Source organism: Rothia kristinae, from assembly GCF_016028855.1.
Lineage (GTDB): Bacteria > Actinomycetota > Actinomycetes > Actinomycetales > Micrococcaceae > Rothia > Rothia kristinae.
In genome coordinates, this window is sequence record NZ_CP065738.1 from 1,547,152 (window position 1) to 1,660,715 (window position 113,564).

101 protein-coding genes, 2 tRNA genes, 1 pseudogene and 1 riboswitch (2 of these 105 only partly in view) are annotated in these 113,564 nt (G+C 72.3%); of the genes and pseudogenes, 62 read left to right on the plus strand and 42 right to left on the minus strand.

Features of this window, described 5'->3' with window-relative positions; translation table 11 throughout:
* The 4 genes from I6G21_RS06805 to I6G21_RS06820 form a co-directional block, all read left to right on the plus strand.
* Positions 1 to 196: the 3' portion of a hypothetical protein gene (locus tag I6G21_RS06805; protein WP_129357855.1), read on the plus strand. It extends 59 nt beyond the left edge of the window; only the last 196 of its 255 coding nucleotides appear in the window; the start codon falls outside the window, past its left edge; the stop codon is at positions 194 to 196.
* A 477-nt stretch (positions 197 to 673) separates the two neighbouring features.
* The gene (locus tag I6G21_RS06810) at positions 674 to 1,300 is read left to right on the plus strand and encodes a 50S ribosomal protein L25/general stress protein Ctc (protein WP_055684353.1); all 627 of its coding nucleotides are present in this window, start codon (positions 674 to 676) and stop codon (positions 1,298 to 1,300) included.
* Positions 1,301 to 1,476: 176 nt separating this feature from the next.
* Positions 1,477 to 2,058: an aminoacyl-tRNA hydrolase gene (pth, locus tag I6G21_RS06815; protein WP_055684354.1), complete on the plus strand. Its 582-nt coding sequence runs from the start codon at positions 1,477 to 1,479 to the stop codon at positions 2,056 to 2,058.
* Positions 2,059 to 2,149: 91 nt separating this feature from the next.
* Complete coding sequence (locus I6G21_RS06820) at positions 2,150 to 3,028, plus strand: glycoside hydrolase family 16 protein (protein WP_081046148.1); 879 nt, start codon at positions 2,150 to 2,152, stop codon at positions 3,026 to 3,028.
* A gap of 112 nt (positions 3,029 to 3,140) precedes the next feature.
* Here the strand turns inward: I6G21_RS06820 and I6G21_RS06825 are convergent, their stop codons facing one another.
* The 16 genes from I6G21_RS06825 to I6G21_RS06900 all read right to left on the minus strand — a co-directional run bounded on the left by I6G21_RS06825 (position 3,141) and on the right by I6G21_RS06900 (position 20,060).
* A complete protein-coding gene (locus tag I6G21_RS06825; protein WP_165590093.1) occupies positions 3,141 to 3,314 on the minus strand; it encodes a hypothetical protein in 174 nt (57 codons plus the stop codon).
* A gap of 73 nt (positions 3,315 to 3,387) precedes the next feature.
* Positions 3,388 to 3,957 (minus strand): hypothetical protein, encoded by a 570-nt coding sequence (locus tag I6G21_RS06830; RefSeq protein WP_058730627.1) that lies wholly within the window; start codon positions 3,955 to 3,957, stop codon positions 3,388 to 3,390.
* A 149-nt stretch (positions 3,958 to 4,106) separates the two neighbouring features.
* Positions 4,107 to 5,465, minus strand: a complete 1,359-nt coding sequence (gene nhaA, locus I6G21_RS06835; protein ID WP_081046147.1) for a Na+/H+ antiporter NhaA — start codon at positions 5,463 to 5,465, stop codon at positions 4,107 to 4,109.
* A 117-nt stretch (positions 5,466 to 5,582) separates the two neighbouring features.
* Complete coding sequence (locus I6G21_RS06840) at positions 5,583 to 6,077, minus strand: DUF2505 domain-containing protein (protein WP_058730626.1); 495 nt, start codon at positions 6,075 to 6,077, stop codon at positions 5,583 to 5,585.
* Positions 6,078 to 6,099: 22 nt separating this feature from the next.
* Complete coding sequence (locus tag I6G21_RS06845) at positions 6,100 to 7,608, minus strand: sugar transferase (RefSeq protein WP_081046146.1); 1,509 nt, start codon at positions 7,606 to 7,608, stop codon at positions 6,100 to 6,102.
* Positions 7,601 to 8,038 carry an adenylyltransferase/cytidyltransferase family protein gene (locus tag I6G21_RS06850; protein WP_055684358.1) on the minus strand — a complete coding sequence of 146 codons (438 nt, stop codon included), beginning with the start codon at positions 8,036 to 8,038 and terminating at the stop codon, positions 7,601 to 7,603. Before I6G21_RS06850 ends, I6G21_RS06845 begins: the two co-directional genes overlap by 8 nt.
* 10 nt (positions 8,039 to 8,048) lie before the next feature.
* Entirely contained in the window at positions 8,049 to 8,669 is a 621-nt protein-coding gene (locus I6G21_RS06855; protein WP_058743462.1) for a hypothetical protein, read from the minus strand.
* A gap of 23 nt (positions 8,670 to 8,692) precedes the next feature.
* Positions 8,693 to 9,142 carry a glycosyltransferase gene (locus I6G21_RS06860; RefSeq protein WP_055684360.1) on the minus strand — a complete coding sequence of 150 codons (450 nt, stop codon included), beginning with the start codon at positions 9,140 to 9,142 and terminating at the stop codon, positions 8,693 to 8,695.
* Between the two features lie 42 nt (positions 9,143 to 9,184).
* Positions 9,185 to 10,300 (minus strand): YveK family protein, encoded by a 1,116-nt coding sequence (locus I6G21_RS06865; protein WP_058731477.1) that lies wholly within the window; start codon positions 10,298 to 10,300, stop codon positions 9,185 to 9,187.
* 62 nt (positions 10,301 to 10,362) lie between these two features.
* A complete protein-coding gene (locus tag I6G21_RS06870; RefSeq protein ID WP_055684362.1) occupies positions 10,363 to 11,856 on the minus strand; it encodes a lipopolysaccharide biosynthesis protein in 1,494 nt (497 codons plus the stop codon).
* Positions 11,853 to 13,145 carry an O-antigen ligase family protein gene (locus I6G21_RS06875; RefSeq protein WP_165590092.1) on the minus strand — a complete coding sequence of 431 codons (1,293 nt, stop codon included), beginning with the start codon at positions 13,143 to 13,145 and terminating at the stop codon, positions 11,853 to 11,855. Before I6G21_RS06875 ends, I6G21_RS06870 begins: the two co-directional genes overlap by 4 nt.
* Positions 13,146 to 13,149: 4 nt before the next feature.
* Positions 13,150 to 14,073 (minus strand): glycosyltransferase family 2 protein, encoded by a 924-nt coding sequence (locus I6G21_RS06880; RefSeq protein ID WP_055684363.1) that lies wholly within the window; start codon positions 14,071 to 14,073, stop codon positions 13,150 to 13,152.
* Entirely contained in the window at positions 14,070 to 14,816 is a 747-nt protein-coding gene (locus I6G21_RS06885; RefSeq protein ID WP_055684364.1) for a CDP-alcohol phosphatidyltransferase family protein, read from the minus strand. Before I6G21_RS06885 ends, I6G21_RS06880 begins: the two co-directional genes overlap by 4 nt.
* On the minus strand, positions 14,813 to 18,022 hold the full coding sequence (locus I6G21_RS06890) for a fibrinogen-like YCDxxxxGGGW domain-containing protein (protein ID WP_055684365.1): 3,210 nt from the start codon (positions 18,020 to 18,022) through the stop codon (positions 14,813 to 14,815). The genes I6G21_RS06885 and I6G21_RS06890 overlap by 4 nt, the downstream gene beginning before the upstream one ends.
* Before the next feature lie 97 nt (positions 18,023 to 18,119).
* Positions 18,120 to 18,857, minus strand: a complete 738-nt coding sequence (locus I6G21_RS06895; RefSeq protein ID WP_055684366.1) for a hypothetical protein — start codon at positions 18,855 to 18,857, stop codon at positions 18,120 to 18,122.
* A 180-nt stretch (positions 18,858 to 19,037) separates the two neighbouring features.
* The gene (locus I6G21_RS06900) at positions 19,038 to 20,060 is read right to left on the minus strand and encodes an LPXTG cell wall anchor domain-containing protein (RefSeq protein ID WP_058731559.1); all 1,023 of its coding nucleotides are present in this window, start codon (positions 20,058 to 20,060) and stop codon (positions 19,038 to 19,040) included.
* 364 nt (positions 20,061 to 20,424) lie between these two features.
* Between I6G21_RS06900 and mfd the strand changes: the two genes are divergently transcribed.
* Positions 20,425 to 24,054, plus strand: a complete 3,630-nt coding sequence (gene mfd, locus I6G21_RS06905) for a transcription-repair coupling factor (RefSeq protein ID WP_129357857.1) — start codon at positions 20,425 to 20,427, stop codon at positions 24,052 to 24,054.
* A 160-nt stretch (positions 24,055 to 24,214) separates the two neighbouring features.
* Here mfd and I6G21_RS06910 read toward each other — a convergent pair whose 3' ends face one another.
* The 4 genes from I6G21_RS06910 to I6G21_RS06925 all read right to left on the minus strand — a co-directional run bounded on the left by I6G21_RS06910 (position 24,215) and on the right by I6G21_RS06925 (position 28,008).
* On the minus strand, positions 24,215 to 24,532 hold the full coding sequence (locus tag I6G21_RS06910; RefSeq protein ID WP_055684369.1) for a hypothetical protein: 318 nt from the start codon (positions 24,530 to 24,532) through the stop codon (positions 24,215 to 24,217).
* 121 nt (positions 24,533 to 24,653) lie between these two features.
* Positions 24,654 to 25,310 (minus strand): deoxyribose-phosphate aldolase, encoded by a 657-nt coding sequence (deoC, locus tag I6G21_RS06915; RefSeq protein WP_055684370.1) that lies wholly within the window; start codon positions 25,308 to 25,310, stop codon positions 24,654 to 24,656.
* Positions 25,311 to 25,362: 52 nt separating this feature from the next.
* Positions 25,363 to 27,111 carry a phospho-sugar mutase gene (locus I6G21_RS06920; protein WP_055684371.1) on the minus strand — a complete coding sequence of 583 codons (1,749 nt, stop codon included), beginning with the start codon at positions 27,109 to 27,111 and terminating at the stop codon, positions 25,363 to 25,365.
* Positions 27,112 to 27,165: 54 nt separating this feature from the next.
* The gene (locus I6G21_RS06925) at positions 27,166 to 28,008 is read right to left on the minus strand and encodes a purine-nucleoside phosphorylase (protein WP_408015175.1); all 843 of its coding nucleotides are present in this window, start codon (positions 28,006 to 28,008) and stop codon (positions 27,166 to 27,168) included.
* A gap of 97 nt (positions 28,009 to 28,105) precedes the next feature.
* Here I6G21_RS06925 and I6G21_RS06930 point away from each other — a divergent pair, with 97 nt between their 5' ends.
* Complete coding sequence (locus tag I6G21_RS06930) at positions 28,106 to 29,530, plus strand: NAD(P)H-quinone dehydrogenase (protein WP_375542952.1); 1,425 nt, start codon at positions 28,106 to 28,108, stop codon at positions 29,528 to 29,530.
* A 99-nt stretch (positions 29,531 to 29,629) separates the two neighbouring features.
* Here the strand turns inward: I6G21_RS06930 and I6G21_RS06935 are convergent, their stop codons facing one another.
* From I6G21_RS06935 to I6G21_RS06970, 8 genes are all read right to left on the minus strand, one after another.
* Positions 29,630 to 31,096, minus strand: coding sequence for an MFS transporter (locus tag I6G21_RS06935; protein WP_129357858.1), 1,467 nt, complete (start codon positions 31,094 to 31,096; stop codon positions 29,630 to 29,632).
* A 158-nt stretch (positions 31,097 to 31,254) separates the two neighbouring features.
* Positions 31,255 to 33,072, minus strand: a complete 1,818-nt coding sequence (locus I6G21_RS06940; RefSeq protein ID WP_055684373.1) for an acetyl/propionyl/methylcrotonyl-CoA carboxylase subunit alpha — start codon at positions 33,070 to 33,072, stop codon at positions 31,255 to 31,257.
* A 105-nt stretch (positions 33,073 to 33,177) separates the two neighbouring features.
* A complete protein-coding gene (locus I6G21_RS06945) occupies positions 33,178 to 33,888 on the minus strand; it encodes a Maf family protein (protein WP_375542918.1) in 711 nt (236 codons plus the stop codon).
* Positions 33,889 to 33,954: 66 nt separating this feature from the next.
* The gene (locus I6G21_RS06950) at positions 33,955 to 35,403 is read right to left on the minus strand and encodes a dicarboxylate/amino acid:cation symporter (protein WP_081275359.1); all 1,449 of its coding nucleotides are present in this window, start codon (positions 35,401 to 35,403) and stop codon (positions 33,955 to 33,957) included.
* 53 nt (positions 35,404 to 35,456) lie between these two features.
* On the minus strand, positions 35,457 to 37,187 hold the full coding sequence (locus tag I6G21_RS06955; RefSeq protein WP_081275360.1) for a DUF885 domain-containing protein: 1,731 nt from the start codon (positions 37,185 to 37,187) through the stop codon (positions 35,457 to 35,459).
* Between the two features lie 78 nt (positions 37,188 to 37,265).
* The gene (locus tag I6G21_RS06960) at positions 37,266 to 37,508 is read right to left on the minus strand and encodes an acyl-CoA carboxylase subunit epsilon (RefSeq protein WP_055684374.1); all 243 of its coding nucleotides are present in this window, start codon (positions 37,506 to 37,508) and stop codon (positions 37,266 to 37,268) included.
* Complete coding sequence (locus tag I6G21_RS06965; protein ID WP_055684375.1) at positions 37,505 to 39,127, minus strand: acyl-CoA carboxylase subunit beta; 1,623 nt, start codon at positions 39,125 to 39,127, stop codon at positions 37,505 to 37,507. The genes I6G21_RS06960 and I6G21_RS06965 overlap by 4 nt, the downstream gene beginning before the upstream one ends.
* An 82-nt stretch (positions 39,128 to 39,209) precedes the next feature.
* Positions 39,210 to 39,512: a YciI family protein gene (locus tag I6G21_RS06970; RefSeq protein WP_055684376.1), complete on the minus strand. Its 303-nt coding sequence runs from the start codon at positions 39,510 to 39,512 to the stop codon at positions 39,210 to 39,212.
* 145 nt (positions 39,513 to 39,657) lie between these two features.
* Between I6G21_RS06970 and I6G21_RS06975 the strand changes: the two genes are divergently transcribed.
* The 9 genes from I6G21_RS06975 (at position 39,658) to gatB (ending at position 50,632) form a co-directional block, all read left to right on the plus strand.
* Positions 39,658 to 40,692: a biotin--[acetyl-CoA-carboxylase] ligase gene (locus I6G21_RS06975; protein ID WP_055684377.1), complete on the plus strand. Its 1,035-nt coding sequence runs from the start codon at positions 39,658 to 39,660 to the stop codon at positions 40,690 to 40,692.
* Positions 40,689 to 41,180: a PH domain-containing protein gene (locus tag I6G21_RS06980; protein WP_055684378.1), complete on the plus strand. Its 492-nt coding sequence runs from the start codon at positions 40,689 to 40,691 to the stop codon at positions 41,178 to 41,180. The genes I6G21_RS06975 and I6G21_RS06980 overlap by 4 nt, the downstream gene beginning before the upstream one ends.
* A 165-nt stretch (positions 41,181 to 41,345) precedes the next feature.
* Positions 41,346 to 42,488, plus strand: a complete 1,143-nt coding sequence (locus I6G21_RS06985; RefSeq protein WP_055684444.1) for an adenylate/guanylate cyclase domain-containing protein — start codon at positions 41,346 to 41,348, stop codon at positions 42,486 to 42,488.
* Positions 42,485 to 43,525: a PP2C family protein-serine/threonine phosphatase gene (locus tag I6G21_RS06990; protein WP_064724923.1), complete on the plus strand. Its 1,041-nt coding sequence runs from the start codon at positions 42,485 to 42,487 to the stop codon at positions 43,523 to 43,525. The genes I6G21_RS06985 and I6G21_RS06990 overlap by 4 nt, the downstream gene beginning before the upstream one ends.
* A 70-nt stretch (positions 43,526 to 43,595) precedes the next feature.
* Complete coding sequence (gene ligA / locus I6G21_RS06995; RefSeq protein ID WP_055684379.1) at positions 43,596 to 45,863, plus strand: NAD-dependent DNA ligase LigA; 2,268 nt, start codon at positions 43,596 to 43,598, stop codon at positions 45,861 to 45,863.
* A 414-nt stretch (positions 45,864 to 46,277) separates the two neighbouring features.
* Complete coding sequence (locus I6G21_RS10815) at positions 46,278 to 47,024, plus strand: transglycosylase family protein (protein ID WP_055684380.1); 747 nt, start codon at positions 46,278 to 46,280, stop codon at positions 47,022 to 47,024.
* A gap of 224 nt (positions 47,025 to 47,248) precedes the next feature.
* Entirely contained in the window at positions 47,249 to 47,545 is a 297-nt protein-coding gene (gene gatC, locus I6G21_RS07005) for an Asp-tRNA(Asn)/Glu-tRNA(Gln) amidotransferase subunit GatC (protein WP_055684381.1), read from the plus strand.
* A gap of 10 nt (positions 47,546 to 47,555) precedes the next feature.
* Positions 47,556 to 49,130 carry an Asp-tRNA(Asn)/Glu-tRNA(Gln) amidotransferase subunit GatA gene (gatA, locus tag I6G21_RS07010; RefSeq protein ID WP_055684445.1) on the plus strand — a complete coding sequence of 525 codons (1,575 nt, stop codon included), beginning with the start codon at positions 47,556 to 47,558 and terminating at the stop codon, positions 49,128 to 49,130.
* A complete protein-coding gene (gene gatB / locus I6G21_RS07015) occupies positions 49,130 to 50,632 on the plus strand; it encodes an Asp-tRNA(Asn)/Glu-tRNA(Gln) amidotransferase subunit GatB (RefSeq protein WP_055684382.1) in 1,503 nt (500 codons plus the stop codon). Before gatA ends, gatB begins: the two co-directional genes overlap by 1 nt.
* An 82-nt stretch (positions 50,633 to 50,714) precedes the next feature.
* Here the strand turns inward: gatB and I6G21_RS07020 are convergent, their stop codons facing one another.
* The 3 genes from I6G21_RS07020 to I6G21_RS07030 are packed head-to-tail and all read right to left on the minus strand — an operon-like array spanning position 50,715 to position 55,530.
* The gene (locus I6G21_RS07020) at positions 50,715 to 51,839 is read right to left on the minus strand and encodes a glycosyltransferase family 4 protein (protein ID WP_055684383.1); all 1,125 of its coding nucleotides are present in this window, start codon (positions 51,837 to 51,839) and stop codon (positions 50,715 to 50,717) included.
* Complete coding sequence (locus I6G21_RS07025) at positions 51,836 to 54,106, minus strand: S9 family peptidase (RefSeq protein WP_055684384.1); 2,271 nt, start codon at positions 54,104 to 54,106, stop codon at positions 51,836 to 51,838. The genes I6G21_RS07020 and I6G21_RS07025 overlap by 4 nt, the downstream gene beginning before the upstream one ends.
* The gene (locus I6G21_RS07030) at positions 54,103 to 55,530 is read right to left on the minus strand and encodes an amino acid permease (protein ID WP_055684385.1); all 1,428 of its coding nucleotides are present in this window, start codon (positions 55,528 to 55,530) and stop codon (positions 54,103 to 54,105) included. The genes I6G21_RS07025 and I6G21_RS07030 overlap by 4 nt, the downstream gene beginning before the upstream one ends.
* 204 nt (positions 55,531 to 55,734) lie before the next feature.
* Positions 55,735 to 55,853, plus strand: a riboswitch (SAM riboswitch).
* A gap of 163 nt (positions 55,854 to 56,016) precedes the next feature.
* Here I6G21_RS07030 and I6G21_RS07035 point away from each other — a divergent pair.
* From I6G21_RS07035 to I6G21_RS07050, 4 genes are all read left to right on the plus strand, one after another.
* Positions 56,017 to 57,426, plus strand: a complete 1,410-nt coding sequence (locus tag I6G21_RS07035) for a bifunctional o-acetylhomoserine/o-acetylserine sulfhydrylase (protein WP_055684386.1) — start codon at positions 56,017 to 56,019, stop codon at positions 57,424 to 57,426.
* A complete protein-coding gene (gene metX / locus I6G21_RS07040) occupies positions 57,423 to 58,565 on the plus strand; it encodes a homoserine O-acetyltransferase MetX (protein WP_055684387.1) in 1,143 nt (380 codons plus the stop codon). Before I6G21_RS07035 ends, metX begins: the two co-directional genes overlap by 4 nt.
* 120 nt (positions 58,566 to 58,685) lie before the next feature.
* The gene (locus I6G21_RS07045; RefSeq protein WP_055684446.1) at positions 58,686 to 59,348 is read left to right on the plus strand and encodes an alpha/beta hydrolase; all 663 of its coding nucleotides are present in this window, start codon (positions 58,686 to 58,688) and stop codon (positions 59,346 to 59,348) included.
* Between the two features lie 81 nt (positions 59,349 to 59,429).
* Complete coding sequence (locus tag I6G21_RS07050; protein WP_055684388.1) at positions 59,430 to 60,464, plus strand: glycosyltransferase; 1,035 nt, start codon at positions 59,430 to 59,432, stop codon at positions 60,462 to 60,464.
* On the opposite strand, the gene I6G21_RS07055 is transcribed toward I6G21_RS07050, so the two are convergent.
* Entirely contained in the window at positions 60,356 to 60,583 is a 228-nt protein-coding gene (locus tag I6G21_RS07055; protein ID WP_081046277.1) for an RNA-binding S4 domain-containing protein, read from the minus strand. The genes I6G21_RS07050 and I6G21_RS07055 overlap by 109 nt on opposite strands.
* A 117-nt stretch (positions 60,584 to 60,700) precedes the next feature.
* Here I6G21_RS07055 and I6G21_RS07060 point away from each other — a divergent pair, with 117 nt between their 5' ends.
* Genes I6G21_RS07060 through I6G21_RS07070 form a run of 3 tightly spaced genes read left to right on the plus strand, consistent with a single transcriptional unit; the run spans position 60,701 to position 63,485 of the window.
* On the plus strand, positions 60,701 to 62,083 hold the full coding sequence (locus I6G21_RS07060) for a glycine--tRNA ligase (protein WP_055684389.1): 1,383 nt from the start codon (positions 60,701 to 60,703) through the stop codon (positions 62,081 to 62,083).
* A gap of 30 nt (positions 62,084 to 62,113) precedes the next feature.
* Positions 62,114 to 63,076, plus strand: coding sequence for a GNAT family N-acetyltransferase (locus tag I6G21_RS07065; protein ID WP_055684390.1), 963 nt, complete (start codon positions 62,114 to 62,116; stop codon positions 63,074 to 63,076).
* A 10-nt stretch (positions 63,077 to 63,086) separates the two neighbouring features.
* Positions 63,087 to 63,485 carry an MGMT family protein gene (locus I6G21_RS07070; RefSeq protein ID WP_064724924.1) on the plus strand — a complete coding sequence of 133 codons (399 nt, stop codon included), beginning with the start codon at positions 63,087 to 63,089 and terminating at the stop codon, positions 63,483 to 63,485.
* Positions 63,486 to 63,494: 9 nt separating this feature from the next.
* On the opposite strand, the gene I6G21_RS07075 is transcribed toward I6G21_RS07070, so the two are convergent.
* On the minus strand, positions 63,495 to 64,292 hold the full coding sequence (locus I6G21_RS07075) for a glucose 1-dehydrogenase (protein WP_055684391.1): 798 nt from the start codon (positions 64,290 to 64,292) through the stop codon (positions 63,495 to 63,497).
* Between the two features lie 164 nt (positions 64,293 to 64,456).
* On the opposite strand from I6G21_RS07075, the gene dusB reads away from it, so the two are divergent.
* The 8 genes from dusB to I6G21_RS07115 all read left to right on the plus strand — a co-directional run bounded on the left by dusB (position 64,457) and on the right by I6G21_RS07115 (position 72,355).
* The gene (dusB, locus tag I6G21_RS07080; protein ID WP_129357860.1) at positions 64,457 to 65,656 is read left to right on the plus strand and encodes a tRNA dihydrouridine synthase DusB; all 1,200 of its coding nucleotides are present in this window, start codon (positions 64,457 to 64,459) and stop codon (positions 65,654 to 65,656) included.
* Between the two features lie 2 nt (positions 65,657 to 65,658).
* Positions 65,659 to 66,969 (plus strand): deoxyguanosinetriphosphate triphosphohydrolase, encoded by a 1,311-nt coding sequence (locus I6G21_RS07085; RefSeq protein WP_055684393.1) that lies wholly within the window; start codon positions 65,659 to 65,661, stop codon positions 66,967 to 66,969.
* Between the two features lie 79 nt (positions 66,970 to 67,048).
* Positions 67,049 to 68,932 carry a DNA primase gene (dnaG, locus tag I6G21_RS07090; RefSeq protein WP_055684394.1) on the plus strand — a complete coding sequence of 628 codons (1,884 nt, stop codon included), beginning with the start codon at positions 67,049 to 67,051 and terminating at the stop codon, positions 68,930 to 68,932.
* 128 nt (positions 68,933 to 69,060) lie between these two features.
* Positions 69,061 to 69,136: transfer RNA gene (locus tag I6G21_RS07095), tRNA-Asn, on the plus strand.
* A 121-nt stretch (positions 69,137 to 69,257) separates the two neighbouring features.
* Positions 69,258 to 69,821 carry a ketopantoate reductase family protein gene (locus I6G21_RS07100; protein ID WP_055684395.1) on the plus strand — a complete coding sequence of 188 codons (564 nt, stop codon included), beginning with the start codon at positions 69,258 to 69,260 and terminating at the stop codon, positions 69,819 to 69,821.
* A 140-nt stretch (positions 69,822 to 69,961) separates the two neighbouring features.
* On the plus strand, positions 69,962 to 70,834 hold the full coding sequence (locus I6G21_RS07105) for a phage holin family protein (protein WP_055684396.1): 873 nt from the start codon (positions 69,962 to 69,964) through the stop codon (positions 70,832 to 70,834).
* Positions 70,835 to 70,984: 150 nt separating this feature from the next.
* Positions 70,985 to 72,184, plus strand: coding sequence for a glycosyltransferase (locus tag I6G21_RS07110; RefSeq protein ID WP_055684397.1), 1,200 nt, complete (start codon positions 70,985 to 70,987; stop codon positions 72,182 to 72,184).
* 97 nt (positions 72,185 to 72,281) lie between these two features.
* Positions 72,282 to 72,355 (plus strand) — tRNA-Met (locus I6G21_RS07115).
* Between the two features lie 156 nt (positions 72,356 to 72,511).
* Here the strand turns inward: I6G21_RS07115 and I6G21_RS07120 are convergent.
* Positions 72,512 to 73,090, minus strand: a complete 579-nt coding sequence (locus tag I6G21_RS07120) for a M23 family metallopeptidase (protein WP_081275363.1) — start codon at positions 73,088 to 73,090, stop codon at positions 72,512 to 72,514.
* A 541-nt stretch (positions 73,091 to 73,631) separates the two neighbouring features.
* Between I6G21_RS07120 and rpsB the strand changes: the two genes are divergently transcribed.
* The 13 genes and pseudogenes from rpsB (at position 73,632) to I6G21_RS07185 (ending at position 86,517) form a co-directional block, all read left to right on the plus strand.
* Positions 73,632 to 74,519, plus strand: coding sequence for a 30S ribosomal protein S2 (rpsB, locus tag I6G21_RS07125; protein ID WP_055684398.1), 888 nt, complete (start codon positions 73,632 to 73,634; stop codon positions 74,517 to 74,519).
* A gap of 139 nt (positions 74,520 to 74,658) precedes the next feature.
* Positions 74,659 to 75,489 carry a translation elongation factor Ts gene (gene tsf / locus I6G21_RS07130; protein WP_055684399.1) on the plus strand — a complete coding sequence of 277 codons (831 nt, stop codon included), beginning with the start codon at positions 74,659 to 74,661 and terminating at the stop codon, positions 75,487 to 75,489.
* Positions 75,490 to 75,712: 223 nt separating this feature from the next.
* Positions 75,713 to 76,444 (plus strand): UMP kinase, encoded by a 732-nt coding sequence (gene pyrH / locus I6G21_RS07135; protein WP_055684400.1) that lies wholly within the window; start codon positions 75,713 to 75,715, stop codon positions 76,442 to 76,444.
* Positions 76,445 to 76,555: 111 nt separating this feature from the next.
* Entirely contained in the window at positions 76,556 to 77,113 is a 558-nt protein-coding gene (gene frr, locus I6G21_RS07140; RefSeq protein WP_055684401.1) for a ribosome recycling factor, read from the plus strand.
* Complete coding sequence (locus I6G21_RS07145) at positions 77,113 to 77,973, plus strand: phosphatidate cytidylyltransferase (protein WP_055684402.1); 861 nt, start codon at positions 77,113 to 77,115, stop codon at positions 77,971 to 77,973. The genes frr and I6G21_RS07145 overlap by 1 nt, the downstream gene beginning before the upstream one ends.
* Positions 77,974 to 78,023: 50 nt before the next feature.
* Positions 78,024 to 78,671 (plus strand): DivIVA domain-containing protein, encoded by a 648-nt coding sequence (locus I6G21_RS07150; protein WP_055684403.1) that lies wholly within the window; start codon positions 78,024 to 78,026, stop codon positions 78,669 to 78,671.
* Between the two features lie 105 nt (positions 78,672 to 78,776).
* Complete coding sequence (locus I6G21_RS07155; RefSeq protein WP_081101501.1) at positions 78,777 to 79,196, plus strand: DUF485 domain-containing protein; 420 nt, start codon at positions 78,777 to 78,779, stop codon at positions 79,194 to 79,196.
* Positions 79,193 to 80,812: pseudogene (locus I6G21_RS07160) on the plus strand (solute symporter family protein). The gene I6G21_RS07155 and the pseudogene I6G21_RS07160 overlap by 4 nt, the downstream one beginning before the upstream one ends.
* A gap of 171 nt (positions 80,813 to 80,983) precedes the next feature.
* A complete protein-coding gene (locus tag I6G21_RS07165) occupies positions 80,984 to 81,250 on the plus strand; it encodes a GlsB/YeaQ/YmgE family stress response membrane protein (RefSeq protein ID WP_055684404.1) in 267 nt (88 codons plus the stop codon).
* A gap of 121 nt (positions 81,251 to 81,371) precedes the next feature.
* Positions 81,372 to 82,757, plus strand: a complete 1,386-nt coding sequence (locus I6G21_RS07170; RefSeq protein WP_055684405.1) for a M50 family metallopeptidase — start codon at positions 81,372 to 81,374, stop codon at positions 82,755 to 82,757.
* Positions 82,754 to 83,731: a GNAT family N-acetyltransferase gene (locus I6G21_RS07175; RefSeq protein WP_055684406.1), complete on the plus strand. Its 978-nt coding sequence runs from the start codon at positions 82,754 to 82,756 to the stop codon at positions 83,729 to 83,731. Before I6G21_RS07170 ends, I6G21_RS07175 begins: the two co-directional genes overlap by 4 nt.
* 87 nt (positions 83,732 to 83,818) lie before the next feature.
* A complete protein-coding gene (locus I6G21_RS07180) occupies positions 83,819 to 85,621 on the plus strand; it encodes a proline--tRNA ligase (protein WP_129357861.1) in 1,803 nt (600 codons plus the stop codon).
* A gap of 101 nt (positions 85,622 to 85,722) precedes the next feature.
* A complete protein-coding gene (locus tag I6G21_RS07185) occupies positions 85,723 to 86,517 on the plus strand; it encodes a sulfite exporter TauE/SafE family protein (RefSeq protein WP_058731585.1) in 795 nt (264 codons plus the stop codon).
* On the opposite strand, the gene I6G21_RS07190 is transcribed toward I6G21_RS07185, so the two are convergent.
* A complete protein-coding gene (locus tag I6G21_RS07190; protein WP_129357862.1) occupies positions 86,514 to 87,494 on the minus strand; it encodes a hypothetical protein in 981 nt (326 codons plus the stop codon). The two genes, I6G21_RS07185 and I6G21_RS07190, sit on opposite strands and share 4 nt — an antisense overlap.
* A 226-nt stretch (positions 87,495 to 87,720) precedes the next feature.
* Here I6G21_RS07190 and I6G21_RS07195 point away from each other — a divergent pair, with 226 nt between their 5' ends.
* The 7 genes from I6G21_RS07195 to I6G21_RS07225 all read left to right on the plus strand — a co-directional run bounded on the left by I6G21_RS07195 (position 87,721) and on the right by I6G21_RS07225 (position 95,229).
* Positions 87,721 to 88,359, plus strand: coding sequence for a ribosome maturation factor RimP (locus I6G21_RS07195; RefSeq protein WP_129357863.1), 639 nt, complete (start codon positions 87,721 to 87,723; stop codon positions 88,357 to 88,359).
* Positions 88,360 to 88,475: 116 nt separating this feature from the next.
* Positions 88,476 to 89,483, plus strand: a complete 1,008-nt coding sequence (nusA, locus tag I6G21_RS07200; RefSeq protein ID WP_055684410.1) for a transcription termination factor NusA — start codon at positions 88,476 to 88,478, stop codon at positions 89,481 to 89,483.
* Between the two features lie 145 nt (positions 89,484 to 89,628).
* The gene (locus I6G21_RS07205) at positions 89,629 to 89,889 is read left to right on the plus strand and encodes a YlxR family protein (RefSeq protein ID WP_055684411.1); all 261 of its coding nucleotides are present in this window, start codon (positions 89,629 to 89,631) and stop codon (positions 89,887 to 89,889) included.
* A 243-nt stretch (positions 89,890 to 90,132) separates the two neighbouring features.
* A complete protein-coding gene (infB, locus tag I6G21_RS07210; protein WP_129357864.1) occupies positions 90,133 to 93,021 on the plus strand; it encodes a translation initiation factor IF-2 in 2,889 nt (962 codons plus the stop codon).
* Between the two features lie 178 nt (positions 93,022 to 93,199).
* Complete coding sequence (gene rbfA / locus I6G21_RS07215; RefSeq protein ID WP_081046357.1) at positions 93,200 to 93,763, plus strand: 30S ribosome-binding factor RbfA; 564 nt, start codon at positions 93,200 to 93,202, stop codon at positions 93,761 to 93,763.
* On the plus strand, positions 93,764 to 94,861 hold the full coding sequence (truB, locus tag I6G21_RS07220; protein ID WP_129357865.1) for a tRNA pseudouridine(55) synthase TruB: 1,098 nt from the start codon (positions 93,764 to 93,766) through the stop codon (positions 94,859 to 94,861).
* On the plus strand, positions 94,858 to 95,229 hold the full coding sequence (locus I6G21_RS07225; RefSeq protein WP_058730230.1) for a hypothetical protein: 372 nt from the start codon (positions 94,858 to 94,860) through the stop codon (positions 95,227 to 95,229). The genes truB and I6G21_RS07225 overlap by 4 nt, the downstream gene beginning before the upstream one ends.
* Before the next feature lie 167 nt (positions 95,230 to 95,396).
* On the opposite strand, the gene I6G21_RS07230 is transcribed toward I6G21_RS07225, so the two are convergent.
* Entirely contained in the window at positions 95,397 to 95,540 is a 144-nt protein-coding gene (locus I6G21_RS07230; protein ID WP_165590122.1) for a hypothetical protein, read from the minus strand.
* Positions 95,540 to 95,770 carry a hypothetical protein gene (locus I6G21_RS07235; protein WP_129357866.1) on the minus strand — a complete coding sequence of 77 codons (231 nt, stop codon included), beginning with the start codon at positions 95,768 to 95,770 and terminating at the stop codon, positions 95,540 to 95,542. Before I6G21_RS07235 ends, I6G21_RS07230 begins: the two co-directional genes overlap by 1 nt.
* Positions 95,771 to 96,159: 389 nt before the next feature.
* Between I6G21_RS07235 and I6G21_RS07240 the strand changes: the two genes are divergently transcribed.
* The 3 genes from I6G21_RS07240 to I6G21_RS07250 all read left to right on the plus strand — a co-directional run bounded on the left by I6G21_RS07240 (position 96,160) and on the right by I6G21_RS07250 (position 98,615).
* Entirely contained in the window at positions 96,160 to 96,633 is a 474-nt protein-coding gene (locus I6G21_RS07240) for a hypothetical protein (RefSeq protein WP_232238422.1), read from the plus strand.
* A gap of 144 nt (positions 96,634 to 96,777) precedes the next feature.
* Positions 96,778 to 97,635 carry a DUF4345 domain-containing protein gene (locus tag I6G21_RS07245; RefSeq protein WP_081275591.1) on the plus strand — a complete coding sequence of 286 codons (858 nt, stop codon included), beginning with the start codon at positions 96,778 to 96,780 and terminating at the stop codon, positions 97,633 to 97,635.
* A gap of 11 nt (positions 97,636 to 97,646) precedes the next feature.
* Positions 97,647 to 98,615, plus strand: coding sequence for a bifunctional riboflavin kinase/FAD synthetase (locus I6G21_RS07250; RefSeq protein WP_129357867.1), 969 nt, complete (start codon positions 97,647 to 97,649; stop codon positions 98,613 to 98,615).
* A gap of 114 nt (positions 98,616 to 98,729) precedes the next feature.
* Here the strand turns inward: I6G21_RS07250 and I6G21_RS07255 are convergent, their stop codons facing one another.
* The 3 genes from I6G21_RS07255 to I6G21_RS07265 all read right to left on the minus strand — a co-directional run bounded on the left by I6G21_RS07255 (position 98,730) and on the right by I6G21_RS07265 (position 100,931).
* A complete protein-coding gene (locus I6G21_RS07255; RefSeq protein ID WP_058730226.1) occupies positions 98,730 to 99,563 on the minus strand; it encodes an aldo/keto reductase in 834 nt (277 codons plus the stop codon).
* A gap of 106 nt (positions 99,564 to 99,669) precedes the next feature.
* Positions 99,670 to 100,476 carry a 5'-methylthioadenosine/S-adenosylhomocysteine nucleosidase gene (mtnN, locus tag I6G21_RS07260; protein ID WP_232238423.1) on the minus strand — a complete coding sequence of 269 codons (807 nt, stop codon included), beginning with the start codon at positions 100,474 to 100,476 and terminating at the stop codon, positions 99,670 to 99,672.
* On the minus strand, positions 100,473 to 100,931 hold the full coding sequence (locus I6G21_RS07265; protein ID WP_058730232.1) for an S-ribosylhomocysteine lyase: 459 nt from the start codon (positions 100,929 to 100,931) through the stop codon (positions 100,473 to 100,475). Before I6G21_RS07265 ends, mtnN begins: the two co-directional genes overlap by 4 nt.
* 141 nt (positions 100,932 to 101,072) lie before the next feature.
* Between I6G21_RS07265 and I6G21_RS07270 the strand changes: the two genes are divergently transcribed.
* Together I6G21_RS07270 and I6G21_RS07275 are read left to right on the plus strand one after the other, a co-directional pair.
* Positions 101,073 to 101,453: a hypothetical protein gene (locus I6G21_RS07270; protein WP_224799882.1), complete on the plus strand. Its 381-nt coding sequence runs from the start codon at positions 101,073 to 101,075 to the stop codon at positions 101,451 to 101,453.
* 170 nt (positions 101,454 to 101,623) lie between these two features.
* Positions 101,624 to 102,838 (plus strand): aminotransferase-like domain-containing protein, encoded by a 1,215-nt coding sequence (locus I6G21_RS07275; RefSeq protein WP_129357868.1) that lies wholly within the window; start codon positions 101,624 to 101,626, stop codon positions 102,836 to 102,838.
* Between the two features lie 135 nt (positions 102,839 to 102,973).
* Here I6G21_RS07275 and I6G21_RS07280 read toward each other — a convergent pair whose 3' ends face one another.
* On the minus strand, positions 102,974 to 103,564 hold the full coding sequence (locus I6G21_RS07280) for a DNA-3-methyladenine glycosylase (RefSeq protein WP_081101516.1): 591 nt from the start codon (positions 103,562 to 103,564) through the stop codon (positions 102,974 to 102,976).
* A gap of 287 nt (positions 103,565 to 103,851) precedes the next feature.
* Here I6G21_RS07280 and rpsO point away from each other — a divergent pair, with 287 nt between their 5' ends.
* The 3 genes from rpsO (at position 103,852) to I6G21_RS07295 (ending at position 108,113) form a co-directional block, all read left to right on the plus strand.
* Complete coding sequence (gene rpsO / locus I6G21_RS07285; protein ID WP_058730223.1) at positions 103,852 to 104,121, plus strand: 30S ribosomal protein S15; 270 nt, start codon at positions 103,852 to 103,854, stop codon at positions 104,119 to 104,121.
* A gap of 297 nt (positions 104,122 to 104,418) precedes the next feature.
* Positions 104,419 to 106,647 carry a polyribonucleotide nucleotidyltransferase gene (locus I6G21_RS07290; protein WP_129357869.1) on the plus strand — a complete coding sequence of 743 codons (2,229 nt, stop codon included), beginning with the start codon at positions 104,419 to 104,421 and terminating at the stop codon, positions 106,645 to 106,647.
* 119 nt (positions 106,648 to 106,766) lie between these two features.
* Positions 106,767 to 108,113 carry a M16 family metallopeptidase gene (locus I6G21_RS07295; protein ID WP_129357870.1) on the plus strand — a complete coding sequence of 449 codons (1,347 nt, stop codon included), beginning with the start codon at positions 106,767 to 106,769 and terminating at the stop codon, positions 108,111 to 108,113.
* Here I6G21_RS07295 and I6G21_RS07300 read toward each other — a convergent pair.
* Complete coding sequence (locus I6G21_RS07300; RefSeq protein WP_129357871.1) at positions 108,110 to 110,068, minus strand: acyltransferase family protein; 1,959 nt, start codon at positions 110,066 to 110,068, stop codon at positions 108,110 to 108,112. The two genes, I6G21_RS07295 and I6G21_RS07300, sit on opposite strands and share 4 nt — an antisense overlap.
* 180 nt (positions 110,069 to 110,248) lie before the next feature.
* Between I6G21_RS07300 and dapB the strand changes: the two genes are divergently transcribed.
* The 4 genes from dapB to I6G21_RS07320 all read left to right on the plus strand — a co-directional run.
* Entirely contained in the window at positions 110,249 to 111,004 is a 756-nt protein-coding gene (gene dapB / locus I6G21_RS07305; RefSeq protein WP_064725796.1) for a 4-hydroxy-tetrahydrodipicolinate reductase, read from the plus strand.
* Between the two features lie 19 nt (positions 111,005 to 111,023).
* Positions 111,024 to 111,638: a tetratricopeptide repeat protein gene (locus tag I6G21_RS07310; RefSeq protein WP_061225236.1), complete on the plus strand. Its 615-nt coding sequence runs from the start codon at positions 111,024 to 111,026 to the stop codon at positions 111,636 to 111,638.
* A 23-nt stretch (positions 111,639 to 111,661) separates the two neighbouring features.
* Positions 111,662 to 112,591, plus strand: a complete 930-nt coding sequence (gene dapA, locus I6G21_RS07315) for a 4-hydroxy-tetrahydrodipicolinate synthase (RefSeq protein WP_129357872.1) — start codon at positions 111,662 to 111,664, stop codon at positions 112,589 to 112,591.
* Positions 112,592 to 112,695: 104 nt separating this feature from the next.
* Positions 112,696 to 113,564: the 5' portion of a ribonuclease J gene (locus I6G21_RS07320; protein ID WP_058743681.1), read on the plus strand. It continues 835 nt past the right edge of the window; 869 of the gene's 1,704 nt are visible here — the first part of the coding sequence; the start codon lies at positions 112,696 to 112,698; the stop codon falls past the right edge of the window.

Genomic DNA, 113,564 nt, shown 5'->3' on the forward strand with positions numbered 1-113,564 from the left:
GGAGATCGAGCGGCGTCTGGACTACTTCGCCGATCAGCTGGCCGAGTTCCCCGGCGGGATCCGGGGCGAGGTGGTAGGGTACCCGGTCTCCTGGACGGATGTCCTGGGCAAGATCTATCACCCGCTGCAGCTCAAGCACCTGCCGAGAATCCTCCAAGATGATCGGCTGGAGGTGGAGCTGACGGACTACCGCTGAACAGCATCGGCCGCTCTCCCCCGTCGGTCGTGACAAGCAGGCCTTAGACGCGTACTTGGCTGGCTGGCCCCTCCTCGCCGGTCCCGGCGGGTTCGGGAGCCGTCCGGTGTCTTGGGAGTGCTCGCAGTGCTCCCGAAACACCGGACGGCTCCTAAACCGTGGGGAGGGCCCGACGCGGGGATTGGTGCGGCGTGCGCGAGGGTCGACGCGGCGGGGTGCGGTGGCCGGGCCCTTGGGCCTCGGCATTGCCGCGCGGGTCCGCGGGCGGTAGGCTGTGGGTCTGCATGCCAAGGCGAGGGCGTCATCCGACGGTGACGCCGTGATCGACGAAGGCTGGTCGGCTCACGCACGAGCTGCGCTTCCCGCGCTGACGTGTGCGAGCGCGCCGGTCTCGCCCCGCCCGCCCGCACGGGTGGCCAACGGGGGACTTGGCGCACGCACTGAAGCAACGAACCGACCGGAAAGGTGGTCACCGACATGGCAGACCGCATCAAGATCTCCGCCGAAGCCCGCGACGACTTCGGCAAGGGCTACGCCCGCCGCCTGCGCAAGGCCGGCAAGATCCCCGCCGTCATCTACGGCCACGGGGCCGAGCCCGTCCACATCGCCCTGCCCGGGCACGAGACCATGCTCGCCGCCCGCAACCCCAACGCCGTGCTGTCCGTGGACGTGGACGGCACCAACCACCTGACCCTGATCAAGGACGTGCAGCGCCACGCGATCCGCCCGGAGATCTACCACGTGGACCTGCTGACCGTGCGCCGCGGCGAGCGCGTGGAGGTGGAGGTCCCCGTGGTCGTCGAGGGCGAGGTGGCCCCCGGCAACATCTCCACCCAGTCCGAGTCCGTGCTGCTGCTGGACGTGGACGCCCTGGACGTGCCCGAGGAGCTGCTGGTGGACGTCACCGACCGCCAGGACGGCGAGCACGTCACCGCCGCGGACGTGCTGCTGCCCGAGGACGTCACCCTGGTCTCCGACCCGGAGCTGATCGTCGTCAACGTCTCCGCCGAGGTCGAGCAGGACCTGGGCGAGGAGCCGGAGACCGAGGAGGAGGGCGAGGAGTCCGAGGATTCCGAGGCCTCGGAGGGCTCCGAGGAGGAGTAGCCCCCCTCGCGGGCGCCGCTTCCGGCGCCCGCACGCGAGGCCGGCCCGTCGCCCGGATCCGCGCACGCCCCGCTCGCGGGGCCGCGGAACGGCGGCGGGCCGTCGTCGTGCCGGCATCGGTCAGGCAGGAGCGCCGCCGCGCAGCGGGGCGCAGCCAGTGAGGAGTGCGAGAGCAGATGAGCCAGACGTGGCTGGTCATGGGCCTGGGCAACCCCGGGACGCAGTACGAGCGGACCCGGCACAACGTCGGGCAGATGGTCATCGGGAACCTCGCCGAGCGCATGGGCGGCACGCTCAAGCGCCACAAGGCCGGGGCGATGGTCATGGAGGGCCGCGCCGGCATCGGCGGGCCGCGGGTGGTGCTGGCCCGATCCACCGGGTACATGAACACCTCCGGCGGGCCGACGGCGGGGCTGGCCTCCTTCTACGGCATCGACCCGGAGCACGTGATCGCCGTGCACGACGAGATCGACATCCCCTTCGACGCGATCCGGCTCAAACGCGGCGGGGGAGAGGGCGGGCACAACGGCCTGCGCGACATCACCAAGGCGCTGGGGACCAAGGAGTACCTGCGCGTGCGCGTGGGGGTGGGGCGTCCGCCCGGGCGCATGGACGCCGCGGACTACGTGCTCAAGCCGTTCACCGCCGCGGAGGCCAAGCAGCTGCCGGTGCTCGTGGAGGATGCCGCGGATGCGGTGGTCTCCCTCATGGTCCACGGCCTCACGGACACCCAGCAGCAGTACCACTCCCGGGGCTGAAGCTCCCGCCGACCCGCCCCGTGCCCGGGTCCTGCGGGCGCGGGTCCGGTAAGATTCTTCCCCTGACCGTCCATCATCGCATCAGGGGGACATGCCCATGGATCAGGCCATCACGCGACGCCGCGCGCTCGGATACGGGGGAGCGGGGGTGGCCGCGGCCCTGCTGGGCTCCGCGGCCTGGGCCCCGCCGGCCGAGGCCGCCGGCACCTACCGCTCCGGGTGGGGCAACGCGGTCTTCGAGGACGACTTCTCCGGGTCCTCGCTGAGCTCATCCCGGTGGAACGTCCGGGACCGGACCTACCTCAGCCACGACTGGAGCACCATCTCCGCGGCGAACGTCGCGGTCGCGGCAGGTGCGCTCAAGCTCACCGCCAGGAAGCTGGCCTCCCCGGTCACCACCTCGGACGGACGACGCCGGGAGTGGTCCGGGGCCGAGGTGAACACGCTGGGGAAGTTCTCCCTGGAGCACGGGCGCTGGGAGGTCCGGGCCAAGATGCCGGCCGCCCCGAACCGCAGCGTGGGGCTGTGGGCCGCCGTGTGGCTGCGCCCGGATGACGGGTCCGTGCCGGGGGAGGTGGACATCGTCGAGACCTACGGCTCCAAATCCTCCCAGGCGAAGACGAAGTTCGACCCCACCAGCCGCGCGGAGACCACGGTGCACTTCAACCAGCGCCGCACCGGGTCCCTGCACGGGTGGAGCCCCAGCGGCACCGACATCTACAGCCGGTGGAACACCTGGGCCGTGGAGAAGACCCCCGCCGGGGTGCGCGGATTCTTCAACGGGGAGAAGATCCTCGACGTGCCCTCCGGCACCGCCGCGTACCGCGCCGCCTTCCCTGCCGGGAAGAAGCTGAACCTGCGGATCAGCTTCCAGGTGGGCAACTCCTACTGGGGACGGCCCACCGCCGCCACGGCCTCCGGGCAGTCCATGGAGCTGGATTACGTGCGGGTGTGGAAGCACCAGGGCTGAGGGCGGTCCGCGCTGCTCACGCGCGAAGCCCCCGGCGCGGGAGCTGGGCTCCTGCGCCGGGGGGCTTCGCGCTCGCTCGGGCGCCGCCGTCCGGGGCCGGGCGCCGCGGGACTCAGATCAGGACGGTGTGCATCGGAACGTCGGTGACCTCCGGCGGGTACCGGTAGTCCTCACCCACCTGCTCCTCCTGCTCCGCGGTGGGTTCGCCCGCCGTGGGGGAGGGGGTGGCCTGCTCGGTCCCCTCCGACTCCTGCTGGCTCCGGTGCTGCTGCTCGCTGCTGTCCATGCTCATCTCCTGGCTGTGCTGTCCGGTGTCTGCTGCTGTGCTCTCTGGCGCCTGCCGGCGCGGTGGTCCGTTCTCAGACGTAGACGGGGCCGCGTTCGATGACTAAGGTCTCCCCGTCCACGGTCACCTCCCGTCGGCTGTACACCGGCGTGGTGCCCACGCAGCCGCTCACGGACGCCGTGAAGTAGGGCTGCTCGGTCGCGGACTTGTACTGGCCCTGGGCGTTGAAGGACCACCCGCCCGTGTAGGTGAGGGTGTAGGCGTAGTAGCCGGGACGGTTCGGATCCTGCTGCGCGGAGCTGATGGACCACTGGCTGGAGCCCAGGTTTCTCCAGCCGAGCCGGCCCAGGCTGGTGGGGAACCAGAGGGTCAGCTGGGCGTCCGCCACCTTCGTGGCCGACGTCGCCCCCTCCACCCACAGGCCGCGCTCGGGGTAGCTGCCCCTGCCGTCGATGGTCATGGTGGTGGTGCTGCTGCGGCAGCTGCGCTGGATCTGCACCGAGCCCTGCAGGCCCAGCTTCGGGCTGGCGGCCTGGGCCGGGACGGCGGCGGCCGCGGCGACCGCGGGCAGGGACCAGGCGGCCCCGCGGGCCAGCGTGCGGCGCGATATCGGATGGGCGGACTGCGGTGCGTCCACGGACATGGATCTCCCCCTGAATTCCTCGGTGTCCCCCACGCGAAGAAGCCTCCCGGTGCCGGTTTCCCCCGGAGCAGAGGGAGGCCCTCACGGTGGTCTTCGAAGATCTTATGTGGGGGTGGGAAAACCCGTCAACCGGGCCTGCCGCCGCGGCCTCAGTCCCTCTCGCCCTCGTGGTACCGGTCCCGCTCCTGGGCCGCTCGCGCCTGCTCGGCGTCCGGCTCCTGCCCGTCGAACGTGTCCACGGCCACGCCCTGGGCGCGCAGCTTCTTGTAGTGGGCGTTGCGCAGGGCCAGCAGCACCCCGCCGATGATGGCGGCCAGGAAGGACCCCGTGAGCACGCCCACCTTGGCGTGGTCGTCGTGGGCGCTGCCCAGACCGAAGCTCAGCTCCGCCACCAGCAGCGCCACCGTGAAGCCGATGCCGCCCAGCATGGCCAACCCGAGGACGTCCGGCCACTTCAGGTCCTCGTCCTTGGTGGCCGGGGTGAGGGTGGTGAGCAGCCAGGTGGAGGAGAAGATGCCCGCGGTCTTGCCCAGGACCAGGCCGAAGATCACGCCCAGCGCCACCGGGTCCGTGAACGCGGAGACGATGCCGTCCACCCCGCCCACGGCCACCCCCGAGGCGAAGAACGCGAAGACCGGGATGGCCACGCCGTTGGAGATCGGCTGGTAGCGGTGGGCCAGGCGCGGAGCCAGGCCGATGGGCGCCTCCCCGTGCTGGGGATCGGTCCGGTGCAGCACCGGCACCATGAAGCCCAGCAGCACCCCGGCGATGGTGGCGTGCACCCCCGCCGAGTACACCAGCAGCCAGGTGAGCACCCCGATGGGCAGCAGGATGACCCACGGGGCCCAGGGGGAGAAGGCGAAGAAGCGCGGGTACCGATGGGTGAGGAACCAGAACAGGGCCAGCGGCACGATGCTGGCCGCCAGGAAGCCGAACTGCACGCCCTCGGAGTAGACGAAGGCGATGATGACGATGGCGATCAGATCATCCACCACGGCCAGCGTCAGCAGGAAGGTGCGAGCCGCCGTCGGCAGGGCGGAGCCCACCACCGCCAGCACGGAGACCGCGAAGGCGATGTCCGTGGCCGTGGGCACGGCCCACCCGGCGAGGGTCTGCGCGTCGCCCCAGGCCAGGTTGATGCCCGCGTAGATCAGGGCCGGCACCAGCACGCCGCCGAAGGCCGCGGTGATGGGCACGATGGCCTTCTTGACGTCGTGCAGCTCACCGTCGACGAACTCGGACTTCAGCTCCAGGCCCGTCATGAAGAAGAAGATCGCCAGGAGACCGTCCGAAGCCCACTCCCCGATGGTGTGGTTCAGCGCCTCCACCCCGGGGATGCCCAGGTGGGTGTCCCGGGCACCGAAGTACAGGCCCTCCAGGGGGCTGTTGGCGAAGATCAGGCCGAGCAGCATCGCGGCCAGCAGCAGCAGGCCTCCGGTGTTCCCGGCGCGCAGCCGGTCCGCGATCCTCCCTGCGCTGTAGCCTTCCTCTTCCAGTGTGGTGACCATGGGTTCCTCCGTGACGGTCCCGCGGCTCGGCGCCGTGGGGACGGGTGCGGTGCGATGGAACGACGACGGCGCCGCGCGGGTGGGCGTCGGCGCCGTCGTCGGTGCAGGTGATCGAGTCTACTTGTTGATCCAGTGCTCGGCCTCGCGGCTCTGCAGGGTCAGGGCCTTGGACATGTACGGCTCCGCGGCCTGGGCCAGCTTCTTGCCGACCAGCGGGATGTTGGCCTTGACCTCGCCCTCCAGGGCCACCTGGGTCTTCTCGCCCTCGGCGGTGAGCTTCTGGGTGAGGTTCGCCGAGACCGGCACGGCACCGGCGCTCACGGAGGTCTCCACGTCCCGGGAGCCGTCCGCGCCGGGGGCCTTGAACAGGTCCTTCTGGGTGAGGGTCACGCCGTTCTTGATGAACTTCTGGGCGAAGCCGGGGATCTTGTCCCCGCCCACGGAGCGCACCGTGGTGACGGTGAAGGCACCGGCGGTGTCCCCGTCCACGGAGAAGCTCTCGAACTGCACGCCGGCCTGCTGGCTGACGTGGCGGGCGAAGTCCTCGGAGGCGTAGGCCTGCACGACCTTGCCCACCGGGGCGTTGATGGAGGTGGTCTCGTGAATGCTCATGCCAGGCAGTCTACCCAAGCCCTCAGTACGCGCCGGCCCCGGCGAAGACCGCCTTCACGGTGCGGGCCAGGATCAGCAGGTCCCCGGTCACGGACCAGTTCTCCACGTAGTACAGATCCAGGCGCACGGACTCCTCCCAGGACAGGTCCGAGCGTCCGCCCACCTGCCACAGGCCGGTGATCCCGGGCTTGACCATGAGCCGCCGGTACATGTCCTGCTCGTAGGCGGCCACCTCCTCCGGCAGCGGGGGGCGCGGACCCACCAGGGACATCTCACCCACCAGGACGTTCCACAGCTGCGGCAGCTCGTCCAGGGAGAGCTTGCGCATCACCTTCCCCACCCGGGTGATCCGGGGGTCGTCGGCCATCTTGAACAGCACCTCGTTCCCGGCGCCCTCCCGCGCCAGCTGCTGGCGCAGCCGGTCCGCGTCCGGGACCATGGAGCGGAACTTGTGCATCCGGAAGGGGCGGCCCTCCCGGCCGATGCGCTCCTGGTGGAAGAACACCGGGCCGCCGGGGGAGTCCGCCTTGATCAGGAGTCCGAGCAGGAGGAACACGGGGGCCAGGACCAGCAGACCGAGGGCGCTGAGCACCACGTCCATCCCGCGTTTGACGGCCGCGGTGCCGCCGCCCATGCGCGGGGTGTGCACGTGGACCAGGGGGATCCCGTTCAGCGGCTGCATCTGCAGGCGCGGACCGGCGATGTCGGTCAGCGCCGGGGCCATGGCCAGTCCCACGTGCTCCTGGGCCAGCATCCACCCGAGCCGGCGCAGCTGCCGCGGGGTGAGCAGGTGCCCGGAGGAGATGGCGACGACGTCGGCCCCGCGCTCGCGGACCACGGCCATCACCGCCTCCGGCTCCGGATCCGTGCCCAGCAGCGGCAGGTCCGTGCCGGGCAGGAGGCCGCGCTCCGGCAGCTCGTGTCCGGCGGGGTAGGCCCCCACGGGCGTGTACCCGTAGTTGGAGGCCTCCACGAGGCGCCGGTCCAGGTGGCCGATCGAGGGCAGATCCCCGATGAGCAGGGTCTTGATCCGAGCCCGGCCGCGGCGTCGCCAGGCCACCAGGGCCACCCGGAACATCCAGCGGCTCAGCAGCAGCAGGGCGATGCCCAGGGGCGCGGCCAGGATGACGTAGCCGCGGGCGAGGTCCGTGCGGCTGATGTAGGCCAGCACGGCCAGGGCGGCGAACAGCCACAGGGAGATCCGCACGACCCGCCGGTACTCCTCGCTGCCGGCGCCGAGGATCTTGGCCTGCCGGGCCCCGCCCACGCCGAGGGCCGCCCACCAGACCAGCACGAGCAGCGCCGAGAACAGGGTGTAGGAGATCGTCTCCGCGCCGGCCCCGTCCAGCAGCCGGGTACGGGCCAGCCCGAAGCGCAGCAGCTGGGCCCCGGCCACGGCGGCGATCAGCACCAGCAGATCCGTCACGCTGAGCAGCCGCTCCGCCTTGCGATGCCAGGACATGCGGGCGGTGGTCAGTCCCGGCTGCTCCCCGAGCCCGCGGGGGGAGGCCGTCGGCAGGGTCTCAGGCATTGAATACCTGCGCCTCCCGGCTCAGCAGCTCCAGCGCGGTGCGCAGCTTGGTGCTGGAGGTGTGGCGGGTGTACGGGAAGTACACCACCTCCACGCCGACCTCCGCGAAGCGCCGCTCCAGGTCTCGGCCGCGGTCCGTGCCCTTCCAGTCATCGCCCTTGAAGAACACGTCGAAGTGCAGCTGCTCCCAGGTCTCCAGCTTGTCCTCGACGGTCTCCGGGTGCACCTGGTCCACGTAGCTGATGTGGCTGACGATCTCCATCCGCTCCTCCAGCGGGATGATCGGCGCCCGACCCTTGGTCAGCTCCAGCATCTCGTCGGAGACCACGCCGGCGATCAGGTGGTCGCAGCGCTGCTTGGCCTCCCGCAGGATGTTGAGGTGGCCGATGTGGAACAGGTCGAAGGCTCCGGCGGCGTATCCGATGGTCATGGGGACTCCTTCAGCGGTTCTCGGGAAGCGGGCGGACGGGGCGGGAGAGCAGCTGCATCAGCCGCCGGGGAAAGCGCCGGCGGGGCGGGCTCGGGGCCTCCAGCAGCGTGGTCAGCGAGTCCTCCAGCTTGCGGGCGGCCTGCTCCGGGTGGGGCAGGCGCGGGGCCGTGCGGAAGGCCTCGGGCTGGGCCAGGGCCCGGTCCAGGGCGTCGAACAGCTCCTCCCGGGAGGTGGCCATGACGGCCTCGCCCTGCTCGGCCATGATCCGGGTGAACTGGATCTGGTGGTCGTCCACCACCTCGCCCAGGTCCTGGCGCCGGGGCACGGCCACGGGCACGATGCCGGCCTCCCGCGCGTCGAGGATGGAGCCGGGGCCGCCCTGCACGAGCACGGCGGCGGCGCCGCGGTAGGTCTCCAGCAGCTGCTCGCGCGGCATCCGCTCCACCCCGGTGCAGCGCTGCGGCGCCTTCGTGAAGCCGTGCTGGATGTGGCACCGGGTGCCCGGCCGGGCGAGGGCGTAGTCCTCGCACCAGTCCAGGAGCCGGTCGAAGGGGTGGTGGTCGGTGCCGAGGGAGACGACGAGGTCGTACTCCCGCACGGCGGGATCGGTCACGGGTTCTGCGGCGGACATGGCAACCTCCTCGGACGGCGCGCTCACAGCACGGCGCCGATGTTGACGGACTCGGGGAACGCCTCCTGCTGCTGGTCCCACTGCACGACGAACAGGTCGCAGAACGGGTAGCACAGGCGGGCGCTGAGCGTGGGCATGGTGATGCGGTCGTAGGCCTCGATGAACACCGTCGGGATGCCCAGCAGGCGGGCGGCGATGAAGTAGGAGACGGAGACCGCGGCGCCGGTGGAGATCACGGCGTCGGGTCGCTCCCGGCGCAGGGAGCGCCAGGCCAGGCGCAGGTTGCGCACGGCGTTGGGCAGGTTCCGGGTGGTGGGGTGGTGCACCCAGTAGGCGGTCTCCCCGCTGAGGGCGGCTTCCACCTCGGGCAGGCGGAAGGTGGCCCACGCTCGGTCGTGGTGCTCCCACAGGGACCTGAGCGCCAGCAGCTGGGCGAGGTGGCCGCCGGCAGAGGCGACGAGCATGAGCTTCATGGTGGTTCTCCTTCGGAGGCGGTGAGGCGGCGGTTCAGCGGATCAGCGGAGCAGGATGACGGCGTCCACCTCCAGGTCCGCGCGGCGGCAGGCGGCGGCCAGGCGCCGCAGGGCGCGACGCCGGGTGGTGGGGCTCAGCGCCAGGATCAGGCGCTGGCTGCGGTCCAGCTCCTCGGCGGTGCGGGCGTCCACCCCCGTCAGGCTCAGGTGGTGCGTCTCGGCCCCGCTGGTCTCCTGGAGGGAATCGGCCACCAGCCACCCGATGGACTCGTCGGCGGGCAGGTTCAGCACGGTCGCGGAGCCCGGCTGCACGCCGGGGCGCAGGCCCCACCGGCGCCACAGCAGCGCGGTCTGCTCCGGCAGGTCCTGCGCGTCGGCTTCCAGGACCTCGGCGTCCAGGATCTGGGCGGCCCGGTCGGGGAAGGCGACCCGGGGATCGGTGCGGTCCCGCACCGCGGCGGCCACCACGCCCAGGAGGAAGCCGCCGATCAGCCCGGCCAGCAGGTAGTAGGCCAGGCCGGGGGAGGAGGAGTGCTCGTCCTGATCGGCCGGGGTGATCACGGCGCCGGCCTGGCGGGGGGCGGCCAGGGCCTGGGCCCGGGCCTCGCGCAGCCGGCGCACCTGCTGCTCGTCCGCCTCGGGGGAGAGTCCGCCGATCTGCTCGTCCAGGTGCCGCACGGCCTCGTCCACGGCCTGGTCCACGTCCTCGGCCCGCTGGTCGAGGTAGGCCTGGGCCAGGGCGTCGGCCATGTCCGCGGCCTGTCCGGCGTCCTCGGCGTGAGCCTCGAAGGTCAGCACGGAAGTGCCGGTGTCCGAGGAGACCGAGACGTGCGAGCGCAGCTGCTGGGTGCCGAAGCGCTTCTCCTGCTCGTGGGCGCGGCGGGCCACCTCCTCGGAGGCGGCGATCTTGCGCTCGGTGGCGATCTCCACCTTCTGGCCGGCCGACGGGGCGGCGGTGACCACGGAGCTCAGCGGATCCACCCGGACCTCCGTGGAGGCGGTGTAGCTGCGCGGGGTCAGCAGACCCAGGAGCAGGGCCAGGAGCAGGACCAGGCCCCAGACGAGGAGCAGGGTGGGCCACCGGCGCAGCACGCGGCGGGCCTGCTCGCCGGCGGTGGGAACGGCCTCGGCGAAGGCGGGAGCGGGATGGATGGTCATCGGTTCTCCAGGAGGTACGGGGACGGGAGGGTCGGTTCGGGGGTCGGGCATCGGCATTCGGCTCATCCGGTGCGTCGGCGGGCGGAGAGGAAGGCCTCCAGGCCGAGGGGGCGGCGCAGGATCCACAGCAGCGCCAGGTACGCCCCGCACACGGCGACGGCGTGCACGAGCAGCCCCACCAGGCCGGGGCCGAGCAGCAGGCGGACCAGCAGCCCGCCCAGGCCCACCACCCCCAGGGCGAGGCCGGCGGCGGGCAGCAGCTCGGCGGGCCGGGCGCGGATGCCGAGGCGCCGGTGCACCTGCTCGGCGGCCAGACCGCAGTCGATCAGCACGGCGGCGGCCCAGGCCGTAGCCGCCCCGCGCAGCCCCCACAGGGGGACCAGCGTCAGGTTCAGCGCCACGGCCGCGGCCAGCGAGGAGAGCTTGTTGTACAGCTGCCACCGGGAGCGCCCGGCCATCAGCAGCACGGACTGCACGCCGCCGGCGGACATCGCCAGCATCATGGCCGGGCAGATGATCACCAGAGCCTGGGCGCCCAGGGGGAAGCCGGCACCGAAGATCCCGAGGATCCCGGGGCCGAAGAGCATGAGCGTCAGGTAGAACGGCCAGGCGAGCATCACGAGGGCCCGCGTGGTGTCCACGAAGATCCGGCGGGCCCGCTCCAGGGCGTCGGAGGCCAGGGCGGCGCTGATGGCCGGTCCGGTGACCACGCGCGCGGTGTGCTCGACCATGACTCCCACGCGCACGCACCGGTTCACCGCCCCGTAGATCCCGGAGGCGGCCAGGCCCATCACCGCCCCGACCACGATCACGTCCACCCATTCGAGGACGGCCTCCACCAGGGCGGCCACCCCTCGGGCGGAGCTGAAGCTCCAGAAGGAGGCTCGGGTCTCCCGGTGCTCGGAGGCCGGGACCCCGGGCTGGTGGCGGGCGTCGTCCCGGCGCAGGATTCCCAGCACCGGGGGCAGGCCCACGGCCAGCACCACGAGCACGGGCACCGTCCAGGCCGCGGCCAGCAGCCCCATGGACCCGCCCAGCAGGACGGCCGCCCCCACGGCGCCCACGCGCAGGGTGGGCAGCAGTCCGTTCTGCAGGGCGGTGAAGCGCACCACCTGCTGGTCCCCGCGCAGGACGCCGAAGACCAGGGTCATGGCCGCGGCCAGCACGAGGAAGGGCGCGGCGATGCGCACCGCGGTGCGGGTGGCCTCCCCGGCGTCGGGGGCCAGCAGGCTCCACGCCACCCCGGCCAGACCGGTGAGCGCGGACAGCAGCAGGACGGGCCCGGCGGCGAAGCGCACGAGATCGCGCACCGGGGTGCCGCCGGGGCGAGCCGTCTGGGCGGAGACCGTGCGCACCAGGCCGGTGTCCGCGCCGAAGACGCTGAAGGAGGTGGCGATGGTGAACAGGGCCATGATGTTGAAGAAGCTGCCGGCCCCGCGCTCGCCGATCGCGTTGGAGACGATCAGCGAGGCGGCGAAGGCCGCGGCGGCCCCGTACAGGACGAACACCGAGGACAGGGCCCCGGAGCGGGCGAGGGAGGGACGGCGGGTGCTCACAGCGGATCACTGTCCAGACGGGCGCGGCCCAGCAGGGCAGTGAGGAGCAGCAGGGTGATCATCTGCATGGTGTCGAAGGAGTAGAAGACGAACATCAGGCAGCAGGAGACCAGCACGGCGTGCAGCCAGAGGCCGCTGGTGCCCACGGGCCGCGCCCAGCGCAGCACCGCGCCCAGCAGGAACCACAGGAACAGGGCCGCGGCGACGAACCCGTAGCAGAACAGGAGTGTCCAGAGGTAGCCCTGGGTGCCCAGGGAGACGCCGACGGAGGGCTCCATCTGGGTGGTGCCGTGGCCCAGGAGGGGAGATTCCAGGGAGCGCTCCCAAGTAGCCCGGTACAGGGCGCTGCGCCCGCCCGTGGAGTCGCTGTACTCCTGGCGGGCGAGCACGGAGCCCGCGGCGCCGGAGGCGAACAGGGCGATGCCGGCGGCCAGCAGCCCCAGCCCGCCCGCGGCCACCGCGGCCCACCGGCCGCGCAGTCCGGCCCGGATCCAGACGGTCAGCACGCACAGACCCAGCCCGAGGAACATGCCCCGGTTGCTGGAGGCCAGGGCCGGGATCACGGACAGCGCGCCGAGGCCCGCGTACCAGAGGACCACGCGCAGCCGCGCCCCGCGCAGCAGGCGGGCCACCACCACCGGGGTGAGCAGGGCGTAGGCCAGTCCCCAGCTGTTGGCGTAGACGAACGGTGCGGAGGGGCGGATGTAGGGGGCCGGAGCGCCCCACGGCTGCTGGGTCTCGGTCAGGCGGGGAGCGACGTAGTCGTGCACGAGGTCGTTGGACATCAGCCCGCCGGGCATGATGGCGCCCATCGGGGTGCTCAGGCGCGCCTCGGGGAAGGCCAGGCCCAGGCAGCCCAGCAGCACGCAGGCCGCCCAGAGCCCGGACAGGGCACGCAGCACCGCATCCGGGCCGAGGGTCTCGCGGGCGTTGGCGTAGTACAGCGCGCAGATCCCGGCGTTGAGCACGACGGTGAAGCGCATGCCCCAGCCGATCAGGTCCGTGGCCGAGCCGAGCATCGCCGTCGAGCCCAGCATCCACAGCAGCAGCGCCCCCCAGGCCCACAGACCGGGCAGCACCCGCAGGTGCCCGCGCAGCAGGAGCAGCGCGAGCATGAGCAGGCACAGGACCGTGGGGGCGAACTGGGACAGCCCCAGCGCCCACAGGACCGGGTAGCCCCAGATCAGACCCAGCAGCGGCCACGCCGGCAGGGCCCGCCCGCCGGCGGCAGGACGGGGGCGGGCAGCGGAGGCCTCGGCGGCGGGGCGCACGGCGGCGGATGCGGTCAAGGGGTCACAGCCCCTTCCCGGTCTTCTCCACCCACCGCACCAGGGTCTCCCCGGAGATGACGCCGGCGGCCACCACCAGGGCGGCCCAAGCGCGCAGCTGGCGGGGATCCCGGCGCAGGGCCGCCCGCGCCCAGGTGCGCGCCCGGCCGCGGTGTCCGGCGGCGGCGTGGCAGAACGCCACCTGCCCGGCGATGCGGGCCAGCCCGCGCGGGCTGGACTCGAACTCCGGGAACTTGCGCAGCAGGTACGTCAGACCGGCGGCCATGTTCTCCCAGCGGCGGGCGAAGAAGGAGGGACGATCCCACAGGACCCGCACCAGGGGAGCGGTGACGCTGAGGATGGGGCCGGTGCGGGCCGTGCGCAGCAGGAAGTCGTAGTCCTCCCCGTAGGAGGCGGGCAGCTCCTCGTCGAAGGGGCCGATGGCCCCGCCGGGCAGCAGGTCCTCCCGCCGGTAGATGGTGGAGGTGGAGTGCAGGGCCGCCACCCGGTCCCGCAGCAGGTCCTCGAACTCGGCGCGGGCGGGGGCGAGCATCCGATGGTCCCGTCCGTCGCTGCGCAGCAGCACCGAGCAGGACACGGCCGCGGCCTCCGGGTGCTCGCGCCACAGCCGCACCTGCGCGTCGAGCTTGCCGGGCAGCCACTCGTCGTCATCGTCGCAGAACCCGATCAGCTCCCCGGTGCCCAGCTGCGCCCCGGTGTTGCGTCCGCCGGCCAGCCCCTGGCGGTGCTGGTTGGCGACGGTGCGCAGGGTGCGCCCGGCGGGCACCGCCACGTCCTCGAGGGGGTCGATGGCGATGTGGTCGTAGGAGACGATCACCTCGACCTCCCCCGGGTAGTCCTGGGCGAGCAGGGAGCGCACGGCCCGGCGCAGCAGCTCCGGACGTCCGATGGTGGCGATCACCGCGGTGACGCGGGGCAGGTTGCTCATGAGGGATCTCCCGGGGTGTTCAGGGACTGGTACTTGCGGCGCATGGACACGGCCACGGTCAGGACGGTCGCGGCCAGCAGCAGGCCGTAGGCGATGACGAACACGGTGCCGAAGCCCCACAGGAGGAAGATCCAGCACAGCGTGCCCGCGTCCATGTGCAGGTTCAGGAAGGAGCGCAGCGTCCCGCCCGAGGAGGGCGCGGCGGTGCGGCGGGTGCGCCGCAGCTGCTCGGCGAGGATCTGACTCATGAAGTGGCCCACCGCCACCACGCAGAACAGCAGCGGCATCCAGGCCGAGCCCCAGCCGTGGCCGGGGAAGTGCTCGGGGTGGCGCAGGAACCCGACGGCCACCGTCAGGTGGATGGCGGGCACGCGCACGGAGTCCACGACGTGGTCCAGCCACTCCCCGCCGGGCGAGGAGGCCCCGGTGACCCGAGCCACCTGGCCGTCGGCGGAGTCCATCGCGTATCCCAGGGCGAACAGCAGGGCCGCGATCACGGCGGTGAGCACCGTGGGATCGGCCAGCAGCAGCACCGCGATGGCCCCGGCGGACAGCAGAGCGGAGACCGCGGTGACCCCGTTGGGGCCGATCCCCAGCGCCACGGCGCCGGCCGCGAAGACCCGGGCCGCCCGGCGGTTGACCCACCGGGTGTAGGCGGGCACGCCGTGCCCGGGCTTCTGGGCGCCGTTGAGGGCTCGGAGGGTCTCGGCGAAGCCGGGACGGTCGGTCTGGGAGCGGCTCATCGGGCGTCCTCCTGATCCTCGGCGGCACCCGCGGGCGCGAGGAGCGCGGCGGTCAGGCCGAAGCTGGAATCCGGGGTGGAGCGGTAGTTGGCGTGGACTTCGGCGCCCAGCACGATCTCCCCCTCCTCCGGCAGATCCTCGGCGGGGATGGTCACGGTGATCGGGCTCTTTCGGGCCGCGCCCGTGCGGGGAGCGGCGGTGGCATAGGAGCTCAGGGTGATCTTCCCGTCGGGCAGGTTCTCCCGGCGCACCTCCTTGCCGTTGACCGTGAGCAGCAGGCCGTCATCGGCCCAGGTCCGCAGCCGGAGATCCCCGTGGCCCTTCTCCAGCCGGACGGTCTTGCGGTAGTAGGTGGTCAGCGGCTTGGAGGCGGCGCGCTCCAGGGTGGTGCCCAGATCCTTCGAGCCCCAGCCCAGGGGAGCGGTGCCCCGGTGCCACCCGTCCTCCTGCGCGGGATCATCGGTGTTCCAGGAGGGATCCGAGGCGGTCTCGGCCTGGCGGTACTCCCACTCGTCGGACTCCTCGACCAGCGCGGTCTCCCGCGGCTGCTCGGTGGCGGAGGGGGTGGGCTCGGCCGTGGTCTGCTCCTCGGGGGAGGCGGAGGCGCTCGGCTCGGGCTCGGCGGAGGCCTGCTCGGAGGCCGAGGGGCTGGGCTGCTCCTCCGGGGAGGCGGAGGTCTGCTCCTCGGGGGTGGGCGTGGGCTCCGGGGTCTGCGGGGCCTGCTCCTCCTCCGGCTTCTGCCCGGCGGCGACGGGAACCAGGGTGGCCGAGTGGTTCTGGGCCGAGTCCATGGCTCGCACCGCGTACCGGGCGCCGTCTCGATGCGAGACCTCCAGGCGGTTCTCCCGGGTGGAGCCGATCACCCTGCCGTCGCGCAGGACCTGGTAGGTGACGTTCTTCTCGGCCACGGGGGCCCAGGTGACGGCGTCGCGCTCACCGGCGGTCACGGCCACGGACTGCGGCACGGCCGGCGGCTGCACATCCCGGGGGGCGAAGCGGACGAATCCGCCGCTCCACTGAGAGGAGCCGGACACGGACACGGAGCGATCCAGGCTGCCCCCGGCCCACAGGACCCCGCGGGAGTCGGTGAAGCTGGACCACACGCCCCAGCCGCCGGGGCCCTTCAGATCCGGGTTGAACTCGGGCAGGTAGCTCCCGGTCTGCTCATCCCAGGCGCCGATCAGGCTGATCTCATCGGCCACATCCCAGGCGGAGTCGTTCTGCGAGTGGTACTGGGCGCCCTGGTAGGTCCAATCCCCGCAGTGGCAGGAGCCGTACAGGGTGCGCCCGGAGGAGGACAGGGACTGGAAGTCCCCGCCGTCGCGGGTGATGTTGGAGCCGGTGCGCTGCAGGGTCCGGGAGTCGTAGCGGTGCAGCATGTGCTCGGTGCCGCCGACCCAGACCTGGCCCTCATCGGTGTCCTGGACGTCGAACTGGAAGCCCCACATGACCTGATCCGGGGAGGCCGGGGTGTAGCTGGGCTTGTAGTTCCACTCCCGGGGCTGCACGGCGTCCGAGGCGTTCACGGCGGCCAGGCGGAAGGCGGAGCTGTCCTTGGAGCGGCTGAAGTACCCGGCGGCGTAGACGCGCTCGCCGTCCGTGCTGGCGCCGATGCCGTTGACCGTGCCGTTGAAGTTGGGGTTCCAGTTCCGGTCCGGCTTCCGGTCGGCGATGCCGATGCGCACCGCGTTGCGCGCCCAGACGGCTGGGGTGTCCGGTCCGGTGGTGTGGGTGAACGCGCCGGCCAGGTACAGGGAGCCCTCGCGCACGTCCATCGCCTTGACCTGCACCACGCCGGTCTTGGTGCGGTTCTCCAGGCGCACGTCCGACCAGGCGGGATCCAGCGCTCCGGTGCGCGGGTCCAGCACGGCGAAGCCCGGACGGTCCTCGCCGTTCACGTGGGTGAACTCCCCGCCGATGGCGAGCTTGCCGTCCACGACGGCCATGGCCTTGACCTGCCCGTCCAGGCGGGGGCGGAACTCCTGCCGGGGAGCGGTGGTGTCCCGGTCCAGACCAGCCAGGTAGGACTGGTCGAAGCTCTCGCCGGCATCGGATCCGCGGTTGAGCTTGGCGAAGTTCCCGCCCACGAAGACGGTGCCGTCCACCTCGGCGAAGGCCTGGACCTGGGTGTTCATCTCCGTGCGGGTGCCGTTGGCGTAGCCGGTGGCGCCCCAGGAGGTCTTCTCCGCGCCGCTGTTGGGCAGCTCGCGGCGGTCCGAGGCCGTGTAGGAGCCGTTCTCGGCGGTCTGCAGACCGGCGAGGTCGCTGCTGCGCACCTTGGGGCGCAGGTACATCTGGGTGAAGGGCTGGGCCCAGCCGTTGGTCTCGGACCAGAGGTAGGAGGACGGGTTCTGCCCGACGCCGGAGGAGACGGATCCGGGGCGCACGCTACGGTCGTAGCCGAAGCCGGTCACGTAGCCCTGGTCCTTGGACTCCCGGAAGAGCACCCGGTTGTAGGCGCGGTTGCCGGGCTGGCCGAAGTACTCGGTGGTCTGATCCGCGGTGGGGCGCGAGGTGGAGTAGTCGGAGCCGTACGAGGAGCCGCTGCCGCAGAAGATCTGCCACCAGCTGCAGGAGCTGCCGGAGGAGGGGTTGTCGAAGGAGAAGGAGGTCAGGGGGGTCTGGGAGCGGAAGGTCCAGGTCCAGCGCGGGGAGTACTTGCGCTGCATCCGCACCTCCTGCCACTGGCTGCCGGAGGTGTCCAGGGCCCGCCGCAGGCGGATGCCGTCGGACAGCTCGGTGGGGGCCTGCCCGTTCAGCAGGGCGTCCACGGTGGTGGAGGGCAGCTGGGCGGTGGAGAAGGCGCCGGTGCCGTCCGGGGTGTCCGCGATGTCCTGGGCGGAGCCGGTGCCGGCGTAGGTCTCCTTCCAGTTCTCGCGGCCGCGCCCGATCATGACCCAGCCGCCGCCGTCGGTCTCCTGGTCGCAGTGGAACTGCTGCGGCTGCGGCAGCTGCGGGGTCCACAGCCAGTAGGTCCCGGACTTCGCGGAGGGGTCGTTCTGCTTGATTTCCCAGCAGGAGGCCGCGGCGGTCTCCTGGGAACGGCCATCCGCCTCGGACGGGGCGGCGGTGGCCGGGGCGGCGCCCAGGGGCAGGGCCACCAGCAGGGCGAGGGCTCCGGCGGCGCTCAGGCGCAGGCGGCGGCCCGGGGCCGAGGAGGACTCGGCCGGGTGGTTCCGGCGGCGGCCGGAGAGGAGTCGGGACATGGGGGCCTCGTTTCGGGTGAGGTGGTGTGTGATGGGTGTGCAACGTGGGGGCCGGGCCGGCGGGCCCGGGGCCCGAGCGCGGTGGCCGGGCTTCGGCTCAGCAGGCGGTGTCCGCTGGCAGGGCGTGTTCGGCGACCATCCAGGTGCCGTCCTGCTGGACGAGGGTGTAGAGATTCAGGACCCGCTCCGGTCCGGAGCCGGTGCCCAGCGTCTTGCCGGCCTGGTCCAGGACCTTCACGTCGCTGGAGTCCAGGCAGACGGCCAGCTGGCGGGCGGGGGCGCCGTCGTGCTCGAGGGTGCGCATCCGGGGCTGCCCGACCACGCGGGGCCGCCCCTCGATGCGCCAGCCGTTGGCCCGCGCCTCACTGAGCTCCGCGAGGGCCTCCTCCAGGGCGGACCCGCTGAGGTGCTGGGCCAGCTCCTGCGCGCCGGGCGCGGATTCCTCCGGGTCCGCTTCCCCAGCGTCCGCGGAGTCCTCGGTCTCCTGGGCCTGCTTCCCGGCGGCCTTCTCCTGGGCGGCCAGGGCGGCGTCCAGGGCCTGGGGTTCGGCGTCCTGCGGGGCGGGGGCGTCGGTGAAGCTGTCCTTGGGGGCCTCGGGATCGGCGATCGCGGTGGCCGGGGCCGAGGGCTGCGGGGAGGCCGAAGCCTGCGCGGACGGGTGGGAGGGATCCGCGGAGGCCGCGGCCGTCTCCGATGCCTCGGCGTCGCCGGCCTCGTGGTCCGCTCCGGTGCGGGCCAGCGCCCACCAGAGACCGAACCCGAGGACCAGGGCCAGGATCAGGACCCCGACCGCGATCCGGCGGGTGCGGGCGACGGGATGGTGGTGCTCCGTCATGGATTCCCCCTGAGAAGACGTGCGATGTGATGCGATGGCCGGCTCCCGGCCGGTCGTGCGGCAGGGAGGGGCGCCCGGTGCGCGAGCGGTGATGCCGGCGATGACCGGCGGGCTCCCGGCGGAGGCCCGAGTCCGGGTGCGGCGGCGGGCCCCGCCCGCCGCCGCGTCCGGAGGACGGCCTCAGGCGTCCCGGCGGTTCAGCCGACGCCGGCGGGCGAGGACCAGGAGGGCCCCGCCCAGGGCCAGGAGGCCGACGCCGAGGATACTCCAGCCGGTGACGGCGGCGCCGGTGGAGGCCAGCCGCTCACCGGACGACGCGGTGCTCGACGTCGGCTGCTCCGCGGTCGTGCCGGCCGCGGGCTGGGCCTGCTCGCCGAGGGTCGGGATGCGATCCCCGGGGCCGGCGGAGGTGGGCGCCGGGGCCGCGGCCGTGCTGGTGGAGGCCGAGGGCGTGCTCGAGCCCCCGGCCTCCGGGGTGACCGGAGCGGAGGGCACGGCGGAGGTGCTGGCCGAGGGCGAGGGCGTGCTCGCGCCGGAGGGCGTGGCCGCCTCCGACGGCGTGCTCGACGCGGAGGGCGTGGCACGGGGCGACGGAGTGGCGGAGGCGCTCGGGGACGGGGTGGCCGTCGCCGAGGGCGTGGGCTGCGGGCCGGTCGGGGTGGTGGCCGACGGGGAGGGGCTGGCGCTGGGTCCGGGCACGCTGTCCGGCGCCGTCAGCGCCAGGGTCGCGGTGTAGGCGCCGCTGGCCTCCCGGCTGCTCACCTCGTAGCGGTTCAGGGCCTCGGTGGCCCCGGGGGCGTGGGTGGCGCTGTAGGTGATGCGCAGCACCTGCCCTTCGGGAACGTCCGGCAGGCCCAGGACGAACCCGGAGTCCCGGCAGTCCACCGCGGAGGGCTGCACCGTGCTCCAGGCCTCCGGCAGCCGTCCCTGTGAGCTGGCGCCCTGCTGCACGGTGAGGCTGGAGCAGTCCAGCTGGGCGTCCAGCGGCGAGTCGCCCAGGCGCAGGTCGGTGAGCGGGCCGGGCAGGTCCACGGTGGACAGCACGCGGGCGCCGTCCTGGCGCATGTGCTTGCTCGGCGTGCTGGGCGCGAACTGCGCGGCCGGGGCCGCGGCGTCCTGATCCGCCTGAGCCGGACCGACGACGAGGCCGGCCAGCGCCAGCCCGGCGCACAGCGGCAGCGCCGCCCGGGCGCGTCCCCGCACGCGGGCGGACCCGCCCCGCGGGGCGGCGGTGAGATGTGGATGAGCCGACGCAGACGGCGTCGACGGGTGCTGAGCGATGATGCTCCTGCGCATTCTTCCCCCTAGATGATGCGACAGACGGCGCCCTGAGCTCCCCCGAGCTCGCGGGCACCGCAGTATTCAGTTGTTCCAGTGCCCATGATGCTACTCCAAACCGGCAGACGCCACCCCTGGGACGTGCATCCGATCACGGCTGCGCCCGCCCGGGCGCCGCCCGTCCCGCCGTTCGCCGGGCGAGCAATCCCGTTCCCGCGCCGCGGGACGGGGACTAGCCTGGTGAGGTTCCCCGTTTCCGCTCGCCCGCCCTCGTGAGGATTCCGACACCATGAGCCTGACCGGTCTGCGCACCGCGCTGTCCCAGGAGTCCACCTTCGCCAACGTGCTGCGCCAGGCCTCCGTGCCCGCCGCGCAGCGCTCCGCGGAGACGGTCATCGGCGCCGCCGAGGGGCTGCGCGCCCCGCTGGTCGCGCAGATCTCGGACGGCCTGGCCGCCGCGGACGCCGCCAGCGGGCGCGCGGACGGACACGCGCCCGTCGTGCTGGCCGTGACCGCCACGGACCGGGAGGCCGAGGACCTGGAAGCGGTCCTGGGCTCCTACCTGCCGGAGGAGGCCGTGACTCGCTTCCCTGCGTGGGAGACCCTGCCGCACGAGCGGCTCTCCCCGCGCTCGGACACCGTGGGCCAGCGCCTGGCCGTGCTGCGCCGGCTGGCCGAGGAGCGGGATGGCACGCGGGTGGTCATCGCCCCCATCCGCTCCGTGCTCCAGCCGATCGCCGCCTCCCTGGACGCGATGCGCCCGGTGCGCCTGGCCGTGGGGGAGGAGCGGGACTTCGAGCAGACCGTGCAGGCCCTGTCCGATGCCGCCTACTCCCGGGTGGATCTGGTGACCCGCCGCGGGGAGTTCGCGGTGCGCGGGGGCATCCTGGACGTGTTCTCCCCGGTGGAGGACCACCCGGTGCGCATCGAGTTCTTCGGGGATGAGGTCGAGCAGATGCGGTGGTTCGCCGTTGCGGATCAGCGCACCTTCACCCCCCAGCACGGGCGGGACCCGCAGGAGCTGATCGCCCCGCCGTGCCGGGAGATCCTCATCACCCCGGCCGTGATGTCCCGGGCCGCGAAGCTGAAGGACTCCCTGCCGGGCGAGGAGTCCATGCTCGAGCGGATCGCCGGCGGCATCTACGTGGAGGGCATGGAGTCCCTCGCGCCGCTGCTGGTGGACGCCATGACCACCCTCGTCGCCTCCCTGCCGGCCGGCTCCCTGGCGGTGCTGTGCGAGCCGGAGCGGATCCGCACCCGCGCCGCGGATCTGGTGGCCACCAATCAGGAGTTCCTGCTGGCCGCATGGGAGCAGGCCTCCGACGGGCAGGCCGCGCCCATCGACCTGCAGGAGACGGGCCTGGCCGCGGGCTCCTTCATGGACGTCGCCGAGGCCCGGGCCCAGGCCCTGGAGGCCGGGATCGGCTGGTGGGCCATCACGAGCCTGGGCGTGGACGAGGCCATCGAGGACGACGCCGACACCCTCACCATCGCGGTGCGCGCACCCCTGACCTTCGCCGGGGACGTGCAGGCCCTGCTCGACGTCGTCGCCCAGCACGTGCGCGAGCAGTGGCAGGTGGTCGCGGTGACCGAGGGCCCCGGACCGCTGAAGCGCCTGGCCGAGCTGTTCCGGGAGGCCGACCTGCCCGCCGCGATCCACGAGGACCTCACCGAACCTCCGGCTCCCGGGGTCATCGCCCTGACCACCGCCGCCCACGGCACCGGCTTCGTGCTCGAGGAGGCGAAGATCGCCTTCCTCACCGAGGCGGACGTGCTCGGGCGGGCCAGCCCGTACACCACCAGGGACATGCGCAAGCTGCCGGCCAAGCGCCGTCGCAACGCCGTGGACCCGCTGGCCCTGAAGGCCGGGGACTACGTGGTGCACGAGCAGCACGGCATCGGCCGCTTCGTCGAGCTGATCCAGCGGCCCATCGCCGGGGCCATGGTCAAGCCCGGTCAGCCCAAGCCGATGAAGGAGTACCTGGTCCTGGAGTATGCCGCGGCCAAGCGCGGGGCCCCGAAGGACCGATTGTTCGTGCCCACGGACCAGCTGGACCAGGTCACCAACTACGTCGGCGGGGACGCCCCGACCCTGTCCAAGATGGGCGGCTCGGACTGGGCCAAGACCAAGTCCCGGGCGCGCAGGGCCGTCAAGGAGATCGCCGCGGACCTGATCCGCCTGTACTCCGCGCGCATGGCCTCCCGCGGGCATGCCTTCGCCCCGGACACCCCCTGGCAGCGGGAGCTGGAGGACGCCTTCCCCTACATCGAGACCCCGGATCAGCTGACCACGATCAACGAGGTCAAGGCGGACATGGAGAAGGAGACGCCGATGGACCGGCTGATCTCCGGGGACGTCGGCTACGGCAAGACCGAGGTGTCCGTGCGCGCCGCGTTCAAGGCCGTGCAGGACGGCAAGCAGGTCGCAATCCTGGTGCCCACGACCCTGCTGGCCCAGCAGCACACCGAGACCTTCACCGAGCGGTTCTCCGGTTTCCCAGTGCGGGTGGCGACCTTGTCCCGGTTCCAGACGCCCAAGGAGTCCCAGGCCGTGGAGGCCGGGATCGCCGACGGCTCCGTGGACGTCGTCATCGGCACCCACCGGCTGCTCTCCCAGGCCGTGAAGTTCAAGGACCTGGGCCTGGTGATCATCGACGAGGAGCAGCGCTTCGGCGTCGAGCACAAGGAGAAGCTGAAGACCCTGCGCACCAACGTGGACGTGCTGGCGATGTCCGCGACCCCCATCCCGCGCACTCTGGAGATGTCCCTGACCGGGATCCGGGAGACCTCCACCCTGGCGACGCCGCCGGAGGAGCGCCACCCGGTGCTCACCTTCGTCGGGCCCAGCACGGACCAGCAGGTGGCCGCCGCGATCCGCCGGGAGCTGATGCGCGAGGGCCAGGTGTTCTTCGTGCACAACCGGGTCTCCTCGATCGACCGCACCGCCGCGGACCTGCAGCGACTGGTCCCGGAGGCGCGCATCGCCGTCGCCCACGGGCAGATGAGCGAGGCGCGGCTGGAGCAGATCATCGTGGACTTCTGGGAGAAGCGCTTCGACGTGCTGGTGTGCACCACCATCGTGGAGACCGGCCTGGACATCTCCAACGCCAACACGCTGATCGTGGATCGGGCCGACCACTACGGGCTGTCCCAGCTGCACCAGCTGCGCGGGCGCGTGGGACGCGGCCGGGAGCGGGCCTACGCCTACTTCCTCTACCCGCCGGAGAAGCCGCTGGGGGAGGTGGCCCTGGAGCGGCTGAAGGCCGTGGCCGCCCACAATGAGCTCGGCGCCGGGATGCAGCTGGCCATGAAGGACCTGGAGATCCGCGGGGCCGGGAACCTGCTCGGCGGGGAGCAGTCTGGGCACATCGCCGGGGTCGGCTTCGACCTCTACCTGCGTCTGGTGGGCGAGGCCGTGGCCGACTTCCGCGGGGAGAAGGAGGAGGCGGCCCCGGCGGAGATGAAGATCGAGCTGCCGGTGGACGCGCACCTGCCCCACGACTACGTGCCGGGGGAGCGGCTGCGCCTGGAGGCCTACCGCAACCTCGCCGCGGCCGCGACCGACGAGGCCGTGGACGAGGTGGCCGCGGAGCTGGCCGACCGCTACGGCGAGCTGCCGGAGCCGGCCCGGAACCTGCTGGCCATCGCCCGGCTGCGCATCCGCGCCCGGGCCGCGGGCCTGAGCGAGATCATGACCATGGGCTCCAAGATCCGCTTCCACCCGGTGGACCTGCCGGACTCCCGGCGGATGCGCCTGGAGAGGATGTATCCGGGGGCGCTCGTGAAGCCTGTGCCGGGCACCGAGATCCGGCAGATCCTGGTGCCCAAGCCCAAGACGGCGCCGGTGGGCGGGAAGGATCTGGTGGACGGGCAGATCCTGGCCTGGGTCCGGGAGTTCATCGACGCGATCCTCGCCTGAGCGCCCGGCGCGAGCTCGCCGCCCGCGCGTCCCGCCCGGACGGCGAGCTCGTCCGCCGCTCCTCCGGGTGCGCGAAGGCCCCCTGACCGGATCCGGTCAGGGGGCCTTCGCGCGGGTGCCGCACCCGGCCGTGCGCCGAGGCGACGGCGTCGGGCTGGGATCAGGCGGGATCCTGCATGGTGGCCCGCCCGCTCACGGCGTGCTTGCGGGTGCCGCTGTTGAGCAGCCACAGCGGGATCAGGAAGGTCACCGCGTAGGCGGCCAGACCGAGGACGAACACGGGTCCGGCCTTGGGATCCGAGATCCAGTAGGAGAACAGCACCAGGGAGCCGCACAGCAAGGCGAAGCACAGGATGAAGGTCAGGATGTTCGAGGCCAGGTGCCCCTGACCGGAGTAGGTGCGGACCCGGGTGGCGCCGTCGCGGCGCTGCCCCGTCTGCGCGGTGCGTCCGGTCTCGGCGTGGGTGGTGCTGGACATGGTGCCTTCCGTCCTTCTCGTGATGATGGGTCCCGCCGTCGGCATCGGATGGCGATGTGCGCGCGAGACCGGGGTGATGCGTCTGACCCCAGTATAGGGAGGCCCCGGGGCGGGGCGCAGGTCAGGACGCGGAGACCAGGGCCGGGCCCTTGGAGGCGCCGATGCGGTTCGCGCCCGCGCCGATCATGGCCAGGGCGTCCACGCGGGAGCGGATCCCGCCGGAGGCCTTGACCCCGATGTCGGGGCCGACCGCGGCGCGCATCAGGCGCACGTCCTCGACGGTGGCCCCGCCGGTGGAGAAGCCCGTGGAGGTCTTCACGAACTCCGCGCCGGCCGCCACGGCGGCCCGGCAGGCCAGGGTCTTCTGCTCGTCGGTGAGCAGGCAGGCCTCGATGATGACTTTGAGGATCGCCCCGCCCTCGGCCACGGCCTCGTGCACGGCGCGGATCTGCTCCGTCAGCGCGGTCTCGTCCCCGGCGATCGCCGTGGCGATGTCGATGACCATGTCGATCTCCTGGGCCCCCTCCGCGACGGCCTCGCGGGCCTCGAAGACCTTCGAGGCCGTGGTGCTGGCGCCCAGGGGGAAGCCGACGACGGCGCAGGTGCGGGGGGCGGCGTCGGCCAGCTGCGCGGCGACCAGCGGCACCCACACGGGGTTCACGCACACGGCCGCGAAGCCGTACTCGATGGCCTCCTGGCACACGCGGCGCACCTGCTCGGCGGAGGCATCCGGGGCGAGCAGGGTGTGGTCGATGATGGCGGCGAGTTCGGTGTCCATGGGGTCCTCGGTCTCTGTGCGGTGATGGATGCTCAACGGCCTGTGTTCCAGATCATATCCCGAGGGCTGCGGCGACATCCGCCCGCACCGCGGCCAGACGCTCGGCGGCCCGGGCGCGGGCGGCCGGGAGATCCCCGGAGACCGGCTCCACGGTCTCCAGGTAGCACTTGAGCTTGGGCTCGGTCCCGGAGGGCCGCACGATCACCCGTGAGCCGTCCCCGGTCAGCAGCCGCAGCGCGTCCGTGGGCGGCAGGCCGGCCAGCCCGTCCCGCAGGTCCTCCACGGCCACCACGGGGGAGCCTGCCAGCTGCCGCGGGGTCTGCGCCCGCAGGCGCAGCATCATCTCCCGGATCAGCTCCAGCTGGGCGACTCGCACGGAGAGCTGGTCCGTGGCGTGCACCCCGTGCTCGGTGTGCAGCCGATCCAGCACGTCCAGCAGGGTCCGACCCTGCCCCTTGAGCCGATCGGCGCAGTCGGCCAGCAGCAGGGCCGCGGAGATGCCGTCCTTGTCCCGGGCCAGCTGCGGGGCCACGCAGTAGCCCAGCGCCTCCTCGTAGCCGTACACCAGCCCGGGCACCCGGGAGATCCACTTGAAGCCGGTCAGTGTCTGCACGTGGCGCACCCCGCGCGCCGCGGCCATCGCCCCGAGCAGCCGGGAGGAGACGATCGAGGAGGCGAAGGCCGCGGACTGGGCCTGACCCGCCGGGATCCGCTCGAGCATGACCTGCCCGAGGATCGCCCCGATCTCATCCCCGCGCAGGATCCGCCAGTCCGGCGCGACGGGGCTGATGCGCCCCACCCCCTGCGCCCGGTCGGCCGGGATGGGGATCGCGAAAGCGGCCCGATCCGCGTCGGGGTCGTTGGCGATCACCAGGTCCGCCCCGCGGGTCTCGGCCAGCCGCAGGGCCAGATCCATCGCCCCGGGCTCCTCCGGATTGGGGAAGGCGACGGTGGGGAAGGCCGGGTCCGGCAGGGCCTGCTCCGGGACCACGCTCAGCTGGTCGAAGCCGCAGCGGGACAGGGCCATCGAGGCCACCTCCCCGCCGACCCCGTGCATCGGGGTCAGCACCACGGACAGGTCCCGGCGGGAGGGGGCGAAGCCCGGCAGCAGATCGCAGACCTGGTGCTCGTAGTCGCGCGCGATCCGCTCGGGCAGCACCGTCCAGCCCTCGTCGGCCCGGGGGATCCGATCGGCATCGGGGGCCGCCTCGATGCACCGGGCGATCTCGGCGTCATACGGCGGGACGATCTGGGCTCCGTCCCCGGCGGCGTCCACGGCGTGCCCGCCGAGGTAGACCTTGTACCCGTTGTCCTGCGCCGGGTTGTGCGAGGCGGTGACCATGACCCCGACGTCGGCCTTCAGCAGCCGCAGCGCCCAGGCCAGCACCGGGGTGGGCAGGGGCAGCGGCAGCAGGTACGCGTCGATCTCCGCGGCCGTGAAGATCGCGGCGGTGTCCCGGGCGAAGACCTGGGACTTGCGGCGGGCGTCGTAGCCGATGACCGCGCGCGGCGCACCCCAGCTCTCCTCTTCGGCCCGCCCGGTCAGGTACGCGGCCAGCCCGTGGGCGGCCTTCGCGACGACGACGCGGTTCATCCGCATCGGGCCGGCGCCCAGGGCCGCGCGCAGGCCCGCGGTGCCGAAGCCCAGGGTTCCGGAGAAGCGCTCGGTCAGCTCCCGGGCGGCTGCGGGATCGTCCTCGGCACGGGAGAGCAGGTCCAGTAGCTCCCGCTGGGTCTCCGGGTCCGGATCGGACTCCACCCAGCCTTCGACCTGCTCGGTCAGGGCGGCGAGATCGGACATGGCGGTGCTCTCCTCGATGGTGGCGGTGTGCGGGTGGCTCGTGCGGAGCCCGAATCAGGAGCTCAGGCCCGCCACGATCTGCGCGAGCAGGCGCGAGATGCGGGGGCCGGCGGCCCGGCCTTCGGCCAGGACCTCCTCGTGGGACAGGGGTGAGGCGGAGATCCCCGCGGCCAGGTTGGTGACCAGGGAGATCCCGAAGACCTCCATGCCGGCGGCGCGCGCGGCGATGGCCTCCAGGGCCGTGGACATCCCCACCAGATCCGCCCCCAGGGTGCGGGCCATGCGGATCTCCGCGGGGGTCTCGTAGTGCGGTCCGGGCAGCTGCAGGTACACGCCCTCGGCCAGGGACGGATCCGCTTCCCGGGCGATCTCCCGGATCCGCGGGGAGTACAGGTCGGTGAGGTCCACGAAGTGCGCCCCCACCAGCGGGGAGGCCGCGGTGAGGTTGAGGTGGTCGCGGATCAGCACGGGCTGGCCCGGGGCATAGTCGGGCTGCAGGCCGCCGCACCCGTTGGTCAGGATCATGGTCCGGGCCCCCGCGGCGGCCGCGGTGCGCACCCCGTGCACGACGGCGTGCACGCCCCGGCCCTCGTAGAAGTGGGTGCGGGCGCCGATCACCAGGGCGCGGCGCCCGTCCTCGGTGCGGATCGAGCGCAGGGTCCCGCTGTGCCCGGCGACCCCGGAGGCATGGAAGCCGGGGATCTGGTCCGCGGGGATCTCGTGGGTGGTCTCCCCGATCAGCTCGGCGGCCTCCCCCCACCCGGAGCCCAGGGTCAGGGCCACATCGTGGCGGGGCACCCCCGTGATCTCGGCCAGGCGTTCCGCGGCCTCGCGGGCGGCGCGGTTCGGCGGGAAATCGGGGTGCGAGGAGGGCAGCTGCGCGGCGTCGTCGTTCACCCCACCACGGTATCAGCCGGGCCCCGCGTCAGGCCCGCACTCCACGGCCGCGCGCGGCGTGCGCGGAGGTTTGGTGACAGGGCGTGGATGCGCGAGGATGAGGCGTGTGAGCCAGAACGAATCCTTCGCACCCCAGCGCCTGCTCGTCATCGGCGGCGGACCCGGCGGCTACGAGGCCGCCCTCGTCGCGGCGACCCTCGGGGCGGACGTCACCCTCATCGAGCGCCAGGGCCTGGGCGGCTCGGCCGTGCTGACCGACGTCGTGCCCTCCAAGACGCTGATCGCCTCCGCGGACACCATGAACCGCTTCTCCGAGGCTCCGGCCCTGGGCATCCGCACCCGCAAGGGCGATGAGCTCGTGGAGCTGGAGGTCAACATGGACAAGGTGAACCGGCGCCTGCTGCGCCTGGCCGCCGAGCAGTCCAAGGACATCCGCCGCTCCCTGGAGAAGGCCGGGGTCAAGGTCGTGGACGGCACCGGGAAGCTGCTGTCCGCGCACACCGTGCAGGTCACCGACGCGGACGGGCTCAGCTACGAGCTGGAGGCCGAGGCCGTGCTGCTGGCGGTCGGGGCCCACCCCCGGGAGATCCCCACCGCCGCCCCGGACGGGGAGCGGATCCTGAACTGGACCCAGCTGTACCGCCTGGAGACCATCCCCGAGCACCTCGTGGTGGTCGGCTCCGGGGTCACCGGCGCCGAGTTCGCCTCCGCCTACCGGGGCCTGGGCTCGCGGGTCACCCTGGTCTCTTCCCGGGACCGGGTGCTGCCGGGGGAGGATGAGGACGCCGCCCAGGTGCTGGAGGACGTCTTCGAGCGCCGCGGGCTGCAGGTCATGCCGCGCTCGCGCGCCGAGGCCGTGGAGCGCACCGAGGACGGGGTGGTGGTGACCCTGAACGACGGCCGCAAGGTCGCCGGGTCCCACTGCCTCATGGCCGTGGGCTCGATCCCCAACACCGCGGACCTGGGTCTGGAGGCCGCCGGGGTGCGCACCACCGAGTCCGGGCACATCGCCGTGGACGGCGTCTCGCGCACCACCGCTCCGAACGTCTACGCCGCCGGGGACTGCACCGGCGTGCTCCCGCTGGCCTCGGTGGCCGCGATGCAGGGGCGCATCGCGATCGCGCACCTGATGGGCGACTCCGTCTCCCCGCTGAAGTCCCACCGGGTGGCCTCCAACATCTTCACCTCCCCGGAGATCGCCACCGTGGGGGTCACCGAGGCGGAGATCCGCGCGGGCAAGTACCAGGCGGATGTGGTGATGCTGAAGCTGGGCACCAACCCCCGCGCCAAGATGATGGCCGTGGAGGACGGGTTCGTGAAGATCTTCGCCCGCAAGTACTCGGGCACCGTGATCGGCGGGGTCGTGGTGGGTCCGCGCGCCTCGGAGCTGATCTTCGCCGTGTCCCTCGCTGTGCACAACAAGATCCACGTGGACTCCTTCGCGGACACCTTCACCGTGTACCCCTCCCTGTCCGGGTCCCTGTCCGAGGCTGCCCGCCGCCTGCACGTGATGCCCGGCTGAGCCGGGGGATCCGCGCACACACGGGACGGGCGGGGCACCCGAAGGAGGTGCCCCGCCCGTCCCGTGCCTCGTCGGCGTCGGCTCTGAGTTGAGATCGGCTCAGACCAGGCCGACCGGCTCCTCGGCCAGCTCGGGCCGCTCCCGGCGGTCGGCGGGGGCCGCGCCCACGCTGTCCAGGTCCAGATCCCGGGTCTCGTGGGAGAGCAGCAGCGCCGCGATGGTCACGACGGCCGCTCCGGAGAGGTACCAGCCGACCGCGGCGACCCCGCCGTGGGCGTTCAGCCACACCGCCACGTACGGGGTGATCGCAGCTCCCAGGATCGAGGCGACGTTGTAGGAGATCCCGGAGCCGGTGTAGCGGACGTTGGTGGGGAACAGCTCCGGCAGGTACGCGGACATGGACCCGAAGGACAGGCCCATCAGCACCATGCCCACGGACAGGAACAGGATGATCCCGCCGATGTTCGCGGCCTCGCCGGTGCCGATGCGCTCGGGTGCCATGAACAGCCCGAAGCTCAGCCCGAACACCACCATCAGCACGTTGGTGATCAGCTGCTGCCGACGCCGCCCCATGCGGTCGGCCAGCCACCCGGAGATCGGGACGAACACCGCGAAGAACACGATCGCGGCCAGCTGGATCTTCAGGAACGTGTGGTAGCCGATCCCCAGCCCGCCCTGCGCCGGCTTGCCGATGCCGAAGGACAGGATCCAGGCGGTCATCAGGTAGAACAGCACGTAGCAGGACAGCATGATGAAGGTGCCCAGGATCATCGGGCGCCAGGCCACCCGGAACACCTCGGCCACCGGAGCCTTGACCTTCTCCCCGCGCTGGGCCGCCCGGCGGAACACCGGCGTCTCCTCCAGGCGCACCCGCACGTACAGGCCCACCAGGACCATGACGACGGAGAACAGGAAGGGCACCCGCCAGCCCCACACCATGAACGGGTGGCTCAGGTCCGCCCCGTCCCGGGCGGAGTTGAAGCCGAACCAGGTGGTCAAGCCCAGCACGAAGCCGTTGGCGAGGATGAAGCCGAACGGGGCGCCCAGCTGCGGCCACATCGCGGCCCGGGCCCGCTTGCCCGGCTCCGCGTACTCGCTGGCCAGCAGCGCCGCCCCGGACCACTCCCCGCCCAGGCCTAGGCCCTGGGCGAAGCGCAGGATGGTCAGCATCGCCGGGGCCCAGAAGGCGATCTGGTGGTAGGTGGGCAGCAGGCCGATGAGGAAGGTGGCCAGCCCCATGGTCAGCAGGGCCCCCACCAGGGTGGCCTTGCGTCCGATCCGGTCGCCGAAGTGCCCGAAGACCACCGAGCCGATGGGCCGGCCGAAGAAGGCCGCGGCGAAGGTCGCCATCGAGGCCAGCAGGCGGGTGGTGTCGTCGGCCCCGGTGAAGAACAGGGCGGGGAACACGGCCACGGCGGCGGTGGCGTAGACGTAGAAGTCGTAGAACTCGATCGTGGTGCCCACGAGCGAGGCGGTGATGATGCGGTGCTTGGGCACGCGCGCGACGGGATCGGTCTCGGCGGGGGAGGAGCCCGGGGACTCCTCGGCGACCAGGGTGGAGGACATGGCCTCTCCTTGCGGATCAACAGGTGCGATCGGGCCCCGTCGCCCACCGGGTGCGGCGGGTGACGGGGCCCATGGGAACGGGGTGTCATCAGCGTAGAGCGGTGCTCACAGGCTGGACAACGCGTTCCGCATCCTGAGACTGGATCCCGGCGGAGGGGCTACTTGATGGTCGCGATAACCCCGCCGGCGGAGACTGTGTCCCCCTGCTTGGCCTTCAGCCCGGTGATCTTCCCGGACTTGTGCGCGGTCAGCGGCTGCTCCATCTTCATGGCCTCCAGGACCACCACCAGATCGCCCTCGCTGACCTTCGCACCGTCCTTGACGGCGACCTTCACGATCGTGCCCTGCATGGGCGAGGTCAGGTCATCCCCGCTGGCCGCGGCGGCCGCGGACTGCCGGCTGCGGCGGGAGGAGCGGGATTTGGCCGGCTTGGCCGCCGGGGCGCCGGCCCCGGCCAGGTGCGGCACCAGGACCTCCAGGCGCTTGCCGCCGACCTCCACGACCACCCGCTCGCGCTCGTCCTGCTCCTCATCCACGGAGCCGGGCACCCCTCCGTAGGGGGCGATGGCGTTGTGGAACTCGGTCTCGATCCAGCGGGTGTGCACGGAGAACGGCTCGCCGTCGGCGGGGGCGAAGGCCGGGTCGGAGACCACCACCTCGTGGAAGGTCGCGGCCGTGGGCATCCCCTCGATGGTCAGCTCCGCCAGGGCCCGGCGGGAGCGCTCCAGGGCCTGCTCGCGGGTGGCCCCGGTGACGATGAGCTTGGCGAGCATGGAATCGAAGTTCCCGCCGATCACATCCCCCTGGACCACGCCGGAATCCCAGCGCACCCCGGGACCGGAGGGCACGGTGAGCACCTCCACGGTGCCGGGGGCCGGCATGAAGTTGCGTCCCGGGTCCTCCCCGTTGATGCGGAACTCGAACGAGTGTCCGCGCAGCACCGGGTCCCCGTAGCCCAGCTCCTCTCCGCGGGCCACCCGGAACTGCTCGCGGACCAGGTCCAGCCCGGAGACCTCCTCGGAGACCGGGTGCTCCACCTGCAGACGGGTGTTGACCTCCAGGAAGGAGATGACCCCGTCCTGCCCGACGAGGAACTCGCAGGTCCCGGCCCCCTGGTACTGGGCCTCGGCGAGGATCGCCTTGGAGGAGGTGTACAGGCTGCTCAGCTGCTCCTCGGACAGCCACGGGGCCGGAGCCTCCTCCACGAGCTTCTGGTTGCGCCGCTGCAGGGAGCAGTCCCGGGTGGAGACGACGACGACGTTGCCGTGGGCATCGGCCAGGCACTGGGTCTCCACGTGGCGGGGGGAGTCGAGGAAGCGCTCGATGAAGCACTCCCCGCGCCCGAAGGCCGCCGTGGCCTCGCGCACCGCGGAGTCGTAGAGCTCCGGGATCTCCTCCCGGGTGCGGGCGACCTTGATCCCGCGGCCCCCGCCGCCGAAGGCGGCCTTGATGGCGATGGGCAGCCCGTGCTCGTCGGCGAAGTCCAGGACCTCCTGGGCCCCGGAGACCGGGTCCTTGGTGCCGGGCACCAGCGGGGCGCCGACCTTCTCGGCGATGTGCCGGGCGGCCACCTTGTCCCCGAGCTCGGTGATGGCCTCCGGGGAGGGGCCGATCCAGGTCAGTCCGGCCTGCTGCACCGCGCGGGCGAAGTCGGCGTTCTCGGAGAGGAACCCGTAGCCGGGGTGCACGGCGTCGGCGCCCGAGCGGCGGGCGGCGTCGATGATCTTGTCGATGACGAGGTAGGAGTCCGCGGCGGTGGACCCGCCCAGGGAGAAGGCCTCATCCGCGAGCTTGACGTGCAGGGCGTCCCGGTCCGGCTCGGCGTAGACCGCGACGGTGGGCAGTCCCTCGTCCCGGGCCGCGCGGATCACGCGCACCGCGATCTCACCGCGGTTGGCGACGAGCACCTTGGTCACGGGACCGCTGGCGTAGCGGGTTGCGGGGGTCGCCTGCGGCGCGGACACGGTATCGGTCACGGGGAAACTCCTTATCATCCTCAGCGCGAGCTTAGTCTCTGGACTCAGCATTTGCCTAAGCGCCGGGGCCTCGCGCGGGCCGTGCTCCGCATTCGGCGGGCCGGCTCAGGCAGTCTGCTCGGGGGCGCGCCACAGCCGCTGGATGCCCACGCCGAGACGGCCCAGCAGCTCGCGCAGCCCGTGCACGCTGAGTCCCTGCACCGCGTGCGGGTCCCCCTCGACCCCGGTGATGAACGCGGCGCCGTACCCCTCCAGGGTGAAGGACCCGGCGACCCACAGCGGCTCGCCGGTGGCGGCGTAGGCGTCGATCTCCTCCGGGGTCATCGCGGCGAAGGACACGCGCGCGCTGACGCACAGCCCCGTGCCCTCGGCCGGGGCAGCGAGGTCGCGCCGGTCCACGAGCCAGTGGCCGGTGTGCAGGATGCCGGTGCGCCCGGACATGGCCCGCAGGCGCTCGCGTACCGCCTGCCCGGTGCCCGGCTTGCCGTAGGCTCGCCCGTCCAGTTCGAACACGGAATCGCAGCCGAGCACCAGGTGCCCGGCGGCCTCCGGCAGCCTGGCCACGGCCTGCGCTTTGGTGCGGGCCAGGATCTCGGCGGTCTCGGCGGGGGAGGGCTGCCGGCCGAGGGCCCGACGCCGTTCCTCCACGGCTGCCGGCTCATCCACCCCGGAGACCAGGACGGAGAACTCCAGCCCGGCCTGGCGCAGGATCTGCGCGCGGGAGGGGGACTGGGAGCCCAGGATCAGCAGGGGCCGATCGGGATCGACGGAGCCGGAGGGGTCGGCGGGCGCGGACGTGCGGGAGGAGGTGCTCACCCGCCCCAGCCTAGCGGCCGAGGGCAAGCGGGCACCTCCTCGATGCGGCGTCCCGGGCGGACGGGATCAGCCCAGGCGTGCGGGCTCGGCGTGGGGCCCGACGGCGTCGTCCTGCCCGGTCTGCTCGGCGTTCGCCCCGTGCTCCTGCGCCCACTGGGCGGCGGTGAGATCGGAGTCGAACCAGTCTGTCGAGCGCGGAGCGTTGTAGAGGTCCTCGTCCAGGATGCCTTCTCGGCGGGAGATGATCGCCGGGATCAGCGCCTGCCCGGTCACGTTCAGGGCGGTGCGGCCCATGTCGATGATCGGGTCGATGGCCAGCAGCAGCCCCACGCCGTCCAGGGGCAGGCCCAGGGTGGACAGGGTCAGGGTCAGCATGACCGTGGCTCCCGTGGTCCCGGCGGTGGCCGCCGAGCCCAGCACGGAGACCACCACGATCAGCAGGTAGTCCGTGATCCCCAGCGGCACGCCGTAGAACTGGGCGACGAAGATCGCCGCCAGCGCCGGGTAGACCGCCGCGCACCCGTCCATCTTGGTGGTGGCCCCGAAGGGCACGGCGAAGGAGGCGTAGGCCGGGGGCACGCCGAAGTTGCGCTCGGCCACCCGCTGGGTCACCGGCATCGTGCCCATCGAGGAGCGGGAGACGAAGCCGATCTGCGCGGCCGGCCACACCCCGGTGAAGAACTGGCGGATGGACAGCCCGTTGAGGCGGGCCAGCAGCGGGTAGACCACGAAGCCCACGATCGCCAGGCCCACGTACAGCAGCAGCACGAACTTCGCCAGGGAGCCCATCGTGGCCCACCCGTAGGTGGACACCGCCGTGCCGATCAGCCCCAGGGTGCCCAGCGGGGCCAGGCGGATGATCCACCACAGGATCTTCTGCACGATCGCCAGGGCCGAGCGCATGAAGTTCAGGAACGGCTCGGCCGGCTTGCCGATCTTCAGCGCGGCGATCCCCACCGCCCCGGACATCACCAGGATCTGCAGGATGTTGAAGCTCACCGAGGTGTGCAGCCCGTCGGCCGTCTCCCGGGTGCTCGCGGACAGCCCGAGCACGTTGGCCGGGACGATGCTGGTGACGAAGGCCAGCCAGGACCCCTGGGTGCCGGTGTAGGAGTCCGGGGTGGACAGGCCCGTGCCGACCCCCGGGCGGAAGACGACGCCGAGCACGATGCCGATGATCACGGCGATCAGGGCGGTCCCGGCGAACCACAGGAGGGTCTTCACCGCCAGGCGCGCCGCGTTCGCCACGGCGGAGAGGTTGGCGATCGAGGTGATCACTGCGGTGACCACCAGCGGCACGACGGCGGCCTTGAGCAGGCTGACGTAGCTGGAGCCGATGGTGTCCAGGGTGGTCATCAGCCAGTTCGGGGAGGTCTCGGGATCCCCGCCGAGGGCGAGGGCGGCGAAGCCCAGCAGGACGCCGATGAGCAGGCCCAGGAGGATCTGGACCCCGAAGTTCGTCATCCAGGAGGGCAGGCGGCGGCGCGCTGTGGGCGCGGTGGAGCGTTCGGACATGCGCTCCAGGCTAGGCGCGGATGCTTTCCCGGTAAACCAAATGCGTCGTCGTATTACGCTTCCGGATCCTGCAGCGCCCGACGCAGCGTGTCCAGGCCCACCGAGCCGATCAGCAGGGCCCGGGTGTGGAACTCGCGCAGGGACTCCCCGCGCTGAAGGGCCTCATCGCGCAGCTGCTCCCAGATGCGCTGGCCGATCTTGTAGCTGGGGGCCTGGCCCGGCCAGCCGAGATACCGGTGGAACTCGAACTCCCGCTGCCCCTTGGAGATGTCCAGGTTCTGCGCCAGGAACTCGTGCCCGGCCTCGGCCGTCCACGTCCCCGAGTGCCCGATCCGCTCGGCCCAGGCCTGCGGGATCTCGAAGCCGCAGTGCACGCCGATGTCGAAGACCACCCGCGCCGCGCGCATCCGCTGCCCGTCCAGCATGCCCATCCGGTCCCCGGGATCCTCAAGGTATCCCAGCTGCTCCATCAGCCGCTCGGCGTACAGGGCCCAGCCCTCGCCGTGCCCGGAGACCCACACCCCGTGCGCCCGGTAGTCGTTGACCGAGGAGGCCAGGGCCGCTCCCGTGGCGAACTGCAGGTGGTGGCCCGGAACCCCCTCGTGGTAGACGGTGGAGGTCTCCGCCCACGTGGTGAACTGCGTCTCCCCCTCGGGCACGGACCACCACATCCGGCCCGGCCGGGAGAAGTCCGCCGACGGCGGGGTGTAGTAGATCCCGCCGTCGTGGGTCGGGGCGATCATGCACTCGATGGTGCGCATCGGGCCTTCGATCGTGAAGTGCTCCCGGGCCAGGAACTCCACGGCCCGATCCGAGACCCTCTGCATCCACTCCCGCAGGGCGTCCGTGCCCTCCAGGCGCCGGGCCGGGTCCTCGTCCAGGGCCCGCTTGGCCTCCGCGATGCTCGCCCCGGGGCGGATCTGCTCGGCCACCTGCTCCTGCTCGGCGATGATCCGCTCCAGCTCTTCCACACCCCACCGGTAGGTCTCGGCCAGGTCCACCTCGGCACCGAGGAACTGCCGGGAGTGCAGCCGGTAGCGCTCGATGCCCACGGCGTCCTCCTCCGGAGCTTCCGGCAGCAGCACCTGTTCGAGGTGATCGGCCAGGCGACGGTACGCGCCGGCTGCCGCCCTCGCCGCGTCCTGCGCGGACCCGTCCAGCCCGGCGTCGGCGGCCACCGCCTGCTCGGCCAGCCCGTCGAAGAATCCGCCGGACTGCGCGTAGGCGCGGAACTGCTCCACCAGCAGACGCACCTGCCGTGCCGCGGCCACCCGGCCGGCCTCCCGGTGATGCTCCAGGGTCTCGATGAACCCGTCGATGGCCGCGGGCACGTTGGCCATCCGACCGACGATGTGCGACCAGTCCTGCGCGGTCTCCTGCGGCATCAGGTCGAAGATCTGGCGGATTCCGTGGGCCTCCGTGGCCAGCGGGTTCAGCTCCCACGCGCCCAGACCGGCCAGGTGGGCTTCGATCTGCAGGCCCAGGCGCTCGTTGAGCACGTCCAGGGTCACCCGGTCCACCGCGTCGCGCGGCTCCAGCGCGTTGACGGCCTCCAGGGTGCGCCGGGCCAGCTCGACGTCGGCTTCCTCCCCGGCGGGGGAGTAATCGGAGTACTCGGTCTCGTGCCCGGGCCGCCCCTCGATGGTCGCGGCATCCGGATGCAGGGCCAGGTATTCCTCGTAGTAGGCGTCCGCGGCCTCGTCGATGGCGGTGCGCTCTCGGTCCAGGCGCAGGGCCTCGGGCAGCTCGTCCGGCGTCACACCGGTCACAGTGTTCTCGGTCATGGCACCCACTGTAGCGCCGAGGTGCTCGCTGCCGGGACAGGGTCGCGGGTCGGCCTCCGGCTCGACACCGGGCCGTGCTCAGCGCGGCCGAGCCCGCTTCCAGGACCCGGGGCCGGGCCGCAGCCCGGCGCCCAGCCGCTGGCGCCGGGCCAGCAGCCGCCCCACCTCCGCCAGCGGGTTGGCGGCCGGCTTCGGGGCGGACCGCCGCTGCAGCAGCACCACCGTCAGCGCGGCCAGCTCCTCCTCGGTGGGGTTCCCGCGCACCACCGAGAACAGCGGCTCCTGGGCCCGGTCCTGCTCCTCATGCCGTCGCGCACTCACAGCGGGATGTTCCCGTGCTTCTTGGCCGGCATCGCCGCGCGCTTGTCGTGCAGGGCCCGCAGCCCCTTGATGATGTTCACCCGGGTCTCGGCCGGGGCGATCACCGCGTCCACGTACCCCAGCTGCGCGGCCTGGTACGGGTTCAGCAGCTCCTCCTCGTACCGCTGGATCAGCTCGTCCCGAGCGGCCTCGACGTCGCCGCCCTCCTCCTCGACCTTCTTCAGGTCCCGGCGGTACAGGATGTTCACCGCACCCTGGGCGCCCATCACGCCGATCTGCGCGGTGGGCCAGGCCAGGTTGATGTCCGCGCCCAGCTTCTTGGAGCCCATGACGATGTACGCCCCGCCGTAGGCCTTGCGGGTGATCACCGTGATCAGCGGGACGGTGGCCTCCGCGTAGGCGTAGATCAGCTTGGCCCCGCGCCGGATGATCCCGTTGAACTCCTGCTCGGTGCCCGGCAGGAACCCGGGCACATCCACGAAGGTCAGGATCGGGATGTTAAAGGCGTCGCAGTGGCGCACGAAGCGCGCGGCCTTCTCCGAGGCCGCGATGTCCAGGGTCCCGGCGAACTGCATCGGCTGGTTGGCGACCACCCCCACGGTGCGGCCCTCCACCCGCCCGTAGCCGGTGATCACGTTCGGGGCGTACAGCCCCTGGATCTCCAGGAAGTTCCCGTCATCCACCACGGTCTCCACCACGGTGCGCATGTCGTAGGGCTGATTGGCCGAATCCGGGACGAGGGCATCCAGCTCCTCATCCTCCGGGGTGATCTCCGGGTCCTGATCGTGCTCCAGGACCAGCCCGTCCATGAGGTTGTTCGACGGCAGGAACTCCAGCAGCTCCCGCAGGAAGTCGAAGGCGTCCTCCTCGTCCTCGGCCAGGTACTGGGAGGTGCCGGTCACCGCGTTGTGGGAGCGCGCCCCGCCCAGGGTCTCCATGTCCACCTCCTCGCCGGTGACCGTCTTGATGACGTCCGGGCCGGTGATGAACATGTGGGAGGTCTTATCCACCATGATCACGAAGTCCGTCAGCGCGGGGGAGTAGGCGGCCCCGCCCGCGCACGGGCCCATGATCACCGAGATCTGGGGGACGACGCCGGAGGCCCGCACGTTCATCCGGAAGATGTCCGCGAACATCGCCAGGGAGTCCACGCCCTCCTGGATGCGGGCCCCGCCGCCGTCGTTGATCCCGATGACGGGGCAGCCGTTGCGCAGCGCGAACTTCTGCACCTTGACGATCTTCTCCCCGTTGACCCGGGACAGGGAGCCGCCGAAGACCGTGAAATCCTGCGAGTACACGGCCACCAGGCGCCCGTCCACGGTGCCGTAGCCGGAGACCAGGCCGTCGCCCAGCGGCTTCTTCCTCTCCATCCCGAAGGCCGTGGAGTGGTGGGTGGCCAGGGCGTCGAACTCCACGAAGGAGCCCTCGTCCAGCAGCATCTCCAGGCGCTCGCGGGCCGTGGACTTGCCGCGGGAGTGCTGCCGGTCCACCGGCGCCTGCCCCGTGGGCAGCAGGGAGGCCTCGCGCCGTGCGTAGAAGTCGGCGATGCGCCCGGCGGTGGTGGACAGATCCGGTCCGTCCTGCTGCTTCGAGTCCTGCGGGGCGGGGGTTTCGGTCATGGGCACTTCCTCAGACGATGTGGATCGATGCGCGGACGGTGGGACGGCGCGCCGTGGTCGCGGGCGAAGGAGCGGATCAGCCTCAACTGGTCGGCGCCTCCGGTGCCCCCACTGTACCCAGCACCGGGTTCCAGCGGTGGATCCGGCGTTCGGTCACCACTCCTCCGGTGCGCATCGGATCCTCGTCCAGCAGCTGGGCCACCTCCTCCTCGGACTCCGCGCGCAGGATCAGCAGCGCCTGGTCGGAGCCGTCGGTGAACGGGCCGGAGACCAGTAGCTTCCCCTCATCCAGGAGTCCGGCGAGGAAGCGCCGGTGGGCCGGCCGGTGCGCGGCCTGCGCCTCGGCCGGGCCGTAGCTGTACAGGACGGCGAAGTGCTCGCTCACGGTGATGGGTCCTCTCGGGCGGGGATGGGTCGGGGCGGGCGCATCCAGCCGACGCCCGGCTCCGCCTCCTAAACTAGCTCACACCCCCGTCCGCGTCCGCGCCCGCCGCGGGCACACCACCCGGCCCTTGCCAAGGAGAGATCCCGTGTCCGAAGACTTCCCCGCCCCGCACGAGCCCGCCCAGGGCGGGGCACGGGCGCCGCTGCGTCGGCAGGTCCTGACCGGCGCGGACGACGTCGTGCCGGAGCTGGCGCGGCTGCTGCGCGCGGCCCCCGTGCAGGTGCTGGGGGAGGTGGACTCCACGAACGACGAGCTGGTGTGCCGACTGGCGGATCCGATCCGGCGTCCCGTGCACGGGAGCGTCCTGCTGGCCGAGCACCAGCGGGCCGGACGGGGACGGCGGGACCGGACCTGGACGGCTCCGGCGCGCAGCTCGGTGATGCTCTCGGCGCTGGTGCGCCCCGAACGCCCCGGGCGCCCGCGCACCCTGGAGCCGGACTCCCTGCACTGGCTGACCCTGCTCATGGCGCTGGCCGGGCAGCGAGCCATCCGCGCGACCACCGGCCTTCCGGCGCGGATCAAGTGGCCCAACGACCTGCTGCTGGACGGGGCCAAGACCGCGGGGATCCTCGCGCGGGTGGCCCCGGACCCGCAAGGGCGCCTGTGCGTGGTGGTCGGCATCGGGATCAACGTCGATCTGGAGAGGGACCAGCTGCCGGTGCCCACCGCGACCTCCCTGCGGGCCGAGCTGACCCGCACGGATCAGGCCCGCACGGGACATCGAGCCGAGCCCGTCGTGGATCGCACGATCCTGGCCGCCCATCTCATCGCCGGGTTCCGGGATCTGCTCGAGCGCTTCGAGGCCGTCGGCGGCGATCCGTCCCGGCCGCTGCCCGCCTCCGCGGTGGATCAGGACTCGCCTATGGGGCAGGACTCCGCGGGGGATCCGCGGCCCGGCCCGAGTCTGCTGGAGGCGATCCGCCCCCGCCTGGACACCCTGGGGCGCCGGGTGCGCGTGCAGCGCGACGGGCAGCCCGACCTCCGCGGCACGGCCGAGGACCTCACCGCCGACGGCGCCCTCCTGGTGCGCCGAGAGGACGGGGCGCTCGAGGAGGTCTCCGTGGGCGACGTCGTGCACCTGCGCCCGGACGCCGGATCCGCCGAAGGGCGGTGGGCATGAGGTACCGGGCCCCGCTGGAGCCGGGGGAGGAGGTCGTGACCTGCAATCGGGCCCACCCCACCCGGCTGCTGCGCCCCGCCCTGACCCTGCTCGGCGCGATCTTCCTGGCCAGTGTCCTGCAGGTGGTCGCCGGGGTGTATCCGGCATGGTCCCCGGTGGGCCCGATCCTGCTGGTCGCGGCCGTGATCTACGCCGTGGTCAGGATGTGCCGCTGGCTGGTCACGGGATACGCGCTGACCACCCGTCGCATCGTGATCTTCCGCTCCCTGCGGGCCCGACGGCCCCTGGCGCTGCCGTTGGAGCACGTGCTCGGCGTCGTCGGGCCGCGCGGGGTGCTCCACCGGGTGCTGGGCAGCGGCACGGTGCGCGTGGCGCTGCCCGGGCAGGCCTTCGACCTGACCCACCAGAAGGAGCCCGCCCGCTTCGCGCGCCTGTGCGAACAGCAGCGGGCCGAGTTCATCGGCCGACGCAGGAGGTCCGGGGTGTAGGCTTCTCATGCATGGCCTGTGACCTGGACAACCCGTCCGGTCGCAGTGACGGCACCGTCGCCGCCCCCTGCGCGGTCGGCAGCGGCGCGCCGCCCCGTCGGCCCCGACCGCGCGCAGAGGATCCGCCGCACCCCCGACCCCGAGACCAAGAAGGTGGAGCTCATCGTGCCCCAGGACGTTCCCGAGGACGCACCGGTCTACACCGGACCGCAGACCAGCCAGCTGAACCTCGCGAACCCGGCCCAGTCCAACCTCTACGGCTCCGTGGAGGCCAAGGCGGCCGTCGGGGCGCTGGAACGCGCCCTGCTGGGGCAGAACCGCAGCCTGCGCCGGGAGGAGGCGGCCGAGGCCGCGGACGTCTCCCTGCTCGGGGCGCGGAAGATGTGGCGCGCCCTGGGTCTGCCCAACCTCAAGGACGAGGACGTCTTCTTCACTCCCTTCGACGTCGAGGCGCTGCGCACCATGGCGGATCTGGTGGACAACGCGGACATCACCGAGTCCGGGGTCATGTCCATCGTCCGGTCGGTGGGGCAGATGACGGACCGGATGGTCGCCTGGCAGATCGAGGCGCTGGTGGAGGACATGGTCGCCCATCGCGGGGTCACCGACGCCGAGGCGCGGCGCCACCTGCTCACCATCCTGCCGCAGCTGATCGAGCAGCTGGATCAGCTGATCCACTACGGCTTCCGTCGCCAGCTCAACGCGGCGGTGATCCGTCTGGCGCTGAAGGCGGAGAAGCCCGGTGAGGCAGACGCGGACGAGGACGGGGACGACCGGTTCCGCCCGCTGCCGCTGGTGCGCGGGATCGGCTTCGCGGATCTCGTCTCCTACACCTCGCTGTCCCGGCGCATGGGCGAATCCACCCTGGCCAGCCTGGTCCAGCACTTCGAGCAGCGCTGCGCCGAGATCGTGGCGGTCGGCGGCGGCCGGATCATCAAGACGGTGGGTGATGAGATCCTGTTCCTCACCGAATCCCCGGAGGCCGGCGCCCGGATCTCCCTGGCACTGTCCCGGATGATCGACGAGGATCCGGCCCTGCCGGAGGCCCGCGTCGCTTTTGTCTGGGGCCGGATCCTGCCTAGGCTGGGGGACGTCTACGGTCCGACCGTGAACCTCGCTTCGCGCCTGGTGGCCCTGGCCGAACCCGGCGTCGTGCTGGTCGATGCCGACACCGCCGAGGTGCTGCGCGGAGACGAGCGGTTCGTCCTGCGTCCGCAGAGCGTGCGCAACGTGCGCGGATTCGGAGACGTCCAACCCGTGGTCCTGGACCCGGGCATCGGCCCCGAACTGGAGATTGACTTCGAATGACGACTGCCGCCGAGCTGGCCACCTGCATCGGTGCCACGACCCATCAGGGCTGCCACCGTCAGAACAACGAGGATTCGCTGATCACCCGCGGGAACCTCTGCGTCGTCGCGGACGGCATGGGCGGACACGAGGCCGGGGAGGTCGCCAGCTCGATCGCCGTGCAGACCCTGGCCGAGGCCCCGCTGTTCGGCACCGAGCACTTCGACGTGCCCGCCGAGGAGGATTCCGAGGAGAGCTCCCGGGGCCTGTTCCGGCGCCGCCGCAAGTCCACCTCCGCCCTGAACGCGAAGATCATGGAGGTCCTCGGCCGGGTCAAGGCCGTGATCGGCGAGGCCGACGAGAACATCAAGAAGGCCGAACGCATGCGCGCCGGCACCACGCTGACCGGGGCCTGGCTGACCCGCATCGGGGAGCAGCCCCTGTGGATCGTGTTCAACGTGGGGGACTCCCGCACCTACCGGCTGCGCCGGGACACGGACCAGCCCATCAGCCACGAGCCGCTGTCCGTCTCCCAGTCCCCGGTGGAGGGGATCAGCCTGGAGCAGATCACCGTGGACCACTCCGAGGTGCAGTACCTCGTGGACACCGGCCAGATCACCGCCCTGGAGGCGCTGATCCACCCGCGGCGCAACGTCATCACCCGGGCGCTGGGCACCGGGAACTACTGGGAGCCGGACTTCTGGGTCATCCCCGCCCAGGTGGGGGACCGGCTGATGATGTGCTCGGACGGGCTCTCCGGGGAGCTGTCCAACGGGTACATGGCCAAGGTCCTGGCCACCGTGGAGCACCCCAAGGACGCCGCGGACGTGCTGCAGGCCGCCGCGCTGCGCTCCGGGGGCCGGGACAACATCTCCGTGATCGTCGCCGACGCCGTGCCGGCGGGCTCCTGCACCGACCACGGCTGCGACGGGGACACCGACGGGGTGCACGAGACCGCCCCGGAGGAGGGGGTGCTGGACCTGGACTCCTTCAACCCGGGCCAGGATCCGGACGGCCCCCTGGCCCCGGAGGAGACCACGGTCGATCCCGAGCGCTGAGCGTCGGCCCCGGGCCCGCTCGCGTCCCCCGGTGGGCGGGGCCGGGGGCCATGGGGGACAATGGTCTGCCGTGAGCACCGAGAAGACCCGCGCCCAGCACGCCACCGCCGACGCCGACCGCGAGATCCCCGAGGAGCGGCTGAAGGACCGCTACGCCGAGCTGATCGAGCAGGTCCGCGCCGCGCGCACCGCCTACTACCTGGAGGACGCCCCGAGGATCTCCGACGCCTCCTACGATGCGCTGTACCGCGAGCTGGAGACGCTGGAGGCCGAGCATCCGGAGCTGGTCGCCAACGACTCCCCGACCCAGGAGGTCGGCGGGGAGGTCTCCGAGGCCTTCGCCCCGGTGCGGCACCTGGAGAGGATGTACTCCCTGGAGGACGTGTTCTCCGTCGAGGAGCTGCGCGCCTGGCTGGCCCGGGCCCGGGAGTCCATCGAGCGGCTGCGACCCGGGGCGCGCCCGGCCTGGCTCACCGAGCTGAAGATCGACGGACTGGCGGTGAACCTGCTGTACCGGGAGGGGCGCCTGGTGCGCGCCGCGACCCGCGGGGACGGGACCACGGGGGAGGACGTGACCCGCAACGTCGCGACCATCGCCTCCATCCCCCAGCGGCTCACCGGTGAGGACGTACCCGCGGAGATCGAGGTGCGCGGGGAGATCTTCATCGCCTCGGCCGATTTCCGGGAGCTGAACGAGGCCCTGGTCGCGGCCGGCAAGGCGCCCTTCGCCAACCCGCGCAACGCCGCGGCCGGGTCCCTGCGGCAGAAGGATCCGGAGGTCACCGCGCGGCGTCGGCTGTCCGTGTTCATCCACGGCATCGGGCACCGCACGGAGCTGTCCGCGGACTCCCAGTCGCAGGCCTACGAGCTGCTGGCCTCCTGGGGGCTGCCGGTGAGCCCCTATGCCCGGGTGCTGGAGACCGAGGAGCAGATCCTGGAGTTCATCGCCGACTACGGGCAGCACCGGCACGATCTGGTGCACGAGATCGACGGCATCGTCGTCAAGGTGGATGACTTCCGCACCCAGGCCCTGCTGGGGCACACCTCCCGGGTGCCGCGCTGGGCCGTGGCCTTCAAGTACCCGCCGGAGGAGGTCAACACCCGGCTGCTGGACATCGAGGTCAGCGTCGGGCGCACCGGACGGGCCACCCCGTACGGGCTGATGGAGCCGGTGAAGGTGGCAGGCTCCACCGTGTCCATGGCCACCCTGCACAACCAGGACGTGGTGAAGGCCAAGGGGGTGCTGATCGGGGACACCGTGGTGCTGCGCAAGGCCGGGGACGTGATCCCGGAGATCGTGGGGCCCGTGGCGGCCCTGCGCGACGGCACCGAACGGGAGTTCCGGATGCCCGAGACCTGCCCCTCCTGCGGGACGCGGCTGGCCCCGGCCAAGGAGGGGGATGTGGACCTGCGCTGCCCCAACCACCGCTCCTGCCCGGCCCAGCTGTGGCAGACCCTGGCCTACATCGGCTCCCGCTCGGTGCTGGACATCGACGCCCTGGGGGAGGAGACGGCCCAGGCGCTGACCCAGCCGGCCGAGCCCGCCGAACCGCCGCTGGTGTCCATGGCGGGGCTGTTCGAGCTGAGACCCGAGGATCTGGAGCCGGTGCAGACCTGGCGGGACACCTTCCTCACCGACGAGGCGGGCAAGCGGGTGCGCGGGGCCGACGGCCGGTTCCAGCGCACCGGCGAGCAGGAGCTGGTGCCCTACTTCTACGGGCGCATCCCGGTGGACGCCCCCGCGCGGGTCAAGGGGCTGCGGCGGGATCAGCCCCAGAAGCACACCGAAACCCTGTTCCAGGAGCTGGCCAAGGCCAAGACCCAGCCGCTGTGGCGGGTGCTGGTGGCCCTGTCCATCCGCCACGTGGGTCCCAACGCCGCACGGGCCCTGGCCACCCGCTTCGGCTCGATGGACGCGATCCGCGCGGCCGATCGCGAGGCCCTGGCCGAGACGGACGGGGTGGGCCCGGTGATCGCCGACGCCGTGATCGACTGGTTCGCCGAGGAGTGGCACCGGGAGATCGTGGACCGGTGGGCCGCGGCCGGGGTGCGGATGGAGGACGAGCGGGACGAGACCGTGCCGAGGGTGCTGGAGGGGGTCACGGTCGTGGTCACCGGCACCGTCGAGGGCTACACCCGGGACTCCGCGAAGGAGGCGATCATCCGGCGCGGCGGGAAGTCCACCGGCTCCGTGTCCAAGAAGACGGACTTCCTCGTGGCGGGGGAGAACGCCGGCTCCAAGCTGGAGAAGGCCGAGCAGCTGGGTGTGAAGATCCTGGATGCGGAGGGCTTCGCGGTGCTGCTGCGGGAGGGCCCGGCCCCCTTCGATGCCGCGTGATTCCGCGGGTTCCGGGGCCTTTCGGGGTTCGTGACCGGCCCGTGACCTGTGGCCCCCGCCATGGGCTGCGGTCTTGACCCCCTGCGCGGGGTCCGCTTAGGCTGGCACGCGTCCTGCCAAGGACACCCGCTGAGGTGCTTCCGACGGCGGGACGACGGAAGGTCAAGATTCCGTCACGATTTTTGGTTGCCAAGCCCAAAATCGTTATTGTATCGTTATCAAAGTTCATCGCCGCGAGGCGATCACGCTGGTCATCCTGCGCATGGTGCAGGGGCCGAATATGCTGGGTGCTGCCGTACACCGGAGTCGTCTACAGGGCAGACACCTCGAGAAGATCCCCACACACATCGATGGGTAGACGACGGCGCGGAGAAGTCCAGGGATGGACGGAGCGCAGGTGGCCCGAGGAGCATCGTGAAGACTACTTCCACCATCCGTCGTAACGTCCGCCGCGGCACCGCCGCCCTCGTCGTCGGCGGCGCCGCCGCCGCGACCCTGTCCATGCCGGCCCACGCTGCGACCGAGGCCCAGTGGGACGCCGTCGCCCAGTGCGAGTCCGGCGGGAACTGGAGCACCTCCACCGGCAACGGCTTCTCCGGCGGTCTGCAGTTCACCGCCTCCACCTGGGCCGCCAACGGCGGCACCGGTGACCCGGCGAACGCCTCCCGCGCCGAGCAGATCCGCGTGGCCGAGAACGTCCTGGCCACCCAGGGCAAGGGCGCCTGGCCCGTGTGCGGCGTCGGCCTGGGTGCCGCCGACACCAGCGGTTCCGCCGCTGGCGCCACCGAGCAGCAGGGCACCTCCGCTGCGCAGACCCAGACCCAGCAGGTCGAGGCCCCCAAGGCTGAGACCCAGGCCCCGGCCCAGGCCCAGCAGGTCGAGGCCCCCAAGGCTGAGACCCAGGCCCCGGCCCAGACCGAGCAGGCTGCTCCGGCCCAGACCCAGTACACCGCCCCGGCGCAGACCGAGCAGGCCGCCCCGGCGCAGACCCAGTACACCGCGGCTGCCGGCACCTACACCGTGCAGGCCGGTGACACCCTGTCCGCGATCGCCGCGGCCCACGGCGTGTCCTGGGAGTCCCTGGCCGACGCCAACGCCTCCAGCGTCTCCAACCCCAACCTGATCTACCCGGGTCAGGTTCTGGAGATCCCGGCCGCGTGAAGCGCCTGATCCGCTCCGGCCCCCGCGGCTGAGCGGACGCCGAGTCCGACGCCCCGCCTCCCTCCCGCTCCGGCGGAAGGGGAGCGGGGCGTCGTCGCGTCCCCGGGTGCGCTCCGGCGGACCCGCCCGGGAGGTTAGCCCGCGGCGGCGCTACTAGACTGACCTGCGGGACGCCCGCGCCGGGCGCGGGGTCCCGCACCCACCGAACCCGAGCAGGAGAATCCATGTCTGCGATCACCCGCGAGCAGGTCGCCCACCTGGCCGAGCTGGCGCGCATCGACATGACCGACGAGGAGCTGGACGCGATGTCCCGCGAGCTCGAGGTCATCGTCGAATCCGTGCAGTCCGTGTCCGAGATCGCCCAGGAGGACGTCGCCCCGACCGCCCACCCCATCGCGCTGACCAACGTGCTGCGCGAGGACGTCGTCGGGCCCACCCTGACGCAGGAGGAGGCCCTGTCCGGCGCCCCCGACGCCGAGGACGGCCAGTTCAAGGTGCCCGCGATCCTGGGGGAGGAGTAGCCAGATGCCGATGAGCGCCGCAGACCTCACCACCCTCACCGCCGCCCAGGCCGCTGACCTGCTGGCCGCGGGCGAGATCACCTCCGAGCAGCTGGTGCGCGCCCACCTGGAGCGCATCGAGGCCACCGGCCGGGCCGACGGGCTGAACACCTTCCTGCACGTGGACGCCGAGGGCGCCCTGGCCACGGCCCGCGCCGTGGACGAAGATCGCGCCGCCGGGAAGCCGCTGCACCCGCTGGCCGGCGTCCCCGTGGCCGTGAAGGACAACATCGTCACCACCGGGCAGCCCACGACCGCGGCGTCGAAGATCCTCGACGGGTGGGTCAGCCCCTACGACGCGACCGTCGTCGAGCGGATCCGCCAGGCGCGGATGCCGATCCTGGGCAAGACCAACCTGGACGAGTTCGCGATGGGCTCCTCCACCGAGCACTCCGCCTTCGGCCCGACCCGCAACCCGTGGGCCCTGGACCGGATCCCCGGCGGCTCCGGTGGCGGCGCGGCCGCGGCGGTCGCCGCCCACCAGGCGCCCCTGGCCCTGGGCACGGACACCGGCGGATCCATCCGCCAGCCGGCCTCAGTGACCGGCTCCGTGGGGGTGCACCCCACCTACGGATCGGTCTCCCGCTACGGGGCGATCGCGATGGCCTCCTCCCTGGACCAGATCGGCCCGCACGCGCGCACCGTGCTGGATGCGGCCCTGCTGCACGAGCTGATCGCCGGACACGACCCCAAGGACTCCACCTCCCTGCCGGATGAGGTCGGGGACTTCGCCGCCCAGGCCCGCGCCGGGGCCGCCGAAGGCGGGATCCGGGGGATGCGCATCGGCGTCATCCGCCAGCTGCAGCAGGCCGAGGGCATCCAGCCCGGGGTCGCCGCCCGCGTGGCCGACGCCCTGGAGGCGCTGCGTGAGGCCGGGGCGGAGATCGTGGAGATCGACATGCCGCACTACCGCTACGCCCTGGGGGCGTACTACCTGCTGATGTCCTCGGAGGTCTCCTCCAACCTCGCCAAGTACGACGGCGTGCGCTGGGGCCTGCGCGTGGAGCCCGAGGAGGGCCCCGTGACCATCGAGCGGGTCATGGCCGCGACCCGGGCCGCCGGCTTCGGCCCGGAGGTCAAGCGCCGCATCATCCTGGGCACCTACGCCCTGTCCGCCGGGTACTACGACGCCTACTACGGCTCCGCCCAGAAAGCCCGCACCCGCATCATCGAGGACTTCACCGCGGCCTTCGAGCAGGCCGACGTGCTGCTGGCCCCGACCTCCCCGACCACGGCCTTCCGCTTCGGGGAGAAGACCGACGACCCGCTGTCCATGTACCTGTCCGACATCGCGACGATCCCGATCAACCTGGCCGGGGTCCCCGCGATCTCCGTCCCGGCGGGGCTGTCCGAGGACGACGGCCTGCCGGTGGGCGTGCAGTTCATCGCCCCGGTGCGCGAGGACGCCCGCATGTACCGTGCCGCGGCCGGCCTGGAGGCCGCCCTGGAGAAGGCCTGGGGGGCTCCGCTGCTGCAGCGCCGCCCGGCCGTGGAAGACCTGCTCGCCGCCTCGGGTGAGGCCGACGCCGAAGGAGTGTCCGAGTGATGACCGATGAGCTGATGGACTTCGATCAGGCCCTGGAGGCCTACGACCCGGTGCTCGGCTTCGAGGTGCACGTGGAGCTGAACACCGCCACCAAGATGTTCGACTGGGCGCCCAACGCCTTCGGCGACGTGCCCAACACCAACACCAGCCCGGTCTCCCTGGGCCTGCCCGGGGTGCTGCCCAGCGTGAACAAGCAGGCCGTGGAGTCCGCGATCAGGCTGGGTCTGGCCCTGGGCTGCGACATCGCCGAGGTCACCGAGTTCTCCCGGAAGAACTACTTCTACCCGGACACCCCGAAGAACTTCCAGACCTCCCAGTTTGACAAGCCGATCTGCGAGAACGGCGCGCTGGACGTGGAGCTGGAGGACGGCACGGTGTTCACCGTGCAGATCGAGCGCGCCCACATGGAGGACGACGCCGGCAAGCTCGGGCACCACGGCGGGGCCGGACGCATCCAGGGCGCCCAGTACTCCCTGGTGGACTACAACCGGGCCGGGGTGCCGCTGATCGAGATCGTGACCCGCCCGATCACCGGGGCCGGCAAGCGCGCCCCCGAGCTGGCGCGGGCCTACGTGGCCGCGATCCGGGAGATCGTCAAGAACCTGGGGATCTCGGATGCCCGCATGGAGCGCGGCAACGTCCGCTGCGACGCCAACGTGTCCCTGATGCCCAAGGGCGCCGAGACGTTCGGCACCCGCACGGAGACGAAGAACGTCAACTCCCTGCGCTCGGTGGAGCGGGCCGTGCGCTACGAGATCCAGCGTCACGCCGCGGTGCTGGCCGCCGGCGGGTCCATCCTGCAGGAGACCCGCATGTGGCACGAGGACACCCGCTCCACGACTTCGGGACGCCCGAAGTCCGACGCGGACGACTACCGCTACTTCCCGGAGCCGGATCTGGTGCCGATCGTGCCGGACCGGGCCTGGGTGGAGCGGCTGCGGGCGGAGCTGCCGGAGCCTCCCGCGCAGCGGCGCAAGCGGCTCAAGGAGCAGTGGGGCTACTCGGACGAGGAGTTCCGCGACGTCGTCAACGCCGGGGTGCTCGAGGAGATCGAGCAGACCGTGGCCGCCGGGGCCAGCCCGGCCGTGGCGCGCAAGTGGTGGATGGGCGAGATCGCCCGCCTGGCCAAGCAGCGCGAGGTGGAGCCCGGCGAGCTGGGGGCCACCCCCGCCACCGTGGTGGAGCTGAACGGGCTGATCGAGGACGGCAAGATCAACGACAAGATCGCCCGGAAGGTCCTCGAGCACGTCCTGGCCGGGGAGGGCACCCCGGCCGAGGTCGTGGAGGCCCGCGGCCTGGCCGTCGTCTCGGACGACTCCGCCCTGGGGGCGGCCGTGGATGAGGCGCTGGCGGCGATGCCGGAGGTCGCGGAGAAGATCCGCGGCGGCAAGGTCCAGGCGGCCGGTGCGGTGGTCGGGCAGGTCATGAAGGCCACCCGCGGCCAGGCCGACGCCGCCCGCGTGCGCGAGCTGATCCTGGAGAAGCTCGGCGTGCAGGGCTAGCCCCCGACACCGGGAGACCGCTTGAGGGGCCGGGCGAGGCAGGGCGGGACCCTGCGGCGCCCGGCCCCTCGCGCATCTGGGCTCAGCGGCGCAGCAGCCGCAGCCAGTGCTCCACCACGGCCTGCGGGTCGTGGGTGCGGGCCTGCTCCAGGGCCGCGGCGGACAGCTCCCGCCAGGCGGTCTCCTCCTGGCCCATGGCGTCGGCCAGGGTCCGGGTGAAGGCTCCGGGCGAGTCCTCGCTGAGGAAGCCCGCCGCCCGGGCGGTGGCCGCCACCGCCTCGGAGGACGGCGTGCACACCACGGGCACGCCGCGGGCCATGGCCTCGGCCAGGACCATCGGGGTGCCCTCGAAGGCCGAGGCCAGGGCGAGCAGCCCGGCGGCATCGTAGACCTCGGCCAGGTCTGCGGTGGGCACCTCCCCGCGGAATCGGATCCGCTGCCCGTGCTCCAGGCCCGCGGTCAGCCGCTCCAGTGCGGCCCGCTCCGGGCCGTCTCCGACGACCTCCAGCTCCCAGCCCGGGTGCCGGGAGGCCGCGGCGTCGAAGGCGCGCAGCACCCAGTCCACCCGCTTCTCCGGGGCCAGCCGCGCCACGCACACCACCCGGGTGGGGCGTCGGGTACGCGGGGTCTGGGCCACCGGGACGGCCACGGGATTGGGGATGGACCCCACCGGGCGCCCGTAGGCCGCGGCGAAGCGGCGGGCCTCCTGCTCGTTCAGCGCCAGGAACTCCTCGCACACCGCACCCGCTCGGCGCAGGATCGCATCCCCGCGCACCCGCCAGGCGGAGTCGAAGCGACTGTGAAACTGCATCACGCTCAGCGGGCGCCGGGAGCGCGGGCGCAGTCGGTGGGCTGCGCTCAGACCCGGCAGCAGCTCGGCCGCGGTGGTCTCATTCATCATCACCAGGGCATCGCGCGGGCCCAGCGAGGCCAGGAAGACCCGCCGTCGCAGTCCGGCCGCCAGCCGAACCCACCGGGAGGCGGACCCCGGCACCGCGAAGCAGCGCACCGGACCCGGGGTGGGCGCCGGGCCGCTCGGCGGCTCGTGAGAGAGGTACTCGACCCTCAGGCCGCTCTCGCGCAGCCGCGGGGCGAGCACCCGCAGGAGGGTCTCCACCCCGCCGAAGCGCCCGACGGCGTCCTCGGCGAACACCACCCGGCGGATCGGCGGCGGAGCCTTCCGCTCCGATCCCGGCACGCGGCTCACGCGCCGGACCCGCCCTGTTCCCGGAGCCTGTCTGCGGCCGCGTCGTCGTGGACGGGTTCGGCCTCGGCCAGACCCAGGCAGCCCAGCAGGAAGGCGTACTCCCAGGCGGTGTCCTCCCAGCGCTGGTACCGGCCGGAGCCGCCGCCGTGGCCGCCGTCCATCTCCGTGCGCAGCAGCACCGGCGCCCCGGAGGTGCTGGCCTCCCGCAGGGCCGGCACCCACTTGGCCGGCTCCACGTACAGCACACGGGTGTCGTTCAGGCTCGTGATCGCGGCGATCGGGGGATACGGCAGGGCGGCCACGTTCTCGTACGGCGCGTACCCCCGCATGTACCGGTACACCCGCTCGTCCTCGATGGGGTTGCCCCACTCCTCCCACTCCAGGGCGGACAGCGGCAGCTGCGGATCGGAGATCGAGGTGACCGGGTCCACGAAGGGCACCACCGCCAGGATCCCCGCGTACTTCCGGGGAGCCAGGTTGGCCACCGCCCCCATCAGCAGGCCCCCGGCGGACCCTCCCTCGGCCACGATCCGGGCGGCATCCGCCCACGGCTGGGCCGCCAGGTGGTCCGTCACGGCGATGAAGTCCGTGAACGTGTTCCGCTTCGCCAGCTTCTTCCCGTCCGTGTACCAGGCCCGACCCAGCTCGCCGCCGCCGCGCACGTGGGCGACGACGTAGATCACGCCGCGATCCAGCAGGGACAGCCGCGGGATGGAGAAGTACGGGTCCATGCTGGCCTCGTAGGAGCCGTACCCGTACTGCAGCACCGGGTGCTCCGCGTCGAGGTCCAGGTCCGCCCGGTGCATGACGGAGACGGGGATGCGGGTCCCGTCGGGGGCCTCTGCCCAGTCCCGGTACGCCGTGTAGTCCCGCGCGTCGAAGCCGCCGAGCACGGGCTGCTCCCGGCGCAGCAGCAGCCGCCGCCCCTGGGGCAGGTAGTCGTACACCCGCGAGGGGGTGGTCCAGGAGGTGACGGCCAGGCGCACCACGGGCGAGCGGACCGAGCAGTGCGACAGGCTCGCGGTGAACAGCTGCTCGTCGAAGGCCGGGAAGAACGGCTCGGGGACGACGCCGCCGCGCAGCGCCGCCGCGATCTCGCTCAGCGGCAGGAACCCGACCTGGCTGATGGTCTCCTGACGCAGCCCCACGACGGCGTGGCCCGCGCCCAGGGCCACCGCCTCCACCCGACGCCCGGGCTGCGGGGCCAGCAGCGCGGTCCAGGCCCGGCGCAGCCGCTCGATGCGGCCCGACGCCGCCCGGGCGGCCTCCCGGTCCAGGACCACCAGCTGGCCGTCCGGGGCGGCGTCGTCGAGCACCAGGAGCACCGCCGGGACGCCCTCCAGCTCCACCGGGTCCGCGCTGGCCAGCACCCGGGCCCCGCGGTCCAGGAGCAGCCAGGGGTCCGCCGGCTCGGCGGCGTCCAGCTCGGCCAGCTCCAGCAGGCGGATTTCGGTGGTCTCGGAGTGCCCGGATTCGAAGATCAGGTGGGTCTCATCGGAGCTCAGGCCGCAGCCCAGCCACATCGTCGGGTCCTGCTCGGCCAGCAGGCTCAGATCCGCCTCCACGGGGGTCCCGATCCGGTGGGCCCGGATCTCACACGGGCGCCAGGACTCATCCACGAGGGTGTAGATCAGCCAGCGTCCATCCGGGGTCAGGAAGCCCCCGGCGAAGACCTCCTCCAGCCGGTCTGCCAGCAGCTGCCCGGTGCGCAGATCCTTCACGTACTGGGTGTAGCGCTCATCCCCGGAGGCATCCACGGAGTAGGTCAGCAGGTTCCCGGTCCGGTCCCGGGAGAAGGAGCCCAGGGCGAAGAACGGTACGGACTCGGACAGCTCCTGCGCATCCAGCACGGTCTGCTCCCCGGGCAGGGTCTCACCGGGCCGGATGACCGGCGGCTCCCACGCCTCGGGATCCCGCTCGTCGCCGACGGCGGGCACCCGGCAGTACACGGGGTGATCGTGGCCCTCGGTGGTGCGGGCGAACCACCACCAGGCGCCGTCGCGCACGGGCACGGTCAGGTCCGTCTCCTGCACGCGCTCGCGGATCTCCCGGAACAGGCGGGTGCGCAGCCCGGCCAGCGGGGCGGTCACGGCCTCGGCGTAGGCATTCTCCGCCTCCAGCTGGGCGCGCACCCGCGGCTCCTCCTTGGCCCGCAGCCACTCGTAGGGGTCCTCGAAGGCGTCCCCGTGCAGGGTGCGCACGGTGGGTTCCTGCGGGGTGCTCGGGGGTTCGGCGTCGCCCCAGACGGGGGAGGGAGTCTGGCTCATCCCTCCACTGTAGGGGCAGGGGAGGGCCCGGCCCCACCGCCGCGGCGGCGCACCAGCGGGTACACCGCGGCCAGCAGGACGCACCAGATGACCCCCACGTACAGGGCCACCCGGGTGTCCTCGAAGAAGGCCAGCAGCACCACCACGCCCACCATGAACGCCAGGGCCAGCCAGGAGGCCAGCGGCCACAGCGGGGTGGGGAAGGCCGTGGCGGTCCCCTCGGCGCGCATCCGGCGTTTGAAGGCCAGGTGGGTCAGCAGGATCATCACCCACACCTGCACCGTGGCGAAGGTGGCCAGGGAGGCGACGATCAGGAACGCGTTCTCGAAGAAGTGGTTGACCAGCACCCCGACCACCAGCACCAGGATCATCGCCAGGACCGTGAACAGCGGGATCCCGCGGGAGGAGACCCGGGCGAAGGCCCGCGGCGCCTGACCGCGCTCGGCCAGGCCGAACAGCATCCGCCCCGCCCCGTAGATGTCCGCGTTGATGGCGGAGACCGCGGCGGTGAGGACCACGAAGTTCAGGATGTGCGCGGCCGCCGGGACGCCCAGGGCGGAGAAGATCTGCACGAACGGCGAGGAATCGCCGTCGATGGCCGACCACGGCGTCAGGGACATGATCACGCCCATGGTCAGCACGTAGAACAGCAGGATGCGCACCGGCACCGTGTTCACCGCCCGGGGGATGGACACCTCCGGGTGCTGGGCCTCACCGGCGGTGATCCCGATGGTCTCCACCCCGCCGAAGGCGAACATGACCACCGTGAAGCAGGCGAGGAACCCGGCCAGGCCGTTCGGGAAGAAGCCGCCCTGATCCCACAGATTGGCCACCGTGGAGGGCTGGACCGGATCCAGCTGCACGCCGAAGACCAGCAGGGCAGCACCCCCGACGATCATCGCGACGATCGCGGAGATCTTGATGATGCTGAACCAGAACTCCGCCTCCCCGAAGACCTTGACCTTCCCCAGGTTCACCGCCGCCAGCAGCAGCAGCACCGCGGTGATCCACACCCAGCTGGGGGTGCCCGGGAACCAGAACCGCATGTACAGGGCGACCGCCGTCACATCGGCCACCGCGACCAGCGCCATCTCGAAGGCGTAGGACCAGCCCGTGACGAACCCGGCCCACGGGCCCAGGTACAGGTGCGCGTACTCGGAGAACGCCCCCGCCACCGGATGGGCCAGGGCCATCTCGCCCATCGCCCGCATGACCATGAACACCGCGGCCCCGCCGATCACGTAGGCCAGCAGCACGGAGGGCCCGGCGAAGCCGATCGCGGAGGCCGAGCCGAGGAACAAGCCCGTGCCGATCGCAGAGCCGAGCGCGATGAAGCGGATGTGGCGCAGGGTCAGCCCCCGCTGCAGGGTGGTCGGATCCGCGGCGTCGGCGGGGGACGGCGAGGGGAGGCTGGTACCGGACATGGAGTTCCTCATCGGACGACGAAAGCGGTGCGTGGGCGCGCGGCGCACCGGAGGATGCGGACAGTCCGCCCCCGGCCCGTCCTCGCGCACCGTTCCACCCTAGAGGACGTCATGGCGGCGTCACACGCGTCACGATCCGTCATCCGCGGACCCATTCGCCGCCGTCCTTGACCGGCGCCGGACGGGGGAGCAGGGTTGATGCCAGGTCACGAGAGCCAGCGACAAGCCCCAGCTAGCTGGCCGGCAACCCTCCCACCGCGGTGGGGTGCCCTGGGTGAGGACCTGGCCGCACCGCCGACCGGCGGACGCGGCAAGCGCGGGCGCACGAGTGCCCGGGAGGTCGCCGACAGACCTCCGCGCACGCCGAGAGGCTGCTCCCCGGTGAACCAGCGGGTTCCGGGTCGAGAGGCAGTGCGCGGGCTCCCACCGGTGATGTCCTCCCGTGTGCGACGTCGTCGCCCCTGACACAGAAGCGCAGGAGCAACCATGACCGAGAACACCACCCTCCCGACCCCCTCCGCCCCGCAGGGCTGGGGATTCGACACCCGCCAGATCCACGCCGGGCAGGAGCCCGACGCCGCGACCGGCGCCCGGGCGCTGCCCGTCTACCAGACCACCTCCTTCGTCTTCCCCGACGCCGAGACCGCGGCCAACCGCTTCGGCCTCAAGGAGCTGGGCCCCATCTACAGCCGCCTGACCAACCCCACCCAGGAGGTCGTGGAGAACCGCATCGCCTCCCTGGAGGGCGGGGTCGGGGCGCTGCTGGTCTCCTCCGGGCAGGCCGCGATCACCCTCGCGCTGCTCAACGTGGCCCAGGCCGGGGACCACATCGTGGCCAGCCCCAGCCTGTACGGCGGCACCTACAACCTGCTCAAGCACACCCTGGCCGCCTACGGCATCGAGACCACCTTCGTGGAGGACTTCTCCGACCCGGAGGCCTGGCGTGCGGCCGTGCGCCCCAACACCAAGGCCTTCTACGGGGAGACCGTCCCGAACCCGCGCAGCGACGTCCTGGACATCGAGGCGCTCGCGGCGGTGGCCCACGACTCCGGGGTGCCGCTGATCGTGGACAACACGGTGCCCACCCCGTACCTGATCCGGCCCATCGAGTGGGGTGCCGACGTCGTCGTGCACTCGGCGACCAAGTACCTCGGCGGGCACGGCAACTCCATCGGCGGGGCGATCGTGGATGCCGGCAGGTTCGACTACGGCCGGGACCCGGAGCGCTACCCGCAGTTCAACACCCCGGATCCCAGCTACCACGGGCTGGTCTTCGCGGAGGACCTCGGGGAGAAGGGCGTGTTCGGCGTGAACCTGTCCTACATCCTGCGGGCCCGGGTGACCCTGCTGCGGGACCTGGGCTGCTCGATCTCCCCGACCAACGCCTTCAACATCTCCGTGGGCATCGAGACGCTGTCCCTGCGGGTCCAGCGCCACGTGGACAACGCCCAGAAGGTGGCCGAATGGCTGCAGGCCCGTCCCGAGGTCACGAAGGTGCACTACGCCGGTCTGCCCTCCTCCCCGTGGTACGAGCTGGGACGCAAGTACGGCCCGCAGGGCGTGGGTGCTGTGGTCGGCTTCGAGATCGACGGCGGCTCCCCGGCGGCCCAGCGGTTCGTGGACTCCCTGGTGCTGCACTCCAACGTCGCGAACATCGGGGACGTGCGCTCGCTGGTGATCCACCCGGCCTCCACGACCCACTCCCAGCTGTCCGAAGATGAGCTGCGCGCGGCCGGGGTGGCCCCCGGGTTCGTGCGGCTGGCCGTGGGCATCGAGGACATCCGGGACATCCTCGCGGACCTGGAGCACGGCTTCGAGCGGATCGCCGAGGCCCGTGAGACGGGTGCCGTCGAGGGGGCCGCGCAGGACGCGCGGGCCCCGGAGCCGGCGGCGTGACCGCGGTGGCAGCACCCGTCGGGACCCGGGCCGAGGGTGTGGTGCGCACCCTCGGCCTTGGGCCCCTGGCCCTGGAGAGCGGGCAGGTGCTGCCCGCTGCGTCCCTGGCCTACGAGACGTGGGGCGAGCTCGCCCCGGACGCCTCGAACGCGGTGCTGGTGCTGCACGCCCTGACCGGGGACACCCACGCCGCCGCCGGGCGGGTGGGACCGGAGGCCCCCGAGCAGACCCGGCTGGCCGCGAGCCGGCCGGGCTGGTGGGAGGGCCTGATCGGGCCGGGGCGCGCCATCGACACGGACCGGTACTTCGTGGTGTGCCCCAATATGCTCGGCGGCTGCGACGGCTCCACGGGCCCGTGCTCGCCGGGCCCGGACGGGAGGATCTGGGGTTCCCGCTTCCCGCGGGCGAGCCTGCGCGACGCCGTCGCGGCCGAGGCCCTGCTCGCCGATGCCTTGGGCATCGACCGGTGGCACCTGGTGGTGGGCGGGTCCCTGGGCGGTTGCCGGGCCGCGGAGTGGGCGGTGAGCTTCCCGGAGCGGGTGCGGGCCTGCGCCGTCGTCGCGGCCGGTCCCGCGGCCACCGCCGAGCAGATCGCGTGGGGCCACGCCCAGGCTCTGGCCATTCGGCAGGATCCGGAGTTCCGCGACGGCGACTACCCCCTCGGGGCGGGTCCGGTGCGAGGCCTGGAGCTGGCCCGGCGCATCGCCCACATCACCTACCGCTCACCTGCCGAGCTGGACCGTCGCTTCGGGCGCCGCGGGCAGGAGGGCACGGAAGAGGACCGGGCGGTGCACGGGCGCGGGCGGTACCGGGTGGAGAGCTACCTGGACCACCAGGGCCGGCAATTGGCCCGCCGCTTCGACGCCAACGCGTACCTGGGGCTGACGGAGGCCCTGCTCGGGCATGACCTGGGACGGGGCCGGGGCGGGCTGCGGGCGGGCTTGGCCCGCACCACCTGCCGGTGGACCGTGGCCGCGGTGGATTCGGATCGGCTGTTCCACCCGGAGCAGTCCGAGCTGCTGGCGGCCAGCCTGCCCCGCCCGGTGCGGGTGCGCCGGATCGCCTCGACCCGCGGGCACGACGGCTTCCTCACGGAGACGCAGCAGCTGGGGAGGATCCTCACCGAGACCGTCTTGTGACCACCCCTCCTGCACCCCCTGCGCAGAACCGGAGATGCGTGACATTCCCGGAGCTGACGTCTCCCGTGATGCCGCGCATCTCCAGTTCTGCGGGTGCGGAGGGCGGATAGCATGGTGGGCATGAGCTTCGACCCCGTCGTGGAGTACTCCCGCCCCGAGGCCGAGCGCGCCGGCACCCACCTGGTGCTGATGCTGCACGGCTACGGCTCGAATGAGCGGGACCTGATGAGCATGGTCCCGTCCCTGCCCGGCGAGGGCTTCACCTACGCCGCGATGCGCGCCCCGCAGCCCTGTGGCCCCGGATTCCAGTGGTTCCCGCTGACGGGGACGCCCGGGGAGCGGATCGGCGTGGACGAGCAGGGGCTGCGCGAGGCGGCCGAGGGCCTGGTCGCCTGGATCGAGGAGCACCGGGAGCCCTACGCCGGGGTCATCCTGCTGGGCTTCTCCCAGGGCATGGCCGTGGCCTCCTCCGCGGTGCGCCACCGGCCCGGGATCGCCCGGGCCCTCGTCGGCCTGTCCGGCTTCGTCCCGTCCCTGCCGGAGGACTTCGCTCACGACGCCGCCCTGGCGCAGGTCCGCCCTCGGCTGCCCGTCTTCTACGGCCGGGATCAGCAGGACCCGGTGATCCCGGAGCCGATGGTCGCCGAGACCCTGGGCTGGCTGCGAGAGCACGCGGAGGTCACCAAGGTGCTCTACGCGGGGATGGGGCACAGCGTGTGCCCGCAGGAGATCGGGCACGTGGGGGAGTTCCTGCGCCACGTGGCACGGGAGGCTGAGGCATGAGCTGTCTCGCCGTGCCCAGTTGCGCGGGCCGAGCGACGCGAGATGAGCTGCGACATAGAGGACATAGAGAGGATCGCTTAGATGACTGCTGATGATCGGGGGAGGGACCTCGCCGACATCGAAGTCTCCGTCATCATCCCGGCCTACAACGCCCAGGCGGAGTTGCCCTGCCAGCTGGCCGCCCTGCGGGATCAGGACTCCGACCTTCCGTACGAGGTGATCGTGGCGGACAACGGCTCCACGGATGGGACCGCGGATGTGACTGAGACCTTCGCCGCCGCGGATCCGCGGTTCCGGTGGGTGGATGCCTCCCGGGGGCGCGGACCGGCCGTGGCCCGCAACGTCGGGGTGGAAGCGGCGCACGGTCGATTTCTGCTGTTCTGCGACGCCGACGATATCGTGACGCCGGCCTTCGTGCGCCTGATGAGTGACGTGCTGCGCAGCCACGAGTTCGCCTCCGGCGCGGGGTCCCTACGGGCCTTCGACGGAATGGAGGGGATCTGCCCGGCGTCGGCGGTGCTGCGTGAGGTGGAGCGCACCGAGCCTGCCGGGGTCGCCCTGCGCTTCGCAGGCCTGCCCATGGCGATGGGGTGCAGCTTCGGCGCCCGGGCGGAGACCTTCACCGCCGTAGGCGGATTCGACGAGTCGTTCACACGGGCGGGTGAGGATTACGAGCTGTGCCTGCGCCTGCATGAGGCACACGCCAGCATGGGCTACGCCGAGCAGCTGTGCATCCACAAACGGCCCCGTTCCAGCTCTTCGAAGCTGATGACCCAGCAGTATCGCTGGAGCGCGGACGGGCAACGGGTGATGGCCGCTCACCCGATCGCGCATCCCCATCGGCTCTCCATCCAGGCGCATGTGCGATCCGTCGGGACATCGGTGCTGGGCATGCTCTGCCTGGACGAGAGTCGATGGGGAACGGCGTCAGCAGCTGAGCTCCGCCCTGGGAAGCAGTCTCGGCAACTTCGTCGGCAGAATCCGCTACCGGAATCAGGACTGAGGGCTCAGGCCTCCTTCTCCAGCCGCACCGCCCGCCCGGAGAATTCGATGACGTCGCCGGGGTGCAGCTGGCGTCCCCGCTCGGTCACGGTCCGGCCGTTGACGCTGACGTAGCCCTCGGTGATCACGGTGCGGGCCTGTTGGCCGTCCTCCACCAGGTTGGCCAGCTTCATCGCCTGGCCGAGGCGGATCATGTCGTCGCGGATGCTCAGCGGCTCGGGATCGGTGCTCATCCCTCGGAGTCTACCGAGCCCGACGCCGCCCGGTAGTCTGGTGGGCAGACGCCCGACCGCGCCGGGCGGCGTCGTGCTGCCCGGCGCGTCCATGCTTTCCACGGAAGGACCCCATTCATGGCACCCAAGTCCACGCTGGACAACGTCATCGCGCTGGCCAAGCGCCGCGGATTCGTGTTCCAGGCCGGTGAGATCTACGGCGGCTCCCGCTCCGCCTGGGACTACGGCCCGCTGGGTGCGGAGCTGAAGGAGAACATCCGGCAGCTGTGGTGGCAGCACTTCGTCCGTTCCCGGGCGGACATGGTCGGCCTGGACTCCTCCATCATCCTGCCCAAGGCCGTGTGGGAGGCCTCCGGGCACGTGGAGACCTTCACCGACCCGCTGGTGGAGTGCCGCTCCTGCCACCACCGCGCCCGCCAGGACCACCTGATCGAGGCCTACGAGGAGAAGAAGGGCCACGCCCCCGAGAACGGGATGGCCGACATCGCCTGCCCCAACTGCGGGACCCGCGGCCAGTGGACCGAGCCGCAGCAGTTCTCCGGCCTGATGAAGACCTACCTGGGAGCCGTGGACAACGAGGAGGGCCTGCACTTCCTGCGCCCGGAGACCGCCCAGGGCATCTTCGTGAACTTCAACAACGTGCTCACCGCCTCCCGCAAGCGCCCGCCCTTCGGCATCGGGCAGATCGGCAAGGCCTTCCGCAACGAGATCACCCCCGGCAACTTCATCTTCCGCACCCGCGAGTTCGAGCAGATGGAGATCGAGTACTTCGTCCACCCCGACGACGCCCCGCAGCACTTCGACCGGTGGGTTGAGGACTGCTGGAACTGGTTCACGGATCTCGGCATCGACCCCGCCAACATGCGGAAGTTCGACGTGCCGGAGGAGGACCGGGCGCACTACTCCGCCGGGACCATCGACATCGAGTACCGCTTCGGCTTCCAGGGCGGCGAGTGGGGCGAGCTGATGGGCGTGGCCAACCGCACCGACTACGACCTCGGCGTGCACAACGCCCACTCCAACGCCCGCCTGGAGTACTTCGACCAGGGCAGCGGGCAGCGCTACGTCCCCTACGTCATCGAGCCCTCCTTCGGTCTGACCCGCTCCATGATGGCCTTCCTCGTGGACGCCTACACCGAGGACGAGGCGCCCAACACCAAGGGCGGGGTGGACGTGCGCACCGTGCTGAAGCTGGACCCGCGCCTGGCCCCGGTCAAGGCCGCGGTGCTGCCGCTGTCCAAGAAGCCGGAGCTGACCCCGGTCGCGGAGAAGCTCGCCGCGGATCTGCGCACCGCCTGGAACGTCGACTACGACACCTCCGGGGCGATCGGGCGCCGCTACCGCCGCCAGGATGAGATCGGCACCCCGTTCTGCATCACCGTGGACTTCGACACCCTCGAGGACCAGGCCGTGACCATCCGCGAGCGGGACACCATGGCCCAGGAGCGGGTCGGACTGGACCAGGTGAAGTCCTGGCTGGCCGGCCGGCTGATCAAGTAGCACCCACCACCGCGCACCGCGAGGAGCACCATGTCCGAGTACACCCTGCGCCCCTGGCGCGACGGCGACGACCTCGAGCTCATGCAGCTGTGGCCGGACGCGGAGAACGTGCAGGCCTCCGTGTTCCGCGCCAAGCTGGGCCCGGACGCGGACCAGCCGTGGCAGCGCAGCGTCGTCGTCGAGCACCAGGGGGTGCCCGTGGCGGCCGGCACCGTCTACGAGACCTCGCTGCACTCCCAGCGGCTGTGGTGCTACGTGGAGGTGGCCCCGGATCACCGGCGCGCCGGCCTGGCCGCGCGGATCCTGGAGCGGCTGCGCGAACACGCCGAGTCCGCCCCCAGCGGGGTCACCGCCCTGCGCACCAAGGTGGTCCCGGGCAGCCCCGGGGCGGCCTTCGCCCAGTGGGCCGGCCTCGGCTCGATCCAGCGCAGCCGGATGGTCCGCGTGGAGCCCGGAGCCCTGCCCCCGCAGCCGCTGCGCGAGGATGAGGCCGGGCGCCCCACCCAGGCCGTGGAGGACCTGGCCACCGGCTCGCTGGAGCTGACCCGCGCCCTGTGGGACTTCTACGTGCGGGTGCACCAGTGGGACCCGCCGGCCGAGCAGTCCCTGGGCCGGGTCAACCGGCTGTTCCTCTCGGATGAGGCCGAGGCCTTCGGCGCCGTCGTGCTGCGGGAGGACGTGCTCGAGGCCGAGCGGGAGGGTCGCAAGGCGCCGATCGCGGCCTTCGCGATCAGCTACCGCTCCTTGGACGCCGACGCCCCGGGGCGGGAGGTCTCCGATGACGAGGCCACCGAGGTGCTGCTGGGCTACGACCCGGATCGGACCGGGGTGGGGGAGGACCTCGTGCAGCTGATCGCGCTGCTGGTCAACCAGTACCCGATCGTCATCGAGGTGGACGACGCCATGACCACCCTCGTCGAGCTCGTCGACGCCCTGATCCAGCGCGGCTCCGCCTCCGTGGAGGAGGAGACCCTGGTGCTCGCGGACCGGTAGGTCCGGCACGATGGATGACCTGCGGGTCGAGCGCATCCTGCGCGCGGTGGAATGCGTGCCCCGCGGCCGGGCCGCCACCTACGGGCTGATCGGGAACGTCGTGGGGGAGGTGCCGCGGGTGGTCGGCTGGACGATGCACGCCTGGGGCTCGGAGCAGTGCTGGTGGCGCATCGTCAACGCCGCCGGCACGATCCCCGGCCACGCCGCCCGTGCCCTGCCGCACTGGCGGGAGGAGGGTCTGCTCGCCTCATCCGCTTCCGGGGTGCCGGGGGCCGACGTCGATCCGGGTGCGGCGCGGGTGGATCTTCCCCGGGTCCTGATGGAGCGGGAGTCGCTGGAGCGCGCCTGGGGGGAGGCCACCGCGGACCTGCCGAGCCTCGAGCAGATCCCCGGCGGCCCCCGCCGGTGAGGTAACGACCTACAGCATCGCCTGCGGCCAGGTGTAGGCCATGACCCCGCCGTCCACGGTGAGGGTCTGACCGGTGATGAAGGAGGCGTCCGAGGAGCCCAGGAATGCCACGGCCGCGCCGATCTCCGAGGGGTCGCCCAGGCGACGCAGCGGCGTCACCCGCGTCTGATCCTCGCGGAACTTCCGGCCCTCGGCCTCGTCCTCGGAGCCGGCCAGCTTGTCGATCAGCGGGGTCTCGATGGTCCCGGGGCACACGGCGTTGGCGCGGATGCCCTGCTCGCCGTAGTCCACGGCGGTGGCGCGGGTGAAGTTCACGACGCCGCCCTTGGCTGCGTTGTACCCGGAGCGGTCGAAGTCCGCGGCCAGCCCGGAGAAGGAGGCCATGTTCACGATCGCCGGGTCCTCGGCGTCGAACATCAGGGGCACCAGGTGCTTGGTCATCAGGAAGGTGCCCTTCAGATCCACCGCGATGATCCGATCGAACAGCTCGGTGGGGTACTCGTGCACCTTGCCGCCGCGCGAATCCACCCCGGCGTTGTTCACCAGCACGTGCACCGGCCCGTCCTCCCCGAGGGTCCGGGCCAGTTCCTGGACCGCGGCCTCATCTGCCACGTCCACCAGGTGCAGGCCCACCTGGGCCTGCGGGCTCTGTCCGTGCACGGCGGCCTGGGTGCCGGTGAGCCCCTCCCGGTCGATGTCCACCAGCTCCAGGCGGGCGCCCTCGGCGGCCAGGCGCTGGGCGATGGCCTGCCCCAGGCCGGTCGCGGCACCGGTGATCACGGCTCGACGGTTCTCATAGCGCTGCATGCGTCCTCCTTCGGCACCGGGGCAGGACGCGCCCCGGCTCGAGGTCCTCTGTGCGGGGCCCGGCGCGGCGCCGGGCTCATCCCTTCCACAGTAAGCACGGGGTCGCGGAGCGCCCCAGGGGCGGGCGCGGATTTCCTGCGGAGGGCGAAACACCCTGTGACACAATGACGGACGTGACCGCACCAGCTCCGGCCCTCCAGACCACCCCCACGACGAGGCTCAGCCTGCCCCCGTTGCAGCTGGGCCAGCTCACCGTGGACGTGCCCGTGGTGCTGGCGCCCATGGCCGGGGTCACCAACCGGGCCTTCCGTCGGCTGTGCCGGGACTACGGCGGCGGACTGTACGTGACCGAGATGGTCACCGCCCGCGCCCTGGTGGAGCGACGCCCCGAGTCCCTGCGCATCATCGAGCACGACGACGACGAGGAGATCCGCTCCATCCAGATCTACGGAGTGGACGCCGTCAACGTCGGCAAGGCCGTGCGGATGGTCGCGGAGGAGGATCGGGCTGATCACATCGACCTGAACTTCGGCTGCCCCGTCCCCAAGGTCACGAAGAACGGCGGCGGCTCCGCCCTGCCGTGGAAGCGGGACCTCTTCGAGGCGATCGTGACCACTGCCGTGCGGGAGGCCTCCCGGGCGCAGATCCCGGTGACCGTGAAGATGCGCAAGGGCATCGACGAGGACCACCTGACCTTCCTGGACGCCGCTAAGACCGCCCGGGACGCCGGGGTCGCCGCGATCGCCCTGCACGGGCGCACCGCGGCCCAGCACTACTCCGGTCAGGCGGACTGGGACGCGATCGCCGAGCTGCGCGAGGCCATCCCGGATGTGCCCGTGCTGGGCAACGGGGACATCTTCTCCGCCGAGGACGCGGCCCGGATGGTCGAGCAGACCGGGGTGGACGGCGTCGTCGTCGGGCGCGGCTGCCAGGGCCGCCCCTGGCTGTTCGGGGACCTGCAGAACGCCTTCGAGGGCAGCCCGGAGCGCTTCCGCCCCGGCGTCGCGGAGGTCGCGGACATCATCCACCGGCACGCGCAGCTGCTCGTGGAGACCTTCGGGGACGAGCAGCGCGGGATGCGCGAGATCCGCAAGCACGTGGCCTGGTACTTCCACGGCTACCCGGTGGGCGGGCAGCTGCGCGCCCAGATGGCGCAGGTGGCGACCCTGGAGCAGTTCCGCGAGCTGCTGGACCAGCTGGACTTGTCCCTGCCCTATCCGGGGGCGGCCGTGGAGGGTCCGCGGGGCCGGGCCGGCTCCCCGAAGAAGCCCCACCTTCCTGACGGCTGGCTGGATTCCCGGATCCTGGGCGACGCCGAGCGCCTGGGCCTGGCCGACGCCGAACTCGACATCTCCGGAGGGTGAGCATGGCTGATCCGCACCTCGTGCGCCCGGAAACCCCCGGGTACACCGCCGACGACGCCCGGCGGTGGGTTCCGGAGGAGCACCGCAGTCTGTACCGCAGCGACTTCGAACGGGACCGGGCGCGCGTGCTGCACTCCTCGGCCCTGCGCCGCCTGGGCTTCAAGACCCAGGTGGTCTCCCCGAACTCGGATGACTTCGTGCGCACCCGGCTGACCCACTCCCTCGAAGTCGCGCAGGTGGGCCGGGAGGTGGGCCGGATGATCGGGTGCGACCCCGACGTCGTGGACGCGGCCTGCCTGTCCCACGACCTCGGGCACCCGCCCTTCGGGCACAACGGGGAGGCGGCGCTGGACGCGATCGCCGAGGACGCCGGCGGCTTCGAGGGCAATGCCCAGACCCTGCGTCTGCTCACCCGCCTGGAACCCAAGGTCATCGGACCGGACGGCGTCTCGGCCGGACTGAACCTGACCCGCGCCAGCCTGGACGCCGCCTGCAAGTACCCCTGGACCCGGGCGGAGGCCCCCGTGAAGAAGGGCGCCCGGTCCCGCAAATTCGGGGTCTACGAGGATGACCTGCCGGTGTTCGCGTGGCTGCGCGAGGGCGCCCCGGCGGGGACCAAGTGCCTCGAGGCGCAGGTCATGGACCTGGCCGATGACATCTCCTACTCGGTGCACGACGTCGAGGACGCCGTGTTCGCCGGTCACGTGCAGCTGGGCTGGATGTCCCGGCCGGCCGAGCGGGAGCGGGTGATCCTGTGGACCCGCCGCTGGTACACCCCGGACCGGGACCCGGATGAGCTGGACGCGGCGCTGCGGCGGCTGGAGGCCCTGCCCGAGTGGCTGCCGGACATGATCGGCACCCGGGCGTCGATGGCGGCCCTGAAGGCCCTGACCAGCCGGCTGATCGGCCGGTTCAGCGGAGCGGCGCTGGCGGCGACCCGCGCCGAGTTCGGCGACGGGCGCCTGACCCGCTACGCCGCGCAGATCCGGGTGCCGCGGGAGACGGAGAACGAGATCGCCGTGATGAAGGGCATCGCCACCGCCTACGTCATGGCCGTGCGGGACCAGGAGCCGCTGTATGAGAACCAGCGGGAGATCCTCACCGTGCTGGTGGAGGCCCTGCTGGAGACCGACGGGCTCTTCCTGGATCCGGTGTTCGCCGCGGACTGGCGGGAGCTGGGCCCGACCGACGACGCCGCCCGGCTGCGCCTGGCCGTGGACCAGGTGGCCTCCCTGACGGATTCCTCCGCGGTGCGCCTGCACGATCGGATCACCGGGCTGTCCTGGCGGATCGGGGACAAGCCGCTCTGGTGAGACCGGCGGGGATGTGCCTCGATTCGGCCGACTGTGGAATTCGGGAGGGACTCGGGGACCCGGCGGCTAGGATGCGACCGTGGCTGGTTTGATTCGACGCGAAGACATCGACGAGGTCCGCTCGCGCACGGACATCCGGGAGATCGTCGAGGGCTACGTGACGCTGAAGTCCGCCGGCATCGGCTCCTACAAGGGGCTGTGCCCCTTCCACGACGAGCGCACCCCCTCCTTCCACGTCCGCCCGCAGATGGGCACCTACCACTGCTTCGGCTGCGGGGAGTCCGGGGACGTCATCGCCTTCCTCATGGCCATGGACCACACCGGCTTCACCGAGACCGTGGAGCGGCTGGCCGCCCGCGTGGGCTACGAGCTGCACTACGAGAACGGGCGTGGCCCGGACCGGGAGGAGAAGGGCCGGCGGCAGCGGCTGGTGGACGCGCACAAGATCGCCCAGGAGTTCTTCGAGCGCCAGCTCTACACCCGCGAGGCCGCCGCCGCCCAGCGTTTCCTCGGCGGGCGCGGATTCGACGGCGCCGCGGCGAAGCGCTTCGGCGTCGGCTACGCCCCGCAGGGCTGGTCCCACCTGCTCAAGCACCTGCGGGACCACGGCTTCACCGAGGAGGAGCTGAAGGCCACGGGTATGTTCTCCGAGGGTCGGCGGGGACTGTACGACCGGTTCCGGGGGCGCCTGATCTGGCCCATCCGCACCATCACGGGGGAGACCATCGGCTTCGGGGCGCGGAAGCTGTTCGAGGATGACCAGGGGCCGAAGTACCTGAACACCCCGGAGACCGCCCTGTACAAGAAGTCCCAGGTGCTCTACGGCATCGATCTGGCCAAGCGGAAGATCGCCCAGGGGCAGCAGGTGGTCGTCGTCGAGGGGTATACGGACGTGATGGCCGCGCACCTGGCCGGGGTGGAGACGGCCGTGGCCACCTGCGGCACGGCCTTCGGCGCGGGGCACATCAAGATCGTGCGGCGCCTGCTGGGCGATGACGGCTCCGGGGGAGAGGTGATCTTCACCTTCGACGGCGACGAGGCCGGGCAGAAGGCCGCGCTGCACGCCTTCCAGGAGGATCAGCGCTTCACCGCCCAGACCTACGTGTGCGTGGCCCCGGACGGGATGGACCCGTGCGATCTGCGTCTGGCCCGCGGGGACCGGGCCGTGCGGGACCTGCTGGAGACCAAGCGGCCCCTGTTCGAGTTCGCGATCCGGGTGACCCTGGAGGACTACGACCTGGAGACCCTGGAGGGGCGGGTGCGGGCCATGCGCGCCGTCGTGCCGATGATCGCGACGATCCGGGATCCTGCCCTGCGTCCGGCCTACGCGCGGCGTGTGGCCGGGTGGATCGGGATGGAGCCGGTGGAGGTGGAGCGGGCCGTCGACGCCGCCGCCGCCCGCGCCCCCCGTGAGCCCGCTCCACAGCAGCAGCACGGCGCCCAGCCGGAGGAGCAGGATGCCCACCGGGAGGAGACGCGGCGCTTCGAGGTCCCGGATCTGCGGGATCCGGCGGCGCGGATGGAGCGGGAGGCCCTGGAGGTTCTGGTCCAGCAGCCGGACCTGGTGGCGGATTCCCAGTGGGAGGTGCTGGCTCGCACCCGGGTGCGCTACGCCCTGCACCACGAGGTGCTGCGGGCCGTGCTGGCCGCGGCGGGCGAGGCCAGCCGGGCGCCCGGGGCCGCGTGGGTCAACGCGATCCGCGCCCACGCGGATCCGGAGGCCCACGGGCTCATCGCCCAGCTCTCCGTCGCGCAGATCCCGGCCGCGACCCCGGATCAGCTGACCCGCTACGCGGCCGGGATCCTCAACCGGCTGCTCATCCAGGAGCTCGTGGCCCGCAAGGCGGATAAGCTCGCGGAGCTGAACCGGCTGGACGCCGCCCGGGACCGGGAGCGGTGGCAGGCCGTGCAGCGGGACCTGCTGGAGCTGGAGTCCCGACGCCGTCAGCTGGCCGGAACCTGAGGCGGGTCGTCCGGTTCGGGACAGACGTCGGGCGTGCTCAGTGTCACCGCGGGCCGGTTTTGCGCGCTCGCGCGGCGGCCGGTAGAGTACCGTGTTGTTGCCAGCGGCGCGAGCCGCTGCGGCCACGGTCCCCCGTAGCTCAATTGGCAGAGCATTCGACTGTTAATCGAAGGGTTACTGGTTCGAGTCCAGTCGGGGGAGCCAGTCTGGAGGCCTCCTCCCCGGAAGGGGAGGGGGCCTTTTCTGCGTCCCGTCCGGGTTACCCTGGGGGTGTGATGCGCACCTCGCCCATTCCGGACGGGGAGAAGTCGGATCGTGGAGATCCATGATCCATGGGGCTGGGGCGATGGGCCTGTACTTCGCGGTTCGGCTGCAGCAGGCCGGGCATCGGGTGCGCCTGGTGGCCCGCACGGGGTGGGCGGATGCTCCCCGGGTGCGGATCGCGACGGAGGACGCCGAGGAGACGGTGGAGCTGGTGCCCGTGGCGGATGTGCAGCGGGCCCTGTGGAAGAAGCTGGCGCTGATCGCCTCCTACGGCGGGGTCGGGGCGGTGACGGGGCTGACGGTGGGGCAGACCCGTGCGGATGAGGGCACCCGGTCCCTGGTGTGGGAGGCGATCGAGGAGGTGCGGACGGTGGCTCGGGCCCATGGGGTGGAGTTCACCGAGGAGGATGCTGCTGAGGTCTTCGCGGTGTACGCCGATGGCTTCGCGGCGGGGACGACGTCGTCGATGCAGCGGGATCTTGCGGCTGGGCGTCCGTCGGAGCTGGAGGATCAGACCGGTACTGTGGTGGCCCGGGCCGGGCAGGTGGGTGTGGCTGTCCCGATGCGCGGGTTCATCTATCGGACGCAGTCGGCCCGTGAGGCGATCGCTCGGGCCGAGGCATGAACCGGCAGGTGATCGGGAGGAAATGGGGCGCGACGAAAGCGGGGTGAACCCCGGCCGGGGGCTCCTCCCCGAGGCCGTCGATGCAGATCCGTGATGGTACGTTGGGAGCTGAACCATCACGTCGTCACAAGGGAGTACTGATGTCTCACGAACCCGGTGCGCCAGAGACCCGCACCACCGCTGAGCCCCGGTCCTACCGGGGCGGTTTCGCGTCGCTGAAGAACGGCGCCCGCCAGGTCGTGGGCATCTCCAGGGTCGCCTCCCGGCTCGGCCCCAAGCAGGTCAAGGACGAGCTGAAGATCGCCACGATGGAGATGAAGGAGAAGGGCGCCAAGCTGGGCGTCGGCGCCGCCTTCGTCGCCGTCGGCCTCGTCTTCGCGCTGTTCGCCGTCATCGTGCTGCTCGTGGCTGCCGTGGCCGGGCTGGCCAAGGTCATGGAGGCCTGGCTGGCCGCCCTGCTGCTCGGCGTGCTCTTCCTCATCCTGCTCGCGATCTTCGTGCTAGTCGGGATCTCCAAGATCAAGAAGCAGCTGCCGCTGAAGCCGGAGTCGGCGATCTTCGGCCTGCTCTACGACCTCGGCGTGGCCAAGGAAGGCTCCGCCTACACCTCCTCCCGCGTGCGCCGCGAGCTGCGCGAGAAGCAGGAGGAGAAGGAAGCCGAGAAGAAGGAGAAGAAGCGCCGCGAGGATGCCGGCGAGGTGCCCGAGGAGCCCACCCCCACCCGCGAGCAGGTGGAGCAGCGGACCAAGGCCCGCCGCGACCACCTCAAGACCCTGCGCGACGACTTTTCCAGCCAGACCGAGCGGGTCAGCTCCACCGCCCGCGGCCTGGTCGGCAAGACCACCGCGGACGCCAAGGCCGTCCCGAACCGGGCCCGCGACGTCGCCGAGGGCCTCGCGGACAACGCCATGGACCCGGAGGCCGCCAAGCAGCGCTGGGCCCCGCTGTCCGCGCTGGCCGTCTCCCTCGGGGCGTTCGTGCTCTTCCTGGGGCGCCTGCTCAAGCGCCGCTGAGCACCCCGCCGCAACCGACCGCCGATGCCTCCCCACCCGCCCGGGTGGGGAGGCATCGGCGCTTCATGGGCGGGACGGGCGCGGGTAGACTGGGGCGTCGATGCGTCCGAGCCCGGCGCACGCCCCGCGACGAGAGGTGCAGCCCCACCGATGCCCGAGAAGCCCCTGCGCATCCTGATCGGCGCGGACACCTACCCGCCGGACATCAACGGCGCCGCCCAGTTCGGCCACCGCCTGGCCATGGGCATGCGGGACCGCGGGCACGAGGTCCACGTCGTCGCCGCCCGCACCGGGGCCGGCCCCTCCTACACCATCGACATCGACGGCATCACCGAGCACCGCCTGCGCAGCCACCACCCGCCCACACACCCGTACTACCGGCTGTGCTTCCCGTGGGAGATGCAGCACCGGGTCGGGCGGATCCTGGACGAGGTGAGGCCCGACGTCGTGCACATCCAATGCCACTACATCGTCGGTCGCATGCTCGCCTGGGCCGCCCAGCGCCGCGGCATCCGGCTGGTGGCCACCAACCACTTCATGCCGGAGAACCTCAATCCCTTCCTGCCCTTCCCCGACTGGTTCCTGCGCGGCTTCGCCAAGCTGTCCTGGAAGGACATGGAGCACGTGCTCGGGCGCGCCGAGGTCATCACCACCCCGACGCCGATCGGCGCCCGGTCCATGCACGAGCACGGCTTCGCCAAGCCGATCCTGCCCGTGTCCAACGGCATCGACTCCGCGGCCTACGAACTCCGCCCGGGGGAGCGCGTGGAGGAGCCGGCTCACCCGACCATCCTGTTCACCGGGCGCCTGGCGGTGGAGAAGAACGTGGACGTGCTCATCCGCGCCCTGGCCCGGCTCCCGAAGGAGCTGGACGCGCGCCTGCGCCTGGCCGGCACCGGGGAGGTGGAGCCGGCCCTGCGCGAGGTCGCCCGCGCCGAGGGCGTGGCCGATCGCGTGGAGTTCCTCGGGTACGTCTCCGACGAGCAGCTGCGCCGCGAATACCTGAGCGCCACCGTGTTCTGCCAGCCGGGCACCGCGGAGCTGCAGTCCCTGGTGACCCTGGAGGCGCTGTCCGCCTCCCGACCCGTGGTCTTAGCCGATGCCCTGGCCCTGCCGCACCTGGTGCGCCAGGGGGTCAACGGCTACCTGTTCACCCCGCAGGACCCGGAGGACCTCGCCGCGAAGCTGCGCCTGGTCCTGGAGGCCACCCCGCAGGAGCGGGCCGCGATGGGCCGGGCCGGTCGCGAGCTGGTGCGCCAGCACGATGTGCACCGCACCTGGGACCTGTTCGAGGCCCTGTACCGCGGTGAGCACCCCCTGCCCGAGACCGCGCCCGACGTCGCCGGCTGAACCGTACGTCTGGGCCTCCCCGTGCTTCGGGCGGGCCTGCGGTACAGTGGTGCACCGATCTGCCCCCGGCGCGCCGCGGTGCGTCGGGAGGGATCGCGGGGGGTTAGCTCAGCTGGTCAGAGCAGAGGACTCATAATCCTTGGGTCGCGGGTTCAAGCCCCGCACCCCCTACTAGTTCACATGGTGCCTTCGTGCTGAGATGCGCGGTTCGTGCTGAGATGCGTCACGACGGGGCGCATCTCAGCACGAACGCGGTATCTCAGCACAGAACCCGCGTCTCAGCGAGGGCTCGCACGCCCCTGCCCGGTGCCCGCGCGCTCCGGCCGGTCACTTCAGGTGCTCCGGGACCGGCAGCAGCACCGAAGGGCGCAGATCCCCGACGAACAGCAGGGGATTGACGTACTCCTCGCCTTCACGCACGCCCCAGTGCAGGCAGGTCCCGCACGGCTCGTGCACTGCCTGCTCATCGCGCACCGCGATCCGCTGCCCGGCCGAGACGCGCGTGCCGCGGGGCAGCTGCTGAGCCACCGGCTCCATGCTGATCCGGCGCCCATCCGCGGTGGTCACCGTGATCACGCCCCGATCCACGACCGTCCCGGAGAAGCTCACGGTCCCGGCCGCGGGGGAGCGGACCTCCTGGCCCGGGGCGGCCGCCAAATCCGCCCCGCGGTGCCCGGACAGCCACCGCTGCGCCGGGGGCCGATACGCCCCGACCACGGCCGGGCGCGGGGACAGCGGCCACTCCCAGCGCGGCCGGTCGGTCCCGGCCAGGGCTGCCGGAGCCGCGCCCCCGGGCAGTCCCACCAGCAGCAGGAGCGAGACGACCAGCACCGCGACCGCGCGCGGCCGGGGTGCGGGATGTGATGACGGCGGGACCGGGGCGCGGGACGCGATGGGGGCTCTCATGGGTCCCATTCCAGCCCCAGACCTCGGGTGCGCGGGCCGGGCCTCCGCGCTCCGGCGGGGCCGCTGGGGAGAACCCGCCGGGATCGGGGCGCCCATCCACGGTCCCAGGGCGTGCAGAGACCCGGCACCCCGGTCCGCGGCCCCAGCGTCCACCATCCCGGGCGCCGCATTCGGAGGGTCTCGGCCCCCGCGCGTCGGTGGGGTACACTGAGGGGCAGCAGTGGGCGCAGTGCGCCCGCTGACTTCGCGTGGGCGATGCGCATCAGGGACCACCACCCCAGCAGGTGGCACCCGTCCCGATGCGGGCGCGGCCCTCGGTTCCGCACGCGGGCACCTGACGGTGACCGCTCGGCACGGGCCGCGCGGATACCCCTCCGTCCCCGAAAGGGGATGCGGGACGGGATCCCATCGACCGCCAGGAGCACCGACGAGCCGCCCCGCCGCAGGGGGCCGGTGAGCGGTGCCGCACAGAAACCGAAACCCACGAGAACGCGACGCTCCGCGCCGGTGCGCGGCCGGCGTCGTGATGAAGGAGAGCGACATGCCCGTCGTGACCATGCGCCAGCTGCTCGATTCCGGTGTCCACTTCGGCCACCAGACCCGCCGCTGGAACCCCAAGATGAAGCGCTACATCTTCACCGAGCGCAACGGCATCTACATCATCGACCTCCAGCAGTCCCTGGAGTTCATCGACCGCGCCTACGAGGCCGTCAAGGCCACCGTCGCCCACGGCGGGACCATCCTGTTCGTCGGCACCAAGAAGCAGGCGCAGGCCACCATCGCGGAGCAGGCCACCCGCGTGAACATGCCCTACGTCAACCACCGCTGGCTCGGCGGCATGCTCACCAACTTCTCCACCGTCTCCAAGCGCATCGAGCGCATGAAGGAGCTGGAGCAGGTGGACTTCGACGACGTCGCCGCCTCCCAGTACACCAAGAAGGAGCTGCTGCTCCTGCGCCGCGAGTTCGAGAAGCTCGAGAAGACCCTCGGCGGCATCCGCAACCTCACCAAGGCCCCGTCCCTGCTGTGGGTCGTGGACACCAACAAGGAGCACCTCGCGGTGGACGAGGCCCAGAAGCTGGGCATCCCGGTCGTGGCCATCCTGGACACCAACTGCGATCCGGACGAGGTCGCCTTCCCGATCCCGGGCAACGACGACGCCATCCGCTCCGTGAACCTGCTGACCCGCGTCGTCGCCGACGCCGTGGCCGCGGGCCTGCTGGAGCGCAACTCCAAGAAGTCCGGCTCCGAGGAGACCGCCGAGGAGCCCATGGCCGAGTGGGAGAAGGAGCTGCTGGAGCAGCACCAGCAGATGGAGGCCCAGGCCGAGGCCGGCGCGATCGTCGACGAGTCCGAGGCCCTGGCCGCCAAGAAGGACGAGCAGGCCGCCGAGGCCGAGGCCGCCGAGCACGAGGTCTCCGGCCAGTAGCACCCGGACGGCGCCCCACCGGGGTGCCGACCGACCGCATCGGGGCGCCGTCGGAATCCGGCCCCGCCCGAGCCCGATGGCCCCCGGTGCGCCACCGACACCTACGCCGCAGAACACGACTCTTTACGAAGGAGCACACATGGCGAACTACACCGCAGCCGACATCAAGGCCCTGCGCGAGCGCACCGGCGCCGGGATGCTCGACGTCAAGAAGGCCCTGGACGAGGCCGACGGCGACCAGCAGAAGGCGATGGAGATCATCCGCGTCAAGGGCCTCAAGGGCGTCACCAAGCGCGAGGGCCGCGCCACCGCCGAGGGCCTGGTCGCCGCCCGCGTCCAGGACGGCGTGGGCTACCTCGTCGAGGTCAACTCCGAGACCGACTTCGTCGCCAAGTCCGCCCCGTTCATCGACTTCGGCAACTCCGTGCTGGAGGCGGCCGTCGTCAACGACGTGGACAACCTCGAGGACCTGCTGAAGGCCGAGTCCAACGGCAAGACCGTCGAGGAGCAGGTCACCGAAGCCGGCGCCCTGCTGGGCGAGAAGGTCATCGTGCGCCGCGTGGCCCGCCTGAAGGGCGCGCACGTGTCCCAGTACCTGCACAAGACCTCCAAGGACCTGCCCGCCCAGGTGGGCGTGCTGCTGGCCGTGGAGGGCGAGAACGTCGAGGAGATCGCCCACGACGTCGCCGTGCACATCGCCGCGATGTCCCCGAAGTTCCTGGACGAGACCTCCATCCCGGAGAACGAGGTGGCCGACGAGCGCCGCGTCGCCGAGGAGACCGCCAAGGCCGAGGGCAAGCCGGAGCGGATCATCCCGCAGATCGTCGAGGGCCGCCTGAAGGGCTTCTTCAAGGAGAACACCCTGCTGGACCAGGACTTCGCCAAGGACTCCAAGAAGTCCGTGCGTCAGGTCCTGGAGGAGGCCGGGGCCAAGGCCACCGGCTTCGTGCGCTTCCGCGTCGGGAACTGACCTCCCCGCGCACCGCGCACACCGCACCCGGGGCATAGCCCCGGGGTCTGATCGAGGAGCGTCCGCCGTCACACGGCGGGCGCTCCTCGCGCGTGGACTGCGTATGCTGGTGCCCGGACCAGACCGCCCCCGGGGTCCGCGAGCCCGCCGCGGGCATCCCCGCCGCACCGCGCCGCCCGGGACCCACCACCGCGCCGTCCGCGCGCCAGGAGGATACAAGACCATGCCCGACGAGACTCCCCGCCTCGCCCCCACCCGCCGCCGCGTCCTGCTCAAGCTGTCCGGGGAGGTCTTCGGCGGCGGCCGGGTCGGCATCGACACCGGCGTGGTGCGGCGCATCGCCGAGCAGATCGCCTCCACGGTGGGCCAGGCGGAGACCGCGATCGTCGTCGGCGGCGGCAACTTCTTCCGCGGTGCGGAGCTGTCCGTGGCCGGCATGGACCGCTCCCGCGCGGACTACATGGGCATGCTCGGCACCGTGATGAATTCCCTGGCCCTGCAGGACTTCCTGGAGCAGGCCGGGGTGGAGACCCGCGTGCAGTCCGCGATCCAGATGGCGCAGGTCGCGGAGAACTACATCCCCCGCCGGGCCATCCGCCACCTGGAGAAGGACCGCGTGGTGATCTTCGGCGCCGGGGCCGGCCTGCCGTACTTCTCCACGGACACCGTGGCCGCCCAGCGCGCCCTGGAGGTCCACGCCGACGAGGTGCTGGTGGCCAAGAACGGGGTGGACGGGGTCTACACCGCCGATCCCAAGACCAACCCGGACGCGAAGCGCCTGCGCCACCTGACCTACGACGAGGCCCTGCAGCGGGACATCCGCGTGATGGACCAGACCGCCTTCAGCCTGTGCCGGGACAACGACGTCACGATGCGCGTGTTCGGCATGGAGGGGGAGGGCAACGTCGCCAGCGCGATCCTCGGCGAGCAGATCGGCACCCTGGTCACCGCCTGACACCCCACCGGCCTGTGTCCGGCCGCGACCCGCCCCGGCCCGTTCGGAGGCGGGCCGGTAAGCTGGAGGCCGGAGCACCCGCACCCACCCCCGAATCCAGGAGAGACCCCCGTGATCGAAGATTCCCTGACCGAAGCCCGCACCAAGATGGGCAAGGCCGTGGACGCCGCCAAGGAGGACTTCGCGGCGGTGCGCACCGGCCGCGCCAACCCCTCCCTGTTCTCCTCCCTCCTGGTGGACTACTACGGCGCCCCCACCCCGCTGCAGCAGCTGGCCTCCTTCCAGAACCCCGAGGCCCGCACCCTGCTGATCACCCCGTACGACAAGTCCGCGCTGAACGAGATCGAGAAGGCCCTGCGCAACTCGGACCTGGGCGCGAACCCCGCCAACGACGGCAACGTGATCCGCGTGGTCATGCCGGAGCTGACCGAGGAGCGCCGCCGCGAGTACGTCAAGATGGTCTCCGGCAAGGCCGAGGAGGCCCGCGTGTCCGTGCGCAACATCCGCCGCCACGCCAAGACCGAGATCGAGAAGCTCGTCAAGGACGGCGAGGCCGGCGAGGACGAGGGCGCCCGCGCGGAGAAGGACCTCGAGGCCGTGACCAAGAAGCACATCGAGCAGATCGACGAGCTGCTCAAGCGCAAGGAAGCCGAGCTGCTCGCCGTCTGATGTCCGCCCAGCCCACCCCGCCGTCCACCCCCACCCAGCCGATGCCGAAGCGCACGCCGCGCGCCGGACGCGACCTGCCGGCCGCGATCGGCGTCGGCGTGGTCCTCGGCGCGCTGGTGGTGATCGGCATGTTCTTCGTGCCGCCGGTGATCGTCGCGGTCGCCGCGGCCGGAGCCGGGGTCGGCACCTGGGAGGTCACCCGGGCGCTGAACCTGCGCCCGGGGCTGCAGGTGCCGCTGGCCCCGGCGGTCGTGACCGGGGCCCTGTTCCCCGTCGCCGCGTATCTGGGCGGGGGAGAAGCGCTGCTCTACTCGGTGCTCGCGGCCGTGATCGTGGTGGTGCTGTGGCGGATGGCCGGCCCCCGGGAGGGGATGCTGCCCTCCATCATGGCCGCCGTGTTCACGATGTCCTGGGTGCCGTTCATGCTGGCGCTGGCCGTGGTCCTGTTCCGCGGGGAGGACGGCCCGGCGCGGGTGTTCACGATCGTCGTGATGGCGATCGGCAACGACACCTGGGGCTACCTGGCCGGCGTCCTGTGGGGTAAGCACCCCATGGCCCCGCGGATCAGCCCGAAGAAGACCTGGGAGGGCTTCGCGGGCTCCATGGTCGGCTCGGTGGCCGTGGGCATCCTCTGCGCGGTCCTGCTGCTGCACGACCCCTGGTGGCACGGTGCCGTGCTGGCGGTGCTGCTGGTCATCGCCTCCACCGTGGGGGACCTCTCCGAATCCATGGTCAAGCGGGAGGTCGGCATCAAGGACATGAGCCACATCCTGCCCGGGCACGGCGGGGTCATGGACCGGCTGGACTCCATCGTGTTCGCCGTGGCCATCGGCTACGTCGTGTTCGCGGCTCTCAGCTGAGCCGGCTCCTCGATCCTCGCGCCGTCCCCCACGAAGCGAAAGGCCCACCCATGACCCCCACCACCGACCCCCACGCCTCGCAGCAGCGCCCCGAACAGGAGCCCGAGGACCGGGTGGTCTCCGGCTCGCGGGAGCTGGGGGTGCTGCGCCGGGTGCCGGCCTCCGCGCGGGGCTACGACGTGCTGCGGGTGCGGGACTTCCTGGCCCGGGCGCAGGCATCCCTGGAGACCCTGCGGGAGGGCGGGTCCTACCCGGAGCTGAGCTCCGCGGAGGTCCGCGAGATCGTCTTCCCCGCCCAGGACGGCGGCTACGACGCCGAGACCGTGGACGCCCTGATGGACGAGGTCGAGGACGAGCTGGCCGCGGCCGAGCGCGCCCGGCTGGATGCGGTGCGCGGACCGGACGCGGTGCGGCAGCGGGCCGAGCCCCTGGCGGATCTGATCATGGGCCGCCTGAACCGCCCGGACGGGCGCCGCTTCCGTCGCCCGGCCCGACGCCGCGACATCGGCTACCTCGCCGCGGATGTGGACGCCCTGTGCGCGCAGCTGGCCGAGCACCTGCGGGTCAGCGAGCACCCCCACCCGGGGGCGGTGCGCACCGCGGCCTTCCGCGAGGGCACCGGGACCCGGGCCTACGACGAGGCCCAGGTGGACGCCTTCCTGGAGCGGGTGCAGGAGCTGATCCAGCTCATCCGCTGATCCCCGAACGGAGCGGAGCGGAAACCGGAGTGAAAGTGCCCTGAGTCACGATCACGTGTGATCCGGGGTATAGTTCGGGCCATGTCTCTCAACGAGGAGGACGGCATGAGCCCCACTCACCACCCCGCACCGTACGCGGACCAGAAACCGGAGCGCGATGCCGCGGCATCGGGCCCCGCCCCACAGCCCCCGATCGACTTCCCCGCCGCCCAGGCCTCCCCGGCCTTCGGACGGCTGCGCCGGGACCACCGGCGCTTCGTCTTCCCGATGGCCGGGCTCTTCCTGGTCTGGTACCTGGCCTACGCCCTGACGGCGATGTACGCTCCCGCGTTCATGTCCCAGCGGCTGTGGGGCAACATCACGGTCGGCATCGTCTGGGGCATCCTGCAGTTCGTCTCCACCTTCGCCATCACCGGCGCGTACATCGCCTTCGCCGGGCGCCGCCTGGACCCCCAGGCCGCGGACCTGCGCGGACGCATGGAGCACGGGGACTTCGCCCCGGCCGGCACGGGAGGACGAGCATGAGCGTCACCCCCGTCCTGAGCGCGACGACCGCGCAGACCGTCGGCACCCCGTGGATCAACATGGCGATCTTCGGTGCCTTCGTCGCCGTGACCCTCGTCGTCGTGCTGCGGGCCTCCAAGAACACCAAGACCGCCGCGGACTACTAAGCCGGGGGCCGCTCCTTCTCCGGCACCCAGAACGGCCTGGCGATCGCCGGGGACTACCTCTCGGCCGCCTCCTTCCTGGGCATCGTCGGGGCCATCGCCGTGCAGGGTTACGACGGCTTCCTGTACTCCATCGGCTTCCTGGTCGCCTGGCTGGTGGCTCTGCTGCTGGTGGCCGAGCCGCTGCGCAACACCGGGAAGTTCACGATGGCGGACGTGCTCTCCTTCCGCCTGCGCCAGCGGCCCGTGCGCGTGGCCGCGTGCATCACGACCCTGGCGGTGACCCTGTTCTACCTGCTGGCCCAGATGGCCGGGGCCGGGGCCCTGGTCTCCCTGCTCATGGGCATCAGCTCCAGCGCCGGGCAGTCCCTGGTGATCGTGGTGGTGGGCGTGCTGATGATCGCCTACGTGCTGATCGGCGGGATGAAGGGCACCACGTGGGTGCAGATCATCAAGGCCTGCCTGCTGATCGCCGGGGTCGCCGTGATGACCGTGTGGATCCTCGCCCTGCACGGCTTCAGCCTCTCCGAGCTGCTGGGCCGGGCCGTGGAGACCGCCGGAAGCTCCGGGATCCTGGATCCGGGCCAGAAGTACGGCAAGACCGAGCTGACCAAGCTGGACTTCCTCTCCCTGTCCCTCGCCCTGGTCTTCGGGGCCGCCGGGCTGCCGCACGTGCTCATGCGCTTCTACACCGTGCCCACCGCCAAGGAGGCCCGCCGCTCGGTGGTCTGGGCCATCGCCCTGATCGGGCTGTTCTACCTGTTCACCCTCGTCCTGGGGTACGGTGCGGCCGCGATGATCGGGGCGCAGCGCATCCAGGAGGCCCCCGGCGGGGTGAACTCGGCCGCGCCGCTGCTGGCCTTCGAACTCGGCGGCTCCCTGCTGATGGGCATCATCGCGGCGGTCGCCTTCGCCACGATCCTCGCGGTGGTCGCGGGCCTGGCCATCACGGCCTCGGCCTCCTTCGCCCACGACGTCTACACCAACGTCATCTGCAAGGGGAACGCGGACCCGCGCCGGGAGATCCGGGTGGCCAAGACCACCGTCGTGGTCATCGGTCTGCTGGCCATCGCCGGTGGGATCGGCGCTCAGGGGCAGAATGTCGCCTTCCTGGTGGCGCTGGCCTTCGCCGTCGCGGCCTCCGCGAATCTGCCCACCATCCTCTACTCCCTGTTCTGGAAGGGCTTCACCACCCGCGGGGCGGTGTGGTCGATGTACGGGGGACTGATCCTCGCCGTCGGGCTCATCCTGGTCTCCCCGGTGATCTCCGGCTCCGAGACCTCGATGCTGCCCGAGGCCGACTTCGCGATCTTCCCGCTGGCCAACCCGGGGCTGGTCTCCATCCCCGCGGGATTCCTGCTCGGCTGGCTCGGCTCGGTCACCTCCCGCACCCGGGAGGACCCGGTCAAACAGGCGGAGATGGAGGTCCGCTCCCTGACCGGCATCGGCGCGGAGGGGGCAGTGGAGCACTGAGGCGGGCCAGGGACCGATAGGTGAGCGATGGGTCACAGGGGCGGCGGATCCGGGGTCCGGGCGGGGCGACCCCGGTAGGATCGGAGGAAGACGGCGGTTCCCTGTGAACCACGGGAGCGAACACGCTCCCGCGGGGCCCGCCCGAGAGCAAGAACCTGGAGAGTGACAGCAATGGGACTCGGATTCCTCGGATGGATCGTCCTCGGCCTGGCCGCCGGCGCCATCGCCAAGGCCATCATGCCCGGTCAGCAGGGCGGCGGCTTCTTCGCCACCATGCTGCTCGGCGTCGTGGGCGCCCTGGTGGGCGGCTTCATCGGCCAGGCCGTGGGCCTGGGCGGCAACGGCTTCTGGTCCATCGGCACCTGGATCCTCGCGATCATCGGCACGCTGGTCGTGCTGTTCATCTGGGGCCTGATCACCGGGCGCAAGGCCCGCTGATCCGGCAGTGCCCCGCCTGACGGGGCGCAACCCGGAAGCGACGGGGCCCGTCGCTCTCCCGCCCGCCGAGCGCGGCGGCGGGGAGCGGCGGGCCCCGTCCGCGCGCCTAGACTGGGAAGCCATGGATCTTTCGACGCTGTTCAGCGGCTCCTGGCCGCTGTTCCTCCTGGGTGTGGTGCTGATGGTGCTGGGCATCGCCGCCTCCATCGCCCTGCACGAGATCGGGCACCTGGTGCCCGCCAAGCTCTTCGGCGTGCGCGTCACGCAGTACATGATCGGCTTCGGCAAGACCCTGTTCTCCCGCCGCCGCGGCGAGACCGAGTACGGCATCAAGGCCATCCCCCTGGGCGGATACATCTCCATGATCGGGATGTATCCGCCGGCCGGTGCGGACACCGGGGCCGATGCCGAGGCCGAGACGCCGTCCGGGCCCCGCGGGATGCTGCGGCGGATGGCCGCCGAGGCCCGCGCCGTCGAGGCCGAGAAGCGCCAGCCCGGGGACGAGGACCGGCAGTTCCACCGCCTGCCCATCGGCAAGCGCATCATCATCATGCTGGGCGGGCCGTGCATGAACCTGCTCATCGGCCTGGTGTGCCTGAGCATCGTCGTCGTGGGCTTCGGCACGGCCGCGCCCACCACCACCGTGGGCTCGGTCAGCGCCTGCGTGCAGCAGGTGCGCACCAGCCAGGCCGAGGACTCCGGGGCCCAGACCTGCACCGACGCGGACCCGCAGGCCCCCGCCCACGCCGCGGGCATCCGCGCGGGGGACCGGCTGATCTCCTTCGACGGGCGGGAGGTGACCTCCTGGGATCAGGTCAGCGCCCTGATCCGCGAGGACGGCGGGAAGACCGTGCCCGTGGTCGTGGAGCGGGACGGGCAGCGCGTGCAGCTGAGCATCACCCCGATCACCACCCAGCGTCCCGTGACCGACGCCGCCGGGGTCCCGCAGCGCAACCCGGACGGCACCCTGCGCACCCGGGAGGTCGGGTTCATCGGGGTCAGCCCGGTGCAGGACCTGCAGCCCGGCAGCATCCGGGACGTGCCCGGGGTGGTGGGGCAGACCTTCGCCAGCATCGCCGGGGTGATCGTCAAGCTGCCGGTGCGGGTGTGGGATGTGGGCGTGGCCCTGTTCTCCGGGCAGGAGCGCCCCGCGGACTCCCCGATGTCGGTGGTGGGGGTGGGACGGGTGGCCGGTGAGGTCGCCTCCGCCCAGCAGATCACCGACAAGGCCAAGGTCGCTTCCCTGATCTCCGTGCTGGGCACCCTGAACCTCAGCCTGTTCGCCTTCAATCTCATCCCGCTGCTGCCGCTGGACGGCGGGCACGTGGCCGGGGCGCTGTGGGAGGGGATCCGCCGCGGCCTCGCCCGACTGCGCGGGAAGCGGGACCCCGGCCCCTTCGACCCGCTGCGGCTGATGCCGCTGACCTACGTCGTCGTCCTGGCCTTCCTCGGGATGTCCGTGCTGCTGATCGCCGCGGATCTGCTGGACCCGGTGAAGGCCCTGTGAGCCGCGGACTGCGCCGCGCCCTGCGCGCCGGGGCCGGGCCCGCCCGGAGACTGCGCCACCGACTGGACGGGCCCATCGTGCGTCCGCTGACCACCGAGGACGCCCCGGGGCTGCACGCGATCCTCGACGCCGATCCGGTGACCCACCTGTTCGCCTCGGAGCACCTGGAGCGCACCGGCCTGCCCCGGCCCTCCCGCCTGGCCGGGATGCGCACGGCCTCCCCGTTCCTCGGCGTGCTCGATGCCGAGGACGGCACCGGGCTGCTCGGTGCCGTGTGGTTCGGGGCCAACCTCGTGCCGCTGCGCCTGGCCCCGGAGCACGCCTCCGCCGTCGCCGCATGGGTGCGCGCGACCCTCCGGCCGATCTCCTCGCTGTTCGGCCCGGCCGCCGACGTCCTGCCGCTGTGGGAGGCCCTGCGCGAGGACGGGGGCCTGCGCGCCTTCGACGTGCGCCCGGAGCAGCCGCTGCTGGCCCTGGCCCCGACCGACCCGGACCGGCGGGGCCTGCGCTCCCGGCGGGACCGGGCCCGCCTGCACGACGCCGGGATCTCCCCGGTGCGCTGGGCCGAGGGGGAGGACGTCTCTCGCCTCTTCCCGGCGGCCGTGGCCATGTTCACCGAGGAGGTCGGCTACTCCCCGCTGGAGCGGGACCCCCAGGGCTACCGCCAGCGCGTGATCGAGGGGGTCATGGACCGGCGCACGGTCCTGGCCCTGGACGAGGACGGCGCGGTGGTGTTCAAGACCGACGTGGGCCTGGCCCACGAGGGGGTCTGCCAGCTGCAGGGGGTGTGGCTGGATCCGCGCCTGCGCGGGCGTGGCCTGTCCGAGCCGCTGCTGCGCCAGGCCTGTTCCCTCATCGGCGCGCGGTATGACACGATCAGTCTGTACGTGAACAGCTACAACGCCCCGGCCCGCGCGCTGTACCGCGCCGTCGGCTTCGAGCGGATCGGGACCTTCGCGACCGTCCTGCTCTGAGGCCGCCCCGCACCGAGCCGCACCGCGCCCCGCCGTAGACTGGACACGCCCGATGAACCCCTGACCGCCCAGAAACGGACACCATCCTTGGCCCTGCGTCTCTCCTCCCTGTTCCTGCGCACCCTGCGCGAAGACCCCGTCGACGCCGAGGCGGCCAACCACCGCCTCCTCGTGCGCGCCGGCTACATCCGCCGCGCCGCCCCCGGCATCTACTCCTGGCTGCCGCTGGGACTGAAGGTCCTGGCGAAGGTCGAGGCCGTGGTGCGCGAGGAGATGGACGCGATCGGCTCCCAGGAGGTCCACTTCCCGGCCCTGCTGCCCCGCGAGCCCTACGAGGCCTCCGGGCGCTGGGAGGAGTACGGGGAGAACCTGTTCCGGCTGCAGGACCGCAAGGGAGCGGACTACCTGCTGGCCCCCACCCACGAAGAGATGTTCACCCTCCTGGTCAAGGACCTGTACTCCTCGTACAAGGACCTGCCGGTCATGCTGTACCAGATCCAGACCAAGTACCGCGACGAGGCCCGTCCGCGCGCCGGGCTGCTGCGCGGGCGCGAGTTCATCATGAAGGACTCCTACTCCTTCGACGTCGACGACGCCGGCCTGGACGCCGCCTACGACGCCCACCGGCGCGCCTACCAGCGGATCTTCGAGCGCCTGGGCCTGGAGATCGTCATCGTGCGCGCCCAGTCCGGGCCGATGGGCGGCTCCCGTTCCGAGGAGTTCCTGCACCCCACCGAGATCGGGGAGGACACCTTCGTGCGCTCGCCCGGCGGCTATGCGGCCAACGTGGAGGCCGTGACCACCGTGGCCCCCGAACCGGTGGATGCCTCCGGCACCCCGGCCGCGCACGTGGAGCACACCCCGGACTCCTCGACCATCCAGACGCTGGTGGACCAGGCCAACGCCCTGCACCCGAAGGCCGAGGGCAGCTGGAGTGCCGCGGACACCCTGAAGAACCTGCTGGTCGTGGTGACCCTGCCGGACGGGCAGCGCCGGGTGGTCGCCGTCGGCGTGCCCGGGGACCGCGCCGTGGATATGAAGCGCCTGGAGGTCTCCCTCGTCTCGGCCCTGGGGGTCGGCGGCGAGGTGGAGGTCGAGCAGGCCGGGGACGAGCAGCTGCGCGCCTACCCCCAGCTGGTCAAGGGCTACATCGGCCCGGGCCTGGCCCCCGACGCCGCGGTGCTCGGGGAGGACTCCGAGACCGGCATCCCGTACTTCGTGGACCCGCGGGTCGTGGAGGGCTCCGCGTGGATCACCGGGGCCAACCTGCCCGGCCAGCACGTCTTCGACCTCGTGGTCGGCCGGGACTTCACCCCCGACGGCGTCGTGGAGGCCTGCGAGGTCCGCGAAGGGGACCCCGCCCCGGACGGCTCCGGGCCGCTGTCCACCGCGCGCGGCATCGAGATGGGCCACATCTTCCAGCTGGGCCGCAAGTACGCCGAGGCCCTGGGGCTGAAGGTCCTGGACTCGAACGGCAAGCTCGTCACGGTGACCATGGGCTCCTACGGCGTCGGGGTCACCCGCGCGCTGGCCGCGATCGCCGAAGCCAACCACGACGAGAAGGGCCTGATCTGGCCCCGGAACCTCGCCCCCGCGGACGTGCACGTGGTCGTGGCCGGCAAGGGCGAGGAGATCCTCGCCGGGGCCGAGCAGGTCGTCGAGGAGCTGGAGGAGCAGGGGCTCACCGTGCTGTTCGACGACCGCCCCAAGGTCTCGCCCGGGGTCAAGTTCGGCGACGCCGAGCTGCTCGGCGTGCCCACCATCCTCGTCATCGGACGCGGATTCAAGGACGGGAAGCTGGAGCTGAAGGACCGCCGCACCGGCGCCACCCGGGACATCGACCTCGAGGACGCGGCGCGCACCGTGGCCCTCGAGGTGCGCGGGGACTGAGCGGAAAGGCCGGGACCGTGAGCGCGTCGTCGGCACTGGGACTCCCGCTGACCGCGGGGGCGCTACCCGGTCTCGGCGCGCTGGCGGCCTGGCCGCCGGGCCTGTGGTGGCCCGAGACCGGGGTGGAGCCCTGGCTGGTGGCGCTGCTGCTGCTCGGCGGCTTCGCGGCGGGCTGGATCGACGCCGTCGTCGGCGGGGGAGGGCTGATCCAGCTGCCGCTGGTCCTGATGCTGCCCGGCATCACCCCGGTCCAGGCGCTCGCGGTGAACAAGTGCGGTTCGGTGTGCGGGACCGCCGTGTCCACGGTGACCTTCCATCGGCGCACCCCCGCCCGGATCCGCCCCGCCCTGCCGATGGCCGCCGTGGCCTTCGCCGGAAGCTTCGGCGGGGCCTCCCTGGCTGCTGCCCTTCCCACGGCCGTGTTCAAGCCGGTCATCCTGGCCGCCCTGGTGGGGGTGCTGATCTTCACGGTGGCCCGCCCGCAGGCCGGGCGGGTGTCCCGCCCCGAGCGGTCCGCGGCGGCACAGGCGTGGATCTCCGTGGGCATCGGCCTGGTGCTCGGCGCCTACGACGGGCTGCTGGGCCCGGGCACGGGCTCCTTCCTCATCATCGCGATGGTCACCCTGCTCGGCTTCGACTTCCTGCGGGCCAGCGCCCGGGCGAAGGTCACCAACCTGGCCACCAACCTGGGGGCCATCTGCTTCTTCGCCCTGCACGGCTCCATCCTGTGGGGCCTGGGCCTGCTGCTGGGGGCGGGCAACATGCTCGGCGGGCTGCTCGGGGCGCGCAGCGCAGTGGCCCGCGGCAGCGGCTTCGTGCGGGCGGTGTTCCTCGCGGTGGTGACGGTGCTGATCCTGAAGACCGGCTGGGACGTGATCCGGGAGATCTCCGCCTAGCCGGCGGTGCCGGGCAGGGCCGGGATGTCCAGGTCCGCCGAGGCCTGCAGGGCGGTCTCCACCGCCAGCGTGCGCACGGCGAACCGGGTCCAGGCGGCGTCGCGATCCGCGTCCGCCTCCAGCTGCTCCCGCAGCATCGCGTAGCCGATCCCGGCCAGCTCCCGGCTCTGGGCGGTCACGAAGGCGCCGGGCTCGGATTCGGCCACCCGGTAGCCGGCCTGCGGGGCGGGCAGGGTCCCGCAGTCGGATCCGAAGGACTCGCGCAGCTGGGTCAGCTGCGCCTCGTGTCCGGTCTGGGCGGCGTCGGCCCGCTCCACGGCCCGCTCCGAGGCCCCGGTGATCCCGGCCCGTGCCCGCAGGACCTGCTCGGACCACACGGCCTCCTCCCACCCGGCCGCCAGCCGGGCGGCCGGCGCCTTCGCGTCCCGGTCGCCGGCGGGGCAGGTGCCGTCCTCCGTCAGCGGGCCGACGGCGGGCACGCCCGTCAGCTCGGCGAGGGCCCGGGACTCCGCGGAGCCCGGCTGACCCACCTGCACCAGGCGCGCGGTCAGCTGGCGGGCGGTGAGCCAGTGGGCGACCGCCATCGAGGTGAGGCTCGCGGCGCCCTGCGCGTCCACGTGCTCGCTGCGGGACAGCTTAAGCAGGCGGGCCGCGGAGTCGTCGTAGGAGGCGGCCAGGCCCGTCAGATCCGGGGTCGCTTGAGGCTGCGTGCCCGCGGCCTGCTCGACGACGCCCGCATCCAGGGCCTTCAGCTGCTCGTCCAGGTCCGCGAGCATCGGATCCTTCCGGGAGGCCTCCGCGGAGGAGGCGCGCACCTGGGCCTGCAGGCTCTTCAGATCCGCGGCGGCCTGGCGCTGGGCGTCGCGCGCGGGGCGGTTGTCCTGCACACGCCACCACAGCAGCCCGCCCCCGGCCAGGAGCAGGATGAGCACGATGGCGAGCACGAGGGTGAGGGTCTTCGGCACGGTGGCGCGCATGGGCGGGGGACCTCGCAGGTTCGTTTCGGCGGCGGGGCAGGGACCTGCCCATCATCCCACAAGGTCCCGGCCCGGCCCGCGATAGCCTGGATCCCGAAGCACCCGAGACCAGACCAGACCAGATCAGCGCAGACCGTCCGGATCGGAAAGGCGCGACGCCGCCCCGCCCGGCACCGAGCATCGCCCGCCCTCACCGCACCGGCCGGGGCGTGCCGAAGGAGAGCCCATGTCCAAGGACCACGCCAAGAAGTCCTCCACGTCCCGATCCCGGCGGAAGCTGGCCCGGCAGAAGGCCCACGCCGACTACTCCGAGCAGGCCCACCCGCGCCGAGGGCTGGTCGAGACCGTGGACCTGGAGCGGATCGAGCAGCTGATCCGCCCGGTGCTGGCCTCCTTCGACCTCGTACTGGAGGAGGTCACCGCCCGCGGGGCCGGCAACGGCCAGACCCTCGCCGTCGTCGTCGATCTGCCCGAGGACGCCGAGGGCTCCGTGTCCCTGGACACCCTGGGGGAGGTCTCCCAGGCGGTCTCGGCCGCGCTGGACGCCGATCCCGAGGAGCCGGAGACCGCCTACCTGCTGGAGGTCACCTCCCCGGGGGCCACCCGGAAGCTCATGCAGACCCGCCACTGGAAGCGGGCCCGCGGGCGCCTGCTGCGGATCACCCCGCAGGAGGGGGAGGCGTTCCTGGCCCGCCTGGATGCCGTGGAGGAGGGCGCCGACGGGGTGCGCGCCCTGATCCGGCGTCGGAAGAACACCCGCAAGGGCCAGCCGGAGTCCTATCACGAGCAGGAAGCCCTGGACCCGGCGTCGGTGCGCAAGGCCCAGGTGGAGGTGGAGTTCTCCGGTCCGGCGGACGCCGAGTAGACTGGCCCCGGACCGCGGGCCGGTCGCCTCCCGATCGCGGAGGCGACCGGCCCGCGCGATCAGCATCAGCGGGGTCCCGCCCGTGGGAGACGATCAGCAGCGAGAGAGGTTCGACCGTGGATATCGATATGAGCAACCTTCGCCTCCTGGAGAAGGAGCGCGAGATCCCCGTGGAGACCCTGATCTCCATGATCGAATCCGCGCTGCTGCTGGCCTACGAGAAGAACCCCGGCGCCATCCGCGGGGCCCGCGCGCACGTGGACCGCACCACCGGCCGGGTGAGCATCTGGGCCCCCGAGGTGGACGAGGACGGCCAGCGCATCGGCGAGTTCGACGACACCCCGAAGAACTTCGGGCGCATCGCCGCGGCCACCGCCCGCCAGGTGATCTTCCAGCGCCTGCGCGAGGCCGAGGACGAGCAGGTGCTCGGGGACTTCCGCAACCGCGAGGGCCAGCTGGTCTCGGGGCAGGTCCAGCAGGGCGGTCGCGGGGGCATGGTCCACGTGGACCTGGGCACCGTGGAGGCCGTGCTGCCCGAGCACGAGCAGTCCCCGCGGGAGAAGTACCCGCACGGGACCCGGCTGCGCGCCTACGTGGTCGAGGCTCGCCGCGGCTTCAAGGGCCCGTCCATCACCCTGTCCCGCACCCACCCGGATCTGGTGCGCCGCCTGTTCGAGCACGAGGTCCCGGAGATCGCCCAGGGCGAGGTGGAGATCAAGTCCGTGGCCCGCGAGGCCGGGCACCGCACCAAGATCGCGGTGCACGCGACCCGACCCGGCATCAACGCCAAGGGCGCGTGCATCGGGGAGATGGGCTCCCGAGTCCGGGCGGTGACCTCCGAGCTGAACGACGAGAAGATCGACATCGTCACCTGGTCCGAGGACCCGGCCCAGTTCATCGCCGGCGCGCTGAGCCCGGCCAAGGTCTCCCGGGTGGAGACGGACCCCGCGGGGCGCTTCCAGGCCCGCGCGATCGTGCCGGATGACCAGCTGTCCCTGGCCATCGGCAAGGAGGGGCAGAACGCCCGGCTGGCCGCGAAGCTGACCGGGTGGCGCATCGACATCGTCGCCCAGTCCAAGGCCGCAGGCTCCGGCGCGGATCGCTCCGCGTCCCCCCGCGGCTGAGGCCGCGGTCGCACCGCGCCTCACACGACCTGTGTCCTGCCTCTCGGTCTTGGGTTCCGCGCCGGGCAGGGGCTAGACTGGTCTGCGATCGTCGAACCGTCGCATCCGCGCGCGCCCGCCGAGCACCGAAAGGGGTCGAACCGCTGTGTCCTCCCCCGCCGGTCAGCGCACGTGCATCGGATGCCGCCGGATCGAGGACCGCACCGCACTGGTCCGTGTGGTGCTCTCCCATCCCGCCGACGCCGCCGTGCCCCAGGTCGTCGCGGACCCCACCCGGTCCGCCCCCGGCCGCGGAGCGTGGCTGCACCCCCGACGGGAGTGCCTGGAGCGCGCGGAGAGGACGAGGTCCTTCGCCCGAGCGTTCCGCCGCGCCGTCGATCCCGCGCCGCTGCTCACCTCCTGGTGAGGTCAGCGCGGCCGCACGGCAGCGGGAGAGCTCACCCCACCGCCGATGTCGACGGGAGGCGCCTGCCGGCGCCGCCCCATGGAAAGCGAGTCAGAAGACCGATGGAAACCCGATGAGTGCCGCGCGATGAGTGCTTCAGTGTGCTCTGCCCACGGCGTGCTCGCGATGCCCGCGCACCGCGAGACCCTTATACGGATTTGACCGGCCCGAGCCTGTTTCGGCTCGGACCGAGACAGGAGTAATGTGGCCAAGCCCCGCGTCCACGAGCTCGCCAAAGAGCTCGGCATCCCCTCGAAAGAGGCCGTTGCCAAACTGCAGGAACTCGGCGAATACGTCCGAGGCGCCTCCTCCACGGTGGAGCCCCCCGTGGAGAAGAAGCTGCGCGCCGCCTTCGCGGACCGCGTGAAGAAGCAGGAGCCCGCCAAGGACTCCGCGGCCAAGGGCTCCGCCCCGAAGCCCTCCGGCGCGGGCAACCGCCCCGCCGCCACCCCCAAGACGGCCGGGAAGACCGCGCCCAGCCCCGCGCAGATGGGCAAGCCCGCCGGCCAGCAGGCCCCTGCCCAGCCCGCCCCGCAGGCCAAGACCGAGCAGGGCGCCTCCGAGTCGGCCCCGTCCGCTCCGGCGCGTCCCGCGGCCAAGCCGTCCAACGCCCCCAAGCCGGGGCAGAAGCCCGGGCCCAAGCCCGGCAACAACCCCTTCTCCACCCAGCAGGGCATGAAGGGCTCCGAGGCACCGACCCCCGGTCCGCGCCCGTCCGCCTCGCGCGGCTCCGCCCCCAAGCCGGGGGCCCCGCGTCCGGGCAACAACCCCTTCGCCTCCCAGCAGGGCATGCGCGGCTCCGGTGCGGGTCGCGGCGCCGGTCAGGGTGAGCGCCGCGGCGGTCCCCGTCCTGGTGCCCCGCGTCCGGGCCAGGGCGCCGGCCAGGGCGGCCCGCGCCCCGGCGGACCCCGTCCGGGCCAGGGCGGTCCCCGCCCGGGCGGTCCGCGTCCGGCTCAGGGCGCCGGTCAGGGCGGTCCCCGTCCGGCCGCCCCGCGTCCCGGCGGCGGCAACCGCCCCAGCCCCAACATGATGCCGGCCAAGATGCCGGCCGGGGTGGGTCCGCGCGCCGGTGCGCCGGGCTCCAACCACGGCCCGCGCCGGGGCGGCCCCGGCGGCGGTCCCGCCCGCGGTGGGGCCGGTCGCGGCGGCCGGGGCAACGCCCAGGGCGCCTTCGGGCGCGGGCACTCCCGCCGCAAGCAGCGCAAGTCCAAGCAGGCCAAGCGCCACGAGCTGGAGCAGATGCAGGCGCCCACGGTGGGCGGCGTCGTCGTCCCCCGGGGCAACGGCCAGACCATCCGGCTGCGCCGCGGCGCCTCCGTCATGGACTTCGCGGAGAAGATCAACGCCAACCCGGCCTCGCTGGTGACCGTGCTCGTGCACATGGGCGAGATGGTCACCCAGACCCAGTCCCTGGATGAGGACACCTTCAAGGTCCTCGGCGAGGAGCTGGGCTACAAGGTCGAGGTCGTCTCCCCGGAGGACGAGGAGCGCGAGCTGTTCGAGTCCTTCGACATCGACCTGGAGGGCGAGCGCGAAGCCGAGACCGAGGAGCAGCTGCAGGCCCGGCCCCCGGTGGTCACCGTCATGGGCCACGTGGACCACGGCAAGACCCGCCTGCTGGACGCCATCCGGCACACCAACGTCATCGAGGGCGAGGCCGGCGGCATCACCCAGCACATCGGCGCCTACCAGATCACCACCCAGGTGGACGGCGAGGACCGGAAGCTGACCTTCATCGACACCCCGGGTCACGAGGCGTTCACCGCCATGCGCGCCCGCGGTGCCAAGGTCACCGACATCGCCGTGCTGGTGGTCGCCGCGGACGACGGCGTCATGCCGCAGACCGTCGAGGCGCTGAACCACGCCCAGGCGGCGGACGTGCCGATCGTGGTCGCGGTGAACAAGATCGACAAGGAGGGCGCGAACCCGGAGAAGATCCGCGGTCAGCTCACCGAGTACGGTCTGGTGCCCGAGGAGTACGGCGGGGACACCATGTTCGTGGACATCTCCGCCCGCCAGGGCCAGCACATCGACGAGCTGCTGGAGGCGATCACCCTGACCGCCGACGGCGCGCTGGATCTGAAGGCGAACCCGGACAAGGAAGCTCGCGGCGTGGCCATCGAGGCCAACCTGGACAAGGGCCGCGGCGCGGTCTCCACCGTCCTGGTCCAGTCCGGGACCCTGCACGTCGGGGACGCGATCGTCGCCGGTGTGGCCCACGGCCGCGTGCGGGCGATGTTCGACGAGACCGGCGCCTCCGTGGAGGAGGCCGGCCCGTCCCGGCCCGTGCAGGTGCTCGGTCTGAACACCGTGCCGCGGGCGGGGGACACTTTCCTGTCCACCGGGGAGGAGCGCACCGCCCGCCAGATCGCGGAGAAGCGCGAGGCCGCGGACCGCAACGCCCAGCTGGCCAAGCGCCGCAAGCGCGTCACCCTGGAGAACTTCGACGAAGCCGTCTCCGAGGGCAAGATGGACACCCTGAACCTGATCATCAAGGGCGACGTCTCCGGTGCCGTGGAGGCCCTGGAGGACGCCCTGTACAAGATCGAGGTCGGCGACGGGGACGAGGTCCAGCTGCGCGTGATCCACCGCGGCGTCGGCGCGATCACCCAGAACGACGTCAACCTGGCGACCGTGGACAACGCGATCATCATCGGGTTCAACGTCCGTCCGGCGGAGCGCGTGCAGGAGCTCGCGGACCGCGAGGGCGTGGAGATGAAGTTCTACTCGGTCATCTACCAGGCGATCGAGGAGGTCGAGCAGGCCCTGAAGGGCATGCTCAAGCCCGAGTACGAGGAGGTGGCCCTGGGCTCCGCGGAGATCCGCGAGGTCTTCCGCTCCTCCAAGTGGGGCAACATCGCCGGGTCGATCGTGCGCGACGGCGTGATCCGCCGCAACGCGAAGGCCCGCCTGGTCCGGGACGGGAACGTGGTCGGGGACAACCTGACCATCGAGTCCCTGCGCCGCTTCAAGGATGACGCCACCGAGGTGCGCGAGGGCTACGAGTGCGGCATCGGGCTCGGCTCCTTCAACGACATCAAGGAGCGCGACGTCATCGAGACCTGGGAGATGCGCGAGAAGCCCCGCGACTGACCCCGGGCCCCGTGCCGGCCGCAGGTCGGTGCCACTGAGCGAGCCGCCGTCGGCGCGGATTCCCAGCTGTGGGATCCGCCCGACGGCGGCTCGTCGTCCTTCGGGAGGGTCGCGGATCCACTAAACTGACAGGGGCGCACCGCACGGTGTGCCGTCGTCGTGTGCAAGGAGAAGTCCCATGGCTGATGCCGCCCGCGCCGCCCGCCTGGCCGACCGGATCAAGGTCATCGTGGCCCGCGCCCTGGAGCGACGGGTCAAGGACCCACGCCTGGGCTTCGTGACCGTCACCGACGCCCGCGTGACCAACGACCTCCAGCACGCCACCGTCTACTACACGGTCTACGGCACCGACGAGGAGAAGGCCGGCACCCGCGCCGCCCTCGAATCGGCCAAGGGCATCCTGCGCTCCGAGGTCGGCAGGAACATCACCGCCCGGCTGACCCCCACCCTGACCTTCGTGCCCGACGAGGTCCCGGAGAACGCCAGCCACCTCGAGCAGATCCTGCGCACCGCCCGCGAGCGCGACGCCGAGGTCGCCGCCTCCTCCATCGGCGCCCAGTACGCCGGGGAGGCGGACCCGTACAAGAAGGACCGCGAGGACCAGGAGCACGACGAGACCGAGCAGATCCTCGACGGCTACGACCCCGTCGAGGAGGACTTCGACGACGAGGCCGCGGCCGAGCCGGACTCCGGGACTCCGCAGGTCCGCCGGGATGAGGACTCCGCGGAGGACGCCGACTAGGTGGCACGCGGCAGCAGGGACAGCACCGGGCCCTCCGGGCTGCTCGTGGTGGACAAGCCCGCCGGGCTGACCAGCCACGACGTCGTCGCGCGCACCCGCCGCCTGGCCGGGACCCGCCGGGTGGGTCACGCCGGCACCCTGGACCCCATGGCCACCGGCGTGTTGATCCTCGGGATCAACCAGGCCACCAAGCTGCTGACCTGGATCACCGGGGAGACCAAGAGCTACGACGCCGTGATCCGGCTGGGCGCCTCCACCGTGACCGACGACGCCGAGGGCGAGACCACCGCGACCGCCCCCGCCGGGGCCGTAGAGGCCCTGGAGGACGCCGCGGTGGACGCCGCCGTGGCCGGGCTGACCGGGGACATCGAGCAGGTGCCTTCCGCGGTGTCCGCGATCAAGGTGGACGGGAAGCGCTCCTACGCCCGGGTGCGCTCCGGGGAGCAGGTGGCGCTGCGCGCTCGACCCGTGAGGATCGACGAGTTCACGGTGCACGAGCGCGTGCGCACCACGGGCGCGAACGGCGTCCCGGTGCTGGATCTGTGCGTGAGCGTGTCCTGCTCCTCCGGGACCTACATCCGGGCCCTGGCCCGGGACCTCGGCGCGGCCCTGGGGGTTGGCGGGCACCTGACCGCGCTGCGCCGCACCCGCATCGGGCAGGTGGGGCTGGCGGATGTGGCGACCCTGGAGGAGCTCTCCGCGCGGCGCGAGACCGGGCAGGGGCTGCCCCTGCTGCCGCTGCAGGAGGCCGCCCGGCGGCTGTTCCGCGAGCGCCGGCTCACCGGCGCCGAAGCCACCGACGTCTCCAACGGGCGATGGATCACCCCCAGCGGGACCCGCCCCGAGGGCCAGGCGCCCGCCCCCGCGGAGTCCGAGCGGGTCAGCACGGGCGCGGGGGAGGGGATCGTTCCGGCCGCCGCGCTGAGCGCGGGCTTCGCCCCGGACGGCACCCTCGTGGCCCTGCTGCAGGACCAGCGCTGCCGCGGCCGGGAGGTCGCGGTGCCCCACCTGGTCTTCGCCTCCGGGCAGCGCTTCGACGGGCCCGAAACCGGGCCCGACGCCGGCGCATCGGCCGCCGCGGGGGAGGGGGCCGCGTGATCGCCGGATACGACCTGTGGTTCTGGATCAGCGTGGTCCTCGGCGGGATCTCCGGGCTGATCTGCCTCGTGCAGTTTCTGCGGGGCAAGGCCCCGGATGACTTCTCCCAGGGGTCGGTGCTGGTGCTGGAGCTGTTCCTCATCGTGTACCTGGTCGGCTCGATCATCATGCAGATCGCCACGGACGGGCCCGCCGGGGACGCCTGGGAGTACTACGGCTACCTGCTGACCGCGATGATCATCCCCGCGGGCACCTTCATCTGGTCCCTGGCCGAGCGGACCCGCTGGTCCACCCTGATGCTCGCGGTGGCCGGACCGATCATCGCGGTCATGGTGCAGCGGATGAACATGCTCTGGTACTACTACTGACCCCAACGCCTCCAGGCTTCTGCGCGCCCGCGCCTGCGGCCGTGCGGGAGCAGGGCGTCCACGGGGCGAGGCTGCACCACCCAGCACGCGCCCCGGTGAGCCGACCGTCCCCGGAGACGGCGTCGTCGGCCAGCCCTGGACTGCGGCGCAGACGATCTCAGGCCGCCTCAGCGCCGGTCACGCGGCCGCCGCTGGAGCTCCAGCTCGTAGACGCGCGTCCGGGCCCGGCGCAGGCCGAGGATGACGTTGATCATCAGGACAGCGGTGAGGACCTGGATGGGGAGGCCGAGGACCAGGAGGACGAGGAGCATCACTGCACCTGCCCGTTCTGCCCGTTCCGACCGGTGGCGCGCTGCCCGTCGAGGCCCTGCTGCGTCTCGAGCTCGGTGATGCGCCGCTGCGTGCCCTTCAGCTGCGCGAGCGCCCAGATGGCCACGACGAGGTTGAATGTCCCGATGATGAACGGGATGGCGAAGAGGCAGAGGACCACCAGGACACGGGGCCCGGACTGATAGGGGGAGGAGGTGGCGGCGAGGATCATGATGGGGGTCCCTCTCGGAGTGGGGGGGCTCCAGCGGCTGCGGTTCCCGGTCACGCAGCCGGAGGCGGGAGCGGCGTCGTCGCGCCGTGCATGACGGCGTGCATGAGGTTCTGCGCACCGCTGGATCTGCCGGTCGGGGGAGCGCGTACCATATTGGTGTCCTGTCGCCATCCGAGTGGATGAGGTCAGCCTACCGCCGGAATCGGATCCATGGTCGCTCGATCCGCGGATGACCAGCCTGATGCGCAGCGGCGGCGGACCCGCCGAGACCACACCCCGGGAGGCCGCGGCATCCAGCCGCGACTCCGGCACCCCTGCCGAGGCACCGCCGCCCCACCCATCGACGTCGCACGGGCCCACGGGCCCGGAAGGAAAGGCCACCCACGCCCATGAGCACCACCCCCGAGCAGCCCGGCCGGCAGCACGACGCCGCCTCGACGGCCCCGTCCCCACCGCCCGGCCCGGCCGCCAAGTCCTCCGGTCCCGGTCGGCTGCTCGTGGCGGTCTACGCCCTGTTCTCCTTGGCCGCAGGCTGCCGGGCGCTGATCCAGCTGATCTTCCGCTTCGACGAGGCCCCGGTCTCCTTCATCCTCTCCGGGGTGGCCGCCGCGATCTACGTGGTCGCGACCATCGCCCTGGCGAAGACCTCGCTGCGGGCTTACTGGGTGTCGGTGTGGACGGTGGGCATCGAGCTGGCCGGTGTGCTCGCCGTCGGGGTCCTGTCCCTGGCCGCCCCGGAGCTGTTCCCCAAGGCCTCGGTGTGGTCCCACTTCGGCTCCGGCTACGGCTACGTCCCGCTGGTGCTGCCGGTGATCGGCCTGCTGTGGCTGCGCCGGAACCGGCCCTCCACCCGCCGAGGCTGACTCGGCTAACCTGATCCGCCGGGGTCGCTCCGCCGACGCGGACCCGACCCGGCGAGCATGTGCTGGCGCGCACCGCGGCCGGCGGTGCGTACCCTGGAGACATCACCGCGCGGAGCGCGGCCCCGCAGCAGAAAGGCACCGATCATGAGCACTGAGCCCCGTCCCGAGTCCTCCCGCTCCGCCGCGGGGGAGCCCGCCGCCCGCGAACCCTGGACCGCCGGGTCCGGGGAGGGGACCCGCGGCGACGCCGCCGCGGCCTCCGCCCGGGAGGCCGGCGCCGGCCGGGCCCCCGGCTCGGCCCCGCGCAGCCCCTCCCGGCAGGCCACCTCCCGGGAGGCCGCCGCCGAGCGCGGCACCGCAGCACAGGGTGGTGCAATGACTCAGCCCGGGTCCCGCGGTGCCGACGGCGCGGCCGCGACGTCGAGCCGGTCCGCGGCCGCGGCGTCGGCCCCGGCTGGTGCCAAGACCTCCGCCAAGGCCCGCCGGGGCGCGGCCGGCTCCGCCCCCTCCGGGTCCTCCCCGGCCTCCAAGGAGGACGGCAGCCCGCACGACTGGTCCCTGTTCCGCCTGGCCATCGCCGTGTACGGCGTCCTGATCATCGCCTACGGGGTGTGGCAGGTCCTGGCCGGGGCCGGCTCCCTGCCGGGCGGGAACCCCGAACCCGGCACCACCATCGCCTCCGCATACGGCGGGCTGGCCGCCGTGCTGTGCGGGGTCGGTGCGGCGTTCGTCGGCATCGCGATCAAGTTCCAGTGGGCCAACACCCTCAGCTTCGTGTGCTGCACCGTGTTCCTCGGCGGGATCGGGCGCGTGCTGGCCTGGGCCTTCTTCGGGCTGCCGCACTGGTCCTCGATCGTGCTGATGATCCTGGACCTGGTCATCCCGCCGTGCCTGCTCGTCTGGTACGCGTGGATCACCAAGGCCAACCGCATCCGCCGCGAGATGGCCGCCGGCCCCCACGGGGTGCGCCCGGCGGGCTCCGAGACCGCGGGCAAGCGCTAGGGGCCGCGGGCGTGCAGTGCTTCACCAGCCTCGGGCAGGTGCCCGAGGACTTCGGTCCCAGCGTGGTCACCATCGGCAACTTCGACGGCGTGCACCGCGGGCACGTGCGCGTGCTCTCGCAGGTGGTGGATCAGGCCCGCGCCCGGCGCGCCCGCTCGGTGGCGGTCACCTTCGACCCGCACCCGGCCCAGGTGCACCGCCCCGACCGGCCGCACCACCCGATCATGGGGTGGGACGACTGCCGGCTGCTGATGGCCGACACCGGGCTGGACGCCCTGCTGCTGCTGCCCTACTCCCTGGAGTTCGCCCGGACCACGCCCGAGGACTTCATCCGGGAGACCTTCGTGGATGCCCTGGGCGCGAAGGCCGTGGTGATCGGCGCGGACGTGCGCTTCGGCCGAGACAACGCCGGGGATCTGGAGACCATGCGGGAGCTGGGCCGCCGGTACGGCTTCGACGTCGTCGTGGTGGAGGATCTCGCCGCCGACGGCGAGGGCGGGGAGGAATCCCGTCGCTTCTCCTCCACCTGGATCCGGGAGCTGCTGGCCGCCGGCGACGTCGAGGAGGCCGCGCGGCTGCTGGGTCGGCACCACCGGATGAGCGGGGAGGTGGTGCACGGGGCGGCCCGCGGACGCGAGCTGGGCTTCCCCACCGCCAACATGGCCCCGGATTCGGACGGGCTGGTCCCTGCGGACGGGGTGTACGCCGGGTGGCTGTTCGATGAGGCCGGCACCCGCTGGCCGGTGGCGATCTCGGTGGGCTCCAATCCGACCTTCGAGGGTGTGTCCCGGCAGGTGGAGGCCCACGTCATGGACCGGCCGAAGGAGCGGGTCGAGGACTTCGACCTATACGGGCAGCACGTGCGCCTGGAGTTCGTGGCGCACCTGCGGCCCATGGTGGCCTACCGGGGCATGCAGGCCCTGATCGAGCAGATGCACCAGGACGTGGCCGACGCCCGCTGCGCCCTCAACCTGCCCTAGCCCCCACCCCTACCCGCGCTCGCCCCCTGCGCCGAGTCATCACTTCCAACAGAAAATCGCGCGGATTCTCGTCGAAAGCGATGACTCGGCGCAGTAGGGAAGAGAGGAGGTGTCTCAGAACTCCTCGTGGGTGCGGGGGTCGTAGCCCTTCAGCCCGATGCCGGTGTGCGCCAGGTGCAGCTTCTGCATGTCCTCCTCGGACAGCTCCCAGTCGAACACGTTGAGGTTCTGCTCCATCCGCTCCGGGTTCGCGCTCTTGGGCAGCGGGATGATGTGGTTCTGCACGTGCCAGCGCAGCACCACCTGGGCGGGGGTGGCCCCGATCTGATCGGCGATCTGCCCGACGGCGGAGTCCTCGGCCAGCGCCTTCATCCGCCCCAGCGGGGACCAGGCCTGGGTGATGATGCGGTGCTCGTCGTGGAAGCCGCGCAGGGCCTCCTGCTGGTACTGCACCTGCACCTCGATCTGGTTGACCACGGGCATCTCCCCGGTCTCCTCCTCCAGGCGCTGCAGGTGCTCCGGGAGGAAGTTGGAGGTCCCGATCGAGCGGACCAGGCCCTGCTCGCGCAGCTCGATCATCGCCTTCCAGGACTCCACGTACAGGTCCACGCTCGGGTTGGGCCAGTGGATCAGGTACAGGTCCAGGTACTCCAGGCCGAGCCGACGCAGCGACTCCTTGCAGGCGGCCAGGGTCTTGTCGTACCCGTGGTCCTTGCCGGCCAGCTTGGTCTGCACGAACAGCTCCTCCCGCTCGACGTCGGGGGAGGCGGCGCGGATCCCGCGGCCCACGCCCTCCTCGTTGCTGTACTGGGCGGCCGTGTCGATCAGGCGGTAACCGCGCCGGATGGCCTCGGAGACGTTCGCCTCGGACTCGGCGTCGTCCATGGGGTAGGTCCCGTAGCCGATGGCGGGGATCTCGTGTCCGTCGCGCAGGACGTGGTGGTTCATGGTGTTCTCTCCTCTCCGGTCGCCGCGGGGTGCGGCGGCGGTGGTCGGTGGTCGGGCGCGGGGCGCGCCAGGCCTCGGGTCGGTGGTGCGGGGGCTCAAGGCCCGCTCAGGCGGCGTCGAGCAGGGCCAGGACGGTGCGGGCGGAGCGCTCGGCGACGATCTCCACGGCCAGGTGGAAGTCCTGATCCGCGGCCGGTCCGCACAGATCCGAGATCCCGCGCACGGACAGGAACGGCACGCCGTACCCGGCGGCGACCTGGGCGATCGCCGTGGTCTCCATGTCCGTGCTCAGCGCCCGCGGGAAGGCCTGTCGGGTGTCGGCGACGTTCGCGGCGGTCACGAAGGAGCCGCCGGCCAGCATCGGCCCGAAGCGCCGGACGCCCTCCTCCTGGGCGGGCAGGGCGCGGGCGGCGGCCAGCAGGTCCTCGTCCCCGGGGTAGCTCGCCGGCATCCCGGGCACCTGCCCGCGCACGTAGCCGAAGGCGGTGGCATCCGCGTCCGTGTACGCGTAATCGGTGCCCACCACGACGTCGCCGACCTCCACCTCCGCGTGCAGGCCCCCGGCCGAGCCCGCGGAGACCACGGCCCGGGGCCGGGCCAGCAGGAGGGCTGCGGCGGCCGCGCTCGCGGCGTTGGCCAGCCCGATGCCGGTGCGCACCAGCAGAATCGTCTGAGCGCCGCAGCGCAGGGCGGTGGCGCGGGCGTGGCCCAGCCGGACCGGCTCGGCCAGGGCCGTGCCGCGGTCCAGGAAGGGCGCCTCCTCTTCATCCATCGCCACCAGGACGACGGCGCCGCCGCGCAGGGCCGCCGCGGTCTCCGGGTCGAGCGGCGAAGGCGCCGCGGCATCGGCGGCGGGGGTCGTCGGTTCGACGTCGGCAGCCGCCGTCGACCGCATGTGCTCCTGCTGGCTCACGCGTAGACCTCGTCCCAGGAGTCCCGGGCGGCCAGGAAGCCGCGCACGGCCTCCTGCGCCCCGGCCAGGGAGTGGTTCGCGCCCCAGCCGCACTGGGTCTCGTTGGCCGCGGGAACCTCGTCGGCGGCCAGGATGTCCCGGAAGGTAGCCTCCAGGATCGGGGCGAACCGCTCCGGCTCCAGGCCCAGGGTCAGCGCGTAGAAGCCGGTCTGGCAGCCCATGGGGGAAAAGTCGATCAGCGCGTCCGTGTGGTTGCGCATGTGCTCGGCGCTCAGGTGCTCGATGGAGTGCACCGTCTTCATGTCCAGGTGGTCCCGGTTGGGCTGGGTGAAGCGGACGTCGTACTTGATCAGCACGTCCCCTCCCGGCAGCTCCTTCCGGTCCGCGATCCGCACGTAGGGGGCGGCCACCTTGGTGTGGTCCAGGTTGAAGGATTCGACGTTCATCTTCTGCATGCTCCCCATTGTCCCGCATCCGCCCTGTCCCACATCCGCCGCCTCGCGCGCGTGGCGCTCGCCGCAGTCGGTGGCCGCAGGGGGCGCGGGTGGGATATACCGGAGGGTGAGCACCGTTCGCCCGACCCCCAGGAGACACCCATGTCCGCTCTGACCAAGACCCTCGGCCCGACCCTGACCTCCGCCACCGGACTGATCGGCGGCTACTCCGTGGCCCGGGCCACCGGCAACCGCCCCCTGGGCGGGGCCGTGCTGGCGGTGGCCGGCGCGGCGGCCTTCCGCGGCTGGAAGCGCAACGCCGGAGCCGGGCGGGCCGCGCTGCTGACCGGCGCGTACACCGCCGCCTTCGGCCTGTCCCACCCGCTGGCCAAGAAGATCGGCGCCTGGCCCTCCGTCTACGCCGTCACCGGCGCCGTCGCCCTGGCCTCCCTGACCCTGGGCAAGGCCCGGAAGAAGAGCTCCTTCGAGCTGGTCACCGAGAACATCAAGCACGCCGCGAAGCAGGCAAAGAAGGGCAAGTAGGGCACAGCCCGCTCGACGTCGCCGAGGCGGCGCCGCGGCCGCCGTCCTCCCCTGGGGGGCGGCGAGCGCGGCGCCGCCTCCGCGCATCCCCCGGGGGAATGGGCGGCTGCGGCCGGGGCTACAGTGGGAGGGCACACACGCCGTCGCCCTCGAAGGAGGACTCCAGGATCATGACCGCCCCGCATCCCGAGTTCAGTCCCCGCATGTCCCGCGCCTTCGCCCAGACCGAGGACTCCCCGGTCCGGGCATTGCTGGATCTGGTGAGCCGCCCCGGGGTCATCTCCTTCGCCGGCGGCATCCCGGATCCCGCGTTCTTCGACCTGCCGGCCATCCGCGCGGCCTACACCGCGGCCCTGGAGAAGCCGGAGCGGGCCCTGCAGTACTCCTCCTCGGAGGGCGAGCCGGACCTGCGCGAGGCGATCGCCCGGAAGATGACCGCCGAGGGCGTGCCCACGGGGCCGGGGGACCTGATCATCACCACCGGCTCCCAGCAGGGCCTGACCCTGCTGGGCCAGGTCATGTGCGATCCCGGGGACGTGATCCTCGTGGAGGACCCCACCTACCTGGCGGCGCTGCAGACCTTCGGGCTGGCCGGGGCTCGGTTCGTCGCGGTGGAGTGCGACGACGACGGCGTCGTCCCGTCCGCCCTGCGCGCCGCGATCGCCGAGCACGATCCGAAGCTGGTGTACCTGATCCCCAGCTTCCAGAACCCCAGCGGGCGCACCATGAGCGAGGACCGGCGCCGCGCCGTCGCCGACGTGCTGCTGGAGACCGGCGTCATGCTGGTGGAGGACGACCCGTACTCCGCGCTGCGCTACGACGGCGAGCCGATCCCGACCATCGCCTCCTTCGAGGGCATGGCCGCGCAGACGGCGCTGCTGCAGACCTTCTCCAAGTCCGTGGCCCCCGGCATCCGGCTGGGGTGGGCGCGGGTGCCGGCAGGGATCCGGGACGCGATGGTCGTGGCCAAGCAGGCGATCGACCTGCACAGCTCGACCGTGGACCAGCTGGCCGCCGTGCACTACCTGACCCACCCGGAGACCCACATGGACCCGACGGAGAAGCTGGAGACCTACCGGTCCCGCCGGGACGCGATGGTCCGGGAGCTGCCGCGGGCCCTGCCGGAGGGGACCCACGTGACCCACCCGATCGGCGGGATGTTCCTGTGGGCCGAGCTGCCCGAGGGCTGGGACACCGACGCCCTGCTGCCCTACGGGATGGCCGAGGGCGTGGGCTTCGTGCCGGGCAGCTCCTTCCACGTGGACACCTCGATCCGCAACACCATGCGCATCTCCTTCGTGACCAACCCGGAGGAGGACATCGTCGAGGGCGTGACCCGCCTGGCCCGCGCGGTGCAGCGCTACCGCGCCGAGCAGCCCAGCTGACCCGCCCTCATCTCACCCCCTCGCGTCTGATCCCAGCGCCGAGTCATCACTTTCGACCAGGAAATCCGCGATTTTCGGTCGACAGTGATGACTCGGCGCGGGTTTGGGGGCGCACGGGGAAGGGAGTGGGCGGGGTCAGGAAACGGCCGTGCGGCGGGTGCGGGGGCTGGTGACCGTCGGGTCCCCGGGGATCCAGAAGCGCAGCGGGGCCTCGGCGTTCTTGGTGATGCCGATGCGCCGACCCCGCACCCACTCCACCCGGTGCGTCGGGGCGTGCAGCGCGAACTCGGGGGAGCGGGCATCCGGGGCCAGGGAGAGCGCGGCGCCGTCGTCCTCCAGGCTCAGGCCCAGGCAGGCGCCGACGTTGCCGGGCCCGCGGGCCAGTCCGGCGTCCTCGGGCCTCTCCCCGCGGCGGGCGCGCACGACGTCGACGCCGTCCACGACCTCGCCCGCGCGCATCAGCACCCCGCCCGCGGTGCCCTCCGGGGAGCACACCAGGTTCCCGGCCCGGTGGATGCCGTAGGAGGCGTAGACGTACAGGTGCGCGGGCGGGCCGAACATCGTGCGGCACCGCGGGGAGGGCCCCTTGTACGCGTGCGACGCCGGATCCGCGGTGCCCAGATACGCCTCCACCTCGGTCAGACGCAGGGCCACCGGGCCCCGGCGGATCACCGCGCCCAGCAGCTGCGGGGCCACGACGTCGGCGGGCTGGGAGAAGTCGATCATGGCGCCCATGCTCTCACGCGCCAGGTGCGCAACGCCGAGCCGTCACGGACGCGGCCCGGGCGCGGCCCATTCCCCACGGGGATGACGGCTCGACGCACCGGGGCCGCCCCTTCCCCCGGCACCGCGCATCCGGTAAGGTGGAAAGGACGTCTGGCTGCAGTCCGCGGTTGCCAGGCGCCCCGTCCCCAGCCTCGCCGGTGCGTCCGGCGCGCGGCGACGGGCGGGGTACCCGGCGGCGAACACGCCGTATCGGGACGTTCGCGGCACAACGCTCGAGGAGCAATCCCATGTCACTGGATCCCGCCGTCAAGCAGGAGATCATCAAGGAGTACGCGACCCACGAGGGCGACACCGGTTCGCCCGAGGTCCAGGTCGCCGTCCTGACCCGTCGGATCACCGATCTGACCGAGCACCTCAAGTCCCACAAGCACGACCACCACTCCCGTCGTGGTCTGATGATCCTCGTCGGTCGCCGCCGCAACCTGCTCGGCTACCTGCGTCGGATCGACGTCGAGCGCTACCGCACGCTCATCCAGCGTCTGGGCATCCGCCGCTAGTCCACCCGGCCCTCTCGGCGCAGGAGACCTCACGGGACGCGCCGCACGGCGCGTCCCGTGAGCGCATCCGCCCCCCGGGCCGCGGGCCCGGGAACCGCGCACCGCGCGCCCCATCGGGGTGCGGGCGCGAGCCGTCGCAAGTCCTCGGTAGTGGCCTCCGGACACCCGCCTCTCATCCACGCGGATGAGGCGGCGCACCGTCCGTGGGCCTCGATCGAAGGCTTGGAAGCTCCCCCGCACCCGACGATGGGCCTCGCCCGCGCGAGCATCATCCATCGAAGGAAAGGAAGGTGACCCATGGAGGGTCCCGAGATCCAGTTCGCAGAAGCCGTCATCGACAACGGCAGGTTCGGCCAGCGCACCGTGCGCTTCGAGACCGGCCGGCTGGCCCAGCAGGCCGCCGGCTCCACCCTGGTGTCCATCGACGACGACACCACCATGCTCTCCGCCACCTCCGTGGGCAAGCACCCGCGTGAGGGCTTCGACTTCTTCCCGCTGACGGTGGACGTCGAGGAGCGCATGTACGCCGCCGGGCGCATCCCCGGCTCCTTCTTCCGCCGCGAGGGCCGCCCGTCCACCGACGCGATCCTCGCCTGCCGCCTGATCGACCGCCCGCTGCGCCCGGCCTTCGGCAAGGGCATCCGCAACGAGGTCCAGGTGGTCGTGACCGTCCTGAGCATCGACCCGGACGAGATCTACAACACCGTGGCCATCAACGCCGCGTCCATGTCCACCACGCTGTCCGGCGTGCCCTTCCAGGGCCCGGTCGGCGGGGTGCGCATCGCCCTGATCGACGGCCAGTGGGTCGCGTTCCCCAAGCACTCCCAGCTGGCCGACGCCGTGTTCGACATGGCCGTGGCCGGACGCATCGTCACCAAGGCCGACGGCACCCAGGACGTCGCGATCATGATGGTCGAGGCCGAGGCCACCGACGAGTCCTGGAACCTCATCCAGGACGGCGCCCAGGCGCCCACCGAGGAGATCGTCGCCGAGGGCCTGGAGGCCGCCAAGCCCTTCATCAAGGCCCTGTGCGAGGCCCAGGCGGACCTGGCCTCCCGCGCCGGCAAGCCCGCGATGGACCTGCCCCGCTTCGGCGGGTACGGCGACGACGTCGCCGCGGCCGTGGAGTCCTACACCGAGCAGATCCGCGAGGTCTACTCGATCGCCGGCAAGCAGGAGCGCGAGCAGGCCTCCGCGGATCTGCAGCAGCGGATCCAGGAGGAGCTGGCCGGTGAGGGCAAGGAGTACGAGGAGCGCCTGGATGAGGTCAACGGCGCCTTCAACGCCCTGACCAAGAAGATCGTGCGCCAGCGCATCCTCACCGACCAGGTCCGCATCGACGGGCGCGGGCTGACCGACATCCGCCAGCTCACCGCCGAGGTCGAGGTCCTGCCGCGCGTGCACGGCTCCGCGATCTTCGAGCGCGGGGAGACCCAGATCATGGGTGTGACCACGCTGAACATGCTCAAGCTCGAGCAGACCATCGACTCCCTGTCCCCGGTCAAGGTCAAGCGCTACATCCACCACTACAACTTCCCGCCGTACTCCACCGGCGAGACCGGCCGCGTGGGCTCCCCGAAGCGGCGCGAGATCGGCCACGGCGCCCTGGCGGAGCGGGCCATCACCCCGGTGCTGCCCTCCCGCGAGGAGTTCCCCTACGCGATCCGCCAGGTCTCCGAGGCGCTGGGCTCCAACGGCTCCACCTCCATGGGCTCGGTGTGCGCCTCGACCCTGTCCCTGCTCAACGCCGGTGTGCCGCTGCGCGCCCCGGTGGCCGGCATCGCCATGGGCCTGGTCTCCGACGAGGTCGAGGGCCAGACCCGCTACGCGGCGCTGACCGACATCCTCGGCGCGGAGGACGCCCTGGGCGACATGGACTTCAAGGTCGCCGGCACCAAGGACTTCGTGACCGCGATCCAGCTGGACACCAAGCTGGACGGGATCCCCGCCTCCGTGCTGGGTGCGGCCCTGAAGCAGGCCCGCGAGGCGCGCCTGCACATCCTGGATGTGCTGACCGCGGCGATCTCCGAGCCGGATGAGATGAGCGAGTTCGCCCCGCGCATCATCACCGCTCACATCCCCGTGTCCAAGATCGGCGAGGTCATCGGGCCCAAGGGCAAGATGATCAACCAGATCCAGGAGGACACCGGCGCGGACATCACCGTGGAGGACGACGGCACGATCTACATCGGCGCCGTGGACGGCCCCTCGGCCGACGCCGCCCGCTCCGCGATCAACGCGATCGCCAACCCGCAGGTCCCCGAGGTGGGGGAGCGGTACCTGGGCACCGTGGTCAAGACCACGACCTTCGGCGCCTTCGTATCCCTGACCCCCGGCAAGGATGGCCTGCTGCACATCTCCGAGCTGCGCAAGCTCAACGACGGCCAGCGCGTGAACGACGTCGAGGACGTCGTCTCCGTGGGCCAGAAGGTCCAGGTGGAGATCACCAAGGTCGACGACCGCGGCAAGCTCTCCCTGGCCCCGGTCGTCCTGGATGAGGACGAGCAGGAGGGGGACGAGCAGTAGCTCGCCCGCCCGCCGGCACCGGCCCCGGTCCGCGCGCTGAGCCCAGCGCCGCGGCCCGGGGCCGTTGCACGCCCGCACCCCGCACCATCCCCGCCCCACCACCGAGAGGATTCCCACCCGTGCCCTTCGATCTGCCCCTTGACGCCGCCTCGCTGACCCAGGAGCGCGCCCACCGCACCGGCCGCCTCGTCTGGGCCGGACAGGGCGGCAACGAGGTCCGCCGCTCCGTGCTGCCCGGCGGGGTCCGGGTGATCACCGAGCGGATGCCCGGTCAGCGCAGCGTGGCGGTGGGCTACTGGGTGGGCGTCGGCTCCCGGGACGAGCGCCCCGGGATGCTCGGCTCCACGCACTTCCTGGAGCACCTGCTGTTCAAGGGCACCCGCACCCGCTCCGCCCTGGACATCGCCCAGGCCTTCGACGCGGTGGGCGGGGAATCCAACGCCCTGACCGCCAAGGAGCACACCTGCTACTACGCCCACGTGCTCGGGGAGGACGCACCGATGGCCGCGGAGGTCATCGCGGACATGACGGCCGCCGCCGTCCTGGATCCGCGGGAGATGGAGCAGGAGCGCGGGGTGATCCTGGAGGAGCTGGCCATGGACCAGGACGACCCGATGGATGTGGCCTTCGAGCGGTTCACCGGGCAGGTCATGGGCGAGCACCCCCTGGGCCGGCCCATCGGCGGCACCCCGGAGGAGATCCGGGCGGTGGCCCGGGACGCCGTGGCCGAGCACTACCGCCGCCACTACACCCCGGATCGCCTGGTCGTCTCCGCGGCGGGGAACCTGGAGCACGGGGAGTTCGTCGGCTGGGTGCAGCGGGCCCTGACCGAGGCCGGCTGGGACCTCAGCGACGCCGCCGCCCTCCCGGCAGCGCGCCGGGTGCGCCGCCCCGCCGCGCTATCCCCGCTGCTGGGCACCGAGACCGTGCGCCGCGACGTCGAGCAGGCGCACGTGCTGGTGGGCTCCACCGGGCTGATCGCCGGGCATGAGCAGCGCTTCGCGATGTCCGTGCTCAACGCCGCCCTGGGCGGGGGCATGTCCTCCCGGCTGTTCCAGGAGATCCGGGAGCGCCGGGGCCTGGCCTACTCCACGTTCTCCTACGCGGGCTCCTTCTCCGACGCCGGGTACTTCGGCCTGTACGCCGGGTGCGCCCCGGCCAAGGCCGAGCAGGTGCGCGCCCTGATGCGCTCCGAGCTGGAGCGGCTGGCCGAGCACGGCATCGGCGAGGCCGAGCTGGCGAAGGTCGCCGGGCAGCTGGGCGGGTCCACGGTGCTGGGCAGCGAGGACGTGGCCTCGCGCATGTTCCGGCTGGGCCGCTCCGAACTGGACACCGGCCGGTTCCTGCCCCTGGACGAGCTGCTGGCCGAGCTGCGCGCGGTGACCGCCGAGCAGGTGCAGGCCCTCGCCGCGGACCTGGCGGAGCGCCCGACCGTGACCACCCTGGTGATGCCCTCCGGCGCCTAGGACCCGCCGGTCTCCCGCTGCAGGTCCGTCTGCGCCGTCTTGACCGCATCCGCGATGGTCTGGGCGTAGAGCCGCTGGCCCTCCGGCTGCGGGTGCACCCCGTCGGAGACCAGCAGCTCGGGCTTGCCGTCGGAGGCCTTCGCCCAGTCCGCCACCTCGATGCGCGGCTGCTTCGCGGCGGCGTCGCGCTCGACGTCGTTGGACTGGTCCACCCAGGTGAGGTTCTCCGGGGCCTGGCCGGTGACCAGCACGATCTGGCGGACCTGCCCGGCCTCGGCGATGTCGGTCAGCTGCCGGATGTCATCCGGGGTGATCGCGGAGTTGGTGGACAGGGAGATCACCACGATCCGGCGCAGCTGGCCGGACTTCTGCTCCTCGCGCAGCACCTGGATCCCGGCGTCGATGGTCCGGGAGACCTTCGCGTCGATGGCGATCCCGGGCAGCTTCTCCTGCAGGGCCTGGGCGGAGGCCAGCGTCACCGAGTCCCCGATCATCGTCACGTCCTGCCCGCCCGGGGCCGGGTGGTACGCGCCGTCCTTCTCCTCCTTCCCACCTGCTGAGGCGGAAGCCGATGCCGACGCCGACGGGGAGGCCGAGGCGCTGGGGGAGGGCTGGATGCTCAGCTGCTGCTCGCCCTCGGCCACCACCCGCTCGGCCTCGGTCTGCTCCGGGGCCTGCACGCAGGCCACCGCGGTGCCGGCCACCAGCAGACCCGCGGCCCCCAGGGCCGCGGCGGTGGCCCACCGGCGTCGGCCCGGGAAGCCCAGGTTCGCCAGCAGGTCCCGGGAGGCCCCGAGGAAGCCGCGGCGGCGCACGGGGTTCTCCAGGAAGCGGTAGGAGGCCGCGGCCACCGCCGTGGTCAGCACCAGCACGACGATCCCGCGCGCGGTGGCGGAGGCCTGCGGTGCGGCGTAGTGGGCCAGGACCATCAGCGGCCAGTGCCACAGGTACAGCCCGTAGGAGCGCCGCCCGATCCACACCAGCGGCGGCAGGCTCAGCAGCCGCCGCAGCCACTCCGCACCCAGCCCCCGCACATCCGGCAGCAGCGCCTGGATCAGCCCCAGCCCCAGCAGGGACGCGCCCAGCAGGCCCCACGGGAACAGCACCCCGGGGTGCTCCTCACTGAGCAGGCGCGCCGCGACCGGCAGCAGGGCCAGGCTCGCCCAGCCCACCAGGATCCGCGCGGCGTTGCGTCCGGGGGAGTAGGCCGCGTCCAGCCGGGGGATCCGGTAGCCGGGCTTCGGCGGGTACATGGACCAGGGGATCAGCAGGGCCAGGCACGCCCCGAGCATCAGCCCGAAGGCGTGGGTGTCCAGGCCGTAGTACACCCGGTCGGCGCTTCCGGTGACCCAGAACAGCACGAGCATCGCCAGCAGGGAGGCCGCGGCCAGCGCCGCGGGCACCAGGCGCCGACGCCGCCAGGTGTCCGCCAGCAGGCAGGTCAGCACCAGCAGCACCGGCCAGGCCAGGTAGAACTGCTCCTCCACGCCCAGGGACCAGAAGTTGGTGAACACCTCCGGGTTGGTGTCTCGGAAGTAGCCGTTGCCCGCGGCGATGTTGGTCCAGTTGGCGGTGTACGTCAGGGCGCCGAGCACCTGGCGGCGCAGCTGCACCGCGGCGTCCCCGCCCACCAGCCAGGCCAGGCAGGAGCACACCAGCACGCACAGCACCATCGCCGGGACCAGCCGGCGCAGCCGGCGCATCCAGAACTGCGGCAGGTGCATCTTCCGGGTGTAGGCGGCCTCGCGCAGCAGCAGCGCGGTGATGAGGTACCCGGAGATCACGAAGAACAGGTCCACCCCGATCAGCCCGCCGGGCAGCGCCTGGGGCCACAGGTGGAACACGACGACTCCGATCACCGCCAGGGCCCGCAGACCATCCAGGCCACGCAGCACGAACCGTGGATCTCCGGCCTGCGGCGGCACCGGGGTGGAGAAGGGATTCGGGTTGTGCATCGGGGAAGGACGTCCTGATCGGGGGAGGGGTGAAAGCGACCGTGACCATCGTAGTCGCCGGGTCCGCCCCGCGCGGGCAGCCGCGCCACCGTGACGCGCCGGCCCCTGACGGAAGCGCCGCAGCGCCGAGCCCGGCCCGCGCCCGCTGCGGGCGCGCGGCGGCACGATAGGCTGGCGGACATGACTGAGCGAATCACCGTGGCCGTGCTGGGCGCGGCCGGACGCATGGGCTCCCAGGCCGTCACCGCCATCGAGCAGGCCCCGGACCTGCAGCTGGTGGCCGCCCTCGGCTCGGGGGACTCCCTCGAGGAGCTGATCGAGGCCGCCCCCGAGGTCGTCGTGGACCTCACCGTCCCGAAGGCCACCGAGGACAACGTCGCCTTCGCCGTGGACCACGGCATGCACGCGGTGGTCGGCACCACCGGGTGGGATGCGGCCAAGCTCTCCGCGCTGCGCGAGCGCCTGGTCGCCCACCCCGAGCTCGGGGTGCTGGTGGCGCCGAACTTCGCGATCGGGGCGGTGCTGGCCGAGCGCTTCGCCGCGGTCGCCGCCCGCTACTTCGACTCCGCCGAGGTCGTGGAGCTGCACCACCCGGATAAGCTCGACGCGCCCTCCGGCACCGCCCGGCACACCGCCGAGGCCATCGCCGCCGCCCGCGAACAGGCCGGCCGGGGCCCCGTGCCCGACGCCACCGCCAGCGACCCCGACGGGGCGCGCGGGGCCGTGGTGGACGGCATCCACGTGCACGCGGTGCGCCTGCGCGGACTCGTCGCCCACGAGGAGATCCTCCTGGGGGATCCCGGCCAGCAGCTCACGATCCGCCACGACTCCTTCGACCGGGCCTCCTTCATGCCCGGGGTGCTCCTGGGTATCCGGAAGGTCCGCGAGGTCCCGGGCCTGACCCACGGGCTCGACGGCTTCCTGGACCTGGACTGATCCGGGCGGGCACCCCCTCGTGAGATCCCTGCGCGCCTTCACGGCCCTGGCCTGCCTGCTGCTGCTGGGCACCGTCTGGCTGCTGCCCCTGCCCGCCGCCACCCGCCTGGGCATCACCGTGGTCCTCGTCCTGTGCGGGGTCTTCGTCCTCGTGGACTCCACCGGCAAGGGCCGCACCTTCGCCGCGATCACCGTCGCCCTGCTGGTCCTGTACCTGGGGGTCACCGCCCAGCGCGGGGTGCTGCTGCTGCGCGGGGACGGCGGGATCCCCGGGATCCTGCTCGGCGTCGGCATGATCCTGCTGCCCGCACTCGGCGCGTGGGCCCTGGTGCGCGAGGTGCTGTTCGGGGTGCGCGTGCAGCGTCTGGGGCAGCGCCTCGGGCGGGAGGGCGGGCTGCCCGATCAGCCGCCGCGCACCGCCTCCGGGCGGATCGACCGGGAGGCCGCCGACGCCGCCTTCCCCGCCCGCCGCGCCGAGGTCGAGCGGGAGCCGGAGGACTGGAGGGCCTGGTTCCGCCTGGCCCTGGCCTACGACGCCGCCGGGGACCGCAAGCGCGCCCGCCGGGCCATGCGCGACGCCGTCGCCCTGGACCGGGGACGCCCCGCCCACCACCTGGCCGACGGCGAAGGATAGCCCCGGTGCGGTACCGTGGGAGCATGTCTGCGTCACCGGTGGAGTCCGCCCCCGAGCCCCAGCCCGTCTTCGGCCGCCTCCTGACGGCCATGGTCACCCCGTTCGCCGCGGACGGCTCCGTGGACGAGCAGGCCACCGCCGCGCTCGCGGCGGAGCTGGTGGACCGCGGCAACGACGGCCTGGTCGTGTGCGGGACCACCGGCGAGTACTCCACCATGACCGATGAGGAGAACGCCCGCGTCTTCCGCATCGTCAAGGAGGCCGTGGGGGACCGGGCCAGCGTCGTCGCCGGCGTCGGCTCCAACGACACCGCGCACACCCTGCACCTGGCCGAGCTGGCCGAGGGCGTCGGGGTGGACGGGCTGCTGGTGGTCACCCCCTACTACAACAAGCCCACCCAGGCCGGGCTGCGGGCGCACTTCTCCACCGTGGCCGACGCCGTGCACACCCCCGTGATGCTCTACGACATCCCCGGGCGCGCCGGCATCCCCATCGCCCCGGACACCTACCGGGCGCTGGCCGAGCACCCCAACATCGTGGCCGTGAAGGACGCCAAGGCGGACTTCGCCGCGGCCACCGAGGTCATGGCCACCACGGACCTGCAGTACTACTCCGGGGACGACGGGCTGACCCTGCCCTGGATGGCGCTGGGCGCCGTCGGGCTCGTCGGGGTCACCACCCACGTGGTCCCGGAGGCCTTCCGCGCGCTGATCGACGCGATCGTCGCCGGGGATCTGGCCACCGCCCAGCGCCTGCACCGACAGCTGCACCCCGTGGTCACCGCGACCATGACCCGGGTGCCCGGGGCCGTGGCCGCCAAGACCATCCTGGCCTGGCAGGGCCGGCTCGCCTCCGACGCCGTGCGCCTGCCGCACGTGGGCCCCACCGAGGAGGAGGCGGCCCGCATGCGCGCGGACCTGGCCGACTCCCCGGCCGCAGACACCCTGCGCTGAGGCGCAGACCAGACAGACCATCCATCGACCCGGCGTCGATGACATCCCCGGGCCGCCGAGCCGCCACGGCGTCGGCCGCCCCGAAACCGAACGAAAGGGGTCCCATGACCCAGATCCAGTACGACCTCCCCAAGCCGCCCAAGCTCGGCCGAGACACCCTGCGCGTGATGCCGCTGGGCGGGCTCGGCGAGGTCGGGCGCAACATGACCGTCTACGAGCTCAACGGCAAGCTGCTGATCGTGGACTGCGGGGTGCTCTTCCCCGAGGAGACCCAGCCCGGCGTGGACCTGATCCTCCCGGACCTCAGCCACATCCTGGACCGCCTGGACGACGTCGTCGCCATGGTCCTGACCCACGGGCACGAGGACCACATCGGCGCCGTGCCGTATCTGCTCAAGCGCCGCCCGGACATCCCCATCATCGGCTCGCAGCTGACCCTCGCCCTGGTCGAGGCCAAGCTGCAGGAGCACCGCATCAAGGCCAAGTCCCTCGCGGTGGTCGCCGGGGACGTGGAGGACCTCAAGCCCTTCGAGTGCGAGTTCGTGGCCGTGAACCACTCCATCCCGGATGCGCTGGCGGTGTTCATCCGCACCACGGCCGGGACCGTGCTGCACACCGGCGACTTCAAGATGGACCAGCTGCCCCTGGACGGGCGGATCACGGATCTGCGCCACTTCTCCCGTCTGGGCGAGGAGGGCGTGGACCTGTTCCTGCCGGATTCCACCAACGCCGAGGTTCCCGGGTTCACCCCCACCGAGAAGAACATCGGCGGGGTGCTCTCCTCGATCTTCCGGGACGCCCCCAAGCGGATCATCGTCGCCTCCTTCTCCTCGCACGTGCACCGCGTGCAGCAGGTCATCGACGCCGCCGCCGAGCACGGGCGCAAGGTGGCCCTGGTGGGCCGCTCGATGGTGCGCAACATGACCATCGCGGAGAAGCTGGGCTACCTGCAGGTGCCCAAGAACACCCTGAT

Excerpts from the sequence above, each read along its gene's own strand:
- I6G21_RS06810 (WP_055684353.1), top strand. The coding sequence starts at position 674 with ATGGCAGACCGCATCAAGATCTCCGCCGAAGCCCGCGACGACTTCGGC.
- pth (WP_055684354.1), top strand. The coding sequence starts at position 1,477 with ATGAGCCAGACGTGGCTGGTCATGGGCCTGGGCAACCCCGGGACGCAG.
- I6G21_RS06820 (WP_081046148.1), top strand. The coding sequence starts at position 2,150 with ATGCCCATGGATCAGGCCATCACGCGACGCCGCGCGCTCGGATACGGG.
- I6G21_RS06825 (WP_165590093.1), bottom strand. The coding sequence starts at position 3,314 with ATGGACAGCAGCGAGCAGCAGCACCGGAGCCAGCAGGAGTCGGAGGGG.
- I6G21_RS06830 (WP_058730627.1), bottom strand. The coding sequence starts at position 3,957 with ATGTCCGTGGACGCACCGCAGTCCGCCCATCCGATATCGCGCCGCACG.
- nhaA (WP_081046147.1), bottom strand. The coding sequence starts at position 5,465 with ATGGTCACCACACTGGAAGAGGAAGGCTACAGCGCAGGGAGGATCGCG.
- I6G21_RS06840 (WP_058730626.1), bottom strand. The coding sequence starts at position 6,077 with ATGAGCATTCACGAGACCACCTCCATCAACGCCCCGGTGGGCAAGGTC.
- I6G21_RS06845 (WP_081046146.1), bottom strand. The coding sequence starts at position 7,608 with ATGCCTGAGACCCTGCCGACGGCCTCCCCCCGCGGGCTCGGGGAGCAG.
- I6G21_RS06850 (WP_055684358.1), bottom strand. The coding sequence starts at position 8,038 with ATGACCATCGGATACGCCGCCGGAGCCTTCGACCTGTTCCACATCGGC.
- I6G21_RS06855 (WP_058743462.1), bottom strand. The coding sequence starts at position 8,669 with ATGTCCGCCGCAGAACCCGTGACCGATCCCGCCGTGCGGGAGTACGAC.
- I6G21_RS06860 (WP_055684360.1), bottom strand. The coding sequence starts at position 9,142 with ATGAAGCTCATGCTCGTCGCCTCTGCCGGCGGCCACCTCGCCCAGCTG.
- I6G21_RS06865 (WP_058731477.1), bottom strand. The coding sequence starts at position 10,300 with ATGACCATCCATCCCGCTCCCGCCTTCGCCGAGGCCGTTCCCACCGCC.
- I6G21_RS06880 (WP_055684363.1), bottom strand. The coding sequence starts at position 14,073 with ATGAGCAACCTGCCCCGCGTCACCGCGGTGATCGCCACCATCGGACGT.
- I6G21_RS06885 (WP_055684364.1), bottom strand. The coding sequence starts at position 14,816 with ATGAGCCGCTCCCAGACCGACCGTCCCGGCTTCGCCGAGACCCTCCGA.
- I6G21_RS06890 (WP_055684365.1), bottom strand. The coding sequence starts at position 18,022 with ATGTCCCGACTCCTCTCCGGCCGCCGCCGGAACCACCCGGCCGAGTCC.
- I6G21_RS06895 (WP_055684366.1), bottom strand. The coding sequence starts at position 18,857 with ATGACGGAGCACCACCATCCCGTCGCCCGCACCCGCCGGATCGCGGTC.
- mfd (WP_129357857.1), top strand. The coding sequence starts at position 20,425 with ATGAGCCTGACCGGTCTGCGCACCGCGCTGTCCCAGGAGTCCACCTTC.
- I6G21_RS06910 (WP_055684369.1), bottom strand. The coding sequence starts at position 24,532 with ATGTCCAGCACCACCCACGCCGAGACCGGACGCACCGCGCAGACGGGG.
- deoC (WP_055684370.1), bottom strand. The coding sequence starts at position 25,310 with ATGGACACCGAACTCGCCGCCATCATCGACCACACCCTGCTCGCCCCG.
- I6G21_RS06920 (WP_055684371.1), bottom strand. The coding sequence starts at position 27,111 with ATGTCCGATCTCGCCGCCCTGACCGAGCAGGTCGAAGGCTGGGTGGAG.
- I6G21_RS06930 (WP_375542952.1), top strand. The coding sequence starts at position 28,106 with ATGAGGCGTGTGAGCCAGAACGAATCCTTCGCACCCCAGCGCCTGCTC.
- I6G21_RS06935 (WP_129357858.1), bottom strand. The coding sequence starts at position 31,096 with ATGTCCTCCACCCTGGTCGCCGAGGAGTCCCCGGGCTCCTCCCCCGCC.
- I6G21_RS06950 (WP_081275359.1), bottom strand. The coding sequence starts at position 35,403 with ATGTCCGAACGCTCCACCGCGCCCACAGCGCGCCGCCGCCTGCCCTCC.
- I6G21_RS06955 (WP_081275360.1), bottom strand. The coding sequence starts at position 37,187 with ATGACCGAGAACACTGTGACCGGTGTGACGCCGGACGAGCTGCCCGAG.
- I6G21_RS06965 (WP_055684375.1), bottom strand. The coding sequence starts at position 39,127 with ATGACCGAAACCCCCGCCCCGCAGGACTCGAAGCAGCAGGACGGACCG.
- I6G21_RS06980 (WP_055684378.1), top strand. The coding sequence starts at position 40,689 with ATGAGGTACCGGGCCCCGCTGGAGCCGGGGGAGGAGGTCGTGACCTGC.
- I6G21_RS06990 (WP_064724923.1), top strand. The coding sequence starts at position 42,485 with ATGACGACTGCCGCCGAGCTGGCCACCTGCATCGGTGCCACGACCCAT.
- gatC (WP_055684381.1), top strand. The coding sequence starts at position 47,249 with ATGTCTGCGATCACCCGCGAGCAGGTCGCCCACCTGGCCGAGCTGGCG.
- gatA (WP_055684445.1), top strand. The coding sequence starts at position 47,556 with ATGAGCGCCGCAGACCTCACCACCCTCACCGCCGCCCAGGCCGCTGAC.
- gatB (WP_055684382.1), top strand. The coding sequence starts at position 49,130 with ATGACCGATGAGCTGATGGACTTCGATCAGGCCCTGGAGGCCTACGAC.
- I6G21_RS07025 (WP_055684384.1), bottom strand. The coding sequence starts at position 54,106 with ATGAGCCAGACTCCCTCCCCCGTCTGGGGCGACGCCGAACCCCCGAGC.
- I6G21_RS07030 (WP_055684385.1), bottom strand. The coding sequence starts at position 55,530 with ATGTCCGGTACCAGCCTCCCCTCGCCGTCCCCCGCCGACGCCGCGGAT.
- I6G21_RS07035 (WP_055684386.1), top strand. The coding sequence starts at position 56,017 with ATGACCGAGAACACCACCCTCCCGACCCCCTCCGCCCCGCAGGGCTGG.
- I6G21_RS07045 (WP_055684446.1), top strand. The coding sequence starts at position 58,686 with ATGAGCTTCGACCCCGTCGTGGAGTACTCCCGCCCCGAGGCCGAGCGC.
- I6G21_RS07050 (WP_055684388.1), top strand. The coding sequence starts at position 59,430 with ATGACTGCTGATGATCGGGGGAGGGACCTCGCCGACATCGAAGTCTCC.
- I6G21_RS07055 (WP_081046277.1), bottom strand. The coding sequence starts at position 60,583 with ATGAGCACCGATCCCGAGCCGCTGAGCATCCGCGACGACATGATCCGC.
- I6G21_RS07060 (WP_055684389.1), top strand. The coding sequence starts at position 60,701 with ATGGCACCCAAGTCCACGCTGGACAACGTCATCGCGCTGGCCAAGCGC.
- I6G21_RS07065 (WP_055684390.1), top strand. The coding sequence starts at position 62,114 with ATGTCCGAGTACACCCTGCGCCCCTGGCGCGACGGCGACGACCTCGAG.
- I6G21_RS07070 (WP_064724924.1), top strand. The coding sequence starts at position 63,087 with ATGGATGACCTGCGGGTCGAGCGCATCCTGCGCGCGGTGGAATGCGTG.
- I6G21_RS07075 (WP_055684391.1), bottom strand. The coding sequence starts at position 64,292 with ATGCAGCGCTATGAGAACCGTCGAGCCGTGATCACCGGTGCCGCGACC.
- dusB (WP_129357860.1), top strand. The coding sequence starts at position 64,457 with ATGACGGACGTGACCGCACCAGCTCCGGCCCTCCAGACCACCCCCACG.
- I6G21_RS07085 (WP_055684393.1), top strand. The coding sequence starts at position 65,659 with ATGGCTGATCCGCACCTCGTGCGCCCGGAAACCCCCGGGTACACCGCC.
- I6G21_RS07100 (WP_055684395.1), top strand. The coding sequence starts at position 69,258 with ATGATCCATGGGGCTGGGGCGATGGGCCTGTACTTCGCGGTTCGGCTG.
- I6G21_RS07105 (WP_055684396.1), top strand. The coding sequence starts at position 69,962 with ATGTCTCACGAACCCGGTGCGCCAGAGACCCGCACCACCGCTGAGCCC.
- I6G21_RS07110 (WP_055684397.1), top strand. The coding sequence starts at position 70,985 with ATGCCCGAGAAGCCCCTGCGCATCCTGATCGGCGCGGACACCTACCCG.
- I6G21_RS07120 (WP_081275363.1), bottom strand. The coding sequence starts at position 73,090 with ATGAGAGCCCCCATCGCGTCCCGCGCCCCGGTCCCGCCGTCATCACAT.
- rpsB (WP_055684398.1), top strand. The coding sequence starts at position 73,632 with ATGCCCGTCGTGACCATGCGCCAGCTGCTCGATTCCGGTGTCCACTTC.
- tsf (WP_055684399.1), top strand. The coding sequence starts at position 74,659 with ATGGCGAACTACACCGCAGCCGACATCAAGGCCCTGCGCGAGCGCACC.
- pyrH (WP_055684400.1), top strand. The coding sequence starts at position 75,713 with ATGCCCGACGAGACTCCCCGCCTCGCCCCCACCCGCCGCCGCGTCCTG.
- I6G21_RS07145 (WP_055684402.1), top strand. The coding sequence starts at position 77,113 with ATGTCCGCCCAGCCCACCCCGCCGTCCACCCCCACCCAGCCGATGCCG.
- I6G21_RS07150 (WP_055684403.1), top strand. The coding sequence starts at position 78,024 with ATGACCCCCACCACCGACCCCCACGCCTCGCAGCAGCGCCCCGAACAG.
- I6G21_RS07155 (WP_081101501.1), top strand. The coding sequence starts at position 78,777 with ATGAGCCCCACTCACCACCCCGCACCGTACGCGGACCAGAAACCGGAG.
- I6G21_RS07165 (WP_055684404.1), top strand. The coding sequence starts at position 80,984 with ATGGGACTCGGATTCCTCGGATGGATCGTCCTCGGCCTGGCCGCCGGC.
- I6G21_RS07170 (WP_055684405.1), top strand. The coding sequence starts at position 81,372 with ATGGATCTTTCGACGCTGTTCAGCGGCTCCTGGCCGCTGTTCCTCCTG.
- I6G21_RS07190 (WP_129357862.1), bottom strand. The coding sequence starts at position 87,494 with ATGCGCGCCACCGTGCCGAAGACCCTCACCCTCGTGCTCGCCATCGTG.
- I6G21_RS07195 (WP_129357863.1), top strand. The coding sequence starts at position 87,721 with ATGTCCAAGGACCACGCCAAGAAGTCCTCCACGTCCCGATCCCGGCGG.
- rbfA (WP_081046357.1), top strand. The coding sequence starts at position 93,200 with ATGGCTGATGCCGCCCGCGCCGCCCGCCTGGCCGACCGGATCAAGGTC.
- I6G21_RS07230 (WP_165590122.1), bottom strand. The coding sequence starts at position 95,540 with ATGCTCCTCGTCCTCCTGGTCCTCGGCCTCCCCATCCAGGTCCTCACC.
- I6G21_RS07235 (WP_129357866.1), bottom strand. The coding sequence starts at position 95,770 with ATGATCCTCGCCGCCACCTCCTCCCCCTATCAGTCCGGGCCCCGTGTC.
- I6G21_RS07240 (WP_232238422.1), top strand. The coding sequence starts at position 96,160 with ATGAGCACCACCCCCGAGCAGCCCGGCCGGCAGCACGACGCCGCCTCG.
- I6G21_RS07245 (WP_081275591.1), top strand. The coding sequence starts at position 96,778 with ATGAGCACTGAGCCCCGTCCCGAGTCCTCCCGCTCCGCCGCGGGGGAG.
- I6G21_RS07255 (WP_058730226.1), bottom strand. The coding sequence starts at position 99,563 with ATGAACCACCACGTCCTGCGCGACGGACACGAGATCCCCGCCATCGGC.
- I6G21_RS07265 (WP_058730232.1), bottom strand. The coding sequence starts at position 100,931 with ATGCAGAAGATGAACGTCGAATCCTTCAACCTGGACCACACCAAGGTG.
- I6G21_RS07270 (WP_224799882.1), top strand. The coding sequence starts at position 101,073 with ATGTCCGCTCTGACCAAGACCCTCGGCCCGACCCTGACCTCCGCCACC.
- I6G21_RS07275 (WP_129357868.1), top strand. The coding sequence starts at position 101,624 with ATGACCGCCCCGCATCCCGAGTTCAGTCCCCGCATGTCCCGCGCCTTC.
- I6G21_RS07280 (WP_081101516.1), bottom strand. The coding sequence starts at position 103,564 with ATGATCGACTTCTCCCAGCCCGCCGACGTCGTGGCCCCGCAGCTGCTG.
- rpsO (WP_058730223.1), top strand. The coding sequence starts at position 103,852 with ATGTCACTGGATCCCGCCGTCAAGCAGGAGATCATCAAGGAGTACGCG.
- I6G21_RS07290 (WP_129357869.1), top strand. The coding sequence starts at position 104,419 with ATGGAGGGTCCCGAGATCCAGTTCGCAGAAGCCGTCATCGACAACGGC.
- I6G21_RS07300 (WP_129357871.1), bottom strand. The coding sequence starts at position 110,068 with ATGCACAACCCGAATCCCTTCTCCACCCCGGTGCCGCCGCAGGCCGGA.
- dapB (WP_064725796.1), top strand. The coding sequence starts at position 110,249 with ATGACTGAGCGAATCACCGTGGCCGTGCTGGGCGCGGCCGGACGCATG.
- dapA (WP_129357872.1), top strand. The coding sequence starts at position 111,662 with ATGTCTGCGTCACCGGTGGAGTCCGCCCCCGAGCCCCAGCCCGTCTTC.